The sequence below is a fragment of the Escherichia sp. TW09308 genome (genome assembly GCF_000208565.1).
In the GTDB taxonomy this organism is placed as follows: Bacteria; Pseudomonadota; Gammaproteobacteria; order Enterobacterales; family Enterobacteriaceae; genus Escherichia; species Escherichia marmotae.
On the sequence record NZ_AEME01000001.1, the window covers coordinates 515,266 to 630,269 of the forward strand.

115 protein-coding genes, 1 tRNA gene and 8 pseudogenes (1 of these 124 running past the window's edge) are annotated in these 115,004 nt (G+C 48.6%); 55 read left to right on the forward strand and 69 right to left on the reverse strand.

Features of this window, described 5'->3' with window-relative positions; genetic code table 11:
- Positions 1–328: 328 nt before the first annotated feature.
- Positions 329–628, forward strand: a complete 300-nt coding sequence (locus ESM_RS0102640) for a DUF1889 family protein (RefSeq protein WP_001112001.1) — start codon at positions 329–331, stop codon at positions 626–628.
- Positions 629–719: 91 nt separating this feature from the next.
- Here the strand turns inward: ESM_RS0102640 and ESM_RS0102645 are convergent, their stop codons facing one another.
- Positions 720–1,172, reverse strand: a complete 453-nt coding sequence (locus ESM_RS0102645) for a pentapeptide repeat-containing protein (protein WP_000618094.1) — start codon at positions 1,170–1,172, stop codon at positions 720–722.
- 6 nt (positions 1,173–1,178) lie between these two features.
- The gene (locus ESM_RS0102650; protein ID WP_000457337.1) at positions 1,179–1,358 is read right to left on the reverse strand and encodes a YoaH family protein; all 180 of its coding nucleotides are present in this window, start codon (positions 1,356–1,358) and stop codon (positions 1,179–1,181) included.
- 73 nt (positions 1,359–1,431) lie between these two features.
- Between ESM_RS0102650 and pabB the strand changes: the two genes are divergently transcribed.
- The 4 genes from pabB (at position 1,432) to ESM_RS0102670 (ending at position 6,651) form a co-directional block, all read left to right on the forward strand.
- Positions 1,432–2,793, forward strand: coding sequence for an aminodeoxychorismate synthase component 1 (gene pabB, locus ESM_RS0102655; protein WP_000854962.1), 1,362 nt, complete (start codon positions 1,432–1,434; stop codon positions 2,791–2,793).
- 3 nt (positions 2,794–2,796) lie between these two features.
- A complete protein-coding gene (locus ESM_RS0102660) occupies positions 2,797–3,375 on the forward strand; it encodes a CoA pyrophosphatase (protein ID WP_000456725.1) in 579 nt (192 codons plus the stop codon).
- 183 nt (positions 3,376–3,558) lie between these two features.
- Positions 3,559–4,923 (forward strand): L-serine ammonia-lyase, encoded by a 1,365-nt coding sequence (gene sdaA / locus ESM_RS0102665; protein ID WP_000624308.1) that lies wholly within the window; start codon positions 3,559–3,561, stop codon positions 4,921–4,923.
- 129 nt (positions 4,924–5,052) lie between these two features.
- Positions 5,053–6,651, forward strand: a complete 1,599-nt coding sequence (locus tag ESM_RS0102670) for an EAL domain-containing protein (protein ID WP_010376153.1) — start codon at positions 5,053–5,055, stop codon at positions 6,649–6,651.
- Positions 6,652–6,654: 3 nt separating this feature from the next.
- On the opposite strand, the gene yoaE is transcribed toward ESM_RS0102670, so the two are convergent.
- Together yoaE and ESM_RS1000000129355 are read right to left on the reverse strand one after the other, a co-directional pair.
- Positions 6,655–8,211: a CNNM family cation transport protein YoaE gene (gene yoaE / locus ESM_RS0102675; protein WP_000395006.1), complete on the reverse strand. Its 1,557-nt coding sequence runs from the start codon at positions 8,209–8,211 to the stop codon at positions 6,655–6,657.
- Entirely contained in the window at positions 8,199–8,357 is a 159-nt protein-coding gene (locus ESM_RS1000000129355) for a protein YoaL (protein ID WP_269471531.1), read from the reverse strand. Before ESM_RS1000000129355 ends, yoaE begins: the two co-directional genes overlap by 13 nt.
- Positions 8,358–8,673: 316 nt before the next feature.
- Between ESM_RS1000000129355 and manX the strand changes: the two genes are divergently transcribed.
- The 5 genes from manX (at position 8,674) to mntP (ending at position 12,869) form a co-directional block, all read left to right on the forward strand.
- Positions 8,674–9,645 (forward strand): PTS mannose transporter subunit IIAB, encoded by a 972-nt coding sequence (gene manX / locus ESM_RS0102680; protein WP_000150534.1) that lies wholly within the window; start codon positions 8,674–8,676, stop codon positions 9,643–9,645.
- Between the two features lie 62 nt (positions 9,646–9,707).
- Complete coding sequence (gene manY, locus ESM_RS0102685; RefSeq protein WP_000406934.1) at positions 9,708–10,508, forward strand: PTS mannose transporter subunit IIC; 801 nt, start codon at positions 9,708–9,710, stop codon at positions 10,506–10,508.
- A 12-nt stretch (positions 10,509–10,520) separates the two neighbouring features.
- On the forward strand, positions 10,521–11,372 hold the full coding sequence (manZ, locus tag ESM_RS0102690; RefSeq protein WP_001516270.1) for a PTS mannose transporter subunit IID: 852 nt from the start codon (positions 10,521–10,523) through the stop codon (positions 11,370–11,372).
- Positions 11,373–11,426: 54 nt separating this feature from the next.
- Complete coding sequence (locus ESM_RS0102695; RefSeq protein ID WP_000156311.1) at positions 11,427–11,885, forward strand: DUF986 family protein; 459 nt, start codon at positions 11,427–11,429, stop codon at positions 11,883–11,885.
- A 417-nt stretch (positions 11,886–12,302) separates the two neighbouring features.
- The gene (gene mntP / locus ESM_RS0102700) at positions 12,303–12,869 is read left to right on the forward strand and encodes a manganese efflux pump MntP (RefSeq protein ID WP_001027737.1); all 567 of its coding nucleotides are present in this window, start codon (positions 12,303–12,305) and stop codon (positions 12,867–12,869) included.
- On the opposite strand, the gene rlmA is transcribed toward mntP, so the two are convergent.
- The 5 genes from rlmA to mgrB all read right to left on the reverse strand — a co-directional run bounded on the left by rlmA (position 12,866) and on the right by mgrB (position 15,371).
- Positions 12,866–13,675, reverse strand: coding sequence for a 23S rRNA (guanine(745)-N(1))-methyltransferase (gene rlmA / locus ESM_RS0102705; protein WP_000010094.1), 810 nt, complete (start codon positions 13,673–13,675; stop codon positions 12,866–12,868). The two genes, mntP and rlmA, sit on opposite strands and share 4 nt — an antisense overlap.
- 165 nt (positions 13,676–13,840) lie before the next feature.
- A complete protein-coding gene (cspE, locus tag ESM_RS0102710; protein WP_001062678.1) occupies positions 13,841–14,050 on the reverse strand; it encodes a transcription antiterminator/RNA stability regulator CspE in 210 nt (69 codons plus the stop codon).
- 39 nt (positions 14,051–14,089) lie between these two features.
- Positions 14,090–14,206, reverse strand: coding sequence for a DUF2627 domain-containing protein (locus tag ESM_RS01000000123875; RefSeq protein WP_032141266.1), 117 nt, complete (start codon positions 14,204–14,206; stop codon positions 14,090–14,092).
- Between the two features lie 659 nt (positions 14,207–14,865).
- A complete protein-coding gene (locus ESM_RS0102715) occupies positions 14,866–15,153 on the reverse strand; it encodes a YebO family protein (protein ID WP_001006870.1) in 288 nt (95 codons plus the stop codon).
- A gap of 74 nt (positions 15,154–15,227) precedes the next feature.
- Positions 15,228–15,371: a PhoP/PhoQ regulator MgrB gene (gene mgrB / locus ESM_RS0102720; RefSeq protein WP_000714549.1), complete on the reverse strand. Its 144-nt coding sequence runs from the start codon at positions 15,369–15,371 to the stop codon at positions 15,228–15,230.
- Between the two features lie 157 nt (positions 15,372–15,528).
- Here mgrB and ESM_RS0102725 point away from each other — a divergent pair, with 157 nt between their 5' ends.
- Positions 15,529–15,768: a YobH family protein gene (locus ESM_RS0102725; protein WP_001211005.1), complete on the forward strand. Its 240-nt coding sequence runs from the start codon at positions 15,529–15,531 to the stop codon at positions 15,766–15,768.
- Positions 15,769–15,922: 154 nt separating this feature from the next.
- Here the strand turns inward: ESM_RS0102725 and kdgR are convergent, their stop codons facing one another.
- On the reverse strand, positions 15,923–16,714 hold the full coding sequence (kdgR, locus tag ESM_RS0102730; RefSeq protein ID WP_001262177.1) for a DNA-binding transcriptional regulator KdgR: 792 nt from the start codon (positions 16,712–16,714) through the stop codon (positions 15,923–15,925).
- A 176-nt stretch (positions 16,715–16,890) separates the two neighbouring features.
- Here kdgR and ESM_RS0102735 point away from each other — a divergent pair, with 176 nt between their 5' ends.
- Complete coding sequence (locus ESM_RS0102735) at positions 16,891–18,264, forward strand: MFS transporter (RefSeq protein WP_010376166.1); 1,374 nt, start codon at positions 16,891–16,893, stop codon at positions 18,262–18,264.
- 46 nt (positions 18,265–18,310) lie between these two features.
- Here ESM_RS0102735 and htpX read toward each other — a convergent pair whose 3' ends face one another.
- The 4 genes from htpX to msrC form a co-directional block, all read right to left on the reverse strand.
- Entirely contained in the window at positions 18,311–19,192 is an 882-nt protein-coding gene (htpX, locus tag ESM_RS0102740) for a protease HtpX (protein WP_000984500.1), read from the reverse strand.
- Positions 19,193–19,383: 191 nt separating this feature from the next.
- Complete coding sequence (prc, locus tag ESM_RS0102745; protein ID WP_001055772.1) at positions 19,384–21,432, reverse strand: carboxy terminal-processing peptidase; 2,049 nt, start codon at positions 21,430–21,432, stop codon at positions 19,384–19,386.
- Positions 21,433–21,451: 19 nt separating this feature from the next.
- Positions 21,452–22,150, reverse strand: a complete 699-nt coding sequence (proQ, locus tag ESM_RS0102750) for an RNA chaperone ProQ (protein ID WP_000431382.1) — start codon at positions 22,148–22,150, stop codon at positions 21,452–21,454.
- A 96-nt stretch (positions 22,151–22,246) separates the two neighbouring features.
- Entirely contained in the window at positions 22,247–22,744 is a 498-nt protein-coding gene (gene msrC, locus ESM_RS0102755; RefSeq protein WP_001043873.1) for an L-methionine (R)-S-oxide reductase, read from the reverse strand.
- Between the two features lie 129 nt (positions 22,745–22,873).
- On the opposite strand from msrC, the pseudogene yebS reads away from it, so the two are divergent.
- The 5 genes and pseudogenes from yebS to ESM_RS0102780 all read left to right on the forward strand — a co-directional run bounded on the left by yebS (position 22,874) and on the right by ESM_RS0102780 (position 28,925).
- Positions 22,874–24,156, forward strand: a pseudogene (gene yebS, locus ESM_RS0102760) (membrane integrity lipid transport subunit YebS).
- Positions 24,125–26,758: a lipid-binding membrane homeostasis protein YebT gene (yebT, locus tag ESM_RS0102765; RefSeq protein ID WP_000076949.1), complete on the forward strand. Its 2,634-nt coding sequence runs from the start codon at positions 24,125–24,127 to the stop codon at positions 26,756–26,758. Before yebS ends, yebT begins: the two are co-directional and overlap by 32 nt.
- A 79-nt stretch (positions 26,759–26,837) precedes the next feature.
- A complete protein-coding gene (rsmF, locus tag ESM_RS0102770) occupies positions 26,838–28,277 on the forward strand; it encodes a 16S rRNA (cytosine(1407)-C(5))-methyltransferase RsmF (protein ID WP_010376177.1) in 1,440 nt (479 codons plus the stop codon).
- Between the two features lie 115 nt (positions 28,278–28,392).
- Positions 28,393–28,629, forward strand: coding sequence for a YebV family protein (locus tag ESM_RS0102775; protein WP_001516264.1), 237 nt, complete (start codon positions 28,393–28,395; stop codon positions 28,627–28,629).
- 104 nt (positions 28,630–28,733) lie between these two features.
- Positions 28,734–28,925 (forward strand): YebW family protein, encoded by a 192-nt coding sequence (locus ESM_RS0102780; RefSeq protein ID WP_001516263.1) that lies wholly within the window; start codon positions 28,734–28,736, stop codon positions 28,923–28,925.
- Here ESM_RS0102780 and pphA read toward each other — a convergent pair whose 3' ends face one another.
- The 4 genes from pphA to yobA form a co-directional block, all read right to left on the reverse strand.
- Positions 28,926–29,582, reverse strand: coding sequence for a protein-serine/threonine phosphatase (gene pphA / locus ESM_RS0102785; RefSeq protein ID WP_000806226.1), 657 nt, complete (start codon positions 29,580–29,582; stop codon positions 28,926–28,928). It abuts the gene before it with no gap.
- A 409-nt stretch (positions 29,583–29,991) separates the two neighbouring features.
- Positions 29,992–30,333 carry a YebY family protein gene (locus tag ESM_RS0102790; protein ID WP_000976465.1) on the reverse strand — a complete coding sequence of 114 codons (342 nt, stop codon included), beginning with the start codon at positions 30,331–30,333 and terminating at the stop codon, positions 29,992–29,994.
- Between the two features lie 12 nt (positions 30,334–30,345).
- Positions 30,346–31,218: a copper homeostasis membrane protein CopD gene (copD, locus tag ESM_RS0102795; RefSeq protein ID WP_000879335.1), complete on the reverse strand. Its 873-nt coding sequence runs from the start codon at positions 31,216–31,218 to the stop codon at positions 30,346–30,348.
- Between the two features lie 3 nt (positions 31,219–31,221).
- Positions 31,222–31,596 (reverse strand): CopC domain-containing protein YobA, encoded by a 375-nt coding sequence (gene yobA / locus ESM_RS0102800; protein ID WP_000168753.1) that lies wholly within the window; start codon positions 31,594–31,596, stop codon positions 31,222–31,224.
- Positions 31,597–31,734: 138 nt separating this feature from the next.
- Here yobA and holE point away from each other — a divergent pair, with 138 nt between their 5' ends.
- The 3 genes from holE to exoX all read left to right on the forward strand — a co-directional run bounded on the left by holE (position 31,735) and on the right by exoX (position 33,409).
- Entirely contained in the window at positions 31,735–31,965 is a 231-nt protein-coding gene (holE, locus tag ESM_RS0102805) for a DNA polymerase III subunit theta (RefSeq protein ID WP_000916764.1), read from the forward strand.
- Between the two features lie 100 nt (positions 31,966–32,065).
- A complete protein-coding gene (yobB, locus tag ESM_RS0102810) occupies positions 32,066–32,722 on the forward strand; it encodes a carbon-nitrogen hydrolase family protein YobB (protein ID WP_000122137.1) in 657 nt (218 codons plus the stop codon).
- A 24-nt stretch (positions 32,723–32,746) separates the two neighbouring features.
- The gene (gene exoX / locus ESM_RS0102815; RefSeq protein WP_000944296.1) at positions 32,747–33,409 is read left to right on the forward strand and encodes an exodeoxyribonuclease X; all 663 of its coding nucleotides are present in this window, start codon (positions 32,747–32,749) and stop codon (positions 33,407–33,409) included.
- On the opposite strand, the gene ptrB is transcribed toward exoX, so the two are convergent.
- The 4 genes from ptrB to yebG all read right to left on the reverse strand — a co-directional run bounded on the left by ptrB (position 33,406) and on the right by yebG (position 37,354).
- A complete protein-coding gene (ptrB, locus tag ESM_RS0102820; protein ID WP_000936973.1) occupies positions 33,406–35,466 on the reverse strand; it encodes an oligopeptidase B in 2,061 nt (686 codons plus the stop codon). The genes exoX and ptrB overlap by 4 nt on opposite strands.
- 208 nt (positions 35,467–35,674) lie before the next feature.
- A complete protein-coding gene (locus ESM_RS0102825; protein ID WP_000024720.1) occupies positions 35,675–36,334 on the reverse strand; it encodes a tellurite resistance TerB family protein in 660 nt (219 codons plus the stop codon).
- A gap of 306 nt (positions 36,335–36,640) precedes the next feature.
- Positions 36,641–36,997, reverse strand: a complete 357-nt coding sequence (yebF, locus tag ESM_RS0102830) for a protein YebF (protein ID WP_001516261.1) — start codon at positions 36,995–36,997, stop codon at positions 36,641–36,643.
- Positions 36,998–37,063: 66 nt separating this feature from the next.
- Positions 37,064–37,354: a DNA damage-inducible protein YebG gene (gene yebG, locus ESM_RS0102835; RefSeq protein ID WP_000257577.1), complete on the reverse strand. Its 291-nt coding sequence runs from the start codon at positions 37,352–37,354 to the stop codon at positions 37,064–37,066.
- 141 nt (positions 37,355–37,495) lie between these two features.
- Between yebG and purT the strand changes: the two genes are divergently transcribed.
- On the forward strand, positions 37,496–38,674 hold the full coding sequence (gene purT / locus ESM_RS0102840; RefSeq protein WP_000173498.1) for a formate-dependent phosphoribosylglycinamide formyltransferase: 1,179 nt from the start codon (positions 37,496–37,498) through the stop codon (positions 38,672–38,674).
- Between the two features lie 55 nt (positions 38,675–38,729).
- Here purT and kdgA read toward each other — a convergent pair whose 3' ends face one another.
- The 4 genes from kdgA to ESM_RS0102860 form a co-directional block, all read right to left on the reverse strand.
- Positions 38,730–39,371 carry a bifunctional 4-hydroxy-2-oxoglutarate aldolase/2-dehydro-3-deoxy-phosphogluconate aldolase gene (gene kdgA, locus ESM_RS0102845; protein WP_000800529.1) on the reverse strand — a complete coding sequence of 214 codons (642 nt, stop codon included), beginning with the start codon at positions 39,369–39,371 and terminating at the stop codon, positions 38,730–38,732.
- Positions 39,372–39,408: 37 nt separating this feature from the next.
- A complete protein-coding gene (gene edd / locus ESM_RS0102850; RefSeq protein ID WP_001069440.1) occupies positions 39,409–41,220 on the reverse strand; it encodes a phosphogluconate dehydratase in 1,812 nt (603 codons plus the stop codon).
- 234 nt (positions 41,221–41,454) lie between these two features.
- Entirely contained in the window at positions 41,455–42,930 is a 1,476-nt protein-coding gene (zwf, locus tag ESM_RS0102855) for a glucose-6-phosphate dehydrogenase (RefSeq protein ID WP_000301721.1), read from the reverse strand.
- A 15-nt stretch (positions 42,931–42,945) separates the two neighbouring features.
- Positions 42,946–43,245, reverse strand: coding sequence for a hypothetical protein (locus ESM_RS0102860; protein WP_000155615.1), 300 nt, complete (start codon positions 43,243–43,245; stop codon positions 42,946–42,948).
- Positions 43,246–43,267: 22 nt separating this feature from the next.
- Between ESM_RS0102860 and hexR the strand changes: the two genes are divergently transcribed.
- Both hexR and pyk read left to right on the forward strand, forming a co-directional pair.
- Positions 43,268–44,137, forward strand: coding sequence for a DNA-binding transcriptional regulator HexR (gene hexR, locus ESM_RS0102865; protein WP_001056699.1), 870 nt, complete (start codon positions 43,268–43,270; stop codon positions 44,135–44,137).
- Between the two features lie 126 nt (positions 44,138–44,263).
- Positions 44,264–45,706: a pyruvate kinase gene (gene pyk, locus ESM_RS0102870; RefSeq protein ID WP_000091161.1), complete on the forward strand. Its 1,443-nt coding sequence runs from the start codon at positions 44,264–44,266 to the stop codon at positions 45,704–45,706.
- A 154-nt stretch (positions 45,707–45,860) separates the two neighbouring features.
- Here pyk and lpxM read toward each other — a convergent pair whose 3' ends face one another.
- The 3 genes from lpxM to znuA form a co-directional block, all read right to left on the reverse strand.
- On the reverse strand, positions 45,861–46,832 hold the full coding sequence (gene lpxM, locus ESM_RS0102875; RefSeq protein ID WP_001516257.1) for a lauroyl-Kdo(2)-lipid IV(A) myristoyltransferase: 972 nt from the start codon (positions 46,830–46,832) through the stop codon (positions 45,861–45,863).
- Between the two features lie 118 nt (positions 46,833–46,950).
- The gene (mepM, locus tag ESM_RS0102880; RefSeq protein ID WP_001184055.1) at positions 46,951–48,273 is read right to left on the reverse strand and encodes a murein DD-endopeptidase MepM; all 1,323 of its coding nucleotides are present in this window, start codon (positions 48,271–48,273) and stop codon (positions 46,951–46,953) included.
- 15 nt (positions 48,274–48,288) lie between these two features.
- The gene (gene znuA, locus ESM_RS0102885; protein ID WP_010376204.1) at positions 48,289–49,221 is read right to left on the reverse strand and encodes a zinc ABC transporter substrate-binding protein ZnuA; all 933 of its coding nucleotides are present in this window, start codon (positions 49,219–49,221) and stop codon (positions 48,289–48,291) included.
- A 78-nt stretch (positions 49,222–49,299) separates the two neighbouring features.
- Here znuA and znuC point away from each other — a divergent pair, with 78 nt between their 5' ends.
- Complete coding sequence (znuC, locus tag ESM_RS0102890; protein WP_000202982.1) at positions 49,300–50,055, forward strand: zinc ABC transporter ATP-binding protein ZnuC; 756 nt, start codon at positions 49,300–49,302, stop codon at positions 50,053–50,055.
- Positions 50,052–50,837 carry a zinc ABC transporter permease subunit ZnuB gene (znuB, locus tag ESM_RS0102895; RefSeq protein ID WP_000571466.1) on the forward strand — a complete coding sequence of 262 codons (786 nt, stop codon included), beginning with the start codon at positions 50,052–50,054 and terminating at the stop codon, positions 50,835–50,837. Before znuC ends, znuB begins: the two co-directional genes overlap by 4 nt.
- A gap of 836 nt (positions 50,838–51,673) precedes the next feature.
- On the opposite strand, the gene ESM_RS0102905 is transcribed toward znuB, so the two are convergent.
- The 3 genes from ESM_RS0102905 to ESM_RS0102915 form a co-directional block, all read right to left on the reverse strand.
- On the reverse strand, positions 51,674–52,120 hold the full coding sequence (locus ESM_RS0102905) for a YcgN family cysteine cluster protein (protein WP_001516253.1): 447 nt from the start codon (positions 52,118–52,120) through the stop codon (positions 51,674–51,676).
- A gap of 91 nt (positions 52,121–52,211) precedes the next feature.
- Positions 52,212–52,871, reverse strand: a complete 660-nt coding sequence (locus ESM_RS0102910) for a fumarylacetoacetate hydrolase family protein (RefSeq protein ID WP_000284291.1) — start codon at positions 52,869–52,871, stop codon at positions 52,212–52,214.
- A gap of 71 nt (positions 52,872–52,942) precedes the next feature.
- On the reverse strand, positions 52,943–53,236 hold the full coding sequence (locus tag ESM_RS0102915; protein WP_001516252.1) for a YcgL domain-containing protein: 294 nt from the start codon (positions 53,234–53,236) through the stop codon (positions 52,943–52,945).
- Positions 53,237–53,364: 128 nt separating this feature from the next.
- Between ESM_RS0102915 and minC the strand changes: the two genes are divergently transcribed.
- The 6 genes from minC (at position 53,365) to ESM_RS0102940 (ending at position 56,300) form a co-directional block, all read left to right on the forward strand.
- Positions 53,365–54,060, forward strand: coding sequence for a septum site-determining protein MinC (gene minC / locus ESM_RS0102920; protein WP_001516251.1), 696 nt, complete (start codon positions 53,365–53,367; stop codon positions 54,058–54,060).
- 23 nt (positions 54,061–54,083) lie between these two features.
- Positions 54,084–54,896 carry a septum site-determining protein MinD gene (gene minD / locus ESM_RS0102925; protein WP_000101053.1) on the forward strand — a complete coding sequence of 271 codons (813 nt, stop codon included), beginning with the start codon at positions 54,084–54,086 and terminating at the stop codon, positions 54,894–54,896.
- 3 nt (positions 54,897–54,899) lie between these two features.
- Positions 54,900–55,166: a cell division topological specificity factor MinE gene (minE, locus tag ESM_RS0102930; protein ID WP_001185664.1), complete on the forward strand. Its 267-nt coding sequence runs from the start codon at positions 54,900–54,902 to the stop codon at positions 55,164–55,166.
- 296 nt (positions 55,167–55,462) lie between these two features.
- Positions 55,463–55,600, forward strand: a complete 138-nt coding sequence (locus ESM_RS1000000129600) for a hypothetical protein (RefSeq protein WP_228988174.1) — start codon at positions 55,463–55,465, stop codon at positions 55,598–55,600.
- 16 nt (positions 55,601–55,616) lie between these two features.
- Positions 55,617–55,961 carry a YMGG-like glycine zipper-containing protein gene (locus ESM_RS0102935; protein WP_000726984.1) on the forward strand — a complete coding sequence of 115 codons (345 nt, stop codon included), beginning with the start codon at positions 55,617–55,619 and terminating at the stop codon, positions 55,959–55,961.
- Between the two features lie 3 nt (positions 55,962–55,964).
- A complete protein-coding gene (locus ESM_RS0102940) occupies positions 55,965–56,300 on the forward strand; it encodes a YmgD family protein (protein WP_000979974.1) in 336 nt (111 codons plus the stop codon).
- A 307-nt stretch (positions 56,301–56,607) separates the two neighbouring features.
- On the opposite strand, the gene ymgF is transcribed toward ESM_RS0102940, so the two are convergent.
- The 3 genes and pseudogenes from ymgF to ESM_RS1000000129605 form a co-directional block, all read right to left on the reverse strand.
- A complete protein-coding gene (gene ymgF / locus ESM_RS0102945) occupies positions 56,608–56,826 on the reverse strand; it encodes a cell division-associated protein YmgF (RefSeq protein ID WP_001065870.1) in 219 nt (72 codons plus the stop codon).
- Positions 56,827–56,996: 170 nt separating this feature from the next.
- The gene (locus ESM_RS0102950) at positions 56,997–58,520 is read right to left on the reverse strand and encodes an EAL domain-containing protein (protein WP_001246517.1); all 1,524 of its coding nucleotides are present in this window, start codon (positions 58,518–58,520) and stop codon (positions 56,997–56,999) included.
- Positions 58,521–59,192: 672 nt separating this feature from the next.
- Positions 59,193–59,278 (reverse strand): annotated as a pseudogene (locus ESM_RS1000000129605) (capsid protein); the annotation flags it as partial.
- Between the two features lie 52 nt (positions 59,279–59,330).
- Here ESM_RS1000000129605 and ESM_RS01000000123900 point away from each other — a divergent pair.
- Together ESM_RS01000000123900 and ESM_RS0102955 are read left to right on the forward strand one after the other, a co-directional pair.
- Positions 59,331–59,660: a YkgJ family cysteine cluster protein gene (locus ESM_RS01000000123900; protein WP_010376212.1), complete on the forward strand. Its 330-nt coding sequence runs from the start codon at positions 59,331–59,333 to the stop codon at positions 59,658–59,660.
- A gap of 274 nt (positions 59,661–59,934) precedes the next feature.
- Complete coding sequence (locus ESM_RS0102955) at positions 59,935–60,651, forward strand: YebC/PmpR family DNA-binding transcriptional regulator (RefSeq protein WP_000532916.1); 717 nt, start codon at positions 59,935–59,937, stop codon at positions 60,649–60,651.
- 112 nt (positions 60,652–60,763) lie between these two features.
- Here ESM_RS0102955 and ESM_RS0102960 read toward each other — a convergent pair whose 3' ends face one another.
- The gene (locus tag ESM_RS0102960; RefSeq protein ID WP_000092982.1) at positions 60,764–61,090 is read right to left on the reverse strand and encodes an EthD family reductase; all 327 of its coding nucleotides are present in this window, start codon (positions 61,088–61,090) and stop codon (positions 60,764–60,766) included.
- Between the two features lie 228 nt (positions 61,091–61,318).
- On the opposite strand from ESM_RS0102960, the gene ESM_RS0102965 reads away from it, so the two are divergent.
- On the forward strand, positions 61,319–62,230 hold the full coding sequence (locus ESM_RS0102965) for a LysR family transcriptional regulator (protein WP_001254781.1): 912 nt from the start codon (positions 61,319–61,321) through the stop codon (positions 62,228–62,230).
- Here ESM_RS0102965 and ESM_RS0102970 read toward each other — a convergent pair whose 3' ends face one another.
- Both ESM_RS0102970 and ESM_RS01000000123905 read right to left on the reverse strand, forming a co-directional pair.
- A complete protein-coding gene (locus tag ESM_RS0102970) occupies positions 62,231–63,340 on the reverse strand; it encodes an alkene reductase (protein WP_000413047.1) in 1,110 nt (369 codons plus the stop codon). It abuts the gene before it with no gap.
- A gap of 184 nt (positions 63,341–63,524) precedes the next feature.
- Positions 63,525–63,831: pseudogene (locus ESM_RS01000000123905) on the reverse strand (terminase small subunit); the annotation flags it as partial.
- 760 nt (positions 63,832–64,591) lie between these two features.
- Here ESM_RS01000000123905 and ynfU point away from each other — a divergent pair.
- Positions 64,592–64,762, forward strand: coding sequence for a putative zinc-binding protein YnfU (gene ynfU / locus ESM_RS1000000128985; protein WP_001405948.1), 171 nt, complete (start codon positions 64,592–64,594; stop codon positions 64,760–64,762).
- Between the two features lie 279 nt (positions 64,763–65,041).
- Here the strand turns inward: ynfU and cspB are convergent, their stop codons facing one another.
- The 3 genes and pseudogenes from cspB to ESM_RS01000000123910 all read right to left on the reverse strand — a co-directional run.
- The gene (gene cspB, locus ESM_RS0102980) at positions 65,042–65,257 is read right to left on the reverse strand and encodes a cold shock-like protein CspB (RefSeq protein ID WP_000066486.1); all 216 of its coding nucleotides are present in this window, start codon (positions 65,255–65,257) and stop codon (positions 65,042–65,044) included.
- A gap of 372 nt (positions 65,258–65,629) precedes the next feature.
- A pseudogene (locus ESM_RS1000000128275) lies at positions 65,630–65,953 on the reverse strand (antitermination protein Q); the annotation flags it as partial.
- A 216-nt stretch (positions 65,954–66,169) separates the two neighbouring features.
- Positions 66,170–66,820 (reverse strand): annotated as a pseudogene (locus ESM_RS01000000123910) (helix-turn-helix transcriptional regulator); the annotation flags it as partial.
- Here ESM_RS01000000123910 and ESM_RS1000000126165 point away from each other — a divergent pair.
- Positions 66,803–67,150 carry a hypothetical protein gene (locus ESM_RS1000000126165; RefSeq protein ID WP_237708209.1) on the forward strand — a complete coding sequence of 116 codons (348 nt, stop codon included), beginning with the start codon at positions 66,803–66,805 and terminating at the stop codon, positions 67,148–67,150. The pseudogene ESM_RS01000000123910 and the gene ESM_RS1000000126165 sit on opposite strands and share 18 nt — an antisense overlap.
- Positions 67,137–67,334 (forward strand): hypothetical protein, encoded by a 198-nt coding sequence (locus tag ESM_RS0102985; RefSeq protein WP_059221482.1) that lies wholly within the window; start codon positions 67,137–67,139, stop codon positions 67,332–67,334. Before ESM_RS1000000126165 ends, ESM_RS0102985 begins: the two co-directional genes overlap by 14 nt.
- Here the strand turns inward: ESM_RS0102985 and ESM_RS0102990 are convergent.
- A complete protein-coding gene (locus ESM_RS0102990) occupies positions 67,303–67,908 on the reverse strand; it encodes a tail fiber assembly protein (RefSeq protein ID WP_000356379.1) in 606 nt (201 codons plus the stop codon). The two genes, ESM_RS0102985 and ESM_RS0102990, sit on opposite strands and share 32 nt — an antisense overlap.
- Before the next feature lie 444 nt (positions 67,909–68,352).
- Positions 68,353–69,261 carry a transcriptional regulator MelR gene (melR, locus tag ESM_RS0103000; protein WP_001090748.1) on the reverse strand — a complete coding sequence of 303 codons (909 nt, stop codon included), beginning with the start codon at positions 69,259–69,261 and terminating at the stop codon, positions 68,353–68,355.
- Positions 69,262–69,531: 270 nt separating this feature from the next.
- On the opposite strand from melR, the gene melA reads away from it, so the two are divergent.
- Both melA and melB read left to right on the forward strand, forming a co-directional pair.
- On the forward strand, positions 69,532–70,887 hold the full coding sequence (gene melA, locus ESM_RS0103005) for an alpha-galactosidase (protein WP_000986613.1): 1,356 nt from the start codon (positions 69,532–69,534) through the stop codon (positions 70,885–70,887).
- Between the two features lie 92 nt (positions 70,888–70,979).
- Positions 70,980–72,401: a melibiose:sodium transporter MelB gene (gene melB, locus ESM_RS0103010; protein WP_000028086.1), complete on the forward strand. Its 1,422-nt coding sequence runs from the start codon at positions 70,980–70,982 to the stop codon at positions 72,399–72,401.
- 154 nt (positions 72,402–72,555) lie between these two features.
- Here melB and ESM_RS0103015 read toward each other — a convergent pair whose 3' ends face one another.
- The 5 genes from ESM_RS0103015 to ESM_RS0103035 form a co-directional block, all read right to left on the reverse strand.
- Positions 72,556–73,185 (reverse strand): DUF2238 domain-containing protein, encoded by a 630-nt coding sequence (locus tag ESM_RS0103015; protein ID WP_000621498.1) that lies wholly within the window; start codon positions 73,183–73,185, stop codon positions 72,556–72,558.
- 122 nt (positions 73,186–73,307) lie between these two features.
- Complete coding sequence (fumB, locus tag ESM_RS0103020) at positions 73,308–74,954, reverse strand: class I fumarate hydratase (protein ID WP_000066662.1); 1,647 nt, start codon at positions 74,952–74,954, stop codon at positions 73,308–73,310.
- Positions 74,955–75,031: 77 nt separating this feature from the next.
- Complete coding sequence (gene dcuB / locus ESM_RS0103025; protein ID WP_000899515.1) at positions 75,032–76,372, reverse strand: anaerobic C4-dicarboxylate transporter DcuB; 1,341 nt, start codon at positions 76,370–76,372, stop codon at positions 75,032–75,034.
- A gap of 569 nt (positions 76,373–76,941) precedes the next feature.
- On the reverse strand, positions 76,942–77,661 hold the full coding sequence (gene dcuR, locus ESM_RS0103030) for a two-component system response regulator DcuR (protein WP_000611294.1): 720 nt from the start codon (positions 77,659–77,661) through the stop codon (positions 76,942–76,944).
- Positions 77,658–79,289 carry a sensor histidine kinase gene (locus tag ESM_RS0103035; RefSeq protein WP_001216442.1) on the reverse strand — a complete coding sequence of 544 codons (1,632 nt, stop codon included), beginning with the start codon at positions 79,287–79,289 and terminating at the stop codon, positions 77,658–77,660. Before ESM_RS0103035 ends, dcuR begins: the two co-directional genes overlap by 4 nt.
- Before the next feature lie 178 nt (positions 79,290–79,467).
- On the opposite strand from ESM_RS0103035, the gene yjdI reads away from it, so the two are divergent.
- From yjdI to ghoT, 4 genes are all read left to right on the forward strand, one after another.
- Positions 79,468–79,698 (forward strand): 4Fe-4S mono-cluster protein YjdI, encoded by a 231-nt coding sequence (gene yjdI / locus ESM_RS0103040; protein ID WP_000371696.1) that lies wholly within the window; start codon positions 79,468–79,470, stop codon positions 79,696–79,698.
- 11 nt (positions 79,699–79,709) lie between these two features.
- Positions 79,710–79,982, forward strand: a complete 273-nt coding sequence (locus ESM_RS0103045) for a GNAT family N-acetyltransferase (protein ID WP_000405652.1) — start codon at positions 79,710–79,712, stop codon at positions 79,980–79,982.
- A 227-nt stretch (positions 79,983–80,209) separates the two neighbouring features.
- On the forward strand, positions 80,210–80,506 hold the full coding sequence (gene ghoS, locus ESM_RS0103050; RefSeq protein ID WP_001517605.1) for a type V toxin-antitoxin system endoribonuclease antitoxin GhoS: 297 nt from the start codon (positions 80,210–80,212) through the stop codon (positions 80,504–80,506).
- Positions 80,507–80,532: 26 nt separating this feature from the next.
- On the forward strand, positions 80,533–80,706 hold the full coding sequence (ghoT, locus tag ESM_RS01000000123920; RefSeq protein ID WP_001173345.1) for a type V toxin-antitoxin system toxin GhoT: 174 nt from the start codon (positions 80,533–80,535) through the stop codon (positions 80,704–80,706).
- A gap of 118 nt (positions 80,707–80,824) precedes the next feature.
- Here ghoT and lysS read toward each other — a convergent pair whose 3' ends face one another.
- The 11 genes and pseudogenes from lysS to aspA all read right to left on the reverse strand — a co-directional run bounded on the left by lysS (position 80,825) and on the right by aspA (position 95,935).
- Positions 80,825–82,342: a lysine--tRNA ligase gene (gene lysS / locus ESM_RS0103060; RefSeq protein WP_001295074.1), complete on the reverse strand. Its 1,518-nt coding sequence runs from the start codon at positions 82,340–82,342 to the stop codon at positions 80,825–80,827.
- A 431-nt stretch (positions 82,343–82,773) separates the two neighbouring features.
- A pseudogene (dtpC, locus tag ESM_RS01000000123925) lies at positions 82,774–84,035 on the reverse strand (dipeptide/tripeptide permease DtpC); the annotation flags it as partial.
- A gap of 58 nt (positions 84,036–84,093) precedes the next feature.
- Positions 84,094–86,241: a lysine decarboxylase CadA gene (gene cadA / locus ESM_RS0103070; protein ID WP_001517607.1), complete on the reverse strand. Its 2,148-nt coding sequence runs from the start codon at positions 86,239–86,241 to the stop codon at positions 84,094–84,096.
- A 79-nt stretch (positions 86,242–86,320) separates the two neighbouring features.
- Positions 86,321–87,655, reverse strand: a complete 1,335-nt coding sequence (gene cadB / locus ESM_RS0103075) for a cadaverine/lysine antiporter (protein ID WP_000092898.1) — start codon at positions 87,653–87,655, stop codon at positions 86,321–86,323.
- 363 nt (positions 87,656–88,018) lie between these two features.
- Positions 88,019–89,557 (reverse strand): lysine decarboxylation/transport transcriptional activator CadC, encoded by a 1,539-nt coding sequence (cadC, locus tag ESM_RS0103080; protein WP_001187163.1) that lies wholly within the window; start codon positions 89,555–89,557, stop codon positions 88,019–88,021.
- Positions 89,558–90,159: 602 nt separating this feature from the next.
- Positions 90,160–90,235, reverse strand: a tRNA-Phe gene (locus tag ESM_RS0103085).
- Positions 90,236–90,341: 106 nt separating this feature from the next.
- Positions 90,342–90,917: a transcriptional regulator gene (locus tag ESM_RS0103090; RefSeq protein WP_001188522.1), complete on the reverse strand. Its 576-nt coding sequence runs from the start codon at positions 90,915–90,917 to the stop codon at positions 90,342–90,344.
- A 35-nt stretch (positions 90,918–90,952) separates the two neighbouring features.
- Complete coding sequence (gene dsbD / locus ESM_RS0103095) at positions 90,953–92,650, reverse strand: protein-disulfide reductase DsbD (RefSeq protein WP_000068875.1); 1,698 nt, start codon at positions 92,648–92,650, stop codon at positions 90,953–90,955.
- Complete coding sequence (gene cutA, locus ESM_RS0103100) at positions 92,626–92,964, reverse strand: divalent cation tolerance protein CutA (RefSeq protein ID WP_000883397.1); 339 nt, start codon at positions 92,962–92,964, stop codon at positions 92,626–92,628. Before cutA ends, dsbD begins: the two co-directional genes overlap by 25 nt.
- A gap of 115 nt (positions 92,965–93,079) precedes the next feature.
- Positions 93,080–94,381: an anaerobic C4-dicarboxylate transporter DcuA gene (gene dcuA, locus ESM_RS0103105; RefSeq protein WP_000961962.1), complete on the reverse strand. Its 1,302-nt coding sequence runs from the start codon at positions 94,379–94,381 to the stop codon at positions 93,080–93,082.
- 117 nt (positions 94,382–94,498) lie between these two features.
- Positions 94,499–95,935 (reverse strand): aspartate ammonia-lyase, encoded by a 1,437-nt coding sequence (gene aspA, locus ESM_RS0103110; protein ID WP_001517611.1) that lies wholly within the window; start codon positions 95,933–95,935, stop codon positions 94,499–94,501.
- Between the two features lie 336 nt (positions 95,936–96,271).
- Here aspA and ESM_RS0103115 point away from each other — a divergent pair, with 336 nt between their 5' ends.
- Positions 96,272–96,748, forward strand: a complete 477-nt coding sequence (locus ESM_RS0103115) for an FxsA family protein (RefSeq protein ID WP_001267441.1) — start codon at positions 96,272–96,274, stop codon at positions 96,746–96,748.
- Between the two features lie 15 nt (positions 96,749–96,763).
- Here ESM_RS0103115 and yjeH read toward each other — a convergent pair whose 3' ends face one another.
- Positions 96,764–98,020, reverse strand: coding sequence for an L-methionine/branched-chain amino acid transporter (gene yjeH, locus ESM_RS0103120; RefSeq protein WP_000015807.1), 1,257 nt, complete (start codon positions 98,018–98,020; stop codon positions 96,764–96,766).
- A 275-nt stretch (positions 98,021–98,295) separates the two neighbouring features.
- Between yjeH and ESM_RS0103125 the strand changes: the two genes are divergently transcribed.
- The 3 genes from ESM_RS0103125 to ESM_RS0103135 all read left to right on the forward strand — a co-directional run bounded on the left by ESM_RS0103125 (position 98,296) and on the right by ESM_RS0103135 (position 100,770).
- Positions 98,296–98,589, forward strand: a complete 294-nt coding sequence (locus ESM_RS0103125; protein ID WP_001026276.1) for a co-chaperone GroES — start codon at positions 98,296–98,298, stop codon at positions 98,587–98,589.
- A 43-nt stretch (positions 98,590–98,632) separates the two neighbouring features.
- Positions 98,633–100,279, forward strand: a complete 1,647-nt coding sequence (gene groL, locus ESM_RS0103130; RefSeq protein ID WP_000729132.1) for a chaperonin GroEL — start codon at positions 98,633–98,635, stop codon at positions 100,277–100,279.
- Between the two features lie 137 nt (positions 100,280–100,416).
- Positions 100,417–100,770: a DUF4156 domain-containing protein gene (locus ESM_RS0103135; protein ID WP_000558209.1), complete on the forward strand. Its 354-nt coding sequence runs from the start codon at positions 100,417–100,419 to the stop codon at positions 100,768–100,770.
- Positions 100,771–100,972: 202 nt separating this feature from the next.
- On the opposite strand, the gene ESM_RS0103140 is transcribed toward ESM_RS0103135, so the two are convergent.
- On the reverse strand, positions 100,973–101,842 hold the full coding sequence (locus tag ESM_RS0103140; RefSeq protein WP_001008066.1) for a YjeJ family protein: 870 nt from the start codon (positions 101,840–101,842) through the stop codon (positions 100,973–100,975).
- Between the two features lie 404 nt (positions 101,843–102,246).
- Positions 102,247–103,275 carry an EF-P beta-lysylation protein EpmB gene (epmB, locus tag ESM_RS0103145; RefSeq protein ID WP_000940494.1) on the reverse strand — a complete coding sequence of 343 codons (1,029 nt, stop codon included), beginning with the start codon at positions 103,273–103,275 and terminating at the stop codon, positions 102,247–102,249.
- A 41-nt stretch (positions 103,276–103,316) separates the two neighbouring features.
- Here epmB and efp point away from each other — a divergent pair, with 41 nt between their 5' ends.
- The 4 genes from efp (at position 103,317) to sugE (ending at position 104,811) form a co-directional block, all read left to right on the forward strand.
- A complete protein-coding gene (gene efp, locus ESM_RS0103150) occupies positions 103,317–103,883 on the forward strand; it encodes an elongation factor P (protein WP_000257278.1) in 567 nt (188 codons plus the stop codon).
- Positions 103,884–103,933: 50 nt separating this feature from the next.
- Positions 103,934–104,059, forward strand: a complete 126-nt coding sequence (gene ecnA, locus ESM_RS0103155; RefSeq protein WP_000977753.1) for a lipoprotein antitoxin entericidin A — start codon at positions 103,934–103,936, stop codon at positions 104,057–104,059.
- A gap of 111 nt (positions 104,060–104,170) precedes the next feature.
- Positions 104,171–104,317 carry a lipoprotein toxin entericidin B gene (gene ecnB / locus ESM_RS0103160; protein WP_000239596.1) on the forward strand — a complete coding sequence of 49 codons (147 nt, stop codon included), beginning with the start codon at positions 104,171–104,173 and terminating at the stop codon, positions 104,315–104,317.
- 176 nt (positions 104,318–104,493) lie between these two features.
- Positions 104,494–104,811, forward strand: a complete 318-nt coding sequence (gene sugE, locus ESM_RS0103165; RefSeq protein WP_000118465.1) for a quaternary ammonium compound efflux SMR transporter SugE — start codon at positions 104,494–104,496, stop codon at positions 104,809–104,811.
- On the opposite strand, the gene blc is transcribed toward sugE, so the two are convergent.
- The 6 genes and pseudogenes from blc to frdA form a co-directional block, all read right to left on the reverse strand.
- Positions 104,808–105,341, reverse strand: coding sequence for a lipocalin Blc (gene blc / locus ESM_RS0103170; protein ID WP_001238372.1), 534 nt, complete (start codon positions 105,339–105,341; stop codon positions 104,808–104,810). The two genes, sugE and blc, sit on opposite strands and share 4 nt — an antisense overlap.
- Before the next feature lie 88 nt (positions 105,342–105,429).
- Positions 105,430–106,563: pseudogene (locus ESM_RS01000000123930) on the reverse strand (BlaEC family class C beta-lactamase).
- A 62-nt stretch (positions 106,564–106,625) separates the two neighbouring features.
- Positions 106,626–106,985, reverse strand: coding sequence for a fumarate reductase subunit FrdD (gene frdD / locus ESM_RS0103180; RefSeq protein WP_000609664.1), 360 nt, complete (start codon positions 106,983–106,985; stop codon positions 106,626–106,628).
- A 10-nt stretch (positions 106,986–106,995) separates the two neighbouring features.
- Complete coding sequence (gene frdC, locus ESM_RS0103185) at positions 106,996–107,391, reverse strand: fumarate reductase subunit FrdC (RefSeq protein WP_000208757.1); 396 nt, start codon at positions 107,389–107,391, stop codon at positions 106,996–106,998.
- 10 nt (positions 107,392–107,401) lie between these two features.
- Entirely contained in the window at positions 107,402–108,136 is a 735-nt protein-coding gene (frdB, locus tag ESM_RS0103190; protein WP_000829498.1) for a fumarate reductase iron-sulfur protein, read from the reverse strand.
- Positions 108,129–109,936: pseudogene (frdA, locus tag ESM_RS01000000123935) on the reverse strand (fumarate reductase (quinol) flavoprotein subunit). The gene frdB and the pseudogene frdA overlap by 8 nt, the downstream one beginning before the upstream one ends.
- 324 nt (positions 109,937–110,260) lie before the next feature.
- Between frdA and epmA the strand changes: the two are divergent.
- From epmA to ESM_RS0103220, 4 genes are all read left to right on the forward strand, one after another.
- The gene (gene epmA / locus ESM_RS0103205; RefSeq protein WP_000004769.1) at positions 110,261–111,238 is read left to right on the forward strand and encodes an elongation factor P--(R)-beta-lysine ligase; all 978 of its coding nucleotides are present in this window, start codon (positions 110,261–110,263) and stop codon (positions 111,236–111,238) included.
- A gap of 217 nt (positions 111,239–111,455) precedes the next feature.
- The gene (gene yjeM / locus ESM_RS0103210; RefSeq protein ID WP_010376292.1) at positions 111,456–112,958 is read left to right on the forward strand and encodes a glutamate/gamma-aminobutyrate family transporter YjeM; all 1,503 of its coding nucleotides are present in this window, start codon (positions 111,456–111,458) and stop codon (positions 112,956–112,958) included.
- A gap of 60 nt (positions 112,959–113,018) precedes the next feature.
- Positions 113,019–113,336 (forward strand): protein YjeN, encoded by a 318-nt coding sequence (gene yjeN / locus ESM_RS0103215; RefSeq protein WP_000349123.1) that lies wholly within the window; start codon positions 113,019–113,021, stop codon positions 113,334–113,336.
- Positions 113,333–113,647, forward strand: a complete 315-nt coding sequence (locus tag ESM_RS0103220) for a YjeO family protein (protein WP_001272717.1) — start codon at positions 113,333–113,335, stop codon at positions 113,645–113,647. Before yjeN ends, ESM_RS0103220 begins: the two co-directional genes overlap by 4 nt.
- Positions 113,648–113,684: 37 nt before the next feature.
- Here ESM_RS0103220 and mscM read toward each other — a convergent pair whose 3' ends face one another.
- On the reverse strand, positions 113,685–115,004 hold the final stretch of the coding sequence (gene mscM, locus ESM_RS0103225; protein ID WP_001236833.1) for a miniconductance mechanosensitive channel MscM. Its footprint extends 2,004 nt past the window's final position; the window shows 1,320 of its 3,324 coding nt (coding positions 2,005–3,324); its start codon lies off the right edge, out of view; the stop codon is at positions 113,685–113,687.

The following is a 115,004-nucleotide window of genomic DNA, read 5'->3' on the forward strand; positions in this document are numbered from 1 at the left end:
GGGCTTTATTATTTATTTTTTTGATTTCAAGTTTATTTATAAAGAAACGATATTAATCATAAAAACTAAACCACGTGTTAATCACTCAATTAACCTAACCTGTTTTCCGCTGTTGCCCTTACTTACCTGAACAACCAGGCTACGGTACTACGATTCTCTGTTAATTTCGGCACATCACTAGATAACCCACCATGACCTGCTACCTTTAAAATACCTGAATGTCAACAGGTTAACGAATGAGATATTCGTCATAATCCTTTTGATATTAGGCACAATTTAATGTCATATATAGCCTTATCGAAAACGTGGTTAATTTAAGGACAAGAATATGCCTGCTGTAATAGATAAAGCCCTGGATTTCATTAGTGCTATGGATATATCAGCACCAACCCCCAGCTCTATGAATGAAAGTACGGCGAAGGGAATATTTAAATATTTGCATGCTCTGGGTGTACCCGCGACGGCCACCGATATTACTGCGCGAGCTGAACAGGAAGGCTGGAATCCTGGATTCACGGAAAAAATGGTTGGCTGGGCAAAAAAAATGGAGTCTGGTGAACGCGTGGTGATTAAAAACCCTGAATACTTCTCGTCTTATATGCAGGAAGAACTTAAAGCCCTTGTGTGAGTCAAAACTCCAGCACTAAAAATCAATCCGGACGCTTTCATTGATCTTAGAAAAGCGTCCTTTTTTCTCGTTATCAATAAAACCGCTGAATTCAATCAAGCAAAACAGCCCCGCGTTTCTTTGGTTCAAACGCTGCAGGCCAAATGGTTCGCTTGTCATAATGCACCCCGTTGAAACAAACATTCTGAAGATCTGTCCCAGCGAAATTAGCACCTCTTAAATCGGCAGCGGTAAAATCTGCCCCACAAAGTCGTGAATGTCTAAAATCAGCAGCAATGGGGCGTGACTGATAAAAATTACAATTCGTCAGATCGGCGTGATTTAGCCAGGCACACATCAGGGCGGCAGACGAGAGGTCGGCCCCAATAAGGGAGGATGTGATAAAACTGATATTACGCAGATGCGCATCATTAAACCGAGCACCATCCAGACACATGCCATCAAAAATAGCGCGATGTAAATTCATGCCGGAAAAATCCCAGCCGATGAGGCTATCCGTATCAAGATACAGAACGTCATCCGTGACGAAATCGATACGGATCATTGTGTATTACTCGTCTTCATCCTCAAAACGCGCCACAATCCGTTCGCCGGAATGGTTGGCGCGTAACTCTTCGGCTACCAGTGCGATTGCCTGACCGCTGCTCATCCCCTGTGTCATCAATTCCTGAATCCGCTCAACGGCTTTTTGCTGCTGTTCATGGGTGAGTGAAGGTAAACCTGCAAACATTGTTAACTCCTGCTAAATTGTTGGCGCTAATTATTTCATGCTACCCGGCACATAGCCAGTAGAGTCAGGACTAATGAAGACGTTATCTCCCGCTGTGATTACTTTACCCTGGCGTCAGGACGCCGCTGAATTTTATTTCTCCCGCTTGAGCCACTTGCCGTGGGCGATGCTTTTGCACTCCGGCTATGCCGATCATCCGCATAGTCGGTTTGATATTGTGGTGGCAGACCCCGTTTGCACCTTAACAACTCACGGTAATGAAACCGTGGTGTGTGAAGGAGAAACCCGTACAACGACCACTGATGACCCGTTAAAGGTACTCCAACAGGCGCTGGAGCATGCAAACATTCACCCGTTGCATAATTGTAATTTGCCATTTCAGGGTGGCGCACTGGGTTTATTTGGCTATGACCTGGGCCGCCGTTTTGAGTCCCTGCCGGAATTGGCGCTGAGAGATATCAACCTTCCTGATATGGCGGTAGGTATCTACGACTGGGCGTTGATTGTCGACCACCAGCGCCGGGTTGTTTCTTTGCTGAGTCATAATGATGTCAATGCCCGTCTGGCGTGGCTGGAAAACCAGCAAATTACACCGCAGGGTGATTTCACGCTAACCTCTGCCTGGCAATCTAATATGAGCCGCGAACAGTATGGCGAGAAATTTCGCCAGGTGCAGGAATATCTGCACAGCGGCGATTGTTACCAGGTGAATCTTGCCCAGCGTTTTCAAGCTACCTATTCTGGTGATGAGTGGCTGGCGTTCGTTAAACTCAACCAGGCCAACCGTGCACCATTTAGTGCCTTCCTGCGCCTGGAGCAAGGTGCGATTTTAAGCCTCTCGCCAGAACGTTTTATTCTTTGTGCTGATGGTGAGATCCAGACCCGTCCGATTAAAGGCACTCTGCCGCGTCTGGCCGATCCTCAGGAAGATAGCAAACAGGCAGAAAAACTGGCGAACTCACCGAAAGATCGCGCCGAAAACCTGATGATTGTCGATTTAATGCGTAATGATATTGGCCGTGTTGCCGTCGCAGGTTCGGTAAAAGTGCCAGAGCTGTTCGTGGTGGAGCCTTTCCCTGCAGTGCATCATCTGGTCAGCACCATAACGGCACGCCTTCCCGAGCAGTTGCATGCCAGCGATCTGCTGCGCGCGGCTTTTCCCGGAGGCTCAATCACCGGCGCACCGAAAGTACGGGCAATGGAAATTATCGACGAACTGGAACCTCAGCGACGCAACGCCTGGTGTGGCAGCATTGGCTATTTAAGTTTTTGCGGCAATATGGACACCAGCATCACTATCCGCACCCTGACCGCGGTTAACGGGCAAATTTACTGCTCTGCGGGCGGCGGTATTGTCGCCGATAGCCAGGAAGAGGCGGAATATCAGGAAACTTTTGATAAAGTTAATCGTATTCTGAAGCAACTGGAGAAGTAAGACGTGGAATACCGTAGCCTGACGCTTGATGATTTTTTATCACGCTTTCAACTTTTGCGCCCGCAAATTAACCGGGAAACCTTAAATCATCGTCAGGCTGCTGTGTTAATCCCCATCGTGCGCCGACCGCAACCGGGTTTGTTACTTACTCAGCGTTCAATTCACCTGCGTAAACATGCCGGACAGGTGGCGTTTCCAGGTGGCGCAGTAGATGACACCGACGCGTCAGTTATCGCCGCCGCGCTACGCGAAGCCGAAGAAGAAGTCGCTATACCGCCTTCAGCCGTTGAAGTTATCGGCGTGCTGCCGCCCGTCGATAGCGTAACGGGTTACCAGGTAACCCCAGTCGTCGGTATTATCCCGCCCGATTTACCCTATCGCGCCAGTGAAGATGAAGTCTCCGCTGTGTTTGAAATGCCGCTCGCTCAGGCATTACATCTGGGGCGCTATCACCCTTTAGATATCTACCGCCGTGGCGATTCACATCGGGTATGGCTTTCCTGGTACGAACAGTATTTTGTATGGGGAATGACCGCAGGCATAATTCGTGAGCTGGCGCTGCAAATTGGTGTGAAACCCTGACTATACTTATCTTTACATCTACAAAACACTACTTGAGACAATCATCGCAATATTAGTTAAATCGCGGTTTTTGATTAGTTTAATTCATGTGAATAGTTAAGCCGATCGCCGCGTTCCCTCTTACACTATGCGCTGTTATTAGTTCGTTACTGGAAGTCCAGTCACCTTGTCAGGAGTATTATCGTGATTAGTCTATTCGACATGTTTAAGGTGGGGATTGGTCCCTCATCTTCCCATACTGTAGGGCCTATGAAGGCGGGTAAACAGTTCGTCGATGATCTGGTCGAAAAAGGCTTACTGGATAGCGTTACCCGCGTTGCCGTGGACGTTTACGGTTCTCTATCGCTGACGGGTAAAGGCCATCATACCGATATCGCCATTATTATGGGTCTTGCAGGTAACGAACCTGCCACCGTGGATATCGACAGTATTCCCGGTTTTATTCGCGACGTAGAAGAGCGCGAACGTCTGCTGCTAGCGCAGGGACGGCATGAAGTGGATTTCCCCCGTGACAATGGGATGCGTTTTCATAACGGCAACCTGCCGCTGCATGAAAACGGGATGCAGATCCACGCGTATAATGGCGATAAAGTTGTTTACAGCAAAACTTATTATTCCATCGGCGGCGGTTTTATCGTCGATGAAGAACATTTTGGTCACGATGCCACCAACGAAGTCAGTGTGCCGTATCCGTTTAAATCTGCAACCGAGTTGCTGGCGTACTGTAATGAAACTGGCTATTCCCTTTCCGGCCTGGCAATGCAGAACGAACTGGCGCTGCACAGTAAGAAAGAGATCGATGACTATTTCGCGCATGTCTGGCAGACCATGCAGGCGTGTATCGATCGCGGAATGAATACCGAAGGCGTATTGCCTGGGCCGCTGCGTGTTCCGCGCCGTGCATCTGCCCTGCGCCGGATGCTGGTTTCCAGCGATAAACTGTCTAACGATCCGATGAATGTTATCGACTGGGTGAACATGTTTGCGCTGGCAGTGAACGAAGAAAACGCCGCAGGTGGTCGCGTGGTGACAGCGCCTACCAACGGTGCGTGCGGCATTGTTCCGGCAGTGTTGGCCTATTACGACCACTTTATTGAATCGGTCAGCCCGGATATCTATACCCGCTATTTTATGGCCGCTGGGGCAATTGGCGCGTTGTATAAAATGAACGCTTCTATTTCCGGTGCTGAAGTGGGTTGTCAGGGCGAAGTCGGCGTAGCCTGTTCAATGGCCGCCGCAGGCCTGGCTGAATTGTTGGGCGGTAGCCCGGAACAGGTTTGTGTGGCAGCGGAAATTGGGATGGAACACAACCTCGGTCTGACCTGCGATCCGGTGGCCGGTCAGGTTCAGGTGCCATGCATTGAGCGCAATGCTATTGCATCGGTGAAGGCGATCAACGCCGCACGTATGGCTTTACGCCGCACCAGTGCTCCGCGCGTCTCGCTGGATAAAGTCATCGAGACAATGTACGAAACCGGTAAGGATATGAACGCCAAGTACCGTGAAACCTCTCGCGGTGGTCTGGCAATAAAAGTCCAGTGTGACTAATACTTTTCTTTCGCCCATCTGCAACGGATGGGCGAATTTCCCCCGCTTTCTCGTCTGCTGTAAATTTCCCCACTACACTTCCACTGTTGCGTCAGGCGTTTGTTGCCATACGCTTACAGGGCGGCCCGCATGCAAAAAGCACAACGGATCATCAAAACTTATCGCCGTAATCGAATGATTGTTTGTACAATTTGCGCACTCTTTACGCTTGTGGCGACACTAAGCGTGCGATTTATTTCACAGCGTAATTTAAATCAACAGCGGGTGATACTTTTCGCCAATCACGCGGTTGAAGAGCTGGATAATATATTGCAACCCCTTCAGGCGGGACGCGAGATGTTACTTCCGTTGATTGGCCTCCCTTGCTCAGTCACTCATTTGCCTCTACGCAAACAAGCCGCAAAACTGCAAACGGTGCGTTCTATTGGTCTGGTACAAAACGGTACACTTTACTGCTCCAGCATCTTTGGCTATCGCAATGTTCCGGTTCATGATATTCAGGCCGATTTGCCCGCCCCACAGGCTCTTTTGCGCCTTACCACCGATCGCGTATTGATTAAAGGTAGTCCAGTGCTGATCCAGTGGTATCCCTCTCAATCACATACTGGCGATGGCGTTCTGGAGATGATCAACATTGACCTATTGACGACGATGTTACTGGAACCGCAGTTGCCGCAAATTAGAAACGCCAGCCTGACGGTGGCTGATCGCCATTTACTCTATGGTGACGGTCTGGTTGACGCTTTACCTCCACTTAATGGCAATGAACGTTACCAGGTTTCATCGCAGAACTTCCCTTTTACCATCAGCGTTAGCGGCCCTGGCGCGACAGCGCTGGCGTTGCATCATCTTCCCAGCCAGTTTCCACTGGCGGTACTGTTGAGTTTACTGGTGGGTTACATCGCATGGCTGGCAACCGCCCATAGAATGAGTTTTTCGCGCGAAATTAATCTTGGCCTCGCGCAACATGAATTCGAGCTATTCTGTCAACCTTTACTAAACGCTCGTAGCCAGCAATGTGTTGGTGTAGAAATATTGCTGCGCTGGAATAACCCGCGTCAGGGGTGGATCTCACCAGATGTATTTATCCCTATCGCGGAAGAACATCATCTGATAGTGCCGCTTACCCGTTATGTGATGATGGAAACCATCCGCCAAATCCACGTTTTTCCAATGAGCAGCCAGTTTCACATTGGGATTAACGTCGCCCCCAGCCATTTTCGCCGCGGCGTGTTATTGAAGGATCTCAATCAATATTGGTTTAGTGCTAACCCGATTCAGCAACTCATCCTCGAAATCACCGAGCGCGATGCCTTACTGGATGTCGATTATCGGATTGCCCGCGAACTGCATCGTAAAAACGTCAAACTGGCGATTGATGACTTCGGCACCGGCAACAGTTCGTTTTCCTGGCTGGAAACGTTACGCCCTGATGTGCTGAAAATCGATAAGTCTTTCACCGCTGCAATTGGTTCCGATGCGGTTAACTCGACGGTAACCGATATCATCATCGCATTGGGGCAAAGACTGAATATTGAACTGGTGGCGGAGGGCGTAGAAACGCAAGAACAGGCGAAGTATTTACGCCGTCATGGGGTGCATATTTTACAAGGGTATTTGTACGCGCAGCCGATGCCACTGCGTGATTTCCCAAAATGGCTGGCGGGCAGCCAACCGCCGCCTGCCCGGCATAATGGGCATATCACGCCCATCATGCCATTTCGTTAATGATTATTCGTCTTCGTCGTGCGCCAGTTGCTCTTTAACAATGCGAACCAGATCAACACGATAATCGTTAGCTTCAACAATGGTGATATGTAACGGCCCTACGTCAATCACATCGCCAGCACGCGGGATGTGACCATTTGCAGAAATCACCAGACCTGCCACCGTCGCGATATCATCGTCATCGGCAAGGTGCTCAACATCAAGCGCCTGCTGTAAGGCATGTAAGTCTGTACCGCCTTTTACCAGCCAGCCGTCGCCGTCAGTAATGATTTCCGGCGTTTCATCAGCGTCCGGGAACTCACCGGCAATGGCTTCCAGCACATCCAGAGGCGTGACCAGGCCTTGCACCACACCAAACTCGTTGGTAACGATAACAAAACTACCGCGAGCACGACGCAGCACGCCCAGCAGGTTGATCGGATCGAGGGTTTCCGGAACGATAATCGCCGGAGAAGCCGAGGCAATTGCTGCGACATCAACGCCATCTTCCAGCGCCACCAGCAGTTCTTTAGCACGCACGATACCGATGATTTCATCCAGTTCACCGCGACATACCGGGAACAGACTATGTGGCGAAGAAAGCAACTGCTCACGGATTTCATCAACACCGAGATTAGCGTCAACCCAGCTAATTTCGCCGCGCGGTGTCATAATCCCACGCAGAGAGCGAGACGCCAGTGTCAGCACGCCGTTAATCATATATCGCTCTTCTTCCGCAAACGCGCCTTCCGGCACAGGGATCGGCATCGGGTTATCGGCATCGTGCTGAACGTTCGCCTGACGTTTACCCCCCATCAAACGCAGGATGGCATCGGCAGTACGCGCACGCAGCGGTAAAGCTGACTGATGACGAATAAAGTTACGGCGCGCAATTTGGTTAAACACTTCGATGATGATCGAGAAGCCAATCGCGGCATACAGGTAACCTTTCGGAATATGGAAGCCAAACCCTTCAGCAACCAGGCTCAGACCAATCATTAACAAGAAGCTCAGGCAGAGCACCACCACTGTAGGATGCTGGTTAACGAATCTCGTCAACGGTTTCGACGCCAGCAACATGACCGCCATCGCAATCACCACCGCCGCCATCATCACCGGCAGGTGGTTGACCATCCCAACTGCGGTAATCACCGCATCCAGCGAGAAGACGGCATCGAGAATGACAATCTGCGTTACTACCACCCAGAAGCTGGCATAACCTTTACCGTGACCGGAATCATGATCGCGGTTTTCCAGCCGTTCATGCAGCTCCGTTGTCGCTTTGAACAGCAAGAATATCCCCCCGAACAACATAATCAGGTCGCGACCAGAGAAGGAAAAATCCATCACGGTAAATAGCGGTTTGGTCAGCGTGACCATCCATGAAATCAGCGACAGCAGTCCCAGACGCATGATCAGCGCCAGCGACAGTCCTAACAAACGAGCTTTATCACGTTGTTTCGGTGGCAGTTTGTCGGCAAGGATGGCGATGAAAACCAGGTTATCGATACCCAGCACGATTTCAAGAACGACAAGCGTGAGTAGCCCCACCCAAATCGAGGGGTCCATTAAGAATTCCATGACAAGCTCCTGCTTAAGGAATAGCTATTCGGCGCCAGAAATAATGCAGGCGTAACAACAAAATGCAAACAAAAGGTGCGGCAAAAAGTGCCAGAAAGGCAGGCGCTGAAAGGCCTGATGCTGAAATGACGTCGGTGACGATCCATACTGCGGGCTGCTGCCCTATACTCCTTGGTTGTTAAACGGGAGTTAAACATATCAGAGAGACCTCTGATTTGGCAAAGATTTACCTTCCTTTGCAAACAAATGTGACGAAAATATTTTCTCTTTCGGAATTTTGATAATCCAAAGTTAAATTACGGATCTTCATCACATAAAATATTTTTTTCGATATCTAAAATAAATCGCGAAACGCAGGGGGTTTTTGGTTGTAACCCTTATCTGAATCGATTCGATTGTGGACGACGATTCAAAAATACATCTGGCACGTTGAGGTGTTAACAATAATAAAGGAGGTAGCAAGTGACCATTGCTATTGTTATAGGCACACATGGTTGGGCTGCAGAGCAGTTGCTTAAAACGGCAGAGATGCTGTTAGGCGAGCAGGAAAACGTCGGCTGGATCGATTTCGTTCCAGGCGAAAATGCCGAAACGCTGATCGAAAAGTACAACGCTCAGTTGGCAAAACTCGACACCACTAAAGGCGTGCTGTTTCTCGTTGATACATGGGGAGGCAGCCCGTTCAATGCTGCCAGCCGCATTGTCGTCGACAAAGAGCATTATGAAGTGATCGCAGGCGTTAACATTCCAATGCTGGTGGAAACGTTAATGGCTCGTGATGATGACCCGGGCTTTGATGAACTGGTGGCGCTGGCAGTAGAAACAGGCCGTGAAGGTGTGAAAGCACTGAAAGCCAAACCGGTTGAAAAAGCAGCTCCCGCCCCCGCTTCGGCGGCACCCAAAGCGGCCCCAACTCCGGCAAAACCAATGGGACCAAATGACTACATGGTTATTGGCCTTGCGCGTATCGACGACCGTCTGATTCACGGTCAGGTAGCTACCCGCTGGACCAAAGAAACCAATGTCTCCCGTATTATTGTTGTTAGTGATGAAGTGGCTGCGGATACCGTTCGTAAGACACTGCTCACCCAGGTCGCACCTCCGGGCGTAACAGCACACGTGGTTGATGTTGCCAAGATGATTCGCGTCTACAACAACCCGAAATATGCTGGCGAACGTGTAATGCTGTTATTCACCAACCCGACAGATGTTGAGCGCCTCGTTGAAGGCGGCGTGAAAATTACCTCTGTTAACGTCGGTGGTATGGCATTCCGTCAGGGCAAAACCCAGGTGAATAACGCGGTTTCGGTTGATGAAAAAGATATCGAAGCGTTCAAGAAACTGAATGCACGCGGTATCGAACTGGAAGTCCGTAAGGTTTCCACCGATCCGAAACTGAAAATGATGGATCTGATCAGCAAAATCGATAAGTAACGTATTGTGTTGATTATCACTCAGTTTTCACACTTAAGTCTTACGTAAACAGGAGAAGTACAATGGAGATTACCACTCTTCAAATTGTGCTGGTATTTATCGTAGCCTGTATCGCAGGTATGGGATCTATCCTCGATGAATTTCAGTTTCACCGTCCGTTAATCGCCTGTACCCTGGTGGGTATCGTTCTTGGGGATATGAAAACCGGTATTATTATCGGTGGTACTCTGGAAATGATCGCTCTGGGCTGGATGAATATCGGTGCCGCAGTTGCGCCTGACGCCGCTCTGGCTTCTATCATTTCTACCATTCTGGTTATTGCAGGTCATCAAAGCATCGGTGCCGGTATCGCGCTGGCAATCCCGCTGGCCGCTGCGGGCCAGGTGCTGACCATCATCGTTCGTACCATCACCGTTGCTTTCCAGCACGCTGCGGATAAGGCGGCTGAGAATGGCAACCTGACGGCAATTTCCTGGATCCACGTTTCTTCGCTGTTCCTGCAAGCGATGCGTGTGGCTATCCCGGCCGTAATTGTTGCGCTGTCTGTAGGCACCAGTGAAGTTCAGAACATGCTGAACGCCATTCCGGAAGTGGTGACCAATGGTCTGAACATTGCTGGCGGCATGATCGTGGTTGTTGGTTATGCAATGGTTATCAACATGATGCGTGCAGGCTACCTGATGCCGTTCTTCTACCTCGGCTTCGTAACCGCAGCATTCACCAACTTTAACCTGGTTGCTCTGGGTGTAATTGGTACTGTTATGGCAGTGCTCTACATCCAACTTAGCCCGAAATATAACCGCGTAGCTGGTGCGCCTGTTCAGGCTGCTGGTAACAACGATCTCGATAACGAACTGGACTAACAGGTGAGCGAAATGGTTGATACAACTAAAACTACCACCGAGAAAAAACTCACTCCGAGTGATATTCGTGGCGTCTTCCTGCGTTCTAACCTCTTCCAGGGTTCATGGAACTTCGAACGTATGCAGGCACTGGGTTTCTGCTTCTCTATGGTTCCGGCGATTCGTCGCCTCTACCCTGAGAACAATGATGCCCGTAAACAGGCGATTAAACGTCACCTCGAATTCTTTAACACCCAACCGTTCGTGGCTGCGCCAATTCTGGGCGTAACCCTGGCGCTGGAAGAACAGCGTGCTAACGGCGCAGAGATCGACGACGGTGCTATCAACGGTATCAAAGTAGGTCTGATGGGTCCGCTGGCAGGCGTGGGTGACCCGATCTTCTGGGGTACGGTACGTCCGGTTTTTGCAGCACTGGGAGCCGGTATCGCGATGAGTGGCAGCCTGTTAGGTCCGCTGCTGTTCTTTATCTTGTTTAACCTGGTGCGTCTGGCAACACGTTACTACGGCGTAGCGTATGGTTACTCCAAAGGTATCGATATCGTTAAAGATATGGGTGGCGGCTTCCTGCAAAAACTGACGGAAGGGGCGTCTATTCTCGGCCTGTTTGTCATGGGGGCGTTGGTTAACAAGTGGACACATGTCAACATCCCTCTGGTCGTCTCTCGCATCACCGACCAGACGGGTAAAGAGCACGTTACCACTGTCCAGACCATTCTTGACCAGTTAATGCCAGGCCTGGTGCCGCTGCTGCTGACCTTTGCCTGTATGTGGCTGCTGCGCAAAAAAGTTAACCCGCTGTGGATTATCGTTGGCTTCTTCGTCATTGGTATCGCTGGTTACGCTTGCGGCCTGCTGGGACTGTAATACTGTTGTACACTACCGGGGCCTTTTGGCCCCGTTTTTTTATCTGGAGGATTAATGACAATCACGGAACTGGTACTGATTCTGTTCATCGCCGCACTGCTTGCTTTTGCGATATACGATCAGTTCATCATGCCCCGCCGCAACGGCCCCACCCTGCTGGCAATTCCTTTGCTCCGGCGCGGTCGCATCGATAGCGTTATCTTTGTCGGGCTGATTGTCATTCTTATCTATAACAATGTAACCAGCCATGGCGCACAAATAACCACCTGGTTATTAAGTGCACTGGCGCTAATGGGATTTTATACTTTCTGGATCCGGGTTCCGAAAATCATCTTCAAACAAAAAGGGTTTTTCTTCGCCAATGTTTGGATTGAATATAGCCGAATTAAAGCGATGAACTTATCGGAAGATGGTGTACTGGTGATGCAATTAGAACAGCGCCGTTTGTTAATCCGCGTCCGAAATATCGACGATCTGGAAAAGATTTATAAACTTCTAGTTTCAACTCAATAACTTATCAACTTAGCCAAAGCTATGTGTAGTGTATTTTTAATAACCAGACATAGCTTAGGCTATATTACGCCGTCCCTTATTTGTTATTATTTTTAACGTTTTATTGATATATAAATCTAAATGAAAATCGTTATCAGTAATAGCAATAGAATAATATATTCTGACAGTTGTTTTATATTCTCAAAATATGTTAAGGTTGCGCCCTCATTTGGGGAGTAGCCGATTTCCAGACTTCGGAAATGTACGTGTCAACATACTCGTTGCAAAACGTGGCGCGTACGGACTGAACATTTTCAGTCAGGCGAGACCATATGCACATCAATCGCTATGCCTGCATGAGCGCTTCTTGTCGTTCGTGTGTGCATGTTTGCTGGGGGCGATGATGTGTTTTATGGATACCCCGGTCAGGACATTGTCATGAATATCACTGCTACTGTTCTTCTTGCTTTTGGTATGTCGATGGATGCCTTTGCTGCATCAATCGGTAAAGGTGCCACCCTCCATAAACCGAAATTTTCTGAAGCTCTGCGAACTGGCCTTATTTTCGGTGCCGTCGAAACGCTGACGCCGCTGATTGGCTGGGGGATGGGCATGTTGGCCAGCCGTTTTGTCCTCGAGTGGAACCACTGGATTGCGTTTGTACTGCTGATATTCCTCGGCGGGCGAATGATTATTGAGGGTTTTCGCGGTGGAGATGATGAAGATGAAGAACCGCGTCGTCGTCACGGTTTCTGGTTGCTGGTGACTACCGCAATTGCCACCAGCCTGGATGCAATGGCTGTTGGTGTTGGTCTGGCCTTCCTGCAAGTGAACATTATCGCGACTGCGCTGGCGATTGGCTGCGCCACCTTAATCATGTCAACATTAGGCATGATGGTGGGCCGCTTTATCGGTTCAATTATTGGGAAAAAAGCGGAAATTCTTGGCGGGCTGGTGCTTATTGGCATTGGCGTCCAGATCCTCTGGACGCACTACCACAGCTAATTTATTCGTTGCCAGACGTGAATATTAAAATCCGTCTGGCAATTAAATTCTTCTTTTGCTGCCAACGCTTGCCAGACCTCTGGCTTTGCGCGCCAGGCAAACGGCGTCATCTGTAACAACGCAACCGCCTCATCTCCGCGCAGGCGCATCGGATAATGTAATTCATTACTCCGCTGCAGCTCAAAACCATCCAGTTTCTCAGCATGGGGCGCATGTAGATGTACTTCGTCGTAAATTAAACCCTTCAGCTCCATTAAATGCCGTGGCCCAGGAGTAGCGGTAATGACCCACCCACCCGGTTTGACTACTCGCGCTAATTCTTCTGCTTTGCACGGTGCGTAGATACGGATAATGGCATCCATACTGGCATCAGAAAACGGCAGACGGTGGCTGGAAGCGACACAAAAGGTGACCTGCTGATAGCGTTTCGCAGCAGCTTTAATCGCGACCTTAGAGACATCCAGACCAAAAGTCGTCACGCCAGGTAAGACATCGGCAAAAGCATGGGTGTAGTACCCTTCCCCACAACCAATATCCAGTATCGCCGTTGCGTGCTGCTCAAGACATTCACACAATTGAGCGACAATCGCATCGCGAAGCGGCTGATAATGACCGGCATCTAAAAATGTACGCCGCGCTTGCATCATTTCCGCACTATCGCCCGGATCGCGAGAACGTTTATGCTGAACGGGCAGCAAATTAACATATCCCTCTTTCGCCATATCAAATTGATGCCGTTGGGGACAGATATAGCTGTTTTTTTCAAGCGCTAAAGGCTGATGACAAAGTGGACAGGAAAATGACATGACAACTCCGGCAGGATACTAAAGGCCGCAAGTGTAACGCGAATCGCACGACTGGCAAATATCCGGGACAGGAACGAAAATAAAACAAAGTAAAAAGCCTCGCAAATTCGACGAGGCTTTATAGCGAGATTGAAGCGCGTTTACACTTCAGATCAGTGGATTCGATCAGATAGCTGTTACGTTAACAGCCGCCGGACCTTTCTGGCCGTCCTGAATTTCGAACTCAACGTTCTGGCCTTCGGCCAGAGTTTTGAAGCCATTACCCTGGATAGCAGAGAAGTGTACGAACACATCTTTGCTGCCATCTGCCGGAGTAATGAAGCCAAAACCTTTAGACTCGTTGAACCACTTAACCTGACCTTTAATCTTTGCCATTTGAAAAATTCCTTAGATTGTTTTCTTCGCCCGCAGGCATTACAGAGATAAAACTGACACATTACTGCATGAGGCACTAATATAAGGCTCGGCAGAGAAGCGGTATTCAACGACAACGTGTTTACTCAGGACTTCTTTACTGAAAATGCCACACATAAACAGAACTGTACCTCGTTTAACCCGAAACTGTTATCACATACAACGTTAATTATGGCAAGCCATTTTTAAACATGTCTCGATCAGCCGCACAAATCTCGATACGCCTTCCACTTTTTTTGCACACTTATGCAACGGAATACGTGCCGATATATCGATGCACTTAACCATACCATTACACGCAGATACTTGACCTGATGCAGTTTCTAACATAGTTCAATAAGTTCAGTTCTTCCAGAGCAGCAGTACAAGTTATTACGCAATGCGAGCGATATCACTTTTTATGATATATAACGAATAAAATGTTATATAACTTCACCCAATAAAACAGATAGTTAACAACATACACAGGTGAAATGAAGAAACCAGACTTAATGCTCATTATTAATTTAAAATAAGAAAAATTGATGAATTACTAAAAAGTGAAGGGAGAAACGTTTCGCTAATAAATAATACCGCAATTGATCACAATTCCGATGTAAACATCCCAATAGCTTAGTGCGATTAATATCTTTTTCCGATACCGCTATTATGAAATAAATAACACGATAAATAATCGAAGTCAGACCAGAGTATTAATTTGAATCAATTGCACCACTATAGTGCGGATAAGATGAGTAACCCATCAGCATTAGGGCTACTCAAATTTTGAGGAAAGATTACCGTTCCGCTACCAGGCGGATGATATCTTCATCTTCAGCCGTTTTTAGGTTCTCAGCAGTATTCGCATCCGTTTTTTCAGGTTCGTTTGCTTCGCACAAACGACGTAACAGTGCATTTTGCCGTTTTTGCTGTTCCAGCAATGCCTCAAGAAGTTCAATCTGTTCGTTAGTCCGTGAACTGGCACGGTTGATGAAAAACCACAAGATGAGCCCAATAGCGAGAATTACCACCGATACAACCAAAGACGCAACGTTCATTACGCCTGAATTTACAACTTCGTTCATTTCACCACCTCTAAGTAGAGGTGTCATTCTACCACTGCCACACAGGAAGGAAATCTACTGCTGAAAAAATGATATCACCACGGGATAAATTGATTGATGGCACAAATTCCGCTGAAAAATTGTACATCCTGATCGCACATCATGTTGAATACCTGCGCCCATAGCAGCAAGCAAGCCAGCACAGCAACAACCAGAACGACCCATCGAAACTTTTTCACTCCATTCTCCGTTTAACCTACCTTATGTCATTAAACTATCATGCGTTAGTTAAACAGCGCCTAACCATGTCGATATTCGTGCTTTTTCGGAACTATACGCTTGCTTCAGCCCATATTACCGCTACGATTAAGCGAACAAAAAAGAGAAGAGGTCATAATGCGATTCATTATTCGCACAATTATGTTGATAGCACTGGTATGGACAGGATTATTACTAAGCGGATATGGTGTTCTGATTGGAAGCAAGGAAAATGCCGCTGGGTTAGGGTTGCAATGCACCTATCTGACGGCCCGGGATACCAGTACGGTACAATACCTGCACACTAAAAGTGGTTTTTTCGGGATAACCGATTGCCCACTGTTACGTAAAAACAATATCGTCGTCGATAATGGCTAATAGATTAAGGTATAAATACCCACATTAAACTCAATGAATAAAACGTACACTTATCACCAACGTATACGATATTACGCCAGCCATCAGTAACTTTATTTACCCCCCACCAGATAAGAACCTGTCTGAATATTATACAGACAGGTTCTAACTCTAATCAGAACGGATAGTCGTGATACCCCATTTGCGAGGAAATTTTACGTGCGGCCGTATGCAACATAGCTACGTACTCCTGCAAACGCTCTTCAGAGAAACGCAGCGTTGGGAAGGAGATGCTCAGACCGGCAATAACCACACCAAAGCGGTCAAATACCGGAACCGCGATACAACGTAGTCCTTCTTCCTGCTCTTCGTTATCTTCACCATAACCTTGCTCGCGCACCTGGTCCAACACCGGTAGTAACGCTTCGGTACTGGTAATGGTACGATCGGTACTGCGTTTATACTCAACGCCCTCAAGGATCTGCTTCACTTCATCACGATCGCGCCAGGCCAGCAGCACTTTACCAATCGCGGTGCTGTAAAGCGGATTACGACGACCAATCCGTGAATACATGCGCAAATTGTACATAGAGTCAATTTTGTGGATGTAAACAATGCTGTCTTCGTCCAGTGCGCCAAGGTGGATGGTTTCTTTCGTCAGGCGGGAGATTTCGCGCATCTGGATATCTGCGCTACGAATGAGATCGACGTTTTGTAAGGCACGAGCCCCCAACTCAAACAATTTCAGGGTCAGAGAATATTTCTCCGACTCCCCTTCCTGCGCCACATACCCCAGGGTTTTCATGGTCTGTAAAAAGCGATAAACGGTGCTTTTTGACATCATGACGCGCTGTGACAGCTCGGTTATCCCTATTTCGCGCTCTTCGCCCAGCGCCTGTAAAATGCCAAAAACCTTCAGTACAGAAGATACAGAATCAGGCTGTTTATCCAGATCTGCGTTAGCCATTTATCACCTCATTGCGAGTGTTTTATAAAAATCAGAACTGTTTTTTATTATAATTTCGCGCCTGGGTGGTCGCAATCCATCTTTTGCCGGTTAGTTACAATTCTGCGACATCCGCCGTGAATATCAGTGCTAGAATCATAACCCTATTGATTATCATCCAAAGATATAAAATTCCTATGCCAAAAGTTCAGGCCGATGGCCTGCCGTTGCCTCAGCGATACGGCGCGATTTTAACCATTATTATCGGTATTTCGATGGCGGTCCTCGACGGCGCTATCGCCAACGTCGCCTTGCCAACTATTGCTACTGATCTTCACGCCACGCCAGCCAGTTCTATTTGGGTGGTGAATGCCTATCAAATCGCGATTGTCGTCTCCCTGCTTTCGTTTTCGTTTCTGGGAGATATGTTTGGCTATCGACGCATTTATAAATGCGGCCTGGTCGTATTTCTGCTGTCATCGTTGTTCTGTGCCCTTTCTGATTCGCTGCAAATGCTAACTCTGGCGCGTGTAATACAAGGTTTTGGTGGCGCAGCACTAATGAGCGTCAATACTGCTCTTATCCGGCTAATCTATCCACAGCGTTTTCTGGGGCGGGGAATGGGAATTAACTCGTTTATTGTCGCCGTCTCCTCTGCTGCCGGGCCAACTATCGCCGCGGTAATCCTCTCCATCGCGTCATGGAAGTGGCTATTTTTAATCAACGTACCGTTGGGTATTATCGCCCTGCTTCTGGCAATGCGTTTTCTGCCACCTAATGGTTCTCGTGCCAGTAAACCACGTTTTGACCTGCCCAGCGCCGTGATGAACGCGTTAACATTTGGTCTGCTTATTACCGCGTTGAGTGGTTTTGCTCAGGGGCAATCGCTGACGTTGATTGGTGTAGAACTGGCGGTAATGGTTGTCGTTGGTATTTTCTTTATTCGTCGTCAGCTTTCTCTTCCCGTGCCGCTGTTGCCAGTGGATTTACTGCGTATTCCGCTTTTTTCACTGTCTATTTGCACGTCTATTTGTTCTTTCTGCGCACAGATGCTGGCAATGGTCTCCCTGCCCTTTTATCTGCAAACGGTGCTCGGACGTAGTGAAGTGGAAACAGGTCTACTTCTGACCCCATGGCCGCTGGCAACAATGGTGATGGCACCGCTGGCAGGTTATCTGATAGAACGCGTGCATGCTGGGTTACTTGGAGCTTTAGGGTTGTTTATTATGGCGGCGGGGCTTTTTTCGCTGGTTCTCTTGCCTGCTTCACCTGCCGATATCAATATCATCTGGCCTATGATCTTGTGCGGTGCCGGTTTTGGATTATTCCAGTCACCCAATAACCACACCATTATTACTTCCGCCCCGCGGGAACGTAGCGGCGGTGCCAGTGGCATGTTAGGTACGGCTCGTCTGCTTGGTCAGAGTAGTGGCGCAGCGTTGGTGGCACTGATGTTAAATCAGTTTGGTGATAATGGTACGCACGTCTCACTGATGACCGCGGCTATTCTGGCAGTAATCGCTGCCGGTGTTAGTGGTTTACGGATCACCCAGCCACGATCCCAGGCATAAAAAAAGCGCGTCAACCTGGACGCGCTTTTTGAGTATTTATTTCATCTTACTTCAGGTATTCACCCGTGCGCAGAGCCTCAATACGTTTATCCAGCGGCGGGTGGGTCATGAACAGCTCGCTCAGCGATTTTGACTTACCGTTAATGCAGAAAGCCATCATGCTGGTTGCTTCTTGCGGTTCATAGCTGGTTTTCAGGCGCTGTAGCGCAGCAATCATTTTTTCACGGCCAACCAATTTGGCTGAACCGGCATCAGCGTGAAATTCACGGTGACGCGAGAACCACATGGTGATAATGCTCGCCAGAATACCAAACACTAACTCCAGTACCGTCGCAACTGCAAAGTAGATCAGCGGGTTGCCGTTACTCTCTTCGCCTTCGTCGCGGTTACCGCCCATGAAGCCAGCGGCCAGTTGTGCCAGAATACGGGAAATAAAGATAACAAAGGTGTTCACCACGCCCTGAATCAGCGTCATGGTAACCATGTCACCATTAGCAATGTGGCTAATTTCGTGGGCAATTACCGCCTCGGCTTCATCCGGGCTCATGTTTTGCAACAAACCCGTGCTGACAGCAACCAGAGAGGCATCCCGGCGCGCACCGGTTGCAAAAGCGTTAATGTCCGGCGCATGGTAGATAGCCACTTGTGGCATAGCAATCCCAGCCTGACGCGCCTGGGTTGCAACAGTATTGATCAGCCAACGTTCCCTTTCGTTACGCGGTTGCTCGATCACTTCCCCGCCAACAGATCGTAATGCCATCCATTTGGACATCAGAAGCGAAACGAAGGAACCACCGAAGCCGAACAGCAAGGCCATAATCATCAGCCCCTGAACGCTGCTCGACTGTATCCCTGTCAGGCTCAGTACCAGCCCGAAAACGACCATAACGGCCAGGTTCGTTAGCAGGAAGAGCGCGATTCGCATCATAATTTTCTTTTTACCTCAGTTTAACAAAACGCAATATGCGATACCCACATCGTATGGGTTACTCGACTATTTTCAAGTCTGGATAGAGCGTAAGTCACCAGAAAGACACAACTTTACATTTTGTAGCATCTGATTTACGGCATCTTGCCGCTGTTAAAAAATCAGGCACAATTTCTTGTGCCTGATTGATGTTACTTGACGGGAGCGGGCTGTTCCGCGGGTCTGGCTTTTTCCAGACGCGCCAAATCAAGCGCGATGTTCACTGTCTCATCCAGATATGGATCCGGCTCCTTATAATCTTTTGGCAGATCATCCAGTTTCTTCAATGCCGGTTTTCCTTCGCGTTTAAAGCGATCGTTCAACCGCGCCAGACGCGTCGCATCATCTTCGTTATTCTCTTTTTCACGCACGGCGTAGTTCAGAGAGACGATGTTACGCTTATCCTTCATGGCGTTGAAGCGAGCGATATCCTTCATGATATTCTGGAATTCAGGATCCTTCGCGATACGCGCATTATGTTCCTTCAACAACTCCGGCTCAAATGCCGTTAAGTCTCCTGATTTCACATAGGTTGCTGCGTCGATGCTATCCCACGGCAGCGCATTATCTTCGAATTTCTCACCCGTTTCCGTCTCTTCATTGCCCGTAGGCATGATGATATCTGGCGTTACGCCCTTACGTTGCGTACTGCCACCGTTAACGCGATAGAATTTCTGGATTGTATATTGTACTGAGCCTAACGCAGGCCATTCTGGGCGCAACATCTGATCGTAGATGCGGTTCAGAGAGCGATACTGCTGGACTGTGCCTTTACCAAATGTCGGCTCGCCCACAACCAGCGCGCGACCATAATCCTGCATTGCGGCAGCAAAGATTTCCGAAGCCGAAGCACTGAAACGGTCAACCAGCACCACCAGCGGGCCTTTATAGAAGACCTGGCCGTCGGTATCACTGTCTTCACGGACTTTACCGTTGTTATCGCGAACCTGCACAATCGGACCTGATGGGATAAACAAACCAGAGAGCGATACCGCTTCAGTCAACGCACCGCCACCGTTGCTACGCAGGTCGATGATGACACTGCTGACATTTTGTTTTTCCAGTTTCTGCAGTTGAACTTTGACATCGTCCGTCAAGCCAACATAGAAGCCCGGAATATCCAGCACACCGACTTTTTCTTTGCCAACCGTCTTCACAGACATTTTAACGGCACGGTCTTCCAGACGAATGCGCTCACGCGTCAACGTCACCGTGCGGGTTTTAGTGCCTTTACCCGCAGGTAAAATTTCCAGACGAACCTTACTGCCCTTCGGCCCTTTGATTAAGGCAACAACATCATCAAGACGCCAACCGATCACATCAACCATCGGTTTACCGGTTTGTCCGACCCCGACAATTTTGTCACCAACGCTAATCGCTTTACTTTTCGCAGCCGGACCACCCGCCACCATCGAATTGATAACGGTGTAGTCATCATCCATTTGCAACACTGCGCCAATACCTTCCAGCGATAAACTCATTTCAGTATTGAACTGTTCGGTATTGCGCGGGGAAAGGTAGTTGGTATGCGGATCAATTTCGCGTGCGAAAGCCGTCATTGCCAGCGAGAAAACATCTTCGCTGTTAGTTTGCGTCAGGCGGCGAATAGCAAATTTGTAACGACGCGTCAGGGTTTCACGAATTTCTTTATCCGTTTTTCCCGCCAGCTTCAGGCTTAACTCGTCGAATTTAACTTTGCTGTCCCACAGCGCGTTTAACTCAGCCTCATTTTTCGGCCAGGGCGCTTTGCTGCGGTCAAGGTTATAAGAATCATTACCGGTAAAATCCATCGGTTTTTCCAGTACCGACAACGCATACTGGTAACGTTCGAAGCGGCGTTTTTGCGCCAGATTGTAAAGATCGTAGAAAACGTCGAGTTTGCCGGAACGAAGTTCATCGCCCAACTCGGTTTTCTTTTTCGCGAATTGTTCGACATCGCTAGCCAACAGCACGTTGTGGCTGTAATCAAGCAGATTCAGGTAGCGGTCAAAGATTTTGGCCGAGAACGCCTGATCGAGGTCGAATTGTCGATAATGGGAACGGGTGAAGCGCGACGTTACGCGCTCACTCACAGTTGCATGCTGCGTCTCTTCCTTTAATACCGGAATCTGATCAGCACGCGTAATATCTTCTACTGCGAAGGTCTGGCCTGCTATTGCAAGCAGGCCAGCTAACGCGGTAAGCCTAAAAAACATGTTCATGCCTGGCCCGGCCTCCGTTTCAGAACACCAGGTGTTCTGCGCGCACAATCAAAGACATACCCGAATTCAGTTGGACGCGGACGCCGTCTTTGGTGATTTCTAATACGGTGGCATCCATCGCGTTTTGACCAGCTTTCACCTTCAGGGCTTGTCCGACAGTCAGAGCTGAAATGTCAGAAACCGGGGTATGCTGTTCTTCGCGAGGTGCTTTTACTGTTTTTGGCGCTTTCTCAGCCGGTTTTTGCGCACGGGGTTTGCGCTCGGCGCCTTCTTTACGGCGTTGCGCAGCAGGACGTGGTTTACGTTCACGACGTGGTGCATCTTCTTTCTCACCAGCAGCGATGGCAGCTTCGCGTTTTTTAGCTTGCTGTTCAGCACGCTGGGCCTGAACGCGCGCTTTCGCTTCTTCAAGCTGCTTGCGAGCATGTTCTACATGTTGCTCGTCCAGCTCACCGCAAGGGTTGCCGTCAAGATCGACACGCGTCGCGCCTGGTTTAACACCATACAGGTAGCGCCAGCTCGAAGTGTAGAGACGTAAAGCGGATCGCAGTTGCGTTTTGCTCAGGTTCATTTCCCCGGCAACACGATCGACCAAATCCTGAAAAATACCGATTTTCAGCGGACGCGCTTCACCTTCCGCACTGAAACAGTGGGGAAAACGTTCGGCCAGAAACGCGATTACTTCTTTACTGCTATTCAACTTAGGTTGATTTTCCATGAAATTTCCTGATTACAACGGACGTAGCCAACAAGCGCAGGCATGAACAGGCGTCATTATAATGACGCCATCAGTAAATGCTACGTTATCCGTTGATTATCCTGCGACGCTCGCAAAGAATTTTTTGTAATCCGTCGTTGCAAGCACCTTTTCAAGCTGTGCCACAAGCTGACGTAAGCCTTGTTCGTCCTCGTCGGTGAAGCGACCGAAGACGGTACTGTCGATGTCGAGAACGCCAATAATCTGATTTTTCACCACCAACGGTAGAACAATTTCAGAATTACTCGCCGCATCACAGGCAATATGTCCATCGAATGCGTGAACATCCTCGATTCGCTGTACTTCGTTACGGGCAACCGCGGTGCCACACACGCCGCGCCCGACGGGGATCCGTACGCAGGCAATTTTGCCTTGAAACGGTCCGAGAACCAACGTCTCATCTTCGAGTAGATAAAACCCCGCCCAGTTTACGTCGGCCAGACGTTCGTATAATAACGCGCTGGTATTAGCCAGTGTTGCCAGAAAACTGGTTTCTCCCGCCATCAGCGCATTAAAGTCGCGGTTTAAGTCCGCGTAAAATTCTGTTTTGTTCATTATATAATCACTTGGTTGTCTTACCTGGAACTGCCAGCCTATTAAAATAAGCATTAAATGCGTTAATGCTCAAGATCATTCCCATCATGAGTTAAGATTAGTGTTAATTCTTATTACATTTGGCGCGTCATGGCTCTTTACACCCCACAAGTTACGCCAACAAAAAAATAACAGTGAGATCAATTGGCGAAGCGTTGCCGCATGGTGATTACCAACGCTGCCCGCAATGTGACATGCTGTTCAGCCTGCCAGAGATAAATTCACACCAAAGTGCCTATTGCCCACGCTGCCAGGCAAAAATCCGTGACGGACGCGACTGGTCGCTAACGCGCCTGGCGGCAATGGCCTTCACAATGCTGTTGCTGATGCCTTTTGCGTGGGGCGAACCACTATTGCATATCTGGTTGTTAGGTATTCGTATTGACGCCAACGTAATGCAAGGCATCTGGCAAATGACCAAACAGGGAGATGCGGTAACGGGCGCAATGGTTTTTTTCTGCGTTATCGGTGCCCCCCTCATTCTGGTGACATCTATTGCCTGGTTGTGGTTTGGTAATCGGCTGGGAATGAATTTACGTCCGGTGTTGCTGATGCTTGAGCGGCTGAAAGAGTGGGTAATGCTGGATATCTACCTGGTCGGCATTGCCGTTGCCTCTATAAAGGTGCAGGACTATGCCCATATCCAGGCCGGTGTCGGCCTATTCTCTTTTGTAGCGCTGGTGATTTTAACGACGGTGACGTTGTCACATCTTAATGTTGAACAGTTGTGGGAGCGATTTTACCCTGAACGCCCTGCCACGCGTAGGGATAAAAAACTACGCGTTTGTCTGGGGTGTCACTTTACCGGCTACCCTGATCCGCGCGGTCGCTGTCCCCGTTGCCATATCCCGCTTCGCCTGCGTCGCCATCATAGTATTCAAAAATGTTGGGCGGCGCTGTTAGCTTCAATCATCTTGTTGTTTCCTGCCAACCTGTTACCTATTTCGATCATTTATCTGAACGGTGGCCGACAAGAAGATACGATCCTTTCCGGGATTATGTCGCTGGCGAACAGCAATATTGCCGTTGCCGGAATCGTATTTATCGCCAGTATTCTGGTGCCATTTACCAAAGTGATTGTTATGTTCACTTTATTGTTGAGCATTCATTTTAAGTGCCAACAGGGGTTACGTACGCGAATAATGTTACTGCGAATAGTGACCTGGATTGGCCGCTGGTCGATGCTGGATCTGTTTGTCATTTCTTTAACCATGTCGCTGATTAATCGCGATCAAATCCTCGCTTTTACTATGGGACCGGCTGCGTTTTATTTCGGCGCAGCGGTTATTTTGACTATTCTTGCAGTGGAATGGCTGGACAGCCGCTTACTTTGGGATGCACATGAGTCAGGAAACGCCCGCTTCGACGACTGAAGCGCAAATTAAAACTAAACGCCGTATCTCACCTTTCTGGCTACTGCCATTCATCGCGCTAATGATAGCAGGTTGGCTAATTTGGGGGAGTTATCAGGATCGAGGCAATACCGTCACCATCGATTTTATGTCGGCGGATGGCATTGTTCCGGGTCGCACACCTGTTCGCTATCAGGGCGTTGAAGTCGGAACGGTGCAGGATGTCAGTCTGAGCGACGATCTGCGTAAGATTGAAGTGAAGGTCAGCATCAAGTCCGATATGAAAGATGCGTTGCGCGAAGAGACGCAGTTCTGGCTGGTGACGCCAAAAGCTTCGCTGGCAGGTGTTTCCGGGCTGGATGCGCTGGTCGGCGGAAACTATATCGGCATGATGCCAGGTAAAGGTAAAGAGCAAGATCACTTTGTCGCCCTCGATACCCAGCCCAAATATCGGCTGGATAATGGTGATCTTATGATCCATCTGCAAGCCCCCGATCTTGGTTCGCTGAACAGCGGCTCGTTGGTCTATTTCCGCAAAATCCCGGTGGGGCGAGTCTATGACTATGCGATCAATCCCAATAAGCAAGGCGTGGTGATTGATGTCCTGATTGAGCGGCGCTTTACCGACCTGGTGAAAAAAGGCAGTCGCTTCTGGAATGTTTCTGGCGTTGATGCCAATGTCAGTATCAGTGGCGCGAAGGTGAAACTGGAAAGTCTGGCTGCTCTGGTTAACGGTGCGATTGCCTTCGACTCGCCGGAAGAGTCGAAACCAGCCGATCCGGAAGATACCTTTGGTCTGTATGAAGATCTCGCCCACAGCCAGCGTGGGGTGCTCATAAAACTGGATCTGCCAAACGGAGTCGGATTAAGCGCCGATTCAACGCCGCTCATGTACCAGGGACTGGAAGTCGGGCAACTGACCAAACTGAATTTAAATCCAGGTGGCAAAGTTACTGGTGAAATGACCGTTGATCCCAGCGTAGTTACCCTACTTCGTGAAAATACTCGCATTGAGTTACGTAACCCGAAATTATCCCTCAGCGATGCCAATCTGAGTTCCCTACTGACCGGCAAAACCTTCGAACTGGTGCCAGGTAATGGCGAGCCACGCAAAGAGTTTGTTGTTGTGCCTGGCGAGAAAGCCCTGCTGCATGAACCGGATGTTATGACGCTGACCCTGACCGCGCCGGAAAGTTACGGTATTGATGCCGGTCAGCCGTTAATTCTGCATGGTGTACAGGTAGGCCAGGTAATTGAACGTAAACTTACCAGCAAAGGCGTCACCTTTACCGTTGCCATCGAACCGCAGCATCGTGAACTGGTAAAAGGTGACAGCAAATTTGTCGTTAATAGCCGTGTTGACGTGAAAGTGGGACTGGATGGCGTCGAGTTCCTCGGTGCCAGCGCCTCAGAATGGCTCAACGGTGGCATCCGCATTCTGCCGGGCGAAAAAGGCGAGATGAAAGCCAGCTATCCGCTGTATGCCAATCTGGAAAAAGCCCTGGAAAACAGCCTGAGCGATTTGCCTACAACGACCGTGAGTTTGAGCGCGGAAACGCTGCCAGATGTGCAGGCGGGATCGGTAGTGCTGTACCGCAAATTTGAGGTTGGTGAAGTTATTACCGTACGTCCTCGGGCCAATGCCTTTGATATCGATCTGCATATTAAGCCGGAATATCGCAATCTCCTGACCAGCAACAGTGTGTTCTGGGCGGAAGGTGGCGCAAAAGTTCAGCTTAACGGCAGCGGCCTGACCGTACAGGCATCACCGCTTTCACGGGCATTAAAGGGGGCTATCAGTTTCGATAACCTCAGCGGTGCCAGCGCCAGTCAGCGTAAAGGCGACAAGCGAATTCTATATGCTTCCGAAACAGCCGCTCGTGCGGTTGGCGGGCAGATTACGCTCCATGCTTTCGATGCCGGAAAACTGGCTGTTGGTATGCCAATTCGCTATCTCGGTATTGATATCGGGCAGATCCAGACGCTGGATCTGATCACCGCACGCAATGAAGTACAGGCAAAAGCGGTGCTCTATCCGGAATATGTCCAGACCTTCGCCCGCGGAGGTACGCGCTTCTCGGTGGTCACACCACAGATTTCGGCAGCGGGTGTTGAGCACCTTGATACCATCCTTCAGCCGTATATCAATGTCGAACCTGGTCGGGGTAATCCTCGCCGTGACTTTGAGTTGCAAGAAGCCACCATTACCGATTCTCGTTACCTTGATGGCTTAAGCATTATTGTTGAAGCGCCAGAAGCCGGGTCATTAGGCATTGGTACTCCGGTACTGTTCCGTGGTCTGGAAGTAGGTACGGTTACCGGAATGACGCTGGGGACATTGTCAGATCGGGTGATGATTGCGATGCGCATCAGTAAGCGATACCAGCACCTGGTGCGTAACAATTCCGTCTTCTGGCTGGCATCGGGCTACAGTCTGGACTTTGGCCTGACGGGTGGTGTGGTGAAAACCGGCACCTTTAATCAGTTTATCCGTGGAGGGATCGCCTTCGCTACCCCACCAGGAACGCCACTGGCACCGAAAGCTCAGGAAGGCAAACACTTCCTGTTGCTGGAAAGCGAACCGAAAGAGTGGCGTGAATGGGGCACCGCCCTGCCTCGTTAATCTCCTCCTGCTCCGGCGTGCCTGCGCCGGAGCGTTTATGCTAAACTGCGCGCCTGTTTTTTTCCGCTGGTACATACTTGTGGCTCAACACACCGTTTATTTCCCGGACGCCTTTTTGACGCAAATGCGCGAAGCGATGCCTTCGACGCTCTCTTTTGATGATTTTCTCGCCGCCTGCCAGCGCCCGTTGCGCCGCAGCATTCGCGTTAATACGCTGAAAATCTCCGTTGCTGATTTCCTGCAATTAACCGCACCTTACGGCTGGACGTTAACACCGGTTCCCTGGTGTAAGGAAGGTTTCTGGATTGAACGCGACGATGAAGAGGCATTACCGTTGGGCAGTACCGCCGAACATTTAAGTGGCCTGTTTTATATTCAGGAAGCCAGTTCGATGTTACCGGTTGCGGCGTTGTTTGCCGATGGTAACTCCCCGCAACGGGTGATGGATGTGGCGGCTGCGCCGGGATCAAAAACCACGCAGATTGCTGCGAGTATGAATAATGAAGGCGCGATCCTTGCCAATGAGTTTTCCGCCAGCCGGGTAAAGGTGTTACATGCCAATATCAGCCGCTGCGGTATCAGTAATGTAGCTTTAACGCATTTTGATGGCCGCGTGTTTGGTGCAGCGTTGCCAGAAATGTTCGACGCCATTTTGCTGGATGCTCCCTGCTCCGGTGAAGGTGTGGTACGTAAAGACCCCGACGCGCTGAAAAACTGGTCACCGGAAAGCAACCTGGAAATCGCCGCCACCCAGCGTGAACTGATTGACAGTGCATTTCATGCCTTACGTCCTGGCGGTACGCTGGTTTACTCGACCTGTACCTTAAACCGTGACGAAAACGAAGCCGTTTGCCTGTGGCTGAAAGAGACTTATCCCGATGCAGTAGAGTTTTTGCCGTTGGGCGATCTCTTCCCTGATGCCAAAAAGGCGCTGACCGAAGAAGGCTTCTTGCACGTCTTCCCACAAATTTATGACTGCGAAGGCTTCTTCGTTGCTCGTCTGCGTAAAACTCAGGCCATTCCTGCCTTACCCGCACCGAAATACAAAGTGGGCAATTTCCCGTTTAGCCCAGTGAAAGATCGCGAAACCGCACAAATTCGGCAGGCGGCTGCGAATATTGGCTTACAGTGGGACAAAAACCTGCGTCTCTGGCAGCGTGATAAAGAAATCTGGTTATTCCCGGTGGGCATTGAAGCGTTGATCGGTAAAGTCCGATTTTCTCGTCTGGGAGTAAAACTTGCCGAAACGCATAACAAAGGTTACCGCTGGCAGCATGAAGCGGTCATTGCCCTTGCCTCACCCGACCACGCTAACGCGTTTGAACTAACACCACAAGAAGCAGAAGAGTGGTATCGTGGGCGCGATGTTTACCCGCAGACCGCACCAACCGGGGATGATGTGTTGGTCACCTTCCAGCGCCAGCCAATCGGTTTAGCCAAACGTATTGGCTCGCGACTGAAAAACAGTTACCCGCGTGAGCTAGTGCGCGACGGAAAACTTTTTACGGGTAAAGCCTGACAGTACACAAAAAGCGCACGTTTTGACTGGCGAATCTGACTGCCTTGACTAGGCTGAAAAATGGTGCGATCGGACTGGTCGTACCACAACCAGCACTTCAATGGAGAGCACGAAGATGAAAACCAGTGTGCGCATAGGCGCTTTTGAAATCGATGACGGCGAGTTACACGGCGAATCGCCTGGTGACCGAACGTTGACCATTCCCTGTAAATCTGACCCGGATTTATGTATGCAACTGGATGCCTGGGACGCTGACACCAGCATTCCTGCCCTGCTAAACGGCGAACACTCTGTCCTTTACCGTACCCGCTACGATCAACAGTCCGATGCCTGGATTATGCGTCTTGCCTGATCCAAAAAGAACCCGTCGGCATGACGGGTTATTTATCCCGGTTATTTTCCCGTTGTAAAATCTCTCCTAAACTTAACGGTACGGCAACGCACTTCGAGGATGAAATGTTCGCGCTGGTACTTTTTGTTTGCTATCTGGACGCTGGTTGTGAAGATATTGTGGTTGATGTCTACAATACGGAACAGCAGTGCCTCTACTCAATGGACGATCAACGGATCCGCCACGGTGGCTGTTTTCCCGTTGAAGATTTCATTGATGGGTTCTGGCGGCCTGCGCAAGATTACAGTGACTTTTAATTACTGGAGTCGTTCCAACGTGAGTGTTCCACCAAAGACCGCGCCGGTATCAATATAATGCAAGTTACCGATATCTACGCGATGGCGTAATGGCGTATGACCAAACCAGAAATGATCAGCGCCGGTAATTCCCTGCCCTTTTCGGCCTTCACGCAATCGCGAGCGACTCCACAACACCTGATGCAGATCGACTTCCTTATGCCACTCATAAATATCATTGGGGTAATCCGCATGGGCGATGACATGCAGTCCGCTACTACAGCTTAATTCAATTATCCACGGCAAAGACCCGCACTTTTCCAGCGCCCTTCTCGCTTGCTCACGTTGGTGCTCTGTCAGTGCGGCAAACCAGTCGCCACCATTCATAAACCACAAAGACATCTGCTGCGATGCCAGCGCATCCATCGCCATCTGCTCATGATTGCCTCTTACCGCCCTGACCCAGCGTTGATCCAGTAATTGCAGGCAACGCAAACTCTCCGGGCCACGATCGATAACGTCACCAACCGAGATTAACAAGTCTTGCCACGGGTCAAACCGGCAGAACCATAATTTCTCTCGCAGTTGCGCCAGGCAGCCATGAATATCACCCACCAGCCAAATATGTCGCCACTGACTACCATCAATTCTCTGATAGATGTGGCCTGCCTGTTTCATCAATTCCTTACTCCCGCGCATAAGATCACATTATTTTAACAAAAATGTTAAAAAAGCCTGGACTGAAGCAGTAGAGTGTGTGTTATGGTTGATTGTGAAGTCAGTGAGGGAAAAGCAGTAATGCCATTATCAAACTGGCTTTATAGATAAAAAGAGACCGAACACGATTCCTGTATTCGGTCCAGGGAAATGGCTCTTGGGAGAGAGCCGTGCGCTAAAAGTTGGCATTAATGCAGGCTTAGTTGCCTTGCCTTTTAAGAATAGATGACGACGCCAGGTTTTCCAGTCCGCGCGTAAAGTGGTCAGAAAAAAAGCGCGTTTATCATCCTCTAAAATGTTAAAAACCGCCCGTTCTGGTGAAAGCACCCGGGCGGTTTTTTATTTAAAATCAAAAAATTACTATAGATAATTAACAGAGTCTCTCTGCTCTTTCAATAAACGGTGCCAGACTCACTTTTTCACCTGGTTTATTGGGATCATCAATCTGGATCACCGAAATGGGCTGGGCTTTAGTCTTCCCGCTGGCTACTTCCTTTTGTGCGATATCGTTTAAAGGATACTGCACCAGGGTACTTGGGTTAATGACATACAAAGCATTGCCCGGACGACAGGTCAGCATCACCTCTTCGCGATTAAACGCCCATTTGTCTTTACCCATTTCAAAACGGCTGACGGTAATCACCTGCGGAGCCGCCAACGCCGCTGCCGAACTGGTGAGTAACAGAAACGCCAGAATACTTTTTTTCATCATTTTCGTAATCCATCAAAAAGGTTCGAGAGTCGCAAGCAGGCTGATAATCACCAGCACTACCGCACCTATCGCCCATTCGAGTTTAGTCATCCACACAAACCAGGGTGCCGCACGGTCTTCGTCCTGCCCCATGCGCGGAACAAGAACATAACGATTTGCCAGCGCGATGGCCACCATAACCATTACCAGTATGACTTTAAGTAATAAAAGCTGCCCCCAGTACGTCGCAAGTGTGGGGGAAAATCCAGTGATTAACAATGTATTAAGCACACCACTGCCCAGTACACCTATCACAGCAAAATGCCCACACCGGGAAAATCGCATCAGTGCATGAATGGCCTCACGTCGCCAACGCCCTTTCACCAACTGCATACACCAGACGACCGGCAGCAAGCCACCAAACCATGCCGCCGCACAGATCAGATGTACGGCGTGATTCGTCTGATGGATTTTCGCCGTTAATCCTTCGTTTAATGTCGCGTGTCCTACTCCCGCCATCAAAATAAATTGCGCGGTAGTTAACATAAACAACAAACGAGGCATATTCCGTGGTTGCATCAGAGCCACGGTCAGCGTAACGAGGGCGAGAACGATTTGCCAAATCCAGACACCACCAAACTGTGTTTGTAACACCGACAACCAAATGTTCAACGACACCACATCCGGCCATCCCGCGCCCATCAACCCTCCCTGAACGGCGAACATCGCAGCGGCACTGCTCAAACTCCAGACGGCGGCGTGCTGTTGTATACGCAGAAAACGTTTCGTCAGTAATCGACGAATTGTTACTGGTGCCAGCCATGCTCCATACATCGCGAAGCCAAAGACCAGCATCAGGGAGATAAAATGGATAAATCGTAGTGCGACCCAGGTAAACGCCAACATGCTTTATTTCACTGTAAAGGTGTATTGCCCTTTGGTTTTATGCCCGTCCACCGAAACAACATGCCAGTTAACGGTATAACTCCCGGGCTTCAGGGCGTCGGCAAGCGGAACAATCAATTGGGTTTTGTCCTGTTCATTACGCTTCGCGGGTAACGTTTTAATATTTTCATTCTTTGAGCCAATGACTTTTGCGCCGCTGAACCCGGGTTCAATACTTTCAGAGAAGTTTAAAGTAATGGCCTGTGGAGCAGCGATAACCTCCGCATTCGCCGCAGGATACTGATGCGTCAAATGCGCATGCGCCCAGGCAGAAGGTACTCCCAGCGAAGCTGTCAGAAATGTCAGCGCATAACGAAGGGAACGTGCAGTTGAAGCCATATTATCTATTCCTTTTTGTAATAACTTTTTTACAGAGCATAACCTTGTCTAATGATAGAGTCGAGGATCATCAATTCCGGCTTGCCATCCTGGCTAACTCTTAGTAACTTTTGCCCGCGATTAATGAGGAGACACAGCATGTTGAAGAATCTGGCCAAACTGGATCAAACTGAAATGGATAAAGTTAATGTCGATCTGGCGGCCGCCGGGGTAGCATTTAAAGAACGTTACAATATGCCGGTGATTGCTGAAGCGGTTGAACGTGAACAACCAGAACACCTGCGAAGCTGGTTTCGTGAGCGCCTTATCGCCCACCGTCTCACCTCTGTAAATCTGTCACGTTTACCTTACGAACCTAAACTTAAATAAACCTTATATTAAGTTACACTTCCTTACATGATGCCTGCTAAATTATGAGTATTTTCTTATTCTCACCAATATTTGCGGACACTGTGAAAAGGAAGTCATCATGTCATACAGGAAAGTCGCAGCAGCACAATATGAGCCTCGTAAAGCCTCACTCACTGAGCAGGTAGCCCATCATCTGGAGTTCGTGAGGGCTGCCGCCAGACAGCAGTGTGAACTTTTGGTTTTCCCCTCGCTTTCTCTACTGGGATGTGATTATAAACGACGCCCTCTTCCTGCCCCGCCCGACCTCTCGCTATTAGACCCGCTTTGTTATGCCGCAATGACTTATCGAATGACCATTATTACCGGCCTTCCCGTTGAATATAACGATCGATTTATTCGTGGAATTGCCGTATTTGCACCGTGGATGAATGCGCCAGCAATTTATCATCAAAGTCACGGAGCATGCCTGGGGCGACATTCCAAAACCATCACGGTGGTGGATGGACAACCTGAAGGTATTGATATGGACCCGAGCTGCTCACTCTTTACCACCGGTCAGTGCATCAGCGAGCCAGATTTATTGACTTCTACTCGCCACTTACAATTTTTCTCACATCAATATTCCATCGCTGTTCTAATGGCTAATGCCCGCGGTAATAGTGCATTGTGGGATGAATATGGTCGCCTCATCGTCCGCGCCGATTACGGTTCGTTATTGTTAGTTGGTCAGCGCACATCGCAGGGTTGGCAAGGCGATATCATTCCATTACGCTAGGCGTTTTCGACCCGGAGTTTTGCCATGTTGCGTATTATCGATACTGAAACCTGCGGTTTACAGGGAGGGGTCGTGGAGATTGCCTCTGTTGATGTTGTTGACGGGAAAATCGTTAACCCTATGAGCCACCTTGTTCGCCCCGACCGCCCTATCACTCCGCAGGCTATGGCGATCCACCGTATTACTGAAGCCATGGTTGCTGACAAACCGTGGATTGAAGACGTGCTCCCACACTACTACGGTAGTGAATGGTATGTCGCCCACAACGCCAGCTTTGACCGCCGTGTACTGCCTGAAATGCCCGGTGAGTGGATCTGCACGATGAAATTGGCCCGTCGTTTGTGGCCGGGGATCAAGTACAGCAACATGGCGCTGTATAAAACACGTAAGCTCAATGTGCAAACGCCGCCGGGGCTGCATCACCACCGTGCGCTGTATGACTGTTACATCACCGCGGCCTTACTTATCGATATTATGAACACATCCGGCTGGACGGTAGAACAAATGGCGGATATCACCGGGCGTCCGTCATTGTTAACGACATTCACGTTTGGCAAGTATCGCGGCAAAGCGGTATCAGAAGTTGCAGAGCGCGATCCGGGCTATCTGCGCTGGTTGTTTAATAACCTCGACAGTATGAGCCCGGAACTGCGTTTAACCTTGAAGCACTATTTGGCGGATGCTTAAGCCGCTGGCTGACCAGGTAATGCTCCCTGCGCCAGCGCGACCAGAAAAGCATATTCCATTGCCACACCTTCGTAAGATTTAAAGCGACCGGATTTGCCGCCATGCCCCGAGTCCATGTCGGTACATAACAGCAACAGATGGTCGTCTGTTTTAAGCTCGCGCAATTTAGCCACCCATTTTGCCGGTTCCCAGTATTGCACCTGTGAATCGTGTAAACCTGTCGTCACCAGCAAATGTGGGTAAGCCTGCGCCGTGACATTGTCATACGGGCTGTAGCTTTTCATGTACTCGTAATATTGTAGATCCTGCGGATTCCCCCACTCTTCAAACTCGCCCGTAGTGAGCGGAATCGACTCATCAAGCATCGTCGTCACCACATCGACAAACGGCACCTGGGCAATAACGCCGTGGAACAATTCTGGTCGTTCATTGATAGCGACCCCCATCAACATGCCACCCGCGCTACCACCCATCGCATAACAGAGCGAAGGAGAACCGTAACCCAGCTTTAACAGTGCGTCGCAGGCATCAAGATAATCATTGAAAGTATTTTTCTTTTTCAGGAACTTGCCATCTTCGTACCACTGCTGCCCCAGTTCACCACCGCCACGAACATGCACAATGGCGTAGACAAAGCCGCGATCCAACAAACTCAGGCGACTAAAACTGAAATCGGCATCAATACTTGCGCCGTAAGAACCATATCCGTACACCAGCAGCGGGTTGTGCCCTTTGCGGAAATGTTTGCGATGATAAACCAACGAAACCGGAACTTCGACGCCATCACGGGCGGTGATCCACAGGTGTTCACTACGGTAATTCTCTGCATCAAAACCGGGCACTTCAGTTTGTTTTAATACGCGGCGTTCACCGGTGTCCATATCCAGTTCAAACAGCGTGTCTGGCGTGGTCATGGAGGAATAGCCGTAACGCAATCGCGAAGTTTCAGGTTCCGGATTATAGGCAATCCAGGTGACGTAAGCCGGATCGTCAAAAGCAATACCGATAACTTCCCGCGTTTTGCGATTGATTTGCCGCAGACTGGTTAACCCACGCTGGCGCTCTTCAACCACCAGCCAGTCGGTAAACAGCGTAAATCCTTCCAGCATGATGTTATCGCGTGGCGGAATTAACTCTTCCCACTGCTGCTCTTCACGCATTCGGGTACGATATAAACCAAAGTTTTTGCCGTTACGGTTAGAGCGTAGATAAAAGCGGTGCTGATAATGATCGAGACTGTATTCGTGATCTTTACGCCGCGGCAAAAAGACAAACGGTTCTGCATCGGCCAGCTCGGCATCCAGCAGACGAACTTCACTGGTCGTGGCGCTGGCAAGGTGAATAACCACATAGTGTTTTGATGTCGTTTTATGCAGACTGACATAAAAAGTATCGTCTTTTTCTTCGTAGATCAGTTTATCTTGCGATGCCGGAGTCCCGATGGCGTGCCGCCAGACCTGATAAGGCAGCAGAGTTACCGGATGCTTACGCACATAATAAAAAGTCCATGAGTCATTCGCCCAGACAAAGCTGGGTTCCACATTATCCAGCAGTTCGGGATACCAGTTGCCCGTTTCAAGATTGCGAAAACGGATGCCGTACTGGCGTCGGGAAAGGAAATCTTCTGCCAGCGCCATAATGGTGTTATCGGGCGTTATAGCCATGCCGCCCATAGAATAAAATTCACTGTGTGCCGCCCGCTTGTTGGCATCAAGCAACGTTTCCCATTCGTCCCACTCTTCAGTGAATGCAGACTGGCGTTGATAAATGGCATATTCACTGCCGGGTTCATAAATATGCCGGTAACGATAACCGTTTTTAATATAAGGCGCAGAGACTTCTCTTTGCGGGATACGCTCAATGATTTCTTTTAGTATCCGATCCTGCAGGGCTTGTTGCGAAGCCATCACCTGGTGCCCGTAACTATTTTCCTGTTGCAGGTAATTCAGTACTTCCGGCTGCGAGCGCGTGTCGTCCCGCAACCAGTAGTAATTGTCGATACGCGTATCACCATGAAGCGTCATGGCATGGGGAATTCGAGCAGCTTTTGGTAGCATGTTATTGTTCTTTCTGGTTGAAGCATCTTATAAGGGTGGCAAAACTCACCCGGGATGCAAGCGAAACAGGACAGTCATTGCAGCGATGATGACACGTTATGAAGTGAAAATCGAAAGGTAGCAGGCAGATAAAATCAGTCGGTTCAACTAGCTGTGCGAGTTTGTATAGCCCGAAAAACGTAAATATAGGGCTATACAGAGAGAAGGATTATTCAGACAAAGTACGCTTTTGCTGTTCGAGATCGCGTTCGATCCCTTCGCGAACATCCTGGGGAATTTTCAGCGCGTCGCCCAGTGCATTCAGGTAACTACGCTCCATAAAATGGTCAATATCAATAGCTGCACAGCTCAGGAAATAGATTTCCAGCGCCTCTTCTTCGTTTCGAACCCCCAGGGCCAGACGCTGAGGATCCAATGGCTGTTCGATTGCCTGCTCGATAAGAACACGGCCCTGCTCTTCTACACCCGCTTCACGCAATTGCTGATCGATAGCCGCACGCTCTTTGGCATCAATATGACCATCACTTTTAGCGGCAAATACCAGCGCGAGGATCAAACGTTCCGTGCGCTCATCCAGCGGCGTGCTCTGGGTGCCGAATTGCGGTTCGTTCTGGTGCGCCGCGCGAATTTTATCTTTGTATTTGTTCCACAGCACCGTACCAGCCACCGCGCCACCGCCTACCAGCAACGCATTCGTGCCATACTTCGTTAAAAGTTTACGTGCTGATTTATTCGCTACCAGTAACCCAGCCAGCCCGCCTAATGCGCCCGGCACTAAAAGTTTGCCCAATCCCTGATCCGTAGACGAGGAGGTAGAAGAACTGTTTTGCCCGAGAAGGGATTGCAGTTGATTTAACCAGTTAGCCATGTTTGCTCCTCAATAACCATTTTAATGCCTGTAGCATAGCGGATGAGGATGTCAGAAAGTGTATATTGAGGCAAAAGATGCGCAAATTAGCGGACAGCAAGGAAGCCAGCCACGGAAAATGGTGATCGGGTTATTTAGGGTAATTGCGATGGTAGAGGTTTGTAGCCGTAATTGGAGTTACCTTATGCTGATTGCCTGATGCGACGCTGTCGCGCCTTATCAGGCCTGCGGGATCTGGTGCGTTATAGAGCGGATAAGACGCTCGCGCCGCATCCGCCAGGGGTTATGTGCAATGACTGACAGCAATTAACGACGCTGGTAATCCGCCATTCCCGCTTTACAGTCCACATTAACCAGATAATGAATATCAGCGCTTTTACCACGCACTGTCAGCGGAACTGACCATTTATCATCTTTACCCTGAATATCCTGCACACTGACCCACGCTACCGGATCGGCCTGACCAACGATTTTTTGATCGTCTGCCCAGCGCGCGACGCGGTTTTGTTGATAATCGCGTTTTACACTCGCAGCGATTCCGGCTGCATCCAGACCTTCACACTTTGGGAAAGTGACCGACTTGCTGGTTTCGTTATTTGCAGCGAAAACTGATGCACAGGCAGAAAGCAGTAACAGCCCCAACAACGCCCCTCTTTTTTTCATGTTTTTCTCCATAGCACAATGATTCAGGAGAAAGCATGGTACAAATTATCAGGAGCGCAAGTGGCTTCAGGCGGCGTGTGTCTCATCTGCCACATCAGAGCGACTACCGACCACCTGGGGGGACGGTAATTTACCAGTTTTCAGAATCGTGCTAAGCACATCTTTCTGTTCTGCCAGCCACAGCGAAAGCGCTTCACGTTGCTCGTCTTCCATTTGTACTGGAGAATTTGTCAGCCAGGTGTCGAGCAGATCCGCCGTATCAAGCATTTTGTCATAAGCATCGGCTTCCTTTTTGCTGGTAAACGACATCTTCTCTTCGCCCTCACGAATGACTACGTATTTAATTTCAACCGCCATTTGCAGCCTCTCACAATAACTGTAATTTTATACAGTATAATTCTTTTCGGTCTTGAAATCAACACGAGCAATCAAGCAATAAAGACATACGCAAACGTTTTCGTTTATACTGCGCGCGGAATTAATCAGGGGATATTCGTTATGACGTTATTAGGCACTGCGCTGCGTCCGGCAGCAACTCGCGTGATGTTATTAGGCTCCGGTGAACTGGGTAAAGAAGTGGCCATCGAGTGCCAACGCCTCGGTGTAGAAGTGATTGCGGTCGATCGCTATGCCGACGCGCCAGCCATGCATGTCGCGCATCGTTCTCATGTCATCAATATGCTGGATGGCGATGCGTTGCGCCGTGTGGTTGAACTGGAAAAACCGCACTATATCGTGCCGGAGATCGAAGCTATTGCCACCGATATGCTGATCCAGCTTGAAAAGGAAGGGTTGAATGTTGTCCCCTGCGCTCGTGCGACTCAGCTAACGATGAATCGCGAAGGGATCCGTCGCCTGGCGGCAGAAGAACTTCAGCTTCCCACTTCAACGTATCGTTTTGCCGATAGCGAAAGTCTTTTCCGCGAGGCGGTTACCGCCATTGGCTATCCCTGTATCGTTAAACCGGTCATGAGTTCTTCCGGCAAGGGGCAGACGTTTATTCGCTCTGCCGAACAGCTTGCTCAGGCGTGGGAGTACGCCCAGCAAGGTGGTCGCGCCGGGGCGGGACGCGTGATTGTTGAAGGCGTGGTTAAGTTTGACTTTGAGATTACCCTACTAACCGTCAGTGCGGTGGATGGCGTCCATTTCTGTGCACCAATAGGTCATCGTCAGGAAGATGGTGACTATCGCGAATCCTGGCAACCGCAGCAAATGAGTCCACTGGCTCTGGAACGTGCGCAGGAGATTGCCCGCAAAGTGGTGCTGGCGCTGGGCGGCTATGGTCTGTTTGGTGTGGAGTTGTTTGTCTGTGGCGATGAGGTGATTTTCAGTGAAGTCTCCCCTCGCCCGCATGACACCGGGATGGTGACGTTAATTTCTCAGGATCTCTCGGAATTTGCCCTGCATGTACGCGCGTTCCTCGGACTGCCTGTTGGCGGGATTCGTCAGAATGGCCCTGCCGCTTCTGCAGTTATCCTGCCGCAACTGAGCAGTCAGAATGTCACGTTTGATAATGTGCAGAATGCCGTTGGCGCAGGTTTGCAGATTCGTTTATTTGGTAAGCCGGAAATTGATGGCAGCCGTCGTCTGGGTGTGACACTGGCTACAGCGGAGAGCATTGATGAGGCGATTGAACGCGCGAAGCACGCCGCCGCACAGGTGAAAGTACAAGGTTAAGTCCGTCAGAAACACGCTGCAAAAATGCCCGATCATGGATCGGGCATTTTGACTTTTACAGCTTCGCGCCTTCTACTGCTTCACGTGCCAGCTTAGTGATGCGGTCGTAATCGCCTGCTTCCAGCGCATCCGCCGGAACCAGCCATGAACCACCGATACACAGCACGCTTTTCAGCGCCAGGTAGTCACGGTAGTTAGCCGGAGAAATACCACCAGTCGGGCAGAAACGAACCTGGGAGAACGGGCCTGCGATCGCCTGCAGTGCTTTCACGCCGCCATTAGCTTCCGCCGGGAAGAATTTGAACTCTTTCAGGCCGTAGTCCATACCCAGCATCAGTTCAGAAACAGTGCTGATACCTGGAATCAGAGGAATGGAGCCTTCAGTCGCTGCTTTCAGCAGTGGTTCAGTCAGACCCGGGCTAATGGCGAACTGTGCGCCTGCTTCGGTCACTTCTGCCAGTTGCTGTGGGTTCAGCACAGTACCAGCACCCACAATCGCTTCCGGTACTTCTTTGGCGATTGCACGGATAGCATCAACTGCACACTCGGTACGCAAAGTCACTTCCAGAACGCGCACGCCACCAGCAACCAACGCTTTTGCCATTGGCACCGCGTGTTCCAGTTTGTTTACCACAATAACCGGTACAACCGGGCCAGTGGTCAGGATTGATTCTGCACTTGTTTTCCAGTTTTTCATCAGAGTTTTCTCTCGCCTGATTACAAATTTTGTCGTCTTAAAAAGTGATACAGGTTGCGCCCTGTTCGGCACCGGACAGTTTTTCACGCAAGGCGCCGAATAATTCACGTCCTGTTCCTACGCGTGACGCGCTCAGGTCAGGAATGTGTGGTTCGCGAGCAGCCAGTTCCGCTTCGTCTACCAGCAACGTCAGTTCGCCTGTCTGTCCATTCACACGAATGATGTCTCCATCGCGCACTTTCGCCAGTAACCCGCCATCGTAGGCTTCTGGTGTTACGTGGATAGCTGACGGCACTTTACCTGAAGCACCGGAGAGGCGTCCATCGGTAACTAACGCAATTTTGAAACGCCGGTCCAATAATACACCAAGTGGCGGCATGAGTTTATGTAATTCTGGCATTCCGTTCGCTTTTGGCCCCTGATGACGAACAACAACCACACAATCACGGTCCAGCAAACCCGCTTCAAAGGCTGGCATAACGTCATGCTGGCTCTCGAAAACAACCGCAGGCGCTTCAATTACCTGGTTTTCAACGGGTACAGCGGAGGTTTTCATAACCGCACGGCCCAGGTTACCGCTTAACACTTTTGTCCCACCATGATGAGAGAAAGGTTGTTCGAAGGAAGCGATCACATTGCTGTCGAGCGATTTTTCTGCACCTTCTCGCCAGTCCAGCTCACCGTTATTCAGCCACGGCTCGAGGGTATAACGAGAAAGACCAAAACCCGCTACCGTATTCACATCTTCATGCAGCAGACCCGCCTTGAGCAGTTCACGCACCAGCACCGGTACGCCTCCCGCCGCCTGGAAGTGATTAATATCGGCCGGGCCGTTCGGGTAGAGACGCGCCATCAGCGGTACGACATCAGAAAGATCAGAGAAGTCATCCCAGTTAATCTGAATACCCGCCGCACGCGCCATCGCCACCAGGTGCATTGTATGGTTAGTGGAACCACCTGTTGCCAGCAGCGCCACGATACCGTTCACCACCACTTTCTCATCAATCATCTTACCGATTGGCATCCATTCATTACCATTGCCGGTCATGCGTGTAACCTGGCGCGCAGCGGCTGCAGTTAATGCATCACGCAGTGGAGAGTCCGGATGAATAAAAGAAGAGCCTGGCAACTGCATCCCCATAAATTCAACCACCATCTGATTGGTGTTGGCTGTACCGTAAAAAGTACACGTACCCGGCGCATGATAAGACGCGGCTTCTGACTCCAGCAGCGCCATACGATCCACTTTTCCTTCAGCATAAAGCTGGCGAATGCGAACTTTCTCTTTGTTTGGCAAACCACTTGCCATCGGGCCTGATGGCACAAATACCGCAGGCAGATGACCGAACGACAGTGCAGCCATTGTCAGCCCTGGGACAATCTTGTCGCACACGCCGAGGAACAGCGCGCCATCAAACATGTTATGAGACAGCCCCACCGCCGCCGACATGGCAATCACTTCGCGGCTTAACAGCGACAGCTCCATTCCGTCCTGCCCCTGGGTGACACCATCGCACATCGCCGGAACACCCCCCGCCACCTGGCCGACCGCGTTAGCTTCATGCAGTGCTTTACGAATAATCTCTGGATAATGTTCATAAGGCTGGTGGGCAGAGAGCATGTCGTTGTAGGAGGTGATAATGGCGATATTGTTACGCAACATGCTTTTCAGGGAGGCTTTGTCTTCTGGCTGGCAAGCGGCGAAACCGTGTGCCAGATTACCGCATGCCAACTGCGAACGATGAACGGTCGAGGTTTTCGCTTGTTCGATCCGGGCGAGATAAGCAGAACGAGTCGCGCGCGAACGTTCAATAATTCGATTTGTTACGCGTAACAATTGTGGATTCATAAAGGCTCCTGAAATTGAGTTGTCAGAGCAGGGTGATTCACAATGCGTTTCACTCAAGAAAAATATGACTGAAACGCCTGTAACCGGAGCTCATAGGGCAGAAACGTTTCAGTGAGTGTAATAAAAAAAGCCTCGTGGGTGAATCCACACGAGGCTCAAAAGTGTAAAAATTACTCTACAATCTGTGCAAGATCATGTTACCGGTAAAATAACCCGTAAGGATAAGTCGAGATATTACTCAAACTCATTCCAGGAGCGACCGTCACGGGTAATCATCGCCACCGAGGCAACCGGGCCCCAGGTTCCGGCCTGATACGGTTTCGGCGCATCGTTGTCCATCGCCCATGCTTCAGTAATGGAATCTACCCATTTCCACGCTTCTTCCACTTCATCGCGACGCACAAACAACGCCTGAATACCGCGCATCGTTTCCAGCAACAGACGCTCATAAGCATCAGCCAGATGCGTCTGATTAAAGGTTTCTGAATAGCTCAGATCCAGTTTGGTGATTTGCAGATTATGTTTGTGATCAAGACCAGGGACTTTATTCAACACCTGGATATCCACGCCCTCATCGGGTTGCAGACGAATAGTCAGTTTGTTCTGCGGCAGATCCTGCCACGACTCTTTGAACAGATTCAGTTCTGGTGTTTTGAAATAGACCACAACTTCAGAGCATTTTGTCGGCAGACGTTTACCTGTTCGCAGGTAGAACGGCACGCCAGCCCAACGCCAGTTATCGATGTCGACGCGGATAGCCACGAAGGTTTCCGTGTTACTGCTTTTATTCGCACCCTCTTCTTCCAGATAGCCTGGTACTTTTTTGCCCTGAGCGAAGCCTGCGGTGTATTGCCCGCGTACTGTTTTTTCACGCACATTGGTGCGGTCAATTCGACGCAATGACTTCAGTACTTTCACTTTTTCATCACGGATGCTGTCGGCGCTCAGGTCGGACGGCGGAGACATCGCAATCATGCAAAGAATTTGCAGCAGGTGGTTCTGGATCATATCGCGCATCTGACCGGCTTTATCAAAATACCCCCAGCGCCCTTCGATTCCGACCTCTTCTGCCACCGTGATCTCAACATGATCAATGGTGCGATTGTCCCAGTTGTTCACAAACAGAGAGTTAGCAAAACGCAGCGCCAGCAGGTTCAGTACCGTTTCTTTACCCAGATAGTGGTCGATACGGTAAACCTGGCACTCCTCGAAATATTCGCCTACCTGATCGTTAATTTCACGCGAAGTCGCCAGTGATGTTCCCAGCGGTTTTTCCATGACCACGCGAGCAGGTTTAGCATTCAGTTTTGCCTCACCCAGCCCTTTGCAGATCGCACCAAAGGTGCTTGGTGGCATGGCAAAGTAGTTAATGGTGATACGATTTTTTTGATCCAGCATCGCGCCAAGGCGGTTGAATGCGGCCGTGTCATTGACATCAAGATTACAAAAATCCAGACGCGCACTCAGGGTATCCCACAGACCTTCATCAATGGTTTCTTTCATGAAGGTTTCAAGCGCCTCGCGGACAACTTTGGTATATGCCGCTTTATCCCAGTCAGCACGCCCTACGCCGATAATCCGGGTGTCCGGGTTGAGCTGACCGGCTTTTTCCAGTTGATACAGGGAAGGCAGCAATTTACGACGCGCAAGGTCGCCTTTCGCGCCGAAAATGACCAGGTCACAGGCCTGGGCTGTTTGCGTTACCGCCATGTCATTCTCCTTAAGTTAACTAACCCGGTACTTAAGCCTGGGTATATTTGTAATTTTCTTACGGTGCACTGTACTGCTTTTACGGGCTTGCGAAAACTGTAAACGCTTATCCACCCGTGCGATTACAGCAAAAGCGCGCAAAGTGCGGCAAAACTGATAAAAAAACCATCGTTTTCCATTGGGTAAAAATCTGACACTGATCATGTTATGAAAAAAAATAACAACTTTTTTATCTGCTTTTGTCATTAACCCAGCACACAGGCGTAATATCTGACAAAACTGCATTTCGATTTCTTTCAGAGCGGAAATCGTCATTACCCGTGAGTCTCTTTACATCATGAATATGCTGGAAAAAATCCAGTCTCAACTGGAACATTTGAGCAAATCAGAACGCAAAGTTGCCGAGGTCATTCTTGCTTCGCCCGACAACGCGATCCATTCGAGTATTGCTGCTCTGGCGCTGGAAGCCAATGTTAGCGAGCCGACGGTGAATCGTTTCTGTCGCAGCATGGACACTCGCGGTTTTCCTGATTTTAAACTGCATCTGGCGCAAAGTCTGGCGAATGGCACTCCTTATGTTAATCGCAACGTCAATGAAGATGACAGCGTTGAATCATACACAGGGAAAATATTTGAGTCGGCAATGGCTACTCTTGATCACGTCCGTCACTCGCTGGATAAATCCGCCGTCAATCGTGCCGTTGATCTCCTCACCCAGGCGAAGAAAATTGCCTTTTTTGGATTAGGTTCTTCCGCTGCCGTTGCCCACGATGCGATGAATAAGTTTTTTCGCTTCAATGTTCCGGTGATCTACTCGGACGATATCGTACTGCAACGAATGAGTTGTATGAATTGTAGTGATGGTGACGTCGTTGTGCTGATTTCCCACACCGGCAGAACAAAAAATCTGGTTGAACTGGCGCAACTGGCGCGAGAAAACGACGCAATGGTGATTGCCCTCACCTCAGCGGGAACGCCACTCGCCCGGGAAGCAACGCTGGCAATTACCCTCGATGTACCGGAAGATACTGACATTTATATGCCCATGGTCTCTCGACTTGCACAGTTGACCGTGATAGATGTGCTGGCAACAGGATTTACTTTGCGACGCGGAACAAAATTCAGAGATAACTTGAAGCGGGTCAAGGAAGCTCTCAAGGAATCGCGTTTTGATAAGCAGTTACTTAATTTAAGTGACGATCGCTGAAACGATAGTCACTGTTCTATCCTTATACGACATTCGCATGTGTTTAATTTAGAACCGTTATCGTTTTAATTTATGCGAATTTCATGTTCAAGCAACACCTTGTTGTTTCAGTCAACGGAGTATTACATGTCCAGAAGGCTTCGCAGAACCAAAATCGTTACCACGTTAGGCCCGGCTACTGATCGCGATAATAATCTTGAAAAAGTTATCGCTGCCGGCGCAAACGTTGTACGTATGAACTTTTCTCACGGCTCGCCTGAAGATCACAAAATGCGCGCAGATAAAGTTCGTGAAATTGCCGCAAAACTGGGGCGTCATGTGGCTATTCTGGGTGACCTTCAGGGGCCAAAGATTCGTGTATCTACCTTTAAAGAAGGTAAGGTGTTCCTCAACATTGGGGACAAATTCCTGCTGGATGCTAACCTGGGTAAAGGTGAAGGCGATAAAGAAAAAGTCGGTATCGACTATAAAGGTCTGCCTGCTGACGTCGTGCCTGGCGACATCCTGCTGCTGGACGACGGTCGCGTACAGTTAAAAGTGCTGGAAGTTCAGGGCATGAAAGTGTTCACCGAAGTCACTGTCGGTGGCCCTCTCTCTAACAATAAAGGGATCAACAAACTCGGCGGCGGTCTGTCGGCTGAAGCACTGACCGAAAAAGATAAAGCTGATATTCAGACTGCCGCACTGATTGGCGTGGATTATCTGGCAGTTTCCTTCCCGCGCTGTGGCGAAGATCTGAACTATGCCCGCCGTCTGGCACGCGACGCAGGTTGTGATGCGAAAATTGTCGCCAAGGTTGAACGTGCGGAAGCCGTTTGCAGCCAGGATGCAATGGACGACATTATCCTCGCCTCTGACGTGGTGATGGTCGCACGCGGTGACCTCGGCGTTGAAATTGGCGATCCGGAACTGGTCGGCATTCAGAAGGCCTTGATCCGTCGTGCGCGCCAGCTTAACCGTGCGGTAATTACAGCGACCCAGATGATGGAGTCAATGATCACCAACCCGATGCCAACCCGTGCAGAAGTTATGGACGTGGCAAACGCCGTGCTGGATGGTACTGATGCCGTGATGCTGTCTGCGGAAACCGCTGCGGGCCAATACCCTTCAGAAACAGTTGCTGCGATGGCGCGCGTTTGCCTGGGGGCTGAAAAAATCCCGAGCATTAACGTTTCTAAACACCGTCTGGACGTTCAGTTCGATAATGTGGAAGAAGCAATCGCCATGTCCGCGATGTATGCAGCTAACCACCTGAAAGGGGTTACCGCTATCATCACCATGACCGAGTCTGGTCGTACCGCGCTGATGACCTCCCGTATCAGTTCCGGTCTGCCAATTTTCGCCATGTCTCGTCATGAGCGTACCCTGAACCTGACTGCGCTTTATCGTGGTGTCACGCCGGTCTATTTTGACAGTGCAAGTGATGGTGTAGTTGCGGCCAGCGAAGCGGTAAATCTGCTGCGCGATAAAGGCTATCTGATGTCCGGCGACCTGGTCATCGTCACCCAGGGCGACGTAATGAGTACCGTGGGTTCTACCAATACCACGCGTATTTTAACTGTTGAGTAAGTAAGTTGCCGGATGCGGCGTAAACGCCCTGTCCGGCCTACAACACCTTGATAATTCAAAAGATTACAAATCGTCTGTAGGCTCGATAAAATTACTCATCAGGCAAACTTGAACTTATCAACTAACGGAAGCCTCTCCTCGTGAGAGGCTTTTTTTATTTGATGGGATAAAGATCTTTACGTTTATACGGCTGGATTTCACCAGGCTTCCGGGTCTTGAGCAATTTTAAAATCCAGGTGTATTGTTCTGGTCGCGGACCAACAAAAATCTCGACTTCTTCATTCATCCGCCGCGCAATCGTATGATCATCCGCTTCTGACAAGTCGTCCATCGGCGGGCGCACCTGAATCGTCAAACGGTGCGTCTTGCCATCATAAATCGGAAACAGCGGTACGACGCGCGCACGACACACTTTCATCAAACGACCAATCGCGGGCAGCGTCGCTTTATAGGTTGCAAAGAAATCAACAAATTCGCTGTGCTCCGGGCCATGATCCTGATCGGGCAAATAATAGCCCCAGTAGCCCTGACGAACCGACTGGATGAACGGTTTAATGCCATCATTTCTCGCGTGAAGACGTCCGCCAAAACGACGACGCACGGTGTTCCAGACATAATCAAAAACTGGATTACCCTGATTATGGAACATTGCCGCCATTTTCTGTCCTTGCGAGGCCATCAGCATGGCGGGGATATCCACTGCCCAGCCGTGCGGCACCAGAAAGATCACTTTCTCGTTGTTACGCCGCATCTCTTCGATGATCTCCAGCCCCTGCCAGTCGACGCGCGGCTGAATTTTCTCCGGCCCACGTATCGCCAGTTCCGCCATCATCGCCATCGCCTGGGGCGCTGTGGCAAACATCTCATCAACAATCGCTTCGCGTTCGGCTTCGCTACGTTCCGGAAAACAGAGGGACAGGTTGATCAACGCACGACGGCGCGAGCTTTTTCCCAGTCGTCCGGCAAAACGCCCGAGTCGCGCCAGAATGGGATCGCGGAATTTCGGAGGTGTTAAAGCAATACCGGCCATCGCCGCCACGCCCAACCAGGCTCCCCAGTAGCGCGGATGGCGAAAGGATTTATCAAACTCAGGAATGTATTCACTATTATTTTTTTTCGTTTCCATGCTTTTCCAGTTTCGGATAAGGCAAAAATCAATCTGCTGATAGTGTAGCGGCGCAATTTGCCCCGCACCAAATAAAAAAGCCGGTACTGACTGCGTACCGGCTGCGAATGGATGTTAATTAATCAAACAGTAGCTGCGGCACAATCTCTTTGGCCTGCGCCAGGAACTCGCGACGATCGGAACCTGTCAGCCCTTCGGTACGCGGCAGTTTCGCCGTCAGCGGGTTTACGGCCTGCTGGTTGATCCATACTTCATAGTGCAGGTGTGGTCCGGTTGAACGCCCGGTGTTACCGGATAGCGCGATACGATCGCCACGTTTCACCTTCTGCCCCGGTTTCACCAGAATCTTACGCAAGTGCATATAACGCGTGGTATAGCTACGACCATGACGGATCGCAACATAATAACCTGCAGCGCCACTGCGTTTGGCTACTACCACTTCACCGTCACCCACCGAAAGCACCGGTGTACCCTGTGGCATCGCGAAATCAACACCTCTGTGTGGTGCAACACGACCAGTTACCGGGTTCAGACGACGCGGGTTAAAGTTAGACGAGATGCGGAACTGTTTCGCCGTCGGGAATCGCAAGAAACCTTTCGCCAGGCCAGTACCGTTACGGTCATAGAACTTGCCATCTTCAGCGCGGATTGCGTAATAATCTTTGCCTTCAGAACGCAAACGCACGCCCAGCAACTGGCTTTGCTCACGTTTGCCATCAAGCATTTCACGCGACATTAATACAGCAAATTCATCGCCTTTTTTCACCTTCCGAAAGTCCATCTGCCACTGTAGCGCTTTGATCACTGCGCTCACTTCAGCGCTGGTCAAACCAGCATTTCTGGCGCTGGCAACAAAGCTCGACCCAACGGTGCCTTTCAGTAGATTATTAACCCACTCCCCTTGCTGCATTTCGCTGGTCATTTTAAAACCATTAGCAGCAGTGCGATCATAGGTACGGGTTTCGCGGCGAGAAACTTCCCAGGTCAGACGCTGTAAATCGCCCTCTGCGGTTAATGTCCAGGAGAGTTGTTGACCAATTTTCAGGTTACGCAGATCTTTATCCGCAGCAGCCAGTTGGGTGATATCACCCATCTCAATACCATATTGATTGAGGATGCTACTTAGCGTATCGCCTGTGGAAACGACATATTCATGCACACCCGCTTCACCAGCGGTTTTGTCGTCCAGTTCGTCCTGCGGAATGGCTTCATCTTCTTGTGCGGTTTGATCAATCGGTTCACTGGCTTCAGGTAAGAGTGAACGGATTTCGTTCTGTTCCAGCTCAATTGTTTTGACAATTGGCGTGGCGTCGCGGTGGTAAACATAGGGCCGCCAGACAGCGACGGCCAGGGTAAGAACGGTGAGCGACCCCAGCATAACGCGGTGTGGTCGCGGTAAATTATTAAACGCCAGGGCGACAGAGCGGGCTATCTGTTGCACGTAATCACTTCCTCATTAATCTCCTTTCAGGCAGCTCGCATACTGGTTGGCTAATTGATTCAGAAACTCTGAATAACTTGTTTTACCCAGTTTGATATTCGTCCCAAGGGGATCCAACGTTCCCATACGAACGGATGTCCCTCGTGCGACGCTTTCAACGACCGCTGGCCTGAACTGTGGCTCAGCAAAAACGCAGGTTGCTTTTTGCTCAACCAACTGTGTTCTTATTTGATGTAAACGCTGCGCGCCCGGTTGAATCTCTGGGTTAACGGTAAAATGACCAAGCGGTGTCAGTCCGAATTGTTTTTCGAAGTAGCCATAAGCATCATGAAAAACGAAATAACCTTTTCCCTTGAGCGGCGCGAGCTCATTACCAACCTGTTTATCGGTTGCAACTAATTGTGCCTCAAAATCCTTCAGGTTGGCGTCAAGTTTGGCTCGACTTTGCGGCATAAGTTCCACTAATTTTCCATGGATTGCAACCGCTGTAGCCCGCGCTATCTCTGGGGAAAGCCAAAGATGCATGTTGAAATCGCCGTGATGGTGATCTTCGTCACTTTTTTCCGCGTGGTTATGATCATCATCATCGTCGTGAATACTTTTCATCAGCAGCGGTTTTACATTCTCAAGCTGCGCAATCGTTACCTGTTTCTCCTCTGGTAATTTGCTCACCGGCTTTTGCATAAACGCTTCCATCTCCGGGCCAACCCAAACGACTAAGTCCGCGTTCTGTAAGCGTTTTACATCCGATGGACGCAGTGAATAATCGTGTTCAGAAGCACCGTCCGGAAGTAATACCTCGGTCTCTGTTACCCCATCAGCAATGGCGGAAGCGATGAATCCGACAGGTTTAAGCGAAGCAACAACGGCGGCATTTGCGGCCTGTGTTGCGCCCCCCCAGAGAGCAGCGGATAATGCTGCGAAAAGAAGCGTTTTTTTATGTAACATAATGCGACCAATCATCGTAATGAATATGAGAAGTGTGATATTATAACATTTCATGACTACTGCAAGACTAAAATTAACATGACAAGTCTGGTTTCCCTGGAAAATGTTTCGGTCTCTTTTGGCCAACGCCGCGTCCTCTCTGATGTGTCGCTGGAACTTAAACCTGGAAAAATTTTGACCTTACTTGGGCCGAACGGTGCCGGTAAGTCGACGCTAGTGCGGGTTGTGCTCGGACTGGTAACACCTGATGAAGGTGTTATCAAGCGCCACAGAAAACTGCGCATCGGATATGTGCCGCAGAAGCTGTATCTCGACACCACGTTGCCACTAACTGTAAACCGTTTCTTACGCTTACGCCCCAGTACACATAAAGAAGACATTCTGCCTGCACTGAAACGCGTTCAGGCCGGGCATCTGATTGACGCGCCAATGCAAAAGCTCTCTGGTGGTGAAACGCAGCGTGTATTGTTGGCACGCGCGTTGTTAAATCAACCGCAATTATTAGTGCTGGATGAGCCTACTCAGGGCGTGGATGTGAATGGTCAGGTTGCGCTGTACGACCTTATTGACCAACTGCGCCGCGAACTGGATTGCGGCGTTTTAATGGTGTCTCACGATCTGCATCTGGTGATGGCCAAAACCGATGAAGTACTTTGTCTGAATCATCACATCTGTTGTTCCGGCACACCGGAAGTCGTTTCCCTGCATCCGGAATTTATTTCGATGTTCGGACCTCGGGGTGCTGAACAGCTAGGTATCTATCGCCATCATCATAATCACCGCCACGATTTACAGGGGCGAATTATTCTGCGTCGGGGAAATGATCGCTCATGATTGAATTATTATTTCCCGGTTGGTTAGCCGGGATCATGCTGGCCTGTGCTGCAGGTCCGCTGGGTTCGTTTGTTGTCTGGCGTCGTATGTCTTATTTCGGTGACACGCTGGCTCATGCGTCTTTACTGGGAGTCGCGTTTGGTTTGTTACTGGATGTGAATCCTTTCTATGCGGTGATTGCGGTTACGCTGCTGCTGGCGGGCGGCCTGGTATGGCTGGAGAAGCGCCCACAACTTGCGATCGATACGTTATTGGGAATTATGGCGCACAGTGCATTGTCGCTGGGTCTGGTCGTCGTCAGCCTGATGTCTAACATTCGCGTTGACTTGATGGCATACCTGTTCGGTGATTTGCTGGCAGTAACACCGGAAGATCTTATCGCTATTGCGATTGGCGTGGTTATCGTGGTGGCGATTCTGTTCTGGCAATGGCGCAATTTACTGTCGATGACGATTAGCCCGGATCTGGCGTTTGTTGATGGTGTGAAATTACAGCGTGTGAAATTGTTGTTGATGCTGGTGACCGCATTGACGATTGGCGTAGCAATGAAATTTGTTGGCGCGTTGATTATTACCTCGCTGTTGATTATTCCTGCGGCTACTGCGCGCCGTTTTGCCCGCACGCCGGAACAGATGGCTGGTGTCGCTGTTGTAGTAGGAATGGTTGCTGTAACGGGCGGTTTAACATTTTCCGCGTTTTACGATACGCCAGCAGGCCCCTCGGTGGTGTTGTGTGCAGCGCTGTTGTTCATTCTCAGTATGATGAAAAAGCAGACCAGCTAAGTTGCGACTGGCACTATACAGTGCCAGTTTCATCAACCAGGCCACCACATTGCGGACATAATCAAAAAAACATACCGTTAAGAACGATCGAACAGTGAGAACATAAATCTGTATATGTTCTGAATGAGACCCGTGTTCGGGTTCGACGAATCAAACGGCTATATTAGCAAATCTCCTTTTACAGCTATTCTCCCTCTCAAAAAAGCGAAATCAGATCAAACCCCTCTCACTTGTGAGGGATATTATCGTCTCTCTGGAAAATGCCCGTACAGGCAGATACATAATCTCTGGAAACTGGTAATAAATACAGTAGTGTGGCACGGCGAAATATATGTATTAGCAGGGAAATATTTATACAAAAAATGGATAATTACCATCAAATGCAATCTTGCGATTAAAGATCATTTCACATCATCAGAAACAGAAAGCGGTATACGGATGATCAATCTTAGGCAGGCCGTTATTAATGTGCTGATAATTCAGATGGCTTTTACCAGAATAGGTAAATAACCTTATATTGAGGTTCATCTTCGTTCCTCACTTGATGGCAAGAAATAACAAAGGTGGTAAACGGCATGCACCTGGCTCATTTGGTGCTAACTGAAACAACATTCTAAAAAGAGCAGCTATGTGTTTGTAACGTGTACAAATCAAGGCGCACATTTGCTTGTAGAGCACTAAGCGCAGGTCATTGCTGCACAAATGGGGCAGATTTCTGCTCAGATGGGTGTCAGACAATAATGGCAATCCACTGGCAATTCTGGATGCTAATTTCAGTTCTGATGCACCAACAATGCCCCATGCACAAAACAAGTAATCCCTTCGGTTTCAGTTGCTCACTGTGCCCAGTCAGGTTTATTGAGTATATGATCCTGCCAGTCGATCACTTCTGATTCTTTCACCGCGATATGACGTACGGAGATTCGCTCACCATGCATTGCCGCTTTCGAACCGGTAATCAGTGGGTGCCACCCTGGCAATGCCTTCCCTTCCGCCAGCAACCGATAAGCACAGGTCATCGGTAGCCATTCGAATGTTGGCAGATTCTCACGGGTTAATTTAATGCAGTCAGGTTCAAACTCGAAGCGGCGTTCGTAGTTACGACATTGACAGGTTTTAATATTAAGCTGACGGCAAGCGACGTTAGTGAAGTAGATTTCGTCAGTATCTTCATCCATCAGTTTATGCAGACAGCACTGACCACAACCATCACACAACGACTCCCATTCTGCATCGCTCATTTCATCCAGGGTTTTACTTTGCCAGAAAGGTATATCGCTCATCAGGTGTTCCGCCATTACGTTAAAACGCACCTTATAACCAGTATGGCACAGCGTTGCAAGTATTGCCGCCTCTTTCAGGCGGCAAAAAGTATTACAAAACGCGAGTTGTCAACGAATGACTACCGAAAGTGATGATCAGTTCATCACCGCTGTGTAGTGGGCCAACACCATCAGGCGTGCCTGTTAGTACAACGTCACCAGGCTTGAGGGTAAAAAACTTGCTCATATAAGCAATCAGCGGAACGATTTTATGGATCATATCTGCCGTTGTACCCTGTTGACGAACGACACCATTTACACTTAAGCCTAGCGACGTATTTTGTGGATCGCCAGTGAACTCTGCAGCGGGAATAAACCCGGACAGTGGGCAAGAGTTATCAAACCCTTTAGCTTTTTCCCATGGCTGCCCGGCTTTCTTCATCTTTCCCTGAACATCACGTAATGTCAGATCGAGCGCCACACCATAACCGGCAATGGCTTTGCGTACATGCTCTTCCGTGGCCTGGCGTAGCGTCGCGCCGATCAACACCGCCAGTTCAACCTCATGATGAACCGCACCGAAATCAGAGGGGATGGCCAATGGCTGGCGCAGATCGCACAGTGCCGTTTCGGGTTTAATGAACAACACTGGCTCTTCAGGCACTTCACTCCCCATCTCTTTAATATGTTTGGCATAATTACTGCCAACACAGACCACTTTACTCACCGGATAATCCAGCAGCGCACCTTGCCAGTTGTGATGTTGATACATAACGTTCCTCTCACTTCATCGTGGTTCTTAAAACCCGCTCCGACAAATATGGTGCCACCGCCGGATATCGGTTATTTTTTAGTGCTGTCTGTATTTTTCGCCATCACAGAAAGATGTTGCTTCAGCAAATCCTCGGGAGGTGGTGGCAATTGAAGATAATAGCCATGCTCAGCTAATGCCTGTTTAACTTTCTCAATATCGGCATTTACCAGTTTCTTTCTCCCGTCCAATGGAAGAATCATCGCAAGTTGAGGTTGACCAAAACCTTTCATCAGCTCCTCTGGAACACGCGAAAAGTCGTCTTTTTTTTCAACATATAAATAGGTCTGGTCACGTTTGCTACTTCGATAGATCACACAAAACATAATTTTACTCTGAATAAATGGGGGGGTGACTTGCCTCAATATAATCCAGACTATAACATGCCTTATAGTCTTCGTAATATCATCGCACGCTGATGATGATGGTAATTAGCTAATTGAGTAAGGCCAGGATGTCAAACACGCCAATCGAGCTTAAAGGTAGCAGCTTCACCTTATCTGTGGTTCATCTGCATGAGGCAGAACCTAAGGTTATTCATCAGGCGCTGGAAGACAAAATCGCTCAGGCTCCCGCATTTTTAAAGCATGCCCCCATCGTACTCAATGTCAGTGGCCTCGAAGAACAGGTCAACTGGTCTGCAATGCATAAAGCTATCTCGGCAACGGGCTTGCGGATCATTGGTGTCAGTGGCTGCAAAAATGCGAAACTGAAAGCTGAAATCGAAAAAATGGGGTTGCCAATCCTGACTGAAGGAAAGGAAAAAGCGCCGCGTCCAGCTCCTGCCCCCCAGGCTCCTGCGAAAAATACAACGCCGGACACAAAAACGCGCTTAATAGATACCCCAGTGCGTTCCGGTCAGCGCATTTATGCGCCACAATGTGATCTGATTGTTACAAGTCATGTTAGCGCAGGGGCAGAATTGATCGCAGATGGTAACATTCATGTCTATGGCATGATGCGCGGTCGTGCGCTGGCGGGGGCAAGTGGTGATCGGGAAGCACAAATATTTTGTACGAGCCTGATGGCAGAACTGGTCTCTATCGCAGGTGAATACTGGCTGAGTGATAAAATCCCAGCAGAATTTTATGGCAAAGCGGCACGGCTGCAATTAGTCGAAAACGCTTTGACCGTTCAATCGTTAAATTGATCCCTTTTTAACAAGGAATTTTTATGGCACGCATTATTGTTGTTACTTCGGGGAAAGGGGGCGTTGGAAAGACAACCTCCAGCGCGGCCATCGCCACTGGTTTGGCCCAGAAGGGAAAGAAAACTGTCGTGATAGATTTTGATATCGGCTTGCGTAATCTCGACCTGATTATGGGTTGCGAGCGCCGGGTCGTTTACGATTTCGTCAACGTCATTCAGGGCGATGCAACGCTAAATCAGGCTTTAATTAAAGATAAGCGTACTGAAAACCTCTATATTCTTCCGGCATCACAAACTCGCGATAAAGACGCCCTTACCCGCGAAGGGGTCGCCAAAGTTCTTGATGACCTAAAAGCAATGGATTTTGAGTTTATTGTTTGTGACTCACCGGCGGGTATTGAAACCGGTGCATTAATGGCGCTCTATTTCGCAGATGAAGCTATTATAACCACGAACCCGGAAGTCTCATCAGTTCGTGACTCAGACCGTATTTTAGGTATTCTGGCGTCGAAATCCCGTCGAGCAGAAAACGGTGAAGAACCGATTAAAGAGCACCTGCTATTAACGCGCTATAACCCAGGCCGCGTTAACAGAGGCGACATGTTGAGCATGGAAGACGTACTGGAGATCCTGCGCATCAAGCTCGTCGGCGTGATCCCAGAGGATCAATCAGTATTGCGCGCCTCTAACCAGGGGGAACCGGTTATTCTCGATATCAACGCCGATGCGGGTAAAGCCTATGCTGATACCGTAGAACGTCTGTTGGGAGAAGAACGCCCTTTCCGCTTCATTGAAGAAGAGAAGAAAGGTTTCCTCAAACGCTTGTTCGGAGGATAAGTTATGGCATTACTCGATTTCTTTCTCTCACGGAAGAAAAACACGGCCAATATTGCAAAAGAACGGTTGCAAATTATTGTTGCTGAACGCCGGCGCAGCGATGCAGAACCGCACTATCTGCCGCAGTTGCGTAAAGATATTCTTGATGTCATTTGTAAATACGTACAAATCGATCCCGAGATGGTGACTGTTCAGCTTGAGCAAAAAGATGGTGATATTTCCATCCTTGAGCTTAACGTGACCTTGCCGGAAGCAGAAGAGCTGAAATAAGCCGTATTAGCTCAGACCTGATCTGACAGTTACCGGTGATTTATACAGGTATCTGTCAGATTACATCCGATTTAAGTTTTTCTCTGCCTGGCTACCCCCTTCCCCGCCAAACAGATTCACATTACTGCCGCCAGAAAATAATCACTTACATTACGTTTTCTGATAAATATTGTTCACATATAAATTACACAATAATATTGATATTTCAGATCACCTTACCTTTACAATACCACGTTAACATTTGATGACATTTCTTGAATAAACATTTCAAATCAATGAGTTAATTATTATTTAAGATTATTCCCATTCAAGCAAAAACCATAATTCTTATTATACAAACCGCGCTCATTTTGAATTATCTGAATAATAGAGAGCGTTCTTTAGTTAAGCTGTTCTTAATTGAAGACGAAATTATTGTGTGTGCAACTTACTAAATACCGGACATCTAAGTTGAAGAAAAAAATACTCGCCTTAGGGCTTATCTCAGCATTGCTCTGCTCCGCGCCAGCGATGGCGGATATGAATCGCACCACGAAAGGTGCACTGTTAGGCGCAGGCGTTGGTTTACTGACTGGCAATGGTGTTAATGGCGTACTGAAAGGTGCTGCTGTGGGCGCTGGCGTTGGTGCAGTAACAGAAAAAGGCCACGATGGTAAAAATGCCCGTAAAGGCGCAAAAGTGGGTGCCGCCGTTGGCGCGGTCACTGGCGTTCTGACCGGCAATGGTCTTGAAGGCGCAATTAAAGGTGCCGTAATTGGCGGTACGGGTGGTGCAATTCTGGGTAAAATGAAATAAGGAATGATGATGAAAAAATTTGCTTTACTGGCGGGACTGTTCGTCTTCGCACCAATGACCTGGGCTCAGGACTATAATATTAAGAATGGTTTGCCAGCAGAAACCTATATTACCTGCGCAGAAGCCAACGAAATGGCAAAAACTGACAGCGCACAGGTTGCAGATATCGTTGCGGTAATGGGTAACGCCAGCGTTACCAGCCGTGATTTAAAGATTGAGCAATCACCGGAACTGAGTGCCAAAGTGGTAGAAAAACTGAATCAGGTTTGTGCCAAAGATCCGCAAATGCTGTTAATTACCGCAATTGATGACACCATGCGTGCCATCGGTAAAAAATAATCGATAATGTAGCACCGCGCCGATTGATTCGACGCGGTGTATTTTTAGCGGGTGAACAGACTTACAGACAATACTGAAGCACTGATTATTTATTTTGGTGATTTTATTGATTTAGTTTTTTATTCTTCACAAAAACTATTTCCCTGCAATCATATTCGTATACGCGTTACTCACCGCCAAAGCAATTCCTCAAATTAAACCCGGATAGTTTTTCAATTTTAATGATTAATTATTCAATGATTGGACTTATAAACACGCCTGATCAAATATCCTATAAGTCCAGATTATCAAAATATAATGAAAAAGATTAATGTTGATCCCTTTGACTTACAAACTTTTCTCTTAATCGGTTAAGCAAATTGATCACCAACCAAACAAGTGCATTGATTAAATTTATGGTAACCAGCACTTCTCCCAGCCAGATGCTGGGTTTGGCGACCAGGATCACCAGAATGGTGATCAGCATAAACGCGATGGAGAAGATGATATACAAAGTGAAATAATCCAGGCTATTACTATTGTTCATGCTACTGACGGCGATCCTGAAAACAATTTCAGATAATTATAGCAAACAAAATAATGAACAATAGTAACAAGACGCAACGAGCTAATTATCTGTCTACAATTGCACCACCACAGAGTCTTTTCGATCATTTTTTAGCCAGGCATCATCATGCTACGTGAATTAGTACATATTTACTCAACAACCACCTTCACCCTCGGTTTTGAGAGAATAATTTTGACTAACTCAATATACGTCACCGGTTTATAGAAATAATACCCCTGCTGAAACGTGATATTATTTTTGTTCAGGTAATCGAGTTGCTCCTTCGTTTCGACACCTTCGGCAACAATACTGATAGAAAGTTTGCGCGCCAGATCCAGCACACAGTCCAGAATTCGGGTGGAATCTGGATCTGCGTTGACCCGACCAACGAAACTGTGATCAATCTTAATATAATCGATGTGCAGATCATGGAGATAAGAAAGTCCCGAGTACCCCGTACCAAAATCATCCAGCGCAATGACAAAGCCATTTTCATGCAGAATATTTAGTCGCTGGACAAGGTTTTCATCAACATGCAAAGCTTCACGCTCAGTAACCTCAAGAACGAGATTCAAATCATGGCGCGTGAAGCTGTCCCGGTATTTCAGACACTCTTCAACAAACGTAGGCGAAATAATATGTGAGGCGCTAAAATTAATCCCTACATGGAAACCTTCCGGCAGTTTACTTGCGATCGCGTTCATTTGTGTGGCGACCTGGTTCATCAGACTTTGGGTGAGCGGAACTATCAACCCTGATTTTTCAGCAAGTGGAATAAATGCTGCGGGTGAAATATATCCTCCGCGAGGATGTTTCCACCTGGCAAGTACTTCTACGCCGCGTAACGTCCCTTCCCGGCCATTAACCACGGGTTGGTAAAAAGGTACAATTTCACCATTGCTTATTGCTCTACGCAGGATCTCTTCAGGTGTGTCACTCTTGTTAAAATATTTATCAAGCAAAAAAGCAGCAGAACAGGAGATTAACAGGCTGAATATCAAAATACCCAAACCTTTATCGATAAGTCTGGTGAAATTAAATAGCGGCGGTTGGTTATAGATAATACTGAAATGATATTCTGTGGAATTTACCCGTCCAGAAAATTGATGGCTGCCATTGAGAGTTGTCACATCTCCTGACGGTCCAATAATGCTATTCCCCACGCGCAAAGTATATTTCACCCCCTTCAACGGCACATTGAGCGCCCCGCGGATATGCTGGTCACTAATTGTCACCAGGATACGCGTATCAGCGAATTGAATCTGATAAAGGAGGATGGGTAATCTATTTACGGTGTCGATCGCCGGAGCCAATAGCAAATTGTTGTCAGATATAACAGGAATACGGGATAGCAGAACCCGATTACCTGGTAGCGATGTACACCAGACTGCACCTTGTTTGAGAATGATGATCGTCCGCAGATGTGGTTTCAGCGCAGCCTCTGTACCTAGTTGGTATTGTTCATCCAGATCGCACCTCTTCCCGGCAATTTTCATTGCCGTTCGAGTCGCCTGTGACGCTTCCTCAAGAATATGATTAATGTTGTTAGCGGCGTACCTCGCCCCCGCCAGGCTCTCTGCTTTTGCGGAATACCAGAGCTGAAAATTCAAAATAGACACACCAGTAAGAAACAAGCACACCGCAACGAGGATGGGGATAAGTGTATTGCGCATTTGCGTGTCCCGGGGCCATTATTTTGTGTTCATTCGCTCAATCTGGCGTCTACAAAGAGCATGGTAGAGAGAACCAGAAATATCCATACTCTTGATGAAATTTTGCCCTCTATGCCGTAACTTAAAGCAGAGAAAAAGCATTGGACAACAAAACGGAACAAGAATATTGGTCAGGCAAAGTTCTCTGTGCCCCCTTCACTTTTATACATAAGCTATCAATAAGTAAGGATATGATGAACTGGCACAACGTCGATGGGGCCTCGCTGGTAAGGTGGGTGTTAATTTTCCAGTACGTGCCCCCGCGTCTTTTCTTCGATAGCGGCGGCTCCAGATCATAAGATGGAGATGCCAGACCATGTCACTCAATAGCCACATCCCAAATCAGCACCAATACATACAGCAAAATCACTAGAATGAATGTGAAACACGGATAGCAGTAATATAAGCCTTACACGTTAAAACAAGAAAAATAACTTTTTCTGATGAACTTACCTAACCAATTAGAATTAAAAAGAAATCACTAATCGCTATATTTAGCAAGTCGGACTATAGGGACAATATAATACAGACTCTGGTTACATAAGACGTTCACTTTTCACAAACCACCACGTTACAAATTGTAAAGATTAACTCTTCCAGTTTGCATTCAACTTGTCTGGTCATATCTAAATAGATATGTAAAATTGATAACGGCTGGTAATCATTCAATACTCGCACTATAGAAAGTTCGCCAGCCTGCCGCAGGCACGTGCTTTCATATGACGTGTCTGCGGTTTCGTTGTGATATTTAAATAGTAGTACTGGTGAATTATGAGCAATCCGAATCCATGCATGACGTGTGGTGCCTGTTGTGCATTTTTCCGCGTCTCTTTTTACTGGGCCGAAGCTGATGATGCAGGCGGCACCATACCGGCTCATCTGACTGAGCAGATATCCCCTTACCACCGATGTATGCGCGGTACTAACCAGAAGAATCCACGCTGTGTTGCCCTGGCTGGAACGCCTGGAAAAAACGCCTGCTGCACAATATACAAGAATCGCTCATCCACATGTAGAGAATTCGCCATGTCTGGCGAACATGGAGAAATTAATGAGGCATGTAATCGCGCCCGAGCTAAATATGGGCTACCGCCAATTTAAAACCGCGCATCCTTAATAAGGCATTCAGGTGTCAAAATCAACCATACCGCGACATTATTGTTGCGGTTTAATTATTAACAATGAAAAATGAAATCATAAAATAACGCATCGACAATAATTAACATCGTTAAAATTAAATATCCTTGCGTGAAAATAGAATATTTTATATTCCCATAGACGAATTTTTTCATGTTATGATATAATATAATACGATGAAAAAACACAAGTTATCAACTTGTCGGTAATGTAAATAAATTTCGAGGAGATCATTCCAGTGGGACGTAAATGGGCCAATATTGTTGCTAAAAAAACGGCTAAAGACGGTGCAACGTCTAAAATATATGCAAAATTCGGTGTAGAAATCTATGCTGCAGCTAAACAAGGTGAACCAGACCCTGAATTAAATACATCTTTAAAATTCGTTATTGAGCGTGCGAAGCAGGCACAAGTTCCAAAACACGTCATTGATAAAGCAATTGATAAAGCTAAAGGTGGCGGAGATGAAACGTTCGTACAAGGACGTTATGAAGGTTTTGGCCCCAATGGTTCAATGATTATCGCCGAAACGTTAACTTCAAATGTTAACCGCACGATTGCTAATGTTCGCACAATTTTCAACAAAAAAGGCGGAAATATCGGAGCGGCAGGTTCTGTCAGCTATATGTTTGACAATACTGGAGTGATTGTATTTAAAGGAACAGATCCTGACCATATTTTTGAAATTTTGCTTGATGCTGAAGTTGATGTTCGCGATGTGACCGAAGAAGAAGGAAATATCGTTATTTATACTGAGCCTACAGACCTTCACAAAGGAATTGCAGCGCTAAAAGCAGCCGGAATTACTGAGTTCTCAACAACAGAATTAGAAATGATTGCTCAATCAGAAGTTGAGCTTTCACCAGAAGATTTAGAAATCTTTGAGGGACTTGTTGATGCCCTTGAAGATGATGATGATGTTCAAAAAGTATATCATAACGTTGCAAATCTCTAATTATGAATTTAAGAAATCTGCCTTTATGGCAGATTTCTTCACCTTATCTTAGATTTACCTAAAAACTCCGCATTAAATCCAGTACCTCTACCGCTCCCGGCATGTTAAGGCATTAGCGCTTTCTGATTTCAGTGATGTAGGTAATGGCAGCATGTTCAACAAAATTGGACACGTCGTCATAGGCTTCTTTACCGACGGGAGAATTGAATGCTGCGATAGCGTCTTCAAGTGAGTCGAACCACAGTTCGGAGAAACCGTCGACGGGGGAATCGGGATATTTTTCCCGATCGATGGGGTTGAGTACATAACCTCTTAAGCCGGGGAGTCTGAGCGCTATCGCTGTATGTACCTCATCCCAGTATTTAACAAAATCGTCGAAGCTCTGTCCTTTTTTACGGGTAAGAAAGCCCACATGTTTGAAACCGTTAGCAGATGACATCATATTCTCCTCTGTATTAATTCATGTTTTTGTAAAACTAGCCGGCGAAATCCGGCATCGTCTTGCAATTTAGATGAAGCGTAATAGAGAAGGTGACTATGGCTGTTTTTCTTCGTGCGATAAACACGCTTTCACTCGTCTCTGAGTAGACATAGATTCTACAAATCGTTTTCAATTTATTGTAAAATAAATCTATGTATACAGGGCTAATACCTCTCACGGACAATTATGAGAAGAACAGATCATCTGGGGGGAATTACGGCTTTTGTCGCCACAGCCCAGCAAGGAAGTTTTACGGCAGCAGCGGAAAAGCTGGGGCTGACAAAGTCTGCCATAGGAAAAAGCGTCAGTCGTCTGGAAGACCGCCTCGGGTTGAAGCTTTTTCAACGTTCCACCCGTCGGTTGAGCCTGACGCCTGATGGCGAGCGTTTTCTTGCCAGTTGCCAGAGCGCAATAGATATCCTGGAGCAGGCTGAGGCGGAACTGACGTCACATACCTGCCAGCCCTCCGGGCGCCTGCGGGTAGATTTACCTGCAGCCTTCGGACGACAGCGCATCCTTCCTATCCTGCTTGATATCACCCGACGCTACCCCGAACTGGCGTTGACCGTTACGTTCAGCGAGCGGTTCGTTGACCTGATTGATGAGGGGATCGATCTTGTCGTTCGCATTGGTGAGCTGTCAGACAGCAGTGGGCTGGTTGCCAGAAGACTGACAACCCAGAAGCTGGTGATCTGCGCCTCTCCAGATTATCTGTTCAACCACGGCGAGCCTGTCAGTATCGATGACCTGAATCACCATCAGTGCGTTGTCGGCTTTCGCCGTAACCAGCCTGTTTCGTGGTTGCTGAAAGAGGGGGATGGTCAAATCAGCCGCTTTGTCCCTCCGCCGACCCATGAGTTTGCCGATGGTGACGCGATGCTCGCTGCTACCCTGGCGGGAGGGGGATTGTCGCAACTCCCCCTCTGGTTGGTGGGCAGATATCTCGACGAGGGTAAATTGCGGGAAGTGCTGCCCGGACACTCCGGCGGAGAGATACCTATCAGCGCGCTGTGGCCAAAAAGCCGCCAACTGCTGCCCAAAATCCGCTATGTAGTGGATACCCTGGTCAGGGCTGCGGAAGACGGCCTGCTTGATTAATTATTCCCTGCTATCGGACCAGAAGGGGTAATCCGTATAGCCTTTTTCATCTCCGCCGTACATCGTTGCCCGGTTAACGTCATTCAACGGCCAGTCATTAACCATTCGTTCCACAAGATCCGGGTTCGCAATGTAAGGCCGACCAAAACCAATCAGGTCAGCTTTCCCCTCCTGGAGATATGCTTCGGCACGCTGCTTATCAAAGCCGCCGGTAATAATCAAAGGTCCGGAATAAGCTGCACGAAATTTTTCAATAAACCCGGCAGGGATGGCCTGTTCTCCCAGTGTTTGCTGGTCGCTCAGATGAACATACGAGAGAGAACGGGCGCTGAGTTTATCAGCAAGCATCAGCCAGGTTTCTTCCTCGCCATCAAAAGGACGCATGTCAAACAGACGCCCGAAGGGAGCCAGGCGGATACCCGTTTTACCTGAGCCGATGGCCGTAGAGATTGCGTCAGTCACTTCCAGAACAAAGCGCAGGCGATTGTCAGTATCCGCGCCACCGTACTCATCCTTGCGAGTATTCAGCCCACCATTAATAAACTGCTCAAGCAGATAGCCATTGGCGGCGTGGATCTCAACACCATCAAAGCCCGCCCGAATAGCATTTTTAGCGGCCTGAACGTAATCCTGCACCACGGCTTTAATCTCGGGGATCGACAGCGCACGGGGTTCCGATACCGGAACCGGACCGGGTTTGCCGTTTTCGTCGCGTGCGTAGCAGGTGGAATTATTGGCTTTAACTGCCACCGAACTGACGGGGGCCTGTCCATTAACCTGCAAACTTGTGTGAGAAATTCGCCCGACGTGCCAAAGTTGAATATAAATTTTTCCGCCAGCGTCGTGGACCGCTTTTGTAACTTTTCCCCATCCCTGCACCTGAGCATCGCTGTAGATTCCGGGAGTGAAAAGATAACCCTGTCCCTGGACGGAGATTTGCGATCCTTCTGTAATAATGAGCCCTGCAGATGCGCGCTGCTGATAATATTTTGCAGTCAGTTCATCTGGAGTATCGTCTGAAATTGCCCGTGAGCGGGTCATTGGTGCCATAACGACGCGATTTGCCAAGTTAGTGTCACCGGCCTGAAACGGGGTAAATAATTTTTCCATTTTTATCTCCTTTACTGGAGGAAGTATGATGGTCTCAACGACGTAATAAAAAAACAGCACTCTGGTCCGAACTAAGTAGACATAATTTCTACATTTAGTGTTCTCTCAGTATTAAGCCGTCATATTTTTGTTTTTAGGTGATGTCCCACGTGGAGATAAAGCCTGCCGCAAAGTTGATGAAGGCTCAGTACATCTGCTTCTGGCACATAACAGTCTTCCAGACAGCGGTCGATATATTCACTCGGCCCCGTATCAGTTCATCCAGTGCGGTTGCTTTGTTCATGGCTTTGATGATGTCCCGTTTCAGGAAATCAATATGCCGGTTATCCAGCTCAAGAAAATGCTGCTGCACCACAGGGGTATTCCGTCGAGAATACTGGCAATTTCACCTGCAATCCGTGAAAGCACAAAAGTACAAAATGCGGTTTCCACCACTTCAGCAGAGTCTCTGGTATTTTCAGCTCCTGTGCGTCGGTCTGCGCACGTGTAAGTTCTGAATAGTACGGACATTCGCACCAAAAATGTCAGCCGACTGCTTTTTGTTGACTTCCATTGTTCATTCCACGGAAAAAACAGAGAAGGAAGCGGCAGAGGCCAAAAAGCCCATTTTCAGTAACTGTCGTTTTCTTTCTTTTTAGGCGGTGTTTTAAATAAAAACATTAAGTTACTGTGAAGAAGAACGAAACGCCTTAAACCGGAAAATTTTCATAAATAGAGAAAACCCGCGCGCCTTCCCCCCCCCGTAGTCTGCCGGATTGCCGGAAAGGGCCTGCAAAATTTTAGTCACCAAGTCCAGTTATAAGAGGAGCATTCCTGTCTCATATTCTCTTTTTCTGCTCCTCACTCTGAGGGAAATAACGATTTTTGGAAGTAATAGCAACCGCAACAGTCTTGCGTAATGATGGCGGCATCATTCATCTCTCGCAGTCTTACGCCTCTCTTCTTTAATCTTGAAATGTGACGGAGTTCCGGCAATGCCCAGAAACCAGCATTACAGGCCGATGTGCCACAGGCGACGCCAGTTGTTATTATCAATGGATTTCATATCCTCACCCCGATGTGCGCGAATAGTGCAGTATGTTTGAAAAGATCGGAGTCTACGGGTTAGTTTTTACAGCAAACATTGTTCACAACAACACTAAAAAACAGAAATTTAAAATAATAGGGTTAAAACCCATGTATTAAATAATAATGCGCGATATGTTTTGTTATTTAGTGTATTGTATACGACCATTTACACAGGAAAAGCCTATGTCAGAACGTAAAGACTCAAAATCACGCCGTAATTATCTCGTTAAATGCTCCTGCCCAAACTGCACCCAAGAATCAGAACACAGTTTTTCCAGAGTACAAAAAGGTGCCCTTTTAATCTGCCCTCATTGCAACAAAGTATTCCAAACAAATCTTAAAGCTGTTGCCTGATTTTTGATTACTTATCAAGAGCTTTGATATTTTAATAATATATTTAAATCAGATAAGAAAAAACCCGCCTGAGCGGGTTTGAGATTGTGGTGCTTTTTGTGGGAGTCACCCACTTACGCACTTTGTTTTACTATGCCAGCAGTTAGCTTCTGCTATTAAACTATTCATACAGCAAACCTGTACTTCACCACAAAATGGGATTCTATATCCATTACTCTATCTGCATCTCTACTCAGGCATCAGCCATCTTCGTTATCGTATACAGTCGAGTCCTGGATTTTAATCGGTAATTATAACATTTGCTGCCGCAGGACCTTTAGCACCACTCTCTACAGAGAAGGTAACCTTTTGACCTTCAAATAAGGTTCGATAATTATCATTCTGAATCGCAGAAAAATGCACAAACACATCTTTACTACCATCAACAGGAGAAATAAAGCCGAAACCTTTATCAGCGTTAAACCATTTTACTAAACCAGTCATTTTATTTGACATTCTACATTCCTTAACTTGAGCCTTTCGGCATAAATGGTTTGTATAACAGAAACGACTTCGTACTTAATTGGAGAGACTCAAAGAAGGAATAAGTGAATAACACCTGAAATGAGAACTGCTTTAGTAAACTACTTCGTATATCGTCTGTTCTTCAAACCGACGCAATCATTAACGCATAGTTGTACACATAGAAGCAATGTTTATTTTAGACATCCAGCCACCCCCTCCAATTTAAAACACAAAAAACTCTCATTAGCGGGTTTTCTACTTTTTCTCAACACCGGATATACAAAGCCCATCGTTGAGAAAATCTCACCCATGTTTTTTGAAGCAAAAAGCAAGCATCATGCCGCCATCTTCGCTGAAAATTATTTATATTGTCAATTTCCTTAACTGCACCTCACATACGCTTCTTCCTGCCAGCACTTTGTAACCAGTTTATCAATAACGTCAGCATATCCTTTATCCCATTGATAATCCGTCATGTCTGGAACCAGCTTCTGGACATGACATCGCACCTGGGGGGCGGTAAACGACTAAACCAATTTCCATTGCAACATCCGCACATCTTATAAACAGGCACGCCATGAAGCCGGATTCTTTTTTATCCAGGGCAATACCTTTACCCTTACACCCTCTGCTCACCGTGCTGACTTCTCCCTTGCCATGACAATACTGACATAGTTTCTTCTCCCACCAGGTTGACGGTATATCCGAGCAGCGTTGGCATTTCGGATAACTTCAGCTCAGGTTTACGCTTCACCTCCACAGAGGTCAAACGCTGGATACAAAAAATTGTATGTGCGCATAAACGTCCCTGTTTAGCGCAGAAGCCACCGGAGTTGTTCAGGCTCCGATAGGGTAATTATGCCGTTTTGATTTCCCAAAAACATCGATACAGTTAAAATACTTTTACTCTCTGGAAGCCTTTCTTAGCCCTCTTGGTGTTATCTTAAAACGATTATGGAATCTTTCAGTAAAACGAGAAGGACACTTATAACCATTTTCTCTGGCAATCTCGCTTATGGATTTTATAGTCGTTTGTATAGCAGACAACGCATTATTTAACCTCACATCGTCCAATATACTTTGAAAACTTACCCCCTCGTTTGCCAGACGGCGATGTAATGTGGAAACAGAAATGTAGAGATATCTCGCAACCTTGTTTGCTGTCCATTTTGCTCCTGGTTCGGATAGCAGCAGGTTATAACAATGACTTATCAGTGATTGTTTACTATCTGATAAAAGTAAATAATTAGCATGATTTACTCCTAACGAAAGTAGAACAGCCATTGATAAATGCTCCTGAATTTGAGTTGAGAAACCTCGAAAAATAGATATTTTTAGCTGCTCCCAACAATATATTAACTCAGGATTCTGAGGTAAACAGAACCCTGTTTTGTTACGTGTTTGATCAGTTACCGCAAAAAAATTTTTGAATTTTTCAATTAGTTCAATGGGAAAGCAAAGCATTTCTGCAAGATAAAGACCTGCTTCTGGATAATTCGCAATATAAAACTCATGTCCACATGGAAATAACATTATTTGATTATTATCAACAGTCCCAGATATATCATTCAGCGAGGAGCTAATGCCAATGGTGCATGGATTCGCTGGTCAGATGGTGCAATAGAAGTCTTTGGAACGGGTGGGTCTAATGATAATGGACTGGCTAAAGTCGTTTACCCAATTGCACTGCCTAAACTTTCACGTTTTATCAGTATCGCGGAAAGAATAAGAACAGATTACGAGAGCACACCTAATAATGTTCACGTTTCAATGATCGTGGATGATCAGGTAACAAATACCGGTTTTTATGCCCGCTGCCAGATGTACGACGGCAGACCATCATCAAATGCTTTTTCCTGGAGGGTTTATTGTGCGCCTGTTTAATCCAGTTACTTTGACTGAAGTAATCCCCGGTCTTCATGATGTGACCGGGGCTATTGAATTACCGGAGGACAACTGGTTTTTTACTATGACAGAAATTCCTCAGGGCATGGAGCTAACAATTAATGAGAAAGGGGAACCAATATTGATTGAGGTTAATCAGTCTCAAGGAAAGCAGGCCAAATAATATCAGGCGCGGTGCTGGTATCTGTTGCCGTCACCGCGTCAATGTAATCCAGCACGGCGTTAAGCCGGGTTGTTTCTGCCTGCATCAGCTTCCGTCCGGCCTGTAATTTCAGCTGAATCAGACTGATGGAAGCCATTGCAGCATCAATCAGTGACTGACGCTGTGCTTCTGCCGCGTCTACTGCGGCGCTATGCTGTGCCTCAGTATCGGTCACCCATTTCTCACCATCCCATTTATCGTATGGTGTTAACGGGGCGATAGTTGTGGTATTTTCAGGGTAATCACCCGGAGCTGTGATTTCTTTTGACTCTCCCGTTTTGGTGCTATAGACGATTTCACCGCGATGGTCTGGCACATATTCCCATGAGTTAAAATTTGCAGAACGACATATAGCATAACCCACCTTATATGTGCCAGGGGCATCTAAACAGGAATATGCAGGAATACCGACACCAATGGCAAGATATTCAGTTGAAGCTGAAATATATTCCTGCGTCTCACTATCATAGTTATAAACGGTAATATCCCCCGACTTTGTAGCAATAAGCTCACTATTTAATATTGCTTTATCCATTATGCTGCTCTCACGATATAGTTAAATGCAATGTTTCGAGGGCGATTCTCTGATGCTGTTGGTACAACCCTGGATGCATCAAAACTGAATCCTGTGTAAGGGGTATTTTTTGTTTCATATGTGCCGAGGTTATTATAGATATTTCGCGTAGTTTGAGATGCTAAGGCAAAAGCACCAGTACCAGTCTGTAACCTGAAAGTTGCTGTATCAATGGTGCCTTTAACTTCATTTATAAATCCTGTTATATTCCGAATGGTATCTCCCTGTGACGAAAGCAAGCTACGGTTAGTATCAATCCCTCTTCCAGAGGCTGTAAAGTGATTGAAAAATAAGCGCTTTTAAAATTTTTATATTATAAACAAAAGTTTAAATTAATTTTTAATTGATTTTCAATGTTTATTATCGACAGCTAAATTATTTTTTTGGCTGATACTGATATCGTTTTTAGCCGGGAAGCATCTGGCGGCGTTGTTGGCTAAGTTTTCGGTATTGTTGCGGCGACATGCCGACATATTTGCCGAACGTGCTGTAAAAACGACTACTCGAACGAAAGCCTGCCGTCAGTGCAATATCGAGAATACTTTTATCGGTATCGCTCAGTAATGCGCGAACGTGGTTGATGCGCATCGCAGTAATGTACTGTTTCATCGTCAACTGCATGACCCGCTGAAATATCCCCATTGCATAATTGGCATTAAGTTTGACGTGCTCGGCCACATCGTTGATGGTCAGCGCCTGATCATAGTTATCCGCAATAAAGCCCAGCATCTGGCTGACATAAAACTGCGCATGGCGCGAGACGCTATTTTTGTGCGTGCGCGAAGTTTTATTGACCAGAATAGGCTCCCAGCCGGAGAGGCTAAATCGCTTGAGCATCAGGCCAATTTCATCAATGGCGAGCTGGCGGATTTGCTCGTTTGGGTTGTTCAACTCCTGCTGCCAGCGGCGTACTTCAAACGGACTAAGTTGCTGTGCCACCAGTGATTTAATCACCATGCCGTGAGTCACATGGTTTATAAGGTCTTTATCCAGTGGCCAGGAGAGAAACAAATGCATTGGCAGATTAAAAATTGCCATGCTCTTGCAGGTTCCGGTATCGGTTAGCTGGTGCGGCGTACAGGCCCAGAACAGCGTGATATGGCCTTGATTGATACTTACGTGTTCATTGTTGATCAGGTATTCCACATCGCCATCGAAAGGCACATTTACCTCAACCTGACCATGCCAGTGGCTGGAGGTCATGACATGCGGCGCGCGAAATTCAATTTCCATCCGCTGATATTCCGAGTATAGCGACAGCGGGCTGCGGCTCTGCTTTTCATCACTGCTGCACATAAATGTGTCTGTATTCATCGATAACCCTCTTTCCTGGATTATCAGAATCATGGCAGAAGTTGGCAGGGGTGACTGCGAATGACGACACAAAACGTAAAGAGAGAGGAATGGACAGGGCTTTATAAGGGCTAATTACTCTGTTTTTTAGGCAATTTATTCCCGAAAACTCAGATTTACTGCTAAGCAACCCAGGATCTGAGTTTTTGGGAATGCTCAACGGGGAAGCCGGAGGTTTTCTGCGAAATCGCCTGCCATGATGAAATCATTCAAGCAAGCCAGGAGACCTGAATGATGTCTGCACCCAAAATTACTTTTATCGGCGCTGGTTCGACGATTTTCGTTAAAAATATTCTTGGTGATGTGTTTCATCGCGAGGCGCTGAAAACGGCGCATATTGCCCTGATGGATATCGATCCCACCCGCCTGGAAGAGTCGCACATTGTGGTGCGTAAGCTGATGGATTCAGCAGGAGCCAGCGGCAAAATTACCTGTCATACCCAACAGAAAGAAGCCTTACAGGATGCTGATTTCGTGGTGGTGGCATTTCAGATTGGCGGTTATGAACCCTGTACGGTCACCGATTTTGAGGTTTGTAAGCGTCACGGTCTGGAACAAACTATTGCCGACACGTTGGGGCCGGGCGGCATTATGCGCGCGCTGCGTACCATTCCGCATCTGTGGCAGATTTGTGAGGACATGACGGAAGTGTGCCCCGACGCCACCATGCTGAACTACGTTAACCCGATGGCGATGAATACCTGGGCAATGTATGCCCGCTATCCGCATATCAAACAGGTAGGGTTGTGCCATTCGGTGCAGGGAACGGCGGAAGAACTGGCGCGCGATCTCAATATCGATCCCGCTACACTGCGTTATCGTTGTGCAGGTATCAACCATATGGCGTTCTACCTGGAGCTGGAGCGCAAAACCGCAGACGGCAGTTACGTGAATCTCTATCCGGAACTGCTGGCAGCCTATGATGCGGGCCAGGCACCGAAGCCGAATATTCATGGTAATCCCCGCTGCCAGAATATTGTGCGCTATGAAATGTTCAAAAAGCTGGGCTACTTCGTCACGGAATCATCAGAACACTTTGCTGAATATACGCCGTGGTTTATTAAGCCAGGCCGTGAGGATTTGATTGAACGTTATAAAGTGCCGCTGGATGAGTACCCGAAACGCTGCGTTGAGCAACTGGCGAACTGGCATAAAGAGCTGGAGGAGTATAAGAATGCGTCCCGGATTGATATTAAACCGTCGCGGGAATATGCCAGCACAATCATGAACGCTATCTGGACCGGTGAACCGAGTGTGATTTATGGCAACGTTCGTAACGATGGCCTGATTGATAACCTGCCGCAAGGATGTTGCGTGGAAGTCGCCTGTCTGGTTGATGCTAATGGCATTCAGCCGACTAAAGTCGGTACGCTACCTTCGCATCTGGCAGCACTGATGCAAACCAATATCAACGTACAAACGCTGCTGACGGAAGCGATTCTCACGGAAAATCGTGACCGTGTTTACCACGCTGCGATGATGGATCCGCACACCGCCGCTGTGCTGAGCATTGACGAAATTTATGCTCTTGTTGACGACCTGATTACCGCCCACGGCAACTGGCTACCCGGCTGGTTGCACCGCTAATACGCTACTGCGCCGGGGTATGTCTTCCGGCGCACACCTCTGACGATACCAATAACAGAAGGCGGGCGTTGGTAACAGCGACCCGATACCCTATGAGCATTTCAATGACGACAAAACTCAGTTATGGATTTGGAGCGTTCGGGAAGGATTTTGCGATCGGCATTGTGTATATGTACCTGATGTATTACTACACCGATGTTGTCGGGCTGTCGGTTGGTTTGATTGGTACTTTGTTTCTGGTGGCGAGGATCTGGGATGCTATTAACGATCCGATTATGGGGTGGATTGTAAATGCTACGCGATCGCGATGGGGTAAGTTTAAGCCCTGGATCCTGATCGGTACGTTGGCTAACTCTGTAATCTTATTTCTTCTCTTTAGCGCGCATCTGTTTGAAGGTACTACTCAGATTGTCTTTGTTTGCGTGACCTACATTCTTTGGGGCATGACTTACACCATCATGGATATTCCCTTCTGGTCACTGGTTCCAACCATAACCCTCGATAAACGTGAGCGAGAACAACTGGTTCCTTATCCGCGCTTTTTTGCCAGTCTGGCGGGTTTTGTTACGGCGGGCGTGACGCTGCCATTTGTTAATTATGTCGGCGGCGGCGATCGGGGATTTGGCTTTCAGATGTTCACACTGGTGCTGATTGCGTTTTTTATTGTGTCGACCATCATCACTCTGCGTAATGTGCATGAAGTCTTTTCGTCAGATAATCAATCGTCTGTCGGAGAAAAACACCTGACACTAAAAGCCATCATTGCGCTTATTTATAAAAACGATCAGCTTTCCTGCCTGTTGGGAATGGCTCTTGCTTATAATATTGCCAGCAACATTATCACCGGCTTTGCTATCTATTATTTCTCGTATGTTATCGGTGATGCGGATCTGTTTCCCTATTACCTGTCGTATGCGGGAGCAGCTAACCTGGTGACGTTAGTGTTCTTCCCGCGTTTAGTTAAATCATTATCCCGACGTATTTTATGGGCCGGAGCCTCTATTCTTCCGGTATTAAGCTGTGGTGTTCTTCTGTTGATGGCATTAGTGGGCTATCACAACGTCGCTCTTATTGTGATAGCCGGTATTTTGCTGAATGTGGGGACGGCGCTGTTCTGGGTATTACAGGTCATCATGGTGGCAGATACCGTTGACTACGGTGAATATAAATTGCACATCCGCTGTGAGAGCATTGCTTATTCCGTGCAGACGATGGTGGTGAAGGGCGGTTCGGCATTTGCGGCTTTTTTCATTGCAGTTGTGTTGGGGATGATTGGCTATGTCCCGAATGTTGAACAGTCTACGCAAGCCATATTAGGTATGCAGTTTATTATGATTGCTCTACCTGCTCTGTTCTTCATGGTCACGCTGATTCTCTACTTCCGTTTCTATCGCCTCAATGGCGACACGCTGCGCAGGATCCAGATCCATCTGCTGGATAAATATCGTAAAGTGCCCCCCGTACCTGTTCATGCTGATATTCCGGTCGGTGCAGTGAGCGATGTGAAAGCCTGACGGACGTTGGCAATAGCGAATGAAAACATTGCCTGATGCGACGCTGGCGCGTCTTATCAGGCCTACAATAAGAAATGTAATTGATTGAATTTGCACATTTTGTGGGCAAAATAAGGCGTTTACGCCGCATCCGGCATAAACAAAACGCAGGTTGTCATCCGGTTATCAAGCCATAGCGCCGTAACTGGTGGCAGTGAAAGCGAGCGAGGAATATCACCGCGGTTAATGCGCCCAGCAGCGCACAGAACATATCGGATTGCGTATCCCACTGGTCGCCCTGGGTGCCGAGAAAATCATCCGCGCCCTGGCCCATCGCCAACGCTGCCCACCACTCAACCAATTCATACATTGCGCTTATCGCCAGCGCCACGCAGCAGACCAGAAACGCTACCATTTTACGTCCGCGCACGTACATCCCACGCACAAGGATCTCTCGCGCCACCAGTGCAGGCACCAGCCCCTGAAAAAAGTGCCCCAGCTTGTCATACGGATTACGACTCAGCCCCAGCCATTCCTGCACTTCAAAACCGATGGGAACTTTTGCGTAGGTATACTGACCGCCAACCATCAGGATGATGGCGTGAAAGAAAATCAGCGTATAGAGCAAGGGCGTTAATGGATAACGTCTGGCGGTGGCAAGCAGCAACGGTACGACAATAATCACTGGCGTCACTTCCATCAACCAGGTCAGTTTGTCATGAGCCGAAATGCCGGTGTAAATCAGGATGAATGTTAGCGCCAACGCGCCAGTGTTAAGAATTAACGGCTTGAGTGTGCGGATCATGGTGAGTTCGCAAGTCAGGGAAAATACTGACTATTCACCAGTAAGCGTGAAATTACAATCGCAAAAGAGGTGGCCCGGGGGGATCACCTGGCAGTATACCGCCAGGCGCCGGGCCGAAGAGGTTACTTAGTGCAGTTCGCGCACTGTTGATTGACGATCTGCTGGAAGAAGTCGTTGCCCTTGTCATCGACCAGGATAAACGCCGGGAAATCTTCCACTTCGATTTTCCAGATAGCTTCCATACCCAGCTCCGGATAGGCAACACATTCCAGATGCTTAATGCTCTGCTGTGCCAGCACTGCCGCCGGGCCGCCAATGCTGCCGAGGTAGAAGCCGCCGTGTTTATGACAAGCGTCGGTGACCTGCTGACTGCGGTTACCTTTCGCCAGCATGATCATGCTGCCGCCGTGGGATTGCAGCAGATCCACATAGGAGTCCATACGTCCTGCGGTAGTTGGGCCAAGTGAACCGGAAGGATAACCAGCAGGCGTTTTGGCCGGACCTGCGTAGTAGATCGGGTGATCTTTGATGTACTGCGGCAGTTCTTTACCGGCGTCGATCAGTTCTTTCAGCTTAGCGTGCGCAATATCGCGACCAACGATAATCGTGCCGGTGAGCGACAAACGGGTGGAAACCGGATACTGCGAAAGCTGGGCGAGGATCTCTTTCATCGGACGGTTAAGGTCGACTTTCACCGCTTCGCCTTCACCTGCCTGACGTAGCTCTTCCGGAATGTACTGGCCTGGGTTGTGCTCCAGTTTTTCTATCCAGATACCTTCGCGGTTGATTTTTGCTTTGATGTTACGGTCAGCGGAGCAGGAGACGCCCATACCTACCGGGCAGGATGCGCCGTGACGCGGCAGACGGATCACGCGGATGTCGTGGGCGAAGTATTTACCGCCAAACTGCGCGCCGAGGCCGAGCTTCTGGGCCTCTTCCAGTAGTTCCTGTTCAAGCTGGACATCGCGGAATGCCTGACCGTGTTCGTTCCCTTCCGTCGGCAGTTCATCGTAATAGTGAGCACTTGCTAACTTAACGGTTTTCAGGTTGGTTTCAGCGGAAGTTCCACCAATCACAAATGCGATATGGTACGGCGGGCAGGCTGCGGTGCCGAGGGTGCGCATTTTCTCAACGAGGAAGTTTTTCAGTTTGCCGGGGGTTAGCAGGGCTTTCGTTTCCTGGTAGAGATACGTTTTGTTGGCAGAGCCGCCACCTTTGGCAACGCAGAGGAATTTGTACTCGTCGCCATCTACCGCGTACAGGTCGATTTGCGCAGGCAGGTTAGTGCCGGTGTTAACCTCTTTGTACATATCCAGCGGCGCGTTCTGTGAATAGCGCAGGTTATCTTCGATATAGGTGTTATAGACACCTTTTGACAGGGCTTCTTCATCACCGCCGCCGGTCCATACGCGCTGACCTTTTTTACCGACAATGATCGCGGTGCCGGTATCCTGGCAGGTCGGCAGCACGCCTTTGGCAGCGATTTCAGAGTTTCTCAAGAATTGCAGCGCCACATACTTATCGTTTTCGCTGGCTTCTGGGTCGTGAAGAATAGACGCAACCTGTTTCTGGTGGGCCGGACGGAGCATGAAAGATGCGTCGTGGAAGGCTTGCTGCGCCAGCAGGGTCAGGGCTTCTGGTTCCACTTTCAGAATGGTTTCACCGTCAAATTCGGCAATGCTGACGTAATCGGAGGTGAGCAGATAATATTCGGTATTGTCTTTCCCCATCGGGAAAGGTGCCTGGTAGATAAATGGTTTGTTTGACATAGCTTCCAGCCTGTAACTCTGTATTTGTTATACGAAAATGGCGTGCCGCACAGCGACGGGCAGCACGCATAGTGCAATTACAAGAACCCGTACATCGCGGCGAAGATCCAGCCAAAGACGCAGGATACGCTCACGCCAATCAACCCTGGCAGAATGAAGCTGTGGTTGATGACGAAGCGACCGATGTGGGTGGTTCCGGAACGGTCAAACTGAATCGCTGCCAGGTCGCTAGGATAGGTCGGCAGGATGTAATAACCGTAGCAAGCCGGTGCTGAAGCCACGATGTATGCCGGGTCAACGCCGATCGCCAGTGCAACCGGAACAATGGCTGCCAGCGCTGCGGCCTGGGAGTTCACAAACTTGGAGACCAGCAACAGAACAATGGCATAAGCCCACGGATACTCTTTCACCATTTCGCCCAGTACGCCCTGAATTTCAGACATATGCGCACCGAACATGGTTTCCGCCATCCACGCGATACCGTACACCGCCACGATGGCGATCATACCGGAACGGAAGACTTCGTTTTTTGAGATAGACGCGGGATTGGTTTTGGTCAGGATAATAATCAGCGCCCCGGTCAGCAGCATAAACATCTGAATAACCAGTACCATTGATAGCGGTTTGCCACCAAAAGATGGACGCAGGTCTGAATCAGCACCGAGAAGCGCGACCACGGCGATTGCCCCGAGGAAGATCCACATTGCCAGCCAGTTGCTTTTCGGCAGTTTTTTATCCAGCAGCGTAGCGGTATCACCGTAAACATACTCACGGTTTTCCGGTACAGAGATGAATTTCTGGAATTCTTCGTCTTTATCCAGATCTTTACCGCGGAACCAACTGAAGATACCGATCGCCAGGATTCCTAACAAGGTAGATGGGATGGTGATAGCGAGCAGGTCAAGGAATTCAAGATGACGACCGTCAAAGGTGACGTTACCCAGCATTGCGACGAGTGATACTACCGCAACGGACACCGGACTGGCGATAATTCCCATTTGCGCGCCGATAGAACTCGCCGCCATCGGGCGTTCCGGGCGAATGTTGTTCTTAATGGCGACGTCATAGATGATCGGTAGAATGGTGTAGACCACGTGGCCAGTACCGCAAAGAATGGTCAGTATACAGGTGACAAACGGCGCGACAATGGAGACATATTTCGGGTTGCGGCGCAGCAGTTTTTCGGCAATTTGCAGCATGACGTCAAGGCCGCCAGAGGCTTGCAAGGTCGCAGATGCCGCCACCACCGCGATGATGACCAGCATTACATCAACGGGGGGTTTACCCGGCTGAAGGTGGAAGACGAAGACCAGAATGACCAGGCCGATACCGCCTAATAACCCCAGCGCGATACCGCCCTTTCTGGCACCATAAAACAGACATATCAGTATTATGATAAGTTGGATAGTAAATAACATGTGTGAACCCTCGCGATAATCCCATTTAAATTCTTGTCGAATAGATCACAGTCACGTTCTGTTTTGGATGAACTGTTTTCAGAGCCTGACTAAATATCCGTTTGGTCGTTACTGGCTTGAGTAAATACTTCACAGTAAATATTGGCTGATTAAAACAGCAGAAAATTTATGCACTGTGATAAGTGACTTTTTCAGAGAGAAATACTCTCTGGCGATGGGTTTATCGTTTATGTTTTGCAGATGTTAATGACTTGTTTGTTTGCTATCTTGTTGATATTTATCTGTCTGTTTTTGTTCTACAGGAAGATGTCATTAAGTTTATAGATTATTCTGATCTACCTATTTGTGGGTAAAAATACACATAATGCAGGTAACATAATAGTTAATTAACTTTTGTTAGCGTTTTGAAATTAAAAACTCTATTTATCCGAAAGGATATTAATTTGCTGGACTGAAGAAGGGAAATTATATTTGATCTGGCACAAGTTTTACTGATAGGGGATGTAACTTGTGCCAGTGCTGGTTTGCGTTACTACAATAATTGTTACTTCCAGATAACGAATAACGCTTTATTGACAATATTGCTTCAGTAATGAGTAATGCTCTGCCTGAATACGGTAACGATAAACCGGACGACCAGTGACACCATAATGGATGCTGGTAACTAAGATGTGGCAATTCACCAGCCAGATCAAATATTTACGGCACGAAACGCGTGAGATGTTAACCTCGTTGGCCAACTCGTCGGTTGAAAACTCATAGTCCTGATGAGCGTCAATCCACTGGCACAGCGTGCGTAAAGTCTGTGGCGTTAAGCCTTTCGGCAGACGACGCGTATCCTGTTCGTTGGATGAACTGCCATGAATTAGCTGGTCCAGTTCCGCCTGGTCGTAATACTGCTGCTTCTCCAGCGCCATTTTTTTTTGTCGCCAGCCGGTGAGTGCCTCTTCAAAACGTGATGCCTGGAAGGGTTTGATCAGGTAATCAACGACGCCGTAATGTAGTGAATCTTTAATAGTTGCGGCATCGGCAGCGGAAGAGATGACAATCACATCGCTTTTGCAGTGAGCGTTGTGCAGGGCGGGCAGTAAATCGAGTCCATTCTCTTTTTGCATATAGATATCGAGTAATATCAGGTCGATGGAGGTGTCGCTGTTGAAGATAATCTCTTTGGCTTTCTCAAGCGTAGAGGCGGTGCCGCAGCACTGAAAGCCCGGTATCTGTGCGACATAGCGGCGATTTAGTTCCGCTACCATTGCGTCGTCATCGATAATTAATACATTAATCATTTGCTCGACCTCTCCCCATCCCAGGGTAATTGGACAAAAAATTGTGTGAAAATTCCGGGTTCTGATTCCACGGCAATGCTGCCGCCGAGATTTTCAACCTGTTGTTTGACAAGTGCCAGACCGATGCCTCGTTCGCTTCCTTTTGTCGAGACACCTTTGTCAAAAATGTGATCGATTTTATCGGGGGGAATCCCCGGCCCATCATCGTTAATTTCACAGTGCAGCAAGCCGTGACGGTAGTGTAACGTGACGCTGATTTCGCCACCAGGTTGCGGCCCTAATGCCTCCAGCGCGTTTTCTATCAGGTTTCCCAGCGTGGTAATTAGCGTCGCGACCTGATCTTCACTACCACTGTCTGGCAACTGGCTTTCACTGTTTAAAATCAGCGTATGGCCTAAATCGGTCGCACGGTTAATCTTGCTGATTAAAAAACCAGCGATAACCGGAGATTTGATCTTACCCAGCAGAGAGCCAATCTCTTCCTGATAGTTGTTGGCTGTTTTGAGAATGTAATCTTCCAACTGCTTATAACTCTTCAGATGCAATAATCCGAGAATCACGTGCAATTTGTTCATAAATTCGTGGGATCGTTCACGAAGGGCATCGGCATAGTTGACCAGACCGTCCAACCGTTGCATCAGCTTACGAACTTCTGTTTTGTCTCTGAAGGTAGAGATGGCTCCGATGATAATGCCATTACTGCGCACCGGAACGGTGTTGATCAGTAAGAGTCTGTCTTTAACGGTCACCTCTTCATCTCGTCGCGGCGTGCCGTCGCGTAACACTTCCGAGACATCAACTACCTGCGACCATGCCTGACTAAGTGTCGATAACTTTTCGTCATCCTGCGATTTGTGGTAGTTGAGCAGTTCTTGCGCGGCATCATTAATTAGTGTGACTTCGCCACGAGCGTCCACGGCAACGACGCCTTCCTTGATCGATTGCAGCATTGCCTGGCGTTGCTCAAACAGAGTAGAGATTTCGTAGGGTTCCAGGCCGAACAGGATGCGCTTAAGTACTTTGACCAGTATCCAGGTGCCCAGACCGCCAACCAGCACACCGAATAAAATTGACCAGATAATGCTCCAGCGGCTGTCATTGATCTGCTGTGTTACACGGCTTAACTCCAGACCAATCGCCACCACGCCGATCTGTTTATGATTTTCGTCGTAGACAGGGGTAAATACGCGTAAGGCTTGCGCCAGAAAACCGTGATTAATAGCAACATTTTCCTCGCCGTTCAAAGCTTTAAGGATGTCATCACCTTTAAATGGCTGACCAATTCGCGGGGCTTCAGGGTGTGAGTAGCGAAGACTTTGCATATCGGTAATGACAATAAACAGCAGATCGTTCCGTTTGCGTACATCTTCAGCGATGGCCTGGATACCGCTCTCCTGCGGTGTTTTTTGTAAGCCCCGGCGGATTTCCGGCGAGTCAGCAAGGGTTCGCGCCACAGCCAGCGCCTTGTTGGCTAGTCCGTCACGCGTCATATCGCTGATCTGCGAGAAGTAAATCAGATGCACTACCAGCAACACCGAGAACAGCACTGCGCTGACCATTAAGATCACCGTGGTACTGAGTTTCATCGGACGTTTGCGTAACATGCGGCAGGGCAGTGAATGTCTCATCAGCTTCCTTGTATGACAAATTTCCTAAGCATTATCCCTGATGATGCGGGTAATTCAAAGGGAGTAAGGGGGATTGGCTATTTGGAGCAGAGGAGCTGGTCATTGAAACTGCCAGTGTCGTCTGGCGATTCGGGAGCTATGCTTATAGCGAAAACCATACTTTTGATGGGGGAAGGTCATGGATCAAGCTCTACTGGATGATGGTTATCGCTGCTATACCGGCGAAAAGATAGATGTCTGGTTCAACACCGCGATGTGTCAGCATTCCGGCAACTGCGTACGTGGCAACGGCAAGTTATTTAATCTCAAACGTAAGCCGTGGATTATGCCGGATGAAGTTGACGTCGCTACCGTAGTGAACGTTATTGATACGTGCCCAAGTGGCGCACTGAAATACCGTCATAAATAAGCGAGGGAAAAATGGAAATACGTGAGGGCCATAATAATTTTTATATTAATGATGCGCAGGGAAAGCAAATAGCAGAAATTGTCTTTGTGCCAACCGGAGAAAATTTAGCCATTATCGAACATACCGATGTTGATGAAAGTTTGAAAGGGCAGGGGATTGGTAAACAACTGGTGGCAAAAGTCGTGGAAAAAATGCGCCGGGAGAAACGAAAAATTATCCCGCTGTGTCCGTTTGCGAAACACGAATTTGATAAAACGCGTGAGTATGATGATATTCGTAACTGATGGGAGAGTGTGGAGTAATGATATTTTCATGTTCTGCGTAACGTCATTCAGGAGAGTATCTGAAGGGTAGGGGGATGCACAAATAATGGTCAGAGAGAGCGTTTTTTTGTCCCAAATCATCCCCTCTATTGAGCAAAAAAAAAAGAATATCTCCTATATGAGAATCATCAATCGGGGTTAATAAACTTTGCACCCCCAGGGCGTATAATATTGATAGGAGTCATTTTATGGAAGGTATAAACAGGTTCAAAACTTACGTTGTTTCTTTTGATTATCCATCATCTTATTACTCAGTTTTCTTAAGGTTAAGGTCGTTAATGTATGATATGGATTTCTCCTCTATAGTTGCTGATGAATATGGAATACCACGACAATTGAATGAGAATGCTTTCGCAATAACGACATCATTAGCCGCAAGTGAAATTGAAGATTTAATCAGGCTCAAATGCTTAGACTTACCAGATATTGATTTTGACCTCAACATTATGATAGTCGATGACTATTTCCGTCAGTTCTACAAATAGATGGGAAGGATAAGAAGATATTCAAAATGGCACTATTCTCTAAAATATTAATTTTTTATGTGATTGGTGTGAACATATCCTTTGTCATTATCTGGTTTCTCTCACATGAGAAAACACATATTCGTTTACTTAGTGCATTCCTGGTAGGAATAACCTGGCCAATGAGCCTGCCCGTGGCATTACTTTTTTCTCTCTTTTAGGAGCTGTAGTTGAGTGGACCCGCTGGTTATCTTGAAACGAAGCGTCTCTCCTCAAAGCTGGACTTGCGGAACGACGAACGAAGCAGTCACCAGGCTGCTTCGTTCATTAAAGTAAAACTTATTTCTGTGGGCGCATAGCCGGGAAGAGAATAACGTCGCGGATAGTATGACTGTTAGTAAACAGCATAATCATTCGGTCGATACCAATACCTAAACCAGCGGTTGGCGGCAGACCATATTCCAGCGCAGTAACGTAATCTTCATCGTAGAACATGGCTTCGTCGTCACCTGCAGCTTTAGCGTTAACCTGCTCCTGGAAACGTTCTGCCTGATCTTCTGCGTCGTTTAATTCGCTAAAACCATTACCGATTTCACGACCACCGATGAAGAATTCAAAACGGTCGGTGATTTCCGGGTTAACATCATTACGGCGCGCCAGCGGCGACACTTCCGCCGGATACTCAGTAATAAAGGTTGGCTGAATCAGATGTGCTTCTGCCACTTCATCAAAGATTTCGGTGACAATACGTCCCAGCCCCCAGCTTTTCTCTACCGTAATACCGATAGATTCGGCTAATGCTTTAGCGGCATCAAAATTATCCAGGTCTGCCATATCGGTTTCTGGACGATATTTTTTGATTGCTTCGCGCATGGTGAGTTTTTCAAACGGTTTGCCAAAATCAAACACATGCTCACCATAAGTGACTTTAGTTGTACCCAGTACCTCTTGTGCCAGGGTGCGGAACAGTGACTCCGTCAGTTCAATCAAATCGTGGTAATCCGCATACGCCATGTAGAGCTCCATCATCGTGAACTCAGGATTATGACGAACAGAAATACCTTCATTACGGAAGTTACGGTTGATTTCGAATACTCGTTCAAAACCACCTACAACCAGGCGTTTCAGATACAACTCTGGCGCAATACGCAGGTACATATCCAAATCAAGAGCATTGTGATGGGTAATAAATGGGCGAGCAGATGCCCCACCTGGAATTACCTGCATCATCGGGGTTTCTACTTCCATAAACCCACGAGCGACCATGAACTGGCGGATAGCGGCCAGAATTTTTGAACGAACAACAAAAGTTTGACGGGATTTATCGTTAGCGATCAGGTCCAGATAACGTTGACGATAACGGACTTCCTGGTCCTGTAAGCCATGAAATTTATCTGGCAAGGGACGCAGTGCCTTAGTCAGCAGGCGTAACTCAGTACAGTGAATGGAAAGCTCGCCAGTTTGTGTCTTAAACAGCGTACCGCGTGCGCCGATAATGTCACCCAAATCCCATTTTTTAAACTGGTCGTTATAAACACCTTCTGGCAGGCTATCTCGCGCAACGTACAGTTGAATACGGCCACCTACATCCTGCAACGTTACAAAGGAGGCTTTCCCCATGATGCGACGGGTCATCATTCGGCCAGCAACCGAGACTTCAATGTTTAAGGATTCCAGTTCCTGGTTATCCTTCGCATCAAATTCCTCGTGCAACTGGTCAGAGGTATGGTCGCGGCGAAAATCATTGGGAAACGCCACACCTTGCTGACGCAGTGCTGCCAGTTTTTCGCGACGATTTCTCAGTTCATCATTAAAATCAATAGCCTCATTGGCTCCCCGTGTTTCTTGTTCAGACATTTTGGTTCCTCTAAATCCAGCTTTCAATTTAGCGTAGATAAAGAGACAGATCGGTACACTGTATTATCTGCCTCGACTATTAATAACTCAGTTTATCTTATCGAAACCAACGCTCACCTCAAGTTGATATCACTAATAAATAATCATAAAAATAGTTTAAATATCTTATTAATCTTGATTTGCTAGTGTGATTAACTAAAAGTCAATTGATTCATAACCAATTGTTTTCACGGCAGTTAATCGTTGCTTTCCTGTATCATATTGGTCGGCGTGCTAAACAGAAATCGGGTAGCAAAGGCCAATACCACGATGATCGCGACACAAGCCAACGTCCACTCTCCCATCTGGGAAAAGAATCGCTGGTAAGCTGCAATTGCCATACCGCTAATTTGCGACTCTGTCGTCTGTTGTGCCACTACGCCTGCCAGCCAGTTGGCGACCGCGCCTGTTGCCAGCATATAAATACCGGTTAATACGCCAGACATTTTCAGGCGCGTGATTTGCGCAATCGCCACCGGATCAATAAAGAGTTCGGCAAAGCCCATTAGCGCCAACCCGGATATCATCACGCCCATTGACGCTTGACCGCCAGCCGCTGCATGTCGGGCATCAAATGCCAGCAACATAAAGCCACAAGCCATCAGCAGTAAGCCAAAGGCAAACTTCAGCCAGACGCGCAATGTTGAGTTGCCGCGGCTTTCTGGCGACGCCAGCCAGGCAAGTACAACCCCAGCGAGCATCACCGCAATTGCATTCACCGACTGGAATAGCGCAGTAGGTACTTCAATATTGAATGCCTGACGATTCACAAAGCGATCGATAAACAAGCTGATGGTACTGCCGCCCTGTTGTGCCAGTACCCAGAACAACGTCCCGACAAACATCAACAATACAATTTGCCAAAGAGCACGGCGGTGTTCGGGGAATTTGATCATCATGCGGGCAATGATTTGTGCAGCAATAAGGCAAACGATCGCCAGCAAATATCCGGACCAGTCGTTTTCCAGCAATAGGGTAAAAAATACCGGGGCTAAACAGAGCATCACCACCAACCAACTCCATACCGGCAAGGCAAACTTCACGCGAGTGAGCGCTTTTTTATCCATACCTCGCGTGGATTGGAAATGATGATGACCACTCAGGAATATCAACAAACCGATAAACATGCCACCGCCCGCAAGGGCAAAGCCAACATGCCAACCATACCACTGTGCAGCCAGGCCACAGGCGATGGGGGCGCGATAGAACCGATATTGCCCGCGGCATATAGCAGCGAAAAACCACCATCACGTCGATGATCGTCCGCGTCATAGAGCTCGCCAAGTAAACAGCTAATGTTTGATTTGAATAAACCGTAACCACAAATAATGATTGCCAGCGCCAGATACAGGCTAAAGGTTGAATTTGTATCAATGCCCAGTACCACATGGCCAAGGGTCATTAACAGCGCGCCGGCAATTACTGCAGTGCGGTTGCCGAGCAGGCGGTCGGCAAGCCAGCCGCCGAGAATAGGGGTAACATAAACCAGAGATGCATATGCGCTGAACAGGCTGATGGCATGGTTATCATCAAAACCAAGCTGATGGGTGAGATAGAGAATGAGTAAGGCACGCATGCCGTAAAAACTGAAGTACTCCCAGATCTGGATCGCCACGATATAGTATATCGCGCGCGGCTGTGAGGGTGTTTTCATGTGTTCTCCTTATGAGCAAAAAAGGGAAGTGGCAAGCCACTTCCCTTGTACGAGCTAATTATTTTTTGTTTTCTTCTTTCAATACCTTAACGGTATAGCGGCCATCAGCCTGACGGTATGCACCGTGAATGTCGGTTTCAAAGCCCGGATAGTGAGCGCCGATTTCACACAGCATCTGCAGGAACTCCAGAACCGGACGGCTTTCTTCGGTGATCATTTCACCCGGCATTACCAGAGGAACTCCCGGCGGATACGGAAGGATCATATTAGCGTTAATACGACCTACCATTTCGTCGAGGTAAACTTCTTCGGTCATACCGTGCAGCTCTTTCTGGAACGCAGCATACGGAGTCATTACCATCGTCGGCAGAACTTCAAATGCGCGATACATCAGATCCGGCAGATTGTGGTGAACAATCAGTTTGTGGATATTCTGCGCCAGTTCCTGAATACGCATGTTTTCATAGAATTCAGGATCTTCACGATACAGAGACGGCAGCATGTTTTTCACACGCAGGTTCAGGTCGAACGCACGTTTGAAGTCAGTCAGAGCACGCAGCAGGCTCAGTGCTTTGGTCTTATCGATACCGATGCTGAACAGGAACAGCAGGTTATACGGACCGGTCTTCTCAACAACGATTCCATGTTCGTCGAGGTATTTCGCCACGATGCTGGCCGGAATACCGAACTCGCTCATGGTGCCGTCTTTTTCCATCCCCGGAGTCAGCAGGGTGACTTTGATCGGGTCAAGATACATGTGTTCATTATCGATGTTTTTGAAGCCGTGCCAGGTGCTGTCAGAACGCAGCGGCCAGCATTCAGTGGTATCGATATGATCCGGCTGCCATACATCAAAGAACCAGCCATCAGATTCCGTTCTCAGGCGTTTGATCTCTTTACGGAACTTGATCGCACGTTCAATGGAACCGTTGATCAGACGCTTACCGGCATTACCTTTCATCATCGCCGCAGCGGTTTCAGTGGAGGCCACGATACCGTAGTGCGGAGAGGTGGTGGTGTGCATCATGTAGGCTTCGTTAAAGGTTTCTTCGTTTACATCACCTTTAACGTGGATCATGGAAGCCTGAGAGAATGCCGCCAGCAGTTTGTGAGTGGACTGGGTTTCATAAATCACTTTCCCTTCTACACGGCCACCGCTCATACCACATTTACCTTCGTAAATTGGAGAGAAGTTGGTGTAAGGCACCCATGCGGAGTCAAAGTGGATGGATTTTACATCCAGTGTTTTCTTGATGAAGTCGGTGTTGTACAGCAGACCATCATAGGTAGAGTTAGTAATTACGGCATGTACCGGCCAGGTTGCGTTTGGTGTTTCTTTAACGCGCTTAGCAATGGTAGCGTGCTGGAATTCACTCTGTGGGATACCACCAAGAATACCGTAAGCGTTACGGGTCGGGCGGAAATAGATTGGTGTAACATCGCTCATCATCATCAGATGGGTCAGCGATTTGTGGCAGTTACGGTCAATCAGAATGGTGCTGCCTGCCGGAGCCGAGTACATACCGACAATTTTGTTGGCCGTGGAAGTACCGTTAGTCACCATGTAGCTGCGGTCTGCGTTAAATACGCGGGCGATATACTGTTCTGCTTCTTTGTGTGGACCGCTGTGATCCAGCAGAGAACCCAGTTCAGATACTGAAATGGAAATATCAGATTTCATGGTGTTCGGACCAAAGAAATCATAGAACAGGCTACCTACCGGGCTTTTCTGGAATGCAGTACCGCCCATGTGACCAGGAGTACAGAAAGTATATTTACCTTCACGAACATATTTAAACAGTGCTTTGGTCAGCGGAGGCAGAATAGTGTTGATATATTCGTCAGTGGTCTGCTTGATCTTGTTAGCAATATCATCAGCAGCACCCAGCGCATATTCAAAGAAGCTAATCTGTAAACGCAGATCGTTCAGGCTTACATCGAGAGTGGAATACGTATTAGCGAACGCGTACAACGGCAGGTTCTCGTTCATTTTGCTAATTTCTTCGCACAGCTCGAGATTATATTTATCCCAGTCAAAAATAACACCGCACAGACGCGCATTGTTTTCGATCAATTTTAATAAGTCGTCACGGTCGTTCGGGTAAACAATCTGGAAGTTCAGACGTTCAAGCGCGCGATGAAGTTCACGGATGGGTTCTTCTTTAAAATAAACCCCCATGTGATTCAATATTGCAATAACGTTCATAGTCATATCTCCAGGTAAAGAAGGCCCCTCCCAACACATGGGACAAAATGAAAGGAGGAGCCTCGGAAAATACTTTTAATTAATGTGCGTTAGATGCAGTGTGGTTATCCATTGAGTGGCTCTGGCGCTCGTGCATTTTGCGAGCGTAGAACATCAGGATAATCAAGCTGACGATGAAGGTTCCTGCCAGCTCGAAGGAGCTTGCCCCCATCAGAGCGATGAAGCAGAACACGCAACCCAGTACAGAGCAGATCAGGCTGACAAAGTTGCGGATGTTAACGCCTTCAAAACGAATCAGGTCAACGCAAGAGTAGAAGTACGGCAGCATAGTCAGCAGTACTGCGATACCGGTCAGTTCACCAAACAGGTCAGATGCTTTACCACCGGCAGAGTTCATCAGGGTGATCAGGATCATCAGGGCAGTCATTTTCACAGCAGCCAGCAGCAGACCTTTTTTCGGAATACCGTTGCTGTCGACTTCGCCATAAACTTTCGGGAAGTTACCGTCGTTAGCGGCACGCACACCTGCCTGGCCTACCAGCATCATCCAGGAACCCAGAGACGTCAGGCATGCAAAGGCGGTGAATGCAGAAACCAGCGGCGCAGCCCAGTTACCCAGGATAGTAGAAGCACTGATTGCAAACGGAGCACCGGAAGCTGCCATTACAGAAGACGGATACATACCGGAAAGCACTTGAGTTGCAGCAATATAAACAATACCTGCTAAACCAGTACCCAGCATGGTTGCCAGTGGAACGGTACGTTTCGGGTTTTTAACCATACCCGTACTTACCGCTGCGGATTCCACACCCACAAAGGCCCACAGGCAGAGCAGAATACTTTTAATGATCGCATGGCCATCAGTGGTATTAGCAGTGTTCCAGTTAGCTGCATAAGTTGCAGTATCAAACCAATGCCAGCCAACAATAGCAGTCATAACTACAGGAATAAGAACCAGCACCAGACCAATAGTGGTTAAACGGCTTACCCAGGTACCGCCGAGCATATTTACAAAGGTAAATATCCAGACGATAGCAATACAGGCGATACCCGCCGGGACAGGATCATTTAATACCGGGAAGAAGGTGGAAAGATAAGATACAGCGGTAATACCAATCGCCAGGTTACCAATCCAGTTAGCATGGTAATAAAGAACACCTGTCTGAAAACCAAATGCAGGAGAAATTTCTCCGGCATAAGCAATTGGGCCACCTTGTTGCGGGTTTTTTGTTGCCAGTCGGGCATATACATAAGCCAACGACATTGCACCAATAATAGAGATAATCCAACCCCAGATAGCAATACCACCGATACTTGCAAGGTTCGCAGGTAATAATGCAATACCGCTCCCCATCATATTACCGGCAACAACACCGGTACAGGCAAATAGCCCGATCTTCTTGGCAGAACTCATGCTCTTCTCCTAATTTCATTTTTGAATTTGGAGTCCGGGTCATGATGCGTAACTATTTACTGACCAGACCAAACTGGCGACAAGATTACTCAAAAAAAAAGATTAATCCTAAAGATTAGGTGAAATAATACAAAAGTTTATGTAAGTGAGAATTTGAGCTCTCCATTAACAGATAAGAATCGCAAGTTGATATCATGAAAAGATAAACATTTAATGTTTACAATGGGTTATGTGCAGACTTGTGGTTAAAATTATGTAGTAAAAGTTATGCGACAAATAAAATGCCGCAACATATTATACCAATAAAAACACACAAAAATTCAACACCAAGTATTCCCGTGCATGAATCAACGCGGGAGTCACTTATTCTGAAGCGAGAAATTTGTCGAGATAAGGAACAACATAAGGAACAGAAGTCTGGAATATACCATTTTCAATCCAGTAAAGGGTGTTTGTACCAGGACGTAAATTAAAGGCTGTGAGATATGCATCAGCAGCTTCACGGTTCATCCCCTTCATTTCGTAAACTTTGCCAAGCAACACATAGTTTAGCCAGGACATTTCAAGATCAATTCCAGTATTTATCGCCTGATACGACTCCTCTATTTTTCCATTTTCCAGGGCACTGACAGCTTTTATTTGATAGAAAATGGCTAGATTATTCATGCCCGGCATTGTAGCAATGTTATCAATTTCTGTATTCAGTGCTGCTAATTGTTTTTCATCTAAAGGGTGCTGAGAATGACGTACTATATCAACTAATGCTTTTTCTGCTCTCGCATAGATAAATTCAGGAGATGATTCAATAATCTCACCTAATAATTCACTGGCACGGTTCAATGATTTTTCATCACCATGCATTAAATAATCATGCGCTTGATAAAAATTAGTTAATAAAGCACCTCGATGAGGCAATATTTGTTGGAACATCTCCTGCATTCGTTGTGGCCACGGTTGATTCAATGCCTTTGATAAACTCTCAAGTAAATCATTTTGAATTGCCAACTGGTTACCGTTAGTGATGACATAACGTTTATCCAGCATGGTTGAACCATCTGCATTGTCTACCAATTTCACCGACATAAAGCACTGCTGAGCGCGGTATTGGCGTTGATTAACAAATGCAATAGATAACGTTTTACCAGAGCTGCTCGGTTCATCAATGTTGTAGTTAATTTTGTCATGCACCATAAAGGTGGAGAAGGTATTAAGTGACGTAGCCACCAAATCGCCCACACCTATCGCGTAAGAGCGCTGATACGGAGAAGTCCAATTGTTACAACTGTTATTCACCATATTAATGTCAATATCGCGTGGATTGAGCAAAATACGCGATTTACTCAAAGGAAGACGCGTTTCCAGGCTGGAGAATGCCACGAGTACGACACAGATACCTAACGACAACAGGAAAAAAAACCATACCCAAAAGGCAGTTAATCGTTTGCATCTAACTGGGGGATGTTCAGGTGGCTTTGGGGGGTATTGGATATCTGGACTGTGGATGGGGGGATCTGTGTCAGGAGTCGCCTCTGGTATAGGAGGAGACGAAGATAACATCATTTCCTCCCCTTCCTCTTCGCTGCACCATATAACCGGAACCATTAATTTATAACCGCGCTTCGGTACAGTAGCGATATAGACAGGACTATCTTCATCATTATCTTTTAATGACTTACGCAGTTCTGAGATACTCTGTGTTACAACGTGATTGGTGACGATACTCCTCTTCCACACATTATCGATAAGTTCATCTCTACTAAGTACTTCACCACTATGTTGAGCAAAGAAAACCAGAAGATCGATTAATCGTGGCTCCAGGGTTAGTTGACGCCCGTTGCGACTTATTTGGTTTATGGACGGAGTAACAAGCCATTCGCCAACGCGAACTACAGGTTGTTGCATAATAGAAACTCACTCGAAAAGGGACTGGCCCAATGATAATTGCCATAACCTATTTTTACCATCTATTGATGAATGTCTTTACATATTATTGGTGAATAGAATACGTTATTCTTACCAGCCATAAACTTCTTGATTACATAGCCTTACGAAAGAACTTTAATGAGAACCAGAAGTAATTTGCCTTACCATCAAAATTCATCATCTTTGCCAAAGAAAAATGTTCAGAAAATAATTCCCGGAAAATGGCCCGAAGCGCTTACTATTTTAATGGATTGTTAGTCTTTGCATGAGCAAACGGACTGATACATTTTTCTTTGTTCGCATTCAGAATCTCATCAGTCGGCGTTCTGTTTATGGATGCATTACGCTCCTGATGACGTCATTTGACGTTCAACAGCATTACGGGGCCGCGCGACATTTCGCGTCAGTCAGTGCTATAGCTTAGGGACAAATTTTCTCGAACCGGGATATACCCGCAAAATGCTGGTGATGTGGGGGAGAATCGGGTTGAGTTCGGCAGAATTGATTTGGAGGCAGAACGCTTAAATTGTGGCGTCCTGAAACGAAAAACGGACCTCTGTGGAGGTCCGTTTATATGAATTTGGTGCCCGGACTCGGAATCGAACCAAGGACACGGGGATTTTCAATCCCCTGCTCTACCGACTGAGCTATCCGGGCAACGGGGCGCATTAAACCGTAATCTGCACATCTCGTCAACCTAATTTCAGTAAAAACGATTCAATTGCTTAAGTTTGCGGCAAATCGCTTGTTTTCTGTATTTCTGTCAGGTCAGTGCCCCGCCCTGACGACAGCGGGCGAAGCGCAGGATATCTTCCGCCAGTCGGTGTGCGGTGTCGACATCCGCCTGGCTGCGATTCACCAGCATGCGACTTAAACACCCTTCCAGCACCAGTTCCATCTGCTTTGCCACCATTGCCGGGTCGTCAACTTCCAGGGTGGTTAACAGTTCGTGGGTGAAATCATACGCCGCGCTTTTTTGCTGATCGGCCAGTTGATGGATAGGGTGGTCGGGATCGGGATAAAACGTGCAGGCAGCGATAAACAGACAGCCCGGATAGCGGTTGTTTTTAACGCATTCTGATAATGCCTGATAACGCGCCAGCAGCTTTTGTTCAGCAGACTGCGTTTCATCCAGCATCAGTTGACGACGCCAGACATCTATCTGTTGGCTAAGATAGCGCAGCGCATCGTAGAGGATGGCCTCTTTGTCTGGCCAGAAACGCTGGAGCGCTTCCAACGGATAATCCACTCGTTCAGCAACCATCTCCAGCGTAGTGTTAGCAATCCCTTGTAACTCTAATAATTTCAGGGCTTCTCCCAGTACATCTTCACGTTGCACGCTATTTTCCTCCGTCTTTCCCTCTGAAGTGTCGTTCACGGTTGGCGATCGTGCAAATGTGCGCTGAAGGTTTCTGCATCCATAAAGCCCGTGACTCGTGCTTGTGGATGCTCCTGACCTTGTCCGTCAAAAAACAGAATCGTCGGTAGGCCAAGGACATTTAGATGTTTTAACAGCGCCACATCTTGTGCGTCGTTGGCAGTGACGTTGGCCTGAAGTAATACCGTGTCTGCTAACGCTTTTTGCACCTGCGGGTCACTGAAGGTGTTTTTTTCGAACTCTTTACAGGCGACGCACCAGTCGGCATAGAGATCTAGCATTACCGGTTTGCCTTTGGCTGCAACGAGCGCCTGATTTAACTCATCTACTGTTTTGATTTTTTTAAAGTTGAGATGGGTCTGAGATTGTGCCGTGCTCGTCGCGCCAAACGCCCAATCCTGGAGTGGGCGCACGCTTACCAGCGCGGCTGCCAGCAGGATAATTTGTACCATGCGCATCCAGCCGCGTTTGGCTTGTAAGCTGGAGACAAACGCCCAGCCAAAGAACGCGACGCCAAGCGCCGACCACAAGCGTAATCCCCAGGCATCGCCAATCACCCGCTCCAGCAGGAAGACCGGCAGCGCCAGGATTACAAAACCAAACGCGGTTTTGACCTGTTCCATCCACGGACCGCTTTTCGGCAGCAGACGGTTGCCGAAGACAGTAATGAGTATCAGCGGTAGTCCCATGCCCAGCGCATAGAGATAAAGTGTACCGCCGCCCAGCCACATGTTCCCGCTTTGGGCGATATACAGCAGAATCGCGCTAAGTGGCGCGGTAGTGCATGGTGAACAGATCAATCCGGCAATTGCGCCCATAACAAACACACCGCCAGGCGAGCCGCCTTGCTGGCGATTACTCATCAGCGTGAGGCGTGTTTGTAGGGAAGAGGGAAGTTGCAGGGTAAACAAGCCAAACATCGACATCGCCAGCAAGGTAAAGACGATAGCGAGGCCGATAAGCACGTAAGGATGCTGTAGCGCCGCCTGGAACTGTAATCCCGCGGCGGCAACCACCAGACCCAGTGCCGTGTAAGTCAGCGCCATCCCCTGAACATAAATAAAGGTCAGCAGCAATGCTCTGGCGGTGGATAGCCGCTGTTTACCGCCCAGTACGATGCCGGAAATCAGCGGGTACATCGGCAGCACGCATGGTGTGAAGGCGATGCCGATACCGATCAACAGCGCCCAGAGTGCAGAAAAGGGCAGTTGCGCGGCGGGTTGCTCTTGCTGCGGAACTGGCGCAGGTTGTGGCGCCGCGTTGTTGGTGAGCACTTCGCTTAACGGCACTATTTTAGTTTCTGGCGGATAACAGAAACCGGCGTCGGCGCATCCCTGGTAAGTAATCGTCAACGTCGCACCAGCACCCGCCTGATTGATGGTAACGGGAAGCGTCAGCCGCCCACGGTAAATCTCGCTTTTGCCGTAAAACTCATCTTCATGCCAGACACCTGACGGCAGTTGCACGTCGGCAATCTTCGCCTGTTCAGGCGTAATACGGATCTGTTTACGGTAGAGGTAATAACCGTCTTTGATCTGCCAGCTCAGATTAAGGTCATGCTGGTTTTGCTGAAAATCAAAAGCAAAGGCTTGATCCGCGGGGACGAATTGGGAACGTCCAGGCGCGTCGAATAATCCGGCAAAAACGGAAGTGCTGCAAAATAGCAGGATCAGCGTAAAGATGCGTTGAGCCATGAGAGGTAATCTGTGTCTCCATGTGTAACAGGTAAAACCAGAAGTTCAGGTGTTTGATAAGGATGATGAGCCTTCAGGCATTCCAGCAGTGCCTGCTGGTGAGCTTTATCGGTTTTTAAGATCATCTGTACTTCATATTCCTGTTCCAGCTTACCCTCCCAGTAATAGAGAGAGGTTGCACCGGGGAGCAGGGTTGCGCAGGCTGCCAGTTTTTCTGCCAGCGCTTTGGCAGCCAGATCCTGGGCTGTCGCTTCATCCGGCGCGGTACACAGCACCACGACAGACGCGGTATTCGAACTTTTTTCATCAAGCATAAACACCTCGCTAGAACAGATGGAACCGCAAGAGAGAGGTCACTATACAACGGACGAGGGAAGGATGTTAGTCGGTGGGAAAGAAAGCGGGGCGTGAACGCCCCGCGATTTGTTATTACAGCATCACACTGCCCAGCAGGAAGCCGAAGCAAACGGCCAGGGCAACACCCAGAGTACCCGGGATGAAGAACGGATGGTTGAAGACGAATTTACCGATACGAGTTGTACCCGTGTCATCCATCTGTACCGCAGCAACCAGCGTCGGGTAGGTCGGCAGAATGAACAGGCCAGACACGGCTGCGAAAGAAGCAACAGCGGTCAGCGGAGAAACGTTCAGCGCCAGAGCCATCGGCATCAGTGCTTTTGCGGTTGCAGCCTGAGAGTACAGCAGAGCAGAAGCAAAGAAGAAGATGACAGCCAGCAGCCACGGATGACCCTGAATCACTTCACCAGCGGTATCTTTGATCCAGTCGATGTTGTTGGAAACGAAAGTATCGCCCAGCCATGCAACACCTAGGATACAAATACAGGCGCTCATACCTGCTTTGAAGGTGCTGGAGTTGAGGATGTTGTCGGTATCCACTTTGCAAAGAATAGTGGTCAGGGTTGCAACACTCAGCATGATAATCAGGATGGCGTTAGTGGTGTTCATCAGCGGTTTCTCAACCAGACCCATGCTCGGGCTGTTGATGATCGCATAGATAACCACGCCGACTACGCCCAGCAGGAACAGCCAGACGGACGCTTTCGCGCCTTGTTTGATTTCAATCTGCTTCTCACCGCGCAGTTCAACTAAACCTTCTTCCAGACGCTTGCGATAAATCGGATCGTCAGACAGCCTGGAGTTGAACAGCATGGTGACCAGGAAGGACATCACCAGAACCGCCAGCAAGGTGGACGGGATGACTACGGAGAGCAAATGGAGGTAGCTGATGCCATGACCTTCCATTACGGAAGACATGTAAACCACTGCCGCAGAGATTGGCGATGCGGTGATCGCAATCTGCGCGGAAACTACCGCAGTAGACAGTGGACGGCAAGGTTTAACGCCTTGTTCCTTCGCTACTTCAGCGATAACTGGCAGCGTTGCCAGAGAGATGTTGCCAGTGCCCGCAAAGATGGTCAGGAAATAGGTCACGATCGGTGCGAGGATCGTGATGTATTTCGGGTTACGGCGCAGCAGCTTTTCTGTCTGGTGAACCAGATAGTCCAGACCGCCAGCAACCTGCATGGCAGAAATAGCAGCGATAACCGCCATGATAATGGAAATTACATCGAACGGAATGTTACCAGGCTTGACGCCGATAGCGGCAAGAACCAGCACCCCCAATCCACCTGCAAAACCAATACCAATTCCCCCTAATCTGGCGCCCAAAAAGATCGCCAGCAAAACGATGATGAGTTCTACAACTAGCATATTAGCCTTCCTTGTTTTTTAACAAGTTGATATCAGGTTGTTGTTTTTAAGTTACTGCTCACAAGAAAAAAGGCACGCCATCTGACGTGCCTCTTTTATTTGTACTACCCTGTACGATTACTGTTCGCTTTCATCAGTATAGCGTTTTGCTTTGTAAGCCGGATGCATCAGGTTCTGTACGGAGAAAATATCGTCTAGTTCCGCTTCAGTCAACAGACCGCGCTCCAGAACGACTTCGCGCACGCTCTTACCTGTTTCGGCACAGATTTTACCCACGATGTCACCGTTGTGGTGACCGATGAACGGGTTCAGGTAAGTGACGATACCGATAGAGTTGTAAACGTAACCTTCACACACTTCTTTGTTAGCAGTGATGCCGTTAATGCATTTTTCCAGCAGGTTGTAGCAAGCATTGGTCAGAATGTGAACGGATTCAAACATCGCCTGGCCAATGACCGGCTCCATAACGTTCAACTGAAGCTGACCTGCTTCTGCTGCCATGGTAACAGTGGTGTCGTTACCGATGACTTTGAAGCATACCTGGTTAACTACTTCCGGAACTACCGGGTTTACTTTTGCTGGCATGATAGAAGAGCCTGCCTGCAGTTCCGGCAGGTTGATCTCATTCAGGCCGGCACGTGGGCCAGAAGAGAGCAAGCGCAGGTCGTTACAGATTTTGGACATCTTCACAGCCAGGCGTTTCAGCGCGCCGTGAACCATAACGTAAGCGCCGCAGTCAGAGGTCGCTTCGATGAGGTCTTCAGCCGGAACGCATGGGAAGCCAGTGACTTCAGCCAGTTTTTTCACTGCCAGCGGAGAGTACTCTTTCGGCGTGTTCAGGCCAGTACCGATGGCAGTTGCGCCAAGGTTAACTTCCAGCAGCAGTTCAGAGGTACGTTGGATGTTTTTCACTTCCTCTTTCAGCAGGATGCTGAAAGCGCGGAATTCCTGACCAAGGGTCATTGGTACTGCGTCCTGCAGTTGGGTGCGACCCATTTTCAGGATGTCCTGGAATTCGACAGCTTTACGCTCAAAACCTTCGCGCAGTTGGTTAATAGCATCTACCAGTTTAATCAGGGAAGAGTAAACTGCGATGCGGAAACCGGTCGGGTAGGCGTCGTTGGTGGACTGACATTTGTTAACATGGTCGTTCGGATTCAGGTACTGATATTCACCTTTCTGGTGTCCCATCAGTTCCAGACCGATATTGGCCAGCACTTCGTTGGTGTTCATGTTTACGGAAGTACCTGCGCCGCCCTGGTAGACGTCTACCGGGAACTGATCCATGCATTTTCCGTTATTCAGGACTTCATCACATGCAGCAATGATTGCATTCGCTACACTTTTAGGAATGGTTTGCAGCTCTTTGTTTGCCATAGCTGCGGCTTTTTTAACCATTACCATACCGCGAACAAATTCAGGAATATCGCTGATTTTGTTGTTGCTGATATAGAAGTTTTCAATCGCTCTCAGAGTGTGAACACCATAGTAGGCATCAGCTGGAACTTCCCTGGTACCCAACAGATCTTCTTCGATACGAATGTTGTTTGACATGTGAACCTTCTTTTTCAAGCTGCCAATGATTTGCTTTAAACACACAGAATATATGTGGTTTCGAATGTTTTTCGACCGACGATTATCCCCTGCATCAGTCGAATACTCGGGATCATATGTTGCTTGAGGATTTCTACCGTAATCTGGATCACTTTAAGTGTCGGTTTTTACCCCTTAATTATTAATTTGTGAAATAGATCACCGCTTTGGGATTACTACCAAAAATAGTTGCGCAAACGTCTTGAAATTTTGCTAATGACCACAATATAAGCTGAACGCGATTCGCAAACCATTCAGGCGGCCGGATTTAACCGGTTGCTATTACAGGAGAAACCTTTGCGCTGGTTACCTTTTATTGCCATTTTCCTTTATGTCTATATTGAGATTTCAATCTTTATTCAGGTTGCCCACGTATTGGGGGTATTACTCACTCTTGTGTTGGTTATATTCACGTCAGTTATTGGTATGTCGCTGGTACGTAACCAGGGATTTAAGAATTTTGTGCTGATGCAACAAAAAATGGCGGCGGGAGAAAATCCGGCGGCGGAAATGATTAAAAGTGTTTCGTTGATCATTGCCGGTTTGCTGCTTTTATTACCGGGCTTTTTCACCGATTTCCTCGGTCTTCTTCTTTTATTGCCACCAGTGCAGAAACATCTGACCGTGAAGTTGATGCCGCATTTGCGTTTTTCCCGTATGCCGGGCGGTGGATTTAGTGCCGGAGCCGGTGGCGGCAATACTTTTGATGGTGAATATCAGCGTAAGGATGACAACCGCGATCGCCTTGATCATAAAGACGATCGTCAGGATTAATGTGGAAACGCCGGATTATGTGGTTATGCCATTTTCCGGCGTTTTTCGTTTCGGCAGGAACAACCACAGCCCCGCCAGCATGATCAATGCATACACGCTTTTCCAGCCGACCATCGCCAGCAACAGGATGCAGAGCAGTCCGCCAATCACCGCCAGTAGCCGATAACGTCCCTTCAATAATTTACAGCCAGCCAGCATGCACAGCAGATAGATCATAATAAAGATGCCGTTGGCATAAATGATGAGTGCGTCCAGATTGATCTCTAAAGTGTGAATCACCAACGTGCTCACCACGCAACAGCCGAGCACTGCATTGAGGGCATTGTTCGGGATATGGCGAGAAGAGAGGCGCGCCAGGTAGTGGTTGGGTTTATCTTGCGCCTGCGACCAGACCAGGCGGGCGAAACTCTGTATATAAATATTGAGGCTGGCAAAGCAGGCCAGATAGCCAATCACGCAGGCAATCCACAGCGCCCCTACACCGAACAGTTGCACCACAATTTCCGGAAGCGATGCTGCCGCCGCCATTTTTTCACCGTAGGCGTCGAAGTGTAAGACGACAACCGTACACCCCCAGTAGACTAAACCTGCCAGCACCAGACCAATCATCAGAGCGCGGGGGAAATCACGCTCCGGATTTTTAAATTCTGAGGCAAGGTGAGCAAACGCCTCCAGACCGACAAAGCACCAGAACATTACCGATAACGCAGCAAATAGCCCGGAAAGTTCGATATCACCTGGCGCAGGGAAGGGGATATTCGCAGGTTTAATATCGGCTGCCCACCAGACGGCGACAATCAGCGCGACGATAAGTCCGGCAATAACCGTTTGTAGATTCGCACTGGAACTGGCACCGCGAGTACCGATATACCACACCAGCGCCAGCGTACCGAGTTCAGCCATCAACAGTTGCCAGCCATGCCAGCCAAACATCGCCTGGCCGAATCCGGCGGCAATTTGCAGCGCAGCGGGCAAGCCAACGGGAATAACTGATAAAAATAACCAGCCTGTGACTCGCTCAAGCCGCGAACCGAACGCCATGCCGACAAAATGCGCCACACCGCCCGCGCTGGGGTAGTGGCGACCCAGAATCGCAAACACGATCGCAATCGGGAAAACTAAGATTATCAGAACAGGCCAGGCCCACAGGCTATTATTGCCTGCCACCAGGGCGGCTAAGGCAGGAACGGCAAACACGCCGGTGCCTAACAATGAAGTCGATAACAGGCCGATGCCCTGGGCCAGCCCCAGTTCTTGTTTGAGTCCACTCATGGGTTGATGTCCGATTGCGCCCAAATTTTGGGCAACTGCGCAGGTTTTTGATGGTAGCACAATCAGATTCGCTTATGACGACGATGTCGAAATTGCGATGAAACGTGAGGTGAATCAGGATTTTTACCCGATTTTGTGCTGATCAGAATTTTTTTTCATTTTCCCCCTTGAAGGGGAGAGGCCTCATCCCCATTTCTCTGGTCACCAGCCGGGAAACCACGTAAGGTCCGGCGTCACCCATAACAGATACGGACTTTCTCAAAGGAGAGTTATCAATGAATATTCGTCCATTGCATGATCGCGTGATCGTCAAGCGTAAAGAAGTTGAAACTAAATCTGCTGGCGGCATCGTTCTGACCGGCTCTGCAGCGGCTAAATCTACCCGTGGCGAAGTGCTGGCTGTAGGCAATGGCCGTATCCTTGAAAATGGCGAAGTGAAGCCGCTGGACGTGAAAGTTGGCGACATCGTTATTTTCAACGATGGCTACGGTGTGAAATCTGAGAAGATCGACAATGAAGAAGTGTTGATCATGTCCGAAAGCGACATTCTGGCAATTGTTGAAGCGTAATCCGCGCACGACACTGAACATACGAATTTAAGGAATAAAGATAATGGCAGCTAAAGACGTAAAATTCGGTAACGACGCTCGTGTGAAAATGCTGCGCGGCGTAAACGTACTGGCAGATGCAGTGAAAGTTACCCTCGGTCCGAAAGGCCGTAACGTAGTTCTGGATAAATCTTTCGGTGCACCGACCATCACCAAAGATGGTGTTTCCGTTGCTCGTGAAATCGAACTGGAAGACAAGTTCGAAAATATGGGTGCGCAGATGGTGAAAGAAGTTGCCTCTAAAGCGAATGACACTGCAGGCGACGGTACTACCACCGCAACCGTACTGGCTCAGGCCATCATCACTGAAGGTCTGAAAGCTGTTGCTGCGGGCATGAACCCGATGGACCTGAAGCGTGGTATCGACAAAGCTGTTACCGCTGCAGTTGAAGAACTGAAAGCGCTGTCTGTACCGTGCTCTGACTCTAAAGCTATTGCTCAGGTTGGTACTATCTCCGCTAACTCCGACGAAACCGTAGGTAAACTGATCGCTGAAGCGATGGACAAAGTCGGTAAAGAAGGCGTTATCACCGTTGAGGACGGTACTGGTCTGCAGGACGAACTGGACGTGGTTGAAGGTATGCAGTTCGACCGTGGCTACCTGTCTCCTTACTTCATCAACAAGCCGGAAACTGGCGCAGTAGAACTGGAAAGCCCGTTCATCCTGCTGGCTGATAAGAAAATCTCCAACATCCGCGAAATGCTGCCAGTTCTGGAAGCTGTTGCAAAAGCAGGCAAACCGCTGCTGATCATCGCTGAAGATGTTGAAGGTGAAGCTCTGGCAACTCTGGTTGTTAACACCATGCGCGGCATCGTGAAAGTGGCTGCGGTTAAAGCACCGGGCTTCGGTGATCGTCGTAAAGCAATGCTCCAGGATATCGCTACTCTGACCGGTGGTACTGTAATCTCTGAAGAGATTGGTATGGAACTGGAAAAAGCAACCCTGGAAGACCTGGGCCAGGCTAAACGTGTTGTGATCAACAAAGACACCACCACCATCATCGATGGCGTGGGTGAAGAAGCTGCAATCCAGGGCCGTGTTGCTCAGATCCGTCAGCAGATTGAAGAAGCAACTTCTGACTACGACCGTGAAAAACTGCAGGAGCGCGTAGCGAAACTGGCAGGCGGCGTTGCAGTTATCAAAGTGGGTGCTGCTACCGAAGTTGAAATGAAAGAGAAAAAAGCACGCGTTGAAGACGCCCTGCACGCGACCCGTGCTGCGGTAGAAGAAGGCGTGGTTGCTGGTGGTGGTGTTGCGCTGATCCGCGTAGCGTCTAAACTGGCTGACCTGCGTGGTCAGAACGAAGAGCAGAACGTGGGTATCAAAGTTGCACTGCGTGCAATGGAAGCTCCGCTGCGTCAGATCGTACTGAACTGCGGTGAAGAGCCGTCAGTTGTTGCTAACACTGTTAAAGCTGGCGACGGCAACTACGGCTACAACGCTGCAACCGAAGAATACGGCAACATGATCGACATGGGTATCCTGGATCCAACCAAAGTAACTCGTTCTGCTCTGCAGTACGCAGCTTCTGTGGCTGGCCTGATGATCACCACCGAGTGCATGGTTACCGACCTGCCGAAAAACGATGCGGCTGACTTAGGCGCTGCTGGCGGTATGGGCGGCATGGGTGGCATGGGCGGCATGATGTAATTGCCCTGCACCTCGCAGAAATAAAGAAACCCTCAGGCAGAAATGTCTGGGGGTTTTTCTTTTAGTCATCTTTCTAGTATAAGATTCAAACACGGACGACGCGAGGGGCGTCCAGCTCATTGATTATGGGGAATAACATGCACGTAAAATACTTAGCAGGGATTGTCGGTGCCGCGCTACTGATGGCGGGTTGTAGCTCCAGTAACGAATTGAGTGCTGCCGGTCAGAGTGTTCGCATTGTGGACGAGCAACCAGGCGCAGAGTGCCAACTTATTGGTACTGCGACAGGTAAGCAAAGTAACTGGCTTTCCGGACAACACGGCGAAGAAGGCGGTTCTATGCGTGGTGCGGCAAACGATCTGCGCAATCAGGCTGCCGCAATGGGCGGTAACGTGATTTATGGTATTAGCAGCCCGTCGCAGGGGATGTTGTCCAGCTTCGTTCCGACTGATAGCCAGATTATCGGCCAGGTTTATAAGTGCCCGAACTGATGTGATTCCGAGGCTGGGTGACAAACGTATAATTGCCTGATGCGCTTCGCTTATCAGGCCTACATCAGGCATTGCAACTGATTGAATGCTTGAGAATTTATAGGCCGGATAAGGCGTTTACGCCGCATCCGACATGATCAACGATCACGTTATCAGTCATTTCAGGCTGGATGGCTCCAGCCTCGCATTAGCAAAGATGGGATTATTTCGCTTGTGGCGCGGCTTTGCTGATGGACTGAACGCGTAGGTGATGCAGTACGCGTAAGCATTGATCCTGGGTCAGCGGTTGGGCGTTATTTGCCGCTACGGTGCGAACGTAGACCTGACACGGCACTCCAGCGAGCTTTTTCAGTCGAGGGCTGAAATCAAGCATCCGGCGGGTGATGGCCTCCACTTCTTTACTTGCTGTCGCTTCACGTGTTTTCACCACTGCACCGCTAAATTGTTCTTTGCCACTTTCATCTTTAAAGCGATAAAGCACCGCCAGATAATGGCTAAACAAGTTTTGTTTCCATTCTGGCTGTGAATAGGTGTCATATTCCAGATTACCATTATCCTGGCAGTCGACGTCATATAATGGCAGGAAATCTAACAGCGATGTAATACGTAATGCCAGTTCACGCATTTCCGCATTATTAATTGCGTGAATGATTGCCCGCGCCAGCATTTCAATTTGCAGTTCATTGACAACTAATTCAGATTTGCTGCCGTCATGCAGAGTTAATAGGAATGTGAGATTTTCACCCTGATTATCGGTAAGTTCCAGTGTATTTACACGGCGATTAATATCAGCATTTTTAAGTTCTTCAATCTGAATTTGAGGAATATTTTCTGCCATCTTTTTCATGGCCTTATCGCGCGCTTGCTCATACTGAAGACGGTGATCAGCCTCCAGTTTATGCTTTTGATGCAGACGGCTTTCCAGCGCTATCAACAGGTCGCGCAGTTCCATCACAGACATGAAGAACAACGATTCTTTATTGCGAGGCTCTTTTATTTTCAGTGCCAGTGCAATGAAGTTATTACTCTTGCGAATAACACCAGTGTTAACACCCTTGATGCTTATGGCCATGTAGGTTCTCCCTAACCATTTCTCAATAAAATAAATAATATTAATTTATAAGCCAGGTAAATGGGCTTGGTAGTAATAGTTGTTAAAATAACATAAATAGCGGCGCTCGCTCTATATAAACAGAAAAGAAAGGTTAATTATTGATATCAGCTATATAAATAATAAAAATAGCAAAGCATATGAATAATTAATGGTTATGCAACGGAAAAGATTAAACTTCCCTATTTAATGACAGGTCGCTGTACGTGTGTTCGTTGCTCTTGCCGGATGCGACGTAAACGCCTTATCAGGCCTACAGTTCATTGAAAATTCAATCAGTTGCAATGCATCATGTAGGCCTGATAAGCGCAGCACATCAGGCAATTTCACATTTATCATCAGCTTCAACTTCCCTGTTGAATCAGTTATTGCTGACGTAGCTGCAAATCCAGCGGTGTTTTGCTGGGTTCTCCGCCTATCTCACGCGCCAGTTTTGGCACCAGATATCCCGACACCAGCGTCAGCAACTCACGCATAATCTGCCGTGCTTCATCATCGCTCACCATGAAATGCGCCGCGCCCTGCACTTTATCGAGCACATGCAGGTAATAGGGCATCACGCCCGCGTCAAACAACGCATTACTCAGGTTTGCCAGCGTTTGCGCGTTGTCGTTCACGCCACGTAACAGAACACTCTGGTTAAGCAGGGTGACGCCCACGCGTTTTAACTTAGCCATCGCCTGACGGAATGTTTCATCCACTTCATTGGCATGGTTGATGTGATTCACCAGCAGGATTTGCAGCGTAGAACGGGCAAAGCGTTCAACCAGCGCCTCAGTGATGCGCGCCGGGATCACAATCGGCAGACGGCTGTGAATACGCAGACGTTTGATGTGCGGGATGGCTTCCAGTTGCGTGAGCAACCAGTCCAGTTCGCGATCTTTCGCCATCAGCGGATCGCCGCCGGAGAAAATGATCTCGTCCAGTTCTGGATTTGCGGCAACATACTCAAGTGCAGTCTGCCAGTTACGCTTGTTGCCCTGATTTTCGGCATACGGGAAGTGGCGACGGAAGCAATAGCGACAATTTACCGCACAGCCACCTTTCACCAACAGTAATGCCCGGTTGTGGTATTTATGCAACAAACCAGGCACCACGCTGTGCTGTTCTTCCAGCGGGTCGGTGGAAAAACCGGGTGCAGTGATATACTCATCTTGCGAGGTAAGTACCTGACGCAAAAGTGGATCGTCAGGATTACCTTTTTCCATGCGATCGATAAATGAGCGGGGCACGCGCAGGGCAAACAGCTTTTTGGCGCTGCGTCCGGCCAACAGTTTTTCGTCCGCGTCTATATTCAAAAGACGCAGAAGTTCATCAGGATCGGTCACAACATCGGCAAGTTGCGCTAACCAATCTTCTCTGGATGGGGTGTTTAGGGTTACAATATGCGCCATTTTGTGGCTTAGCTACCAATTAACAAATTTCAGAGGGCCTTATGGCAACGTACTATAGCAACGATTTTCGTGCTGGTCTTAAAATCATGTTGGACGGCGAACCTTACGCGGTTGAAGCAAGTGAATTTGTGAAGCCGGGTAAAGGCCAGGCATTTGCTCGCGTTAAACTGCGTCGTCTGCTGACCGGTACTCGTGTAGAAAAAACCTTTAAATCTACGGATTCCGCTGAAGGCGCTGATGTTGTCGATATGAACCTGACTTACCTGTACAACGATGGTGAGTTCTGGCACTTCATGAACAACGAAACCTTCGAACAACTGTCTGCTGATGCAAAAGCAATTGGCGACAACGCGAAATGGCTGCTGGATCAGGCAGAGTGCATCGTGACTCTGTGGAACGGCCAGCCGATTTCCGTTACTCCGCCGAACTTCGTTGAACTGGAAATCGTTGATACCGATCCAGGTCTGAAAGGTGATACCGCAGGTACTGGCGGCAAACCAGCTACCCTGTCCACTGGCGCTGTGGTTAAAGTTCCGCTGTTCGTACAGATTGGCGAAGTTATCAAAGTGGATACCCGCTCTGGTGAATACGTATCTCGCGTGAAGTAATACGGTTGTGGTGCGGCCTGCTGGCTGCACCATCACTTTTCAGGTCAGAGATGATGAAACGCCTTATCCTTCTTGTTTTGCTTGCCAGTACGCTGCTCACGGGCTGTAACACCGCTCGCGGTTTCGGTGAAGATATCAAACATCTCGGCAATTCCATTTCCCGCGCTGCCAGCTAATTTCCTCTTCACTTCCGAAAAATCATCAGATTCCCGTCATTTTTGGTGATGTTGTCTATTATTAATTTGCTATAGGCAAACACAAATAACATTACCTAAAAGGAAGATATTATGGTGAAGAAGACAATTGCAGCGATCTTTTCTGTTCTGGTGCTTTCAACAGTATTAACTGCCTGCAACACCACGCGTGGCGTTGGTGAAGACATCTCTGATGGCGGTAACGCGATTTCTGGCGCAGCGACGAAAGCGCAGCAATAAGCAATAACGGTACGACAGGTTTGTCGTGCCGTTTGTTTTTCCTGGCGGTAATCACTGCTGTAACCGTTGAAATTTCCTCTTAAATCGGCAAAATATTTCTTTCACTATCAGCTTTGCGGGACGACCCGCAAACGCATCGTTTCACCGGGGACGGCCCCATTTCTCCGGAGTATTATATGTCCTGGATTATCCTGTTTATTGCTGGTTTGCTGGAAGTTGTCTGGGCGGTAGGCCTGAAATACACCCACGGTTTTAGTCGTCTGACGCCAAGCGTAATTACCGTGACGGCGATGATTGTCAGTATGGCGTTGCTCGCCTGGGCAATGAAATCGCTACCGGTAGGTACAGCTTATGCTGTCTGGACGGGGATTGGCGCAGTCGGGGCGGCGATCACCGGTATTGTGCTGCTCGGTGAGTCTGCTAGTCCGATGCGCCTGGCGAGTCTGGCGTTAATCGTACTGGGGATAGTTGGTCTGAAACTCAGCACCCATTAACTGCCGGGTTGCTGTACCCAGATAAACTTACTGACATCAAATCCTTCCCGGGTTGCGACCGCCAGCATCTCCTGTTTAACTTCGCTAGAAATAGTTGGCGTGCGGGAGAGTATCCACAGGTAGTCGCGATCCGGGCCGCAAACCAGCGCGTGGCGATACTCCCGGTCGAGCGCAATGACGTTATAGCCGCCATAGAAAGGGCCAAAGAATGACACTTTCAGCGCTGCGCGATGCGGATCTCCGGTAAAGTACGCTTTCCCTTCGCTCTGTTGCCACATCTCCCTGTCCGGATTATAGCCTTTGTTGATGACATTCAATCCACCATCATCCCGCAGGCTATATGTCGCGGTGACTTTCTCCAGTCCGCGTTCAAAGCGGTGATCAAAACGGGCAATCTCATACCAGGTGCCAAGATAGCGCTTAGCGTCGAAATTATTCACTACGGTCACGCCACGCGGCGGCGTAGGTGAACTACAGGCAACGACAAGAAATGCCGCTGTCGCTGCGGCAACAAGAGGGAGCAGGCGCATAGATGTTTCCTTACTGGTTTTTTTCTAAGTGTAGATGACAGCAAGGAAAAGCGGAGAAAAGGCCCGTAAATTCGGGCCATCTTCGTTGTTATTGCAAAGCGTTGAGGATCTGCCAGGCGGCGGCGACTCTCACCGGGTTTGGATAGTTTTTGTTAGCCAGCATCACAATACCCAACTCTTTTTCTGGGATAAATGCGACATAGCTACCAAATCCGCCGGTCGCCCCTGTTTTATGTACCCATGATGCGCGCACAGCAGGAGCAGGGGGCGTAATCGCTTTTACTGGTCGTGCTGCCAGTGCAATTTTATTGTCGCTGCCATTAATGATGCTGTCAGGATTTACCGGCCAGTCCAGCATTTCCCAGCCCAGGCCTTGATACATATCGCCAATTTTCCAGTAGCGAGATTGCGCCAGTTGGATACCTTGCTGAAGTGTTTTGTCATTGATATTACGAGGATCTATATTGCTTTGTAGCCAGCGGGCCATGTCTTCAATCGTCGATTTCACACCGTAAGCTTCAGCATCTAACGCCCCTGGCGAAACATGCACCGCCTTACCTTCGCGATATCCCCAGGCGTAATTCTTTTCTTCTGCAGGCGGCACATTAATCCACGTATGGGTGAGTTTGAGTGGCTGGAAGACACGGGTATCCATTGCCTGTTCAAAGCTCAAACCAGACGGCTTCACAGCTAGCGAGCCGAATAAACCGATACTGGAGTTGGCATACAGATGTTGTGTTCCTGGCGTCCAGTCAGGCTGCCAGTTTTGATAGAAGCGCAGCAAGTCGCTTGAGGATTTAACGTCATCCGGCACTTGCAATGGCAGGCCGCCAGCGGTGTAGGTTGCGAGATGTAATAGCGTGATCCCGTTCCACTGTTTAGCGGTAAGTTCAGGCCAGTATTTTGTGACGGGATCGCTTAGATTTATTTCCCCTCGAGCAATAGCGTCGCCACCAAGTACGCCCGTAAATGTTTTGCTGACCTAGCCTAACTCAAACAACGTTTGCTGCGTGACGGGCTGCTTTTTATCTACGTCCGCATAGCCCCAGGTAAAGTAATAAGGTTTGCCCTGATAAATCACTGCAACGGCCATGCCCGGGATTTTTTGTTGTTCTATAAGCGGAGTCATTGTGCGATGCACAATATCGTTGAGCTGTTGGGGGGCGGCAAGTGCGGAGCAAGAGGCGGTAATCAGTAAGGCGCAGAGCGTCATTTTGAGCATAAGGTCTGGTTCCCATACAAAACGGCCCGCCATAGGCGGGCCGGATTTACATTGGCGATGCGTTAGATTGTAACGACACCAATCAGTGTGACAACTGTCAGGATAGCAGCCAGACCGTAGAAAACCCATTTGCCCGCAGGCACGTGGATTTTCAGATCGTGCATCGCGTGGTGCATACGGTGTAAACCACACCACAGCGGCAGAACGATCATCAGGAACAGGAATACGCGACCAATGAAGCTCTGCGCGAACGCCAGAACGCGTTCGTAGCTCAGAGCATCACCCGGAAACAGTCCCAGCGGCAGCATAATGCCGACCAGCAGGATCATTACCGGTGCAATGATTGCGCTCCACATACCACCGGCCCCGAAAAGGCCCCAGAATACCGGTTCGTCAGAACGCTTTGGATTTGGATTAATCATCTCAGGCTCCTTACCAGTACAGGGCTACAAACAGGATTACGATGGTGGCAACCACGGTTACCGCCCAGAGACTTTTGATAATTGGCTCTGGTCCCATTTTTTCGTCTTTTACAATGATATTGGCCGCTTTCGGTGCCAGTTCAAACCAGGTTTTGGTGTGCAGCAGAGCTGCCGCCAGAGTGATCAGGTTAATGATCACGATAACCGGGTTTTGTAAAAAGTCGACGAATCCCGCCCAGGCTTCCGGGCCATTTTTCAGGGCAAACAGCCCGAAAATCAGTTCAATGCTGAACCACACAGCCGGAACCGCCGTGCCTTCGCGCAGCATGTAAAAGCGATAAAACGGCAATTTTTTCCACCAGGTGGACGTCATTGGCCGTACATACGGTTTACGTTTAGTCGTCATGTTGCACTCCTTAGCGTGGTTTCAGGGTCGCGATAAGAAAGTCTTTCGAACTTTCTACTTTGCCCTGCTGAATGGCCGCAGCCGGATCGACGTGTTTCGGGCAGACTTCGGAGCAGTAGCCCACGAAAGTACAGCTCCATACGCCGTTCTGGCTGTTCAACTGCGCCATACGCTCCTTCTTACCGTGGTCGCGGCTATCTTCGTTATAACGATGCGCCAGCGTAATGGCAGCCGGACCGATGAACTCTGGGTTCAGGCCAAACTGCGGGCACGCGGCGTAGCACAGACCACAGTTGATGCAACCGGAGAACTGATGATACTTCGCCATCTGCGCCGGGGTCTGGATATTAGTACCCTGATCCGCGGTGCGGGAGTTGCCAATGATGTATGGTTTGATCGCTTCCAGACTTTCGATGAAGTGGGTCATATCGACGACCAGATCGCGTTCGATCGGGAAGTTAGCTAGCGCTTCAACCTTCATACCGTCGGTGTAGTCACGTAGGAAGGTTTTACATGCCAGTTTCGGCACGTTGTTGACCATCATGCCGCAGGAACCACAAATCGCCATACGGCAGGACCAGCGGTAGCTCAGATCCGGTGCCAGGTTGTCTTTGATATAGCCCAGCGCATCCAGTAATGAGGTGGTTGCGTCATAAGGCACTTCATAAAATGCGCTATGCGGTGCGGTATCGACTTCCGGGTTATAGCGCACCACCTCGATTTTCAGGTTCTTCATCTCAGCCATTCGCCTTCTCCTTCTTATTGGCTGCTTCCGCCTTATCGGCTGCATCCGCTTCGCCACCGTAAACGCGTTTAGCTGGCGGCAGCGTAGTAATCTTCACGTCGCTGTACTCCAGGCGAGTAGTGCCATCAGCATCGCGGAAGGCGAGGGTGTGTTTGAGGAAGTTGACGTCGTCACGCTCGGTGCAACCTTCGTCCAGACGCTGGTGCGCGCCGCGAGACTCTTTACGCGCCATTGCGGAGTGCGCCATACATTCGGCAACGTTCAGACCGTGGCCCAGCTCGATGGTGTAGAGCAGGTCGGTATTGAACACGCTGGAGGTGTCGGTGATGCGCACGCGCTTGAAGCGTTCTTGCAGCTCCGCCAGTTTGTCGATGGTTTTCTGCATCAGTTCCGGCGTACGGTAGATACCGCAGCCTTCTTCCATGGCCATGCCCATTTCGTCGCGGATCTTCGCCCAGTTTTCGCCGCCGTCCTGGTTAACCAGATCTTTCAGACGCTGTTCAACGGCAGTAGCCTGTGCATTGATTGCCGCATCGTTGCCATTACCAGCGGTAGATGCGCGCTCCATAGCTTGCTCACCGGCCAGACGACCGAAGACCACCAGTTCTGCCAGTGAGTTGGATCCCAGACGGTTTGCACCGTGCAGACCTACAGAGGAACATTCACCGACGGCGAACAGACCCTTAATACGGGTTTCGCAGTTCTGATCGGTTTCGATACCGCCCATGGTGTAGTGCGCGGTCGGACGTACCGGAATCGGTTCTTTAACCGGATCGACGCCAACGTATGCTTTTGCCAGTTCGCAGATAAACGGCAGACGTTCGTGCAGTTTTTTCTCACCCAGGTGACGCAGGTCGAGGTATACCACATCGCCGCGTGGTGTGGAGATGGTGTTGCCTTTACGCCATTCGTGCCAGAAGGCCTGAGAAACTTTGTCGCGCGGACCCAGTTCCATATATTTTTTTTCGGCTCGCCCAGCGGAGTTTCCGGGCCCATGCCGTAATCTTGCAGATAACGGTAGCCATTTTTGTTGACCAGAATACCGCCTTCACCGCGGCAACCTTCGGTCATCAGGATACCGGAACCCGGCAGACCGGTCGGGTGATATTGAACGAATTCCATGTCACGCAGCGGAACGCCGTGGCTCAGTGCCATGCCCATACCGTCGCCAGTAACAATGCCGCCGTTGGTGTTGTAGCGATATACGCGACCCGCGCCGCCGGTAGCCATAACCACCGCATTAGCACGGATTTGCACCAGCGTACCTTCCATCATGTTCATTGCCACCAGGCCGCGAACGTGACCATCATCGACCAGAATATCCAGCACGAAGTGTTCATCAAAACGCTGGATCTGCGGGAATTGCAGAGAGGTCTGGAACAGCGTGTGCAGCATATGGAAGCCTGTCTTATCGGCGGCGAACCAGGTACGCTCGATTTTCATACCGCCGAAGCGACGTACGTTGACGCTACCATCCGGGCGACGGCTCCATGGGCATCCCCACAGTTCCAGTTGAGTCATTTCAGTTGGGCAGTGGTGGACGAAATAATCCACGACATCCTGCTCACACAACCAGTCGCCACCCGCTACTGTATCGTGAAAGTGATATTCGAAGCTGTCATGATCCTGCGCGACAGCGGCGGAGCCCCCTTCTGCGGCAACGGTATGGCTGCGCATCGGGTATACTTTTGAGATTAGTGCGATTTTTGCATTTGGATTTGCCTGCGCGGCAGCAATTGCAGCACGTAATCCCGCGCCACCGGCACCTACAATGGCAAGATCGGCTTGAAAGGTTTGCACGACATTCCTCCAGATTGTTTTTATCCCGCAGCACCGTACTTCAGGGTAAGTGTCTGAAAGCTACGGTCTGCGAACGCTATTCCACTGCTCCTTTATAGGTACAACAGTATAGTCTGATGGATAAGTCTGAAATTTGACGAGATCGATTTTTTTAGCGTGCCGGGAGGCTAAATTATCACTGAAGATGATTAATTTAATTACTAAACCATCATATTGCGGTTTTTTTAGTCACAGCCCACCGTTGATTGATTTCTGCGTAAAATTTGTCTCGCCGTCGCGTTGCGAGTAGACTTCGTGCCCTTGTCAAAAACTGGAGATTTTACTATGAGCGAAACGGCATCCTGGCAGCCGAGCGCATCCATTCCTAACTTATTAAAACGCGCGGCGATTATGGCGGAGATCCGTCGTTTCTTTGCCGATCGTGGAGTGCTGGAGGTGGAGACGCCTTGTATGAGCCAGGCGACGGTAACCGATATTCATTTGGTCCCGTTTGAGACACGTTTCGTAGGCCCCGGGCACTCGCAGGGGATGAATCTCTGGTTAATGACCAGCCCGGAATACCACATGAAACGCCTGCTGGTTGCCGGTTGTGGTCCGGTATTCCAGTTGTGCCGCAGCTTCCGTAATGAAGAGATGGGACGTTATCACAACCCTGAGTTCACTATGCTGGAGTGGTATCGACCGCATTATGATATGTATCGGTTGATGAATGAGGTGGACGACCTCTTGCAACAGGTGCTGGACTGCCCGGCGGCAGAAAGCCTTTCTTATCAACAAGCTTTCTTGCGTTATCTGGAAATAGACCCGCTTTCTGCTGACAAAACGCAACTGCGAGAAGTCGCGGCGAAACTGGACTTGAGTAACGTTGCAGACACCGAAGAAGACCGCGACACGTTGCTGCAACTGCTGTTTACCTTTGGCGTGGAACCGAACATTGGTAAAGAAAAACCAACGTTTGTGTACCATTTCCCGGCCAGCCAGGCATCACTGGCACAAATCAGTACGGAAGATCATCGGGTCGCGGAACGCTTCGAGGTCTACTACAAAGGTATTGAGCTGGCGAATGGTTTCCATGAATTGACGGACGCTCGTGAACAGCAACAACGCTTTGAGCAGGATAACCGTAAACGTGCGGCGCGTGGTTTACCACAACATCCTATCGACCAGAACCTGATTGACGCCCTGGAAGTTGGTATGCCTGACTGTTCCGGCGTGGCGTTAGGTGTTGACCGCCTGGTGATGCTGGCATTGGGCGCTGAGACACTGGCGGAAGTCATTGCCTTTAGTGTCGACCGGGCATAATTCTGAAAAGCTAGCTCAATCGCAACACAGAATGGCGTAGCTGACGCCATTCTGTAGCAGATGTTTTCATTTTCCCGCTAAAGCGCACAATTTAAGACTGGATGTTTGCTATCATCCAGGTATCAATTCTGTATTAGTTTTATTGTTGCCTGCCAATCGGTGGGTAGTGCAGTTAATTGGCGCGTTTAATATATGCGCTGAAATGAAGGATGATTCCATGCCTCACACGATAAAAAAGATGAGTCTAATTGGGCTCATATTGATGATCTTTACTTCAGTATTCGGTTTTGCGAATAGCCCATCGGCTTATTATTTAATGGGTTATAGTGCGATTCCATTTTATATATTTTCTGCATTATTATTCTTTATTCCATTCGCCTTAATGATGGCTGAAATGGGGGCGGCCTATCGCAAAGAAGAGGGCGGTATCTATTCCTGGATGAATAATAGCGTTGGGCCACGTTTTGCTTTCATCGGCACCTTTATGTGGTTTTCCTCTTATATCATCTGGATGGTGAGTACTTCCGCTAAAGTTTGGGTGCCGTTCTCAACATTCCTCTATGGTAGCGACATGACTCAGCACTGGAGTATTTCCGGGCTGGAGCCTACGCAGGTTGTTGGTCTGTTGGCTGTCGCATGGATGGTTCTGGTTACCGTCGTCGCCTCAAAAGGGATTAATAAAATAGCCCGTATTACTGCGGTAGGTGGTATAGCAGTAATGTGTCTTAATTTAGTATTACTGTTAGTGAGCGTTGCTATTTTGTTATTAAATGGTGGTCATTTCGCACAGGATATTAATTTTGTGGTATCTCCAAATCCGGGATATCAGTCCGGTCTGGCGATGTTATCTTTTGTCGTATTTGCTATTTTCGCTTACGGTGGAATTGAAGCTGTTGGCGGTCTGGTTGATAAAACGGAAAATCCTGAAAAGAATTTTGCTAAAGGTATTGTTTTTGCCGCTATTGTTATTTCGATTGGTTATTCCCTGGCAATATTCTTATGGGGCGTCAGCACTAACTGGCAGCAGGTATTAAGTAATGGTTCGGTTAACCTTGGCAATATTACTTATGTACTGATGAAGAGCCTTGGGATGACGCTGGGTAATGCACTGCATTTGTCGCCCGAAGCATCATTGTCGCTGGGGGTATGGTTTGCGCGTATTACCGGACTTTCGATGTTCCTCGCTTACACGGGGGCGTTCTTTACGCTTTGCTACTCGCCGTTGAAAGCAATCATCCAGGGGACGCCGAAAGCATTGTGGCCGGAACCAATGACGCGTCTGAACGCGATGGGAATGCCGTCTATTGCGATGTGGATGCAGTGCGGGTTGGTTACTGTCTTCATCCTGCTGGTTTCGTTTGGCGGCGGCACCGCATCGGCGTTCTTTAACAAGCTGACGCTGATGGCGAATGTCTCCATGACCATTCCGTATCTGTTCCTTGCCCTGGCATTCCCGTTCTTTAAAGCGCGTCAGGATCTCGACAGACCGTTTGTTATTTTCAAAACGCACATGTCAGCAATGATTGCCACAGTGGTTGTCGTATTGGTGGTGACGTTTGCTAACGTCTTTACCATCATCCAGCCAGTAGTCGAAGCCGGAGACTGGGATAGCACATTGTGGATGATTGGCGGCCCTGTCTTCTTCTCGCTGTTAGCAATGGCGATTTACCAGAACTATTGCGGCCGCATGGCGAATAAGCCTGAGTTAACCTTAGATTGATTGTATGCAATAACAACTCATCGCCAGCCCGGCGATGAGTTGTCTGAAAAGGAAGATGTCATGGATGGCACGGGTCGGGGCCCGCTGATAACCGAAGATCAAGTCAGAGCACTGCAATTTTCTGCTGGGGATGTAGCGGAAATAGAGCAGACTATTCTCTCTTTTTTCGATGCCTGCCACACCCGTAAAATAGCGATGGTGGTCGGCAATACCATTAATACCCTCAAAGATCGAGACCGGAATCGGTGGCGAAACCTGTCGGATATTTATTGCGCTTACCTTATCAGGTTCCTGGTTTTTCGTGGCGAATTGGTCGGATACGGTGATTTGTTCAGAATGCGTTTTAGCGAAATGAAACTGTCGGTTGAAACGTCATGAGTGCACATCAGTTTATTTTATGCTGCATTTGGTTCTTCGTATCTGTTCTCTGGATTCTGATACTGTCCACGCTGGACAAAGAATGGATGATTGATGGACGCGGGATTAACAACATCTGCGATGTGTTGGAGCATCTGGAAAATGACGATACTCGCGATGTCGGTGTGATAATGACGTTGCCGCTGTTTTTCCCTTTTCTTTGGTTCACGCAGTGGCGAAAAAAACGCGGCTGGTTTATGTACGCCACCGCACTGGCGATCTTCGGCTACTGGCTATGGCAGTTTTTCCTGCGCTATCAGTTTTGTTGGTGATTGAAACTGCCAGAGTCGCCTCCGGCAGTTTCTCACGTTACAAGCTTCCTGCCTGACGCCCTTTACCCGCAGACGTTAATGTTCTGCCCGTTTGTTTACCGTTAAGACTTTCCAGACGCATCTGGAACGGCGGGAATGGCATATCGATACCGTGGGCGTGGAAGCCCGCCAGAATTAACTGGTGGATCTCGTGGCGCAGCGGCATACGGTGACCCATTTCCGCGGCGTAAATACGCAACTCGAAAATCTGAATCCCCTGTTGTAGATCGACCAGGAAGACTTCCGGTGCCGGGTTGTCGATGACCAACGAGCAGCGACGCGCTGCGGTTAGCAAGATTTCCGTCACTTCTTCACTGTTGGCATCGGCAGGAGCCGGAATCGTCAACACCACGCGCGTGACCGAGTCAGAAAGCGACCAGTTGATAAACTGCTCAGTAATGAACGCTTTGTTCGGCACAATAATCTCTTTGCGATCCCAGTCGCTGATAGTGGTGGCGCGGGTGTTAATTTTCGTCACACTGCCAGTAAGATCGCGAATTGTCACCGTATCGCCAATGCGAATCGGTTTTTCGAACAGGATAATCAGACCAGAGATAAAGTTGGCGAAAATCTCCTGCAAACCAAAACCGAGACCAACACCGAGTGCAGCGACCAGCCACTGCAATTTCGACCACTCAATACCAATCATCGAGAAGCCGACCAGCCCGCCAATCAGCATCAGCAGATATTTGGTGATGGTGGTGATGGCGTAACCTGTACCTGGCGTTAAATCAAGGTGCTGCAAAATCGCCAGTTCCAGCAGCGCGGGCAGGTTGCGCACTAGTTGCGTGGTGATGATAAACACCAGAATGGCAATCAGCACTGCACCGAGAGTAATCGGTTCCAGACTTTCCACGCCCTGCACTGTGGAGGTGACATCCCACAGCGAAATATTTTCGAGGAAGCCAAAAGCGGAATGAATTTCTGACCACAGCACGATGACTGAAAGAAGGGCGATCAGCATCAGGATTGAACGCACCAGCCGCAAGGATTGTGCACTGATAGCATCGAGATCGACTTCGCTTTCATCCACTTCAATCGCCCCTTCCGGGCTACTGTGATGATGCGCTTCTTCTTCGCCACGCGCGCGTTGTGCCAGCATTTCAGCACGGCGATGCTTCGCCCGGTCAAACGCCAACCTGCGGCGTTGGATCAGCATCCAGCGGCGGATAACGTGATAAATCACCAGTAACAGGAACCAGATGGCGACCGATGTTTCCAGCCTTGCCAGCAGAGCCTGCGCTGTTGCCAGATAACCCACGGCTGCGGCGAGAATAGCGACCAGTGGCGCGCCAATCATCATGTTCCACAGCATATG

Bases quoted from the DNA above. Each gene is read 5' to 3' on its own strand.
- ESM_RS0102860 (WP_000155615.1), bottom strand. From the start codon at position 43,245: ATGACGATTTCCGCTCTGAAAGAAATCGAAATGCAGTTTTGTCAGATA.
- cspE (WP_001062678.1), bottom strand. From the start codon at position 14,050: ATGGCAAAGATTAAAGGTCAGGTTAAGTGGTTCAACGAGTCTAAAGGT.
- ESM_RS0103220 (WP_001272717.1), top strand. From the start codon at position 113,333: ATGAGTGCACATCAGTTTATTTTATGCTGCATTTGGTTCTTCGTATCT.
- groL (WP_000729132.1), top strand. From the start codon at position 98,633: ATGGCAGCTAAAGACGTAAAATTCGGTAACGACGCTCGTGTGAAAATG.
- ESM_RS0102910 (WP_000284291.1), bottom strand. From the start codon at position 52,871: ATGTATCAACATCACAACTGGCAAGGTGCGCTGCTGGATTATCCGGTG.
- ESM_RS0103135 (WP_000558209.1), top strand. From the start codon at position 100,417: ATGCACGTAAAATACTTAGCAGGGATTGTCGGTGCCGCGCTACTGATG.
- ESM_RS0102790 (WP_000976465.1), bottom strand. From the start codon at position 30,333: ATGATGAAAAAAAGTATTCTGGCGTTTCTGTTACTCACCAGTTCGGCA.
- frdD (WP_000609664.1), bottom strand. From the start codon at position 106,985: ATGATTAATCCAAATCCAAAGCGTTCTGACGAACCGGTATTCTGGGGC.
- pabB (WP_000854962.1), top strand. From the start codon at position 1,432: ATGAAGACGTTATCTCCCGCTGTGATTACTTTACCCTGGCGTCAGGAC.
- sugE (WP_000118465.1), top strand. From the start codon at position 104,494: ATGTCCTGGATTATCCTGTTTATTGCTGGTTTGCTGGAAGTTGTCTGG.
- ESM_RS0102775 (WP_001516264.1), top strand. From the start codon at position 28,393: ATGAAAACCAGTGTGCGCATAGGCGCTTTTGAAATCGATGACGGCGAG.
- ESM_RS0102825 (WP_000024720.1), bottom strand. From the start codon at position 36,334: ATGGCTAACTGGTTAAATCAACTGCAATCCCTTCTCGGGCAAAACAGT.
- yebT (WP_000076949.1), top strand. From the start codon at position 24,125: ATGAGTCAGGAAACGCCCGCTTCGACGACTGAAGCGCAAATTAAAACT.
- dcuR (WP_000611294.1), bottom strand. From the start codon at position 77,661: ATGATTAATGTATTAATTATCGATGACGACGCAATGGTAGCGGAACTA.
- yobB (WP_000122137.1), top strand. From the start codon at position 32,066: ATGTCATACAGGAAAGTCGCAGCAGCACAATATGAGCCTCGTAAAGCC.
- cutA (WP_000883397.1), bottom strand. From the start codon at position 92,964: ATGCTTGATGAAAAAAGTTCGAATACCGCGTCTGTCGTGGTGCTGTGT.
- ESM_RS0102650 (WP_000457337.1), bottom strand. From the start codon at position 1,358: ATGTTTGCAGGTTTACCTTCACTCACCCATGAACAGCAGCAAAAAGCC.
- ESM_RS0102960 (WP_000092982.1), bottom strand. From the start codon at position 61,090: ATGTCATCTGCTAACGGTTTCAAACATGTGGGCTTTCTTACCCGTAAA.
- zwf (WP_000301721.1), bottom strand. From the start codon at position 42,930: ATGGCGGTAACGCAAACAGCCCAGGCCTGTGACCTGGTCATTTTCGGC.
- ESM_RS0102715 (WP_001006870.1), bottom strand. From the start codon at position 15,153: ATGAACGAAGTTGTAAATTCAGGCGTAATGAACGTTGCGTCTTTGGTT.
- lysS (WP_001295074.1), bottom strand. From the start codon at position 82,342: ATGTCTGAACAAGAAACACGGGGAGCCAATGAGGCTATTGATTTTAAT.
- znuC (WP_000202982.1), top strand. From the start codon at position 49,300: ATGACAAGTCTGGTTTCCCTGGAAAATGTTTCGGTCTCTTTTGGCCAA.
- prc (WP_001055772.1), bottom strand. From the start codon at position 21,432: ATGAACATGTTTTTTAGGCTTACCGCGTTAGCTGGCCTGCTTGCAATA.
- ESM_RS0102990 (WP_000356379.1), bottom strand. From the start codon at position 67,908: ATGGATAAAGCAATATTAAATAGTGAGCTTATTGCTACAAAGTCGGGG.
- yebF (WP_001516261.1), bottom strand. From the start codon at position 36,997: ATGAAAAAAAGAGGGGCGTTGTTGGGGCTGTTACTGCTTTCTGCCTGT.
- ESM_RS0102725 (WP_001211005.1), top strand. From the start codon at position 15,529: ATGCGATTCATTATTCGCACAATTATGTTGATAGCACTGGTATGGACA.
- ESM_RS0102695 (WP_000156311.1), top strand. From the start codon at position 11,427: ATGACAATCACGGAACTGGTACTGATTCTGTTCATCGCCGCACTGCTT.
- proQ (WP_000431382.1), bottom strand. From the start codon at position 22,150: ATGGAAAATCAACCTAAGTTGAATAGCAGTAAAGAAGTAATCGCGTTT.
- ESM_RS0102780 (WP_001516263.1), top strand. From the start codon at position 28,734: ATGTTCGCGCTGGTACTTTTTGTTTGCTATCTGGACGCTGGTTGTGAA.
- frdB (WP_000829498.1), bottom strand. From the start codon at position 108,136: ATGGCTGAGATGAAGAACCTGAAAATCGAGGTGGTGCGCTATAACCCG.
- efp (WP_000257278.1), top strand. From the start codon at position 103,317: ATGGCAACGTACTATAGCAACGATTTTCGTGCTGGTCTTAAAATCATG.
- copD (WP_000879335.1), bottom strand. From the start codon at position 31,218: ATGTTGGCGTTTACCTGGGTCGCACTACGATTTATCCATTTTATCTCC.
- melB (WP_000028086.1), top strand. From the start codon at position 70,980: ATGAGCATTTCAATGACGACAAAACTCAGTTATGGATTTGGAGCGTTC.
- cadA (WP_001517607.1), bottom strand. From the start codon at position 86,241: ATGAACGTTATTGCAATATTGAATCACATGGGGGTTTATTTTAAAGAA.
- ESM_RS0102640 (WP_001112001.1), top strand. From the start codon at position 329: ATGCCTGCTGTAATAGATAAAGCCCTGGATTTCATTAGTGCTATGGAT.
- ghoT (WP_001173345.1), top strand. From the start codon at position 80,533: ATGGCACTATTCTCTAAAATATTAATTTTTTATGTGATTGGTGTGAAC.
- kdgR (WP_001262177.1), bottom strand. From the start codon at position 16,714: ATGGCTAACGCAGATCTGGATAAACAGCCTGATTCTGTATCTTCTGTA.
- hexR (WP_001056699.1), top strand. From the start codon at position 43,268: ATGAATATGCTGGAAAAAATCCAGTCTCAACTGGAACATTTGAGCAAA.
- znuA (WP_010376204.1), bottom strand. From the start codon at position 49,221: ATGTTACATAAAAAAACGCTTCTTTTCGCAGCATTATCCGCTGCTCTC.
- pphA (WP_000806226.1), bottom strand. From the start codon at position 29,582: ATGAAACAGGCAGGCCACATCTATCAGAGAATTGATGGTAGTCAGTGG.
- ymgF (WP_001065870.1), bottom strand. From the start codon at position 56,826: ATGAACAATAGTAATAGCCTGGATTATTTCACTTTGTATATCATCTTC.
- cspB (WP_000066486.1), bottom strand. From the start codon at position 65,257: ATGTCAAATAAAATGACTGGTTTAGTAAAATGGTTTAACGCTGATAAA.
- ESM_RS01000000123875 (WP_032141266.1), bottom strand. From the start codon at position 14,206: ATGTGTGGCATTTTCAGTAAAGAAGTCCTGAGTAAACACGTTGTCGTT.
- epmA (WP_000004769.1), top strand. From the start codon at position 110,261: ATGAGCGAAACGGCATCCTGGCAGCCGAGCGCATCCATTCCTAACTTA.
- yjdI (WP_000371696.1), top strand. From the start codon at position 79,468: ATGGATCAAGCTCTACTGGATGATGGTTATCGCTGCTATACCGGCGAA.
- dcuB (WP_000899515.1), bottom strand. From the start codon at position 76,372: ATGTTATTTACTATCCAACTTATCATAATACTGATATGTCTGTTTTAT.
- ESM_RS0102940 (WP_000979974.1), top strand. From the start codon at position 55,965: ATGATGATGAAAAAATTTGCTTTACTGGCGGGACTGTTCGTCTTCGCA.
- ecnB (WP_000239596.1), top strand. From the start codon at position 104,171: ATGGTGAAGAAGACAATTGCAGCGATCTTTTCTGTTCTGGTGCTTTCA.
- ESM_RS0102645 (WP_000618094.1), bottom strand. From the start codon at position 1,172: ATGATCCGTATCGATTTCGTCACGGATGACGTTCTGTATCTTGATACG.
- yjeN (WP_000349123.1), top strand. From the start codon at position 113,019: ATGGATGGCACGGGTCGGGGCCCGCTGATAACCGAAGATCAAGTCAGA.
- minD (WP_000101053.1), top strand. From the start codon at position 54,084: ATGGCACGCATTATTGTTGTTACTTCGGGGAAAGGGGGCGTTGGAAAG.
- ESM_RS0102965 (WP_001254781.1), top strand. From the start codon at position 61,319: ATGAGAAGAACAGATCATCTGGGGGGAATTACGGCTTTTGTCGCCACA.
- ESM_RS0103045 (WP_000405652.1), top strand. From the start codon at position 79,710: ATGGAAATACGTGAGGGCCATAATAATTTTTATATTAATGATGCGCAG.
- kdgA (WP_000800529.1), bottom strand. From the start codon at position 39,371: ATGAAAAACTGGAAAACAAGTGCAGAATCAATCCTGACCACTGGCCCG.
- dsbD (WP_000068875.1), bottom strand. From the start codon at position 92,650: ATGGCTCAACGCATCTTTACGCTGATCCTGCTATTTTGCAGCACTTCC.
- ESM_RS1000000129355 (WP_269471531.1), bottom strand. From the start codon at position 8,357: ATGGATCGTCACCGACGTCATTTCAGCATCAGGCCTTTCAGCGCCTGC.
- ESM_RS0102905 (WP_001516253.1), bottom strand. From the start codon at position 52,120: ATGAGCGATATACCTTTCTGGCAAAGTAAAACCCTGGATGAAATGAGC.
- cadB (WP_000092898.1), bottom strand. From the start codon at position 87,655: ATGAGTTCTGCCAAGAAGATCGGGCTATTTGCCTGTACCGGTGTTGTT.
- exoX (WP_000944296.1), top strand. From the start codon at position 32,747: ATGTTGCGTATTATCGATACTGAAACCTGCGGTTTACAGGGAGGGGTC.
- aspA (WP_001517611.1), bottom strand. From the start codon at position 95,935: ATGTCAAACAACATTCGTATCGAAGAAGATCTGTTGGGTACCAGGGAA.
- ESM_RS01000000123900 (WP_010376212.1), top strand. From the start codon at position 59,331: ATGAGCAATCCGAATCCATGCATGACGTGTGGTGCCTGTTGTGCATTT.
- purT (WP_000173498.1), top strand. From the start codon at position 37,496: ATGACGTTATTAGGCACTGCGCTGCGTCCGGCAGCAACTCGCGTGATG.
- mntP (WP_001027737.1), top strand. From the start codon at position 12,303: ATGAATATCACTGCTACTGTTCTTCTTGCTTTTGGTATGTCGATGGAT.
- ecnA (WP_000977753.1), top strand. From the start codon at position 103,934: ATGATGAAACGCCTTATCCTTCTTGTTTTGCTTGCCAGTACGCTGCTC.
- cadC (WP_001187163.1), bottom strand. From the start codon at position 89,557: ATGCAACAACCTGTAGTTCGCGTTGGCGAATGGCTTGTTACTCCGTCC.
- yjeM (WP_010376292.1), top strand. From the start codon at position 111,456: ATGCCTCACACGATAAAAAAGATGAGTCTAATTGGGCTCATATTGATG.
- ESM_RS0102970 (WP_000413047.1), bottom strand. From the start codon at position 63,340: ATGGAAAAATTATTTACCCCGTTTCAGGCCGGTGACACTAACTTGGCA.
- ESM_RS0103125 (WP_001026276.1), top strand. From the start codon at position 98,296: ATGAATATTCGTCCATTGCATGATCGCGTGATCGTCAAGCGTAAAGAA.
- yjeH (WP_000015807.1), bottom strand. From the start codon at position 98,020: ATGAGTGGACTCAAACAAGAACTGGGGCTGGCCCAGGGCATCGGCCTG.
- frdC (WP_000208757.1), bottom strand. From the start codon at position 107,391: ATGACGACTAAACGTAAACCGTATGTACGGCCAATGACGTCCACCTGG.
- holE (WP_000916764.1), top strand. From the start codon at position 31,735: ATGTTGAAGAATCTGGCCAAACTGGATCAAACTGAAATGGATAAAGTT.
- ghoS (WP_001517605.1), top strand. From the start codon at position 80,210: ATGGAAGGTATAAACAGGTTCAAAACTTACGTTGTTTCTTTTGATTAT.
- epmB (WP_000940494.1), bottom strand. From the start codon at position 103,275: ATGGCGCATATTGTAACCCTAAACACCCCATCCAGAGAAGATTGGTTA.
- ESM_RS0102670 (WP_010376153.1), top strand. From the start codon at position 5,053: ATGCAAAAAGCACAACGGATCATCAAAACTTATCGCCGTAATCGAATG.
- htpX (WP_000984500.1), bottom strand. From the start codon at position 19,192: ATGATGCGAATCGCGCTCTTCCTGCTAACGAACCTGGCCGTTATGGTC.
- ynfU (WP_001405948.1), top strand. From the start codon at position 64,592: ATGTCAGAACGTAAAGACTCAAAATCACGCCGTAATTATCTCGTTAAA.
- ESM_RS0102735 (WP_010376166.1), top strand. From the start codon at position 16,891: ATGCCAAAAGTTCAGGCCGATGGCCTGCCGTTGCCTCAGCGATACGGC.
- pyk (WP_000091161.1), top strand. From the start codon at position 44,264: ATGTCCAGAAGGCTTCGCAGAACCAAAATCGTTACCACGTTAGGCCCG.
- melA (WP_000986613.1), top strand. From the start codon at position 69,532: ATGATGTCTGCACCCAAAATTACTTTTATCGGCGCTGGTTCGACGATT.
- ESM_RS0103035 (WP_001216442.1), bottom strand. From the start codon at position 79,289: ATGAGACATTCACTGCCCTGCCGCATGTTACGCAAACGTCCGATGAAA.
- manZ (WP_001516270.1), top strand. From the start codon at position 10,521: ATGGTTGATACAACTAAAACTACCACCGAGAAAAAACTCACTCCGAGT.
- fumB (WP_000066662.1), bottom strand. From the start codon at position 74,954: ATGTCAAACAAACCATTTATCTACCAGGCACCTTTCCCGATGGGGAAA.
- lpxM (WP_001516257.1), bottom strand. From the start codon at position 46,832: ATGGAAACGAAAAAAAATAATAGTGAATACATTCCTGAGTTTGATAAA.
- yoaE (WP_000395006.1), bottom strand. From the start codon at position 8,211: ATGGAATTCTTAATGGACCCCTCGATTTGGGTGGGGCTACTCACGCTT.
- ESM_RS0102950 (WP_001246517.1), bottom strand. From the start codon at position 58,520: ATGCGCAATACACTTATCCCCATCCTCGTTGCGGTGTGCTTGTTTCTT.
- melR (WP_001090748.1), bottom strand. From the start codon at position 69,261: ATGAATACAGACACATTTATGTGCAGCAGTGATGAAAAGCAGAGCCGC.
- manY (WP_000406934.1), top strand. From the start codon at position 9,708: ATGGAGATTACCACTCTTCAAATTGTGCTGGTATTTATCGTAGCCTGT.
- yebG (WP_000257577.1), bottom strand. From the start codon at position 37,354: ATGGCGGTTGAAATTAAATACGTAGTCATTCGTGAGGGCGAAGAGAAG.
- minE (WP_001185664.1), top strand. From the start codon at position 54,900: ATGGCATTACTCGATTTCTTTCTCTCACGGAAGAAAAACACGGCCAAT.
- ESM_RS0103015 (WP_000621498.1), bottom strand. From the start codon at position 73,185: ATGATCCGCACACTCAAGCCGTTAATTCTTAACACTGGCGCGTTGGCG.
- blc (WP_001238372.1), bottom strand. From the start codon at position 105,341: ATGCGCCTGCTCCCTCTTGTTGCCGCAGCGACAGCGGCATTTCTTGTC.
- znuB (WP_000571466.1), top strand. From the start codon at position 50,052: ATGATTGAATTATTATTTCCCGGTTGGTTAGCCGGGATCATGCTGGCC.
- dcuA (WP_000961962.1), bottom strand. From the start codon at position 94,381: ATGCTAGTTGTAGAACTCATCATCGTTTTGCTGGCGATCTTTTTGGGC.
- ptrB (WP_000936973.1), bottom strand. From the start codon at position 35,466: ATGCTACCAAAAGCTGCTCGAATTCCCCATGCCATGACGCTTCATGGT.
- ESM_RS0103140 (WP_001008066.1), bottom strand. From the start codon at position 101,842: ATGGCCATAAGCATCAAGGGTGTTAACACTGGTGTTATTCGCAAGAGT.
- yobA (WP_000168753.1), bottom strand. From the start codon at position 31,596: ATGGCTTCAACTGCACGTTCCCTTCGTTATGCGCTGACATTTCTGACA.
- ESM_RS0102915 (WP_001516252.1), bottom strand. From the start codon at position 53,236: ATGTTTTGTGTGATCTATCGAAGTAGCAAACGTGACCAGACCTATTTA.
- minC (WP_001516251.1), top strand. From the start codon at position 53,365: ATGTCAAACACGCCAATCGAGCTTAAAGGTAGCAGCTTCACCTTATCT.
- rlmA (WP_000010094.1), bottom strand. From the start codon at position 13,675: ATGTCATTTTCCTGTCCACTTTGTCATCAGCCTTTAGCGCTTGAAAAA.
- edd (WP_001069440.1), bottom strand. From the start codon at position 41,220: ATGAATCCACAATTGTTACGCGTAACAAATCGAATTATTGAACGTTCG.
- msrC (WP_001043873.1), bottom strand. From the start codon at position 22,744: ATGAACAAAACAGAATTTTACGCGGACTTAAACCGCGACTTTAATGCG.